The 115,343-nt window shown below is 63.3% G+C and carries 100 protein-coding genes and 3 pseudogenes (1 of these 103 only partly in view); 53 read left to right on the top strand and 50 right to left on the bottom strand.

All coding sequences use genetic code 11. The annotated features are described in order from the left end of the window. Positions 1-168, bottom strand: partial view of an acyl-CoA dehydrogenase family protein gene (locus FAY22_RS18430; protein ID WP_246860560.1) — the 5' portion only. Its footprint begins 975 nt before the window's first position; 168 of the gene's 1,143 nt are visible here — the first part of the coding sequence; its start codon is at positions 166-168; its stop codon lies off the left edge, out of view. A 78-nt stretch (positions 169-246) separates the two neighbouring features. Next, positions 247-1,425, bottom strand: coding sequence for a lipid-transfer protein (locus FAY22_RS18425; RefSeq protein ID WP_146331900.1), 1,179 nt, complete (start codon positions 1,423-1,425; stop codon positions 247-249). A 131-nt stretch (positions 1,426-1,556) separates the two neighbouring features. Between FAY22_RS18425 and FAY22_RS18420 the strand changes: the two genes are divergently transcribed. Together FAY22_RS18420 and FAY22_RS18415 are read left to right on the top strand one after the other, a co-directional pair. Further along, on the top strand, positions 1,557-2,192 hold the full coding sequence (locus FAY22_RS18420) for a TetR/AcrR family transcriptional regulator (RefSeq protein ID WP_146331898.1): 636 nt from the start codon (positions 1,557-1,559) through the stop codon (positions 2,190-2,192). A 98-nt stretch (positions 2,193-2,290) separates the two neighbouring features. Continuing rightward, the gene (locus tag FAY22_RS18415; protein WP_146331896.1) at positions 2,291-3,313 is read left to right on the top strand and encodes a DUF2804 domain-containing protein; all 1,023 of its coding nucleotides are present in this window, start codon (positions 2,291-2,293) and stop codon (positions 3,311-3,313) included. Between the two features lie 9 nt (positions 3,314-3,322). Here the strand turns inward: FAY22_RS18415 and FAY22_RS18410 are convergent. Then, positions 3,323-3,522 (bottom strand): annotated as a pseudogene (locus tag FAY22_RS18410) (DUF2905 domain-containing protein). A 424-nt stretch (positions 3,523-3,946) separates the two neighbouring features. Here FAY22_RS18410 and ftsH point away from each other — a divergent pair. Then, positions 3,947-5,767: an ATP-dependent zinc metalloprotease FtsH gene (gene ftsH / locus FAY22_RS18405; RefSeq protein WP_146331894.1), complete on the top strand. Its 1,821-nt coding sequence runs from the start codon at positions 3,947-3,949 to the stop codon at positions 5,765-5,767. 74 nt (positions 5,768-5,841) lie between these two features. On the opposite strand, the gene FAY22_RS18400 is transcribed toward ftsH, so the two are convergent. Next, positions 5,842-6,525, bottom strand: a complete 684-nt coding sequence (locus FAY22_RS18400; RefSeq protein WP_146331892.1) for a peroxiredoxin — start codon at positions 6,523-6,525, stop codon at positions 5,842-5,844. Between the two features lie 243 nt (positions 6,526-6,768). Continuing rightward, positions 6,769-7,470, bottom strand: a complete 702-nt coding sequence (locus tag FAY22_RS18395; RefSeq protein WP_146331890.1) for a glutathione S-transferase N-terminal domain-containing protein — start codon at positions 7,468-7,470, stop codon at positions 6,769-6,771. A gap of 321 nt (positions 7,471-7,791) precedes the next feature. Between FAY22_RS18395 and FAY22_RS18390 the strand changes: the two genes are divergently transcribed. The 4 genes from FAY22_RS18390 (at position 7,792) to FAY22_RS18375 (ending at position 13,038) form a co-directional block, all read left to right on the top strand. After that, positions 7,792-8,931: an acyl-CoA dehydrogenase family protein gene (locus FAY22_RS18390; protein ID WP_146331888.1), complete on the top strand. Its 1,140-nt coding sequence runs from the start codon at positions 7,792-7,794 to the stop codon at positions 8,929-8,931. 8 nt (positions 8,932-8,939) lie between these two features. Next, entirely contained in the window at positions 8,940-10,085 is a 1,146-nt protein-coding gene (locus FAY22_RS18385; protein WP_146331886.1) for a CaiB/BaiF CoA-transferase family protein, read from the top strand. Positions 10,086-10,131: 46 nt separating this feature from the next. Next, the gene (locus FAY22_RS18380; RefSeq protein ID WP_146331884.1) at positions 10,132-11,781 is read left to right on the top strand and encodes an AMP-binding protein; all 1,650 of its coding nucleotides are present in this window, start codon (positions 10,132-10,134) and stop codon (positions 11,779-11,781) included. Between the two features lie 135 nt (positions 11,782-11,916). Continuing rightward, positions 11,917-13,038, top strand: a complete 1,122-nt coding sequence (locus FAY22_RS18375; protein ID WP_146331882.1) for a beta-ketoacyl-ACP synthase III — start codon at positions 11,917-11,919, stop codon at positions 13,036-13,038. A gap of 58 nt (positions 13,039-13,096) precedes the next feature. Here the strand turns inward: FAY22_RS18375 and FAY22_RS18370 are convergent, their stop codons facing one another. Together FAY22_RS18370 and FAY22_RS18365 are read right to left on the bottom strand one after the other, a co-directional pair. After that, entirely contained in the window at positions 13,097-15,229 is a 2,133-nt protein-coding gene (locus FAY22_RS18370) for a 3-hydroxyacyl-CoA dehydrogenase NAD-binding domain-containing protein (RefSeq protein ID WP_146331880.1), read from the bottom strand. Positions 15,230-15,242: 13 nt separating this feature from the next. Continuing rightward, positions 15,243-16,448: an acetyl-CoA C-acetyltransferase gene (locus FAY22_RS18365; protein ID WP_146331878.1), complete on the bottom strand. Its 1,206-nt coding sequence runs from the start codon at positions 16,446-16,448 to the stop codon at positions 15,243-15,245. A 176-nt stretch (positions 16,449-16,624) separates the two neighbouring features. Here FAY22_RS18365 and FAY22_RS18360 point away from each other — a divergent pair, with 176 nt between their 5' ends. After that, complete coding sequence (locus tag FAY22_RS18360; RefSeq protein ID WP_246860559.1) at positions 16,625-17,242, top strand: TetR/AcrR family transcriptional regulator; 618 nt, start codon at positions 16,625-16,627, stop codon at positions 17,240-17,242. A 285-nt stretch (positions 17,243-17,527) separates the two neighbouring features. On the opposite strand, the gene FAY22_RS18355 is transcribed toward FAY22_RS18360, so the two are convergent. Further along, positions 17,528-18,337 (bottom strand): S9 family peptidase, encoded by an 810-nt coding sequence (locus FAY22_RS18355; RefSeq protein WP_146331876.1) that lies wholly within the window; start codon positions 18,335-18,337, stop codon positions 17,528-17,530. Then, positions 18,324-19,478, bottom strand: a complete 1,155-nt coding sequence (locus FAY22_RS18350; protein WP_146331874.1) for a DUF3182 family protein — start codon at positions 19,476-19,478, stop codon at positions 18,324-18,326. Before FAY22_RS18350 ends, FAY22_RS18355 begins: the two co-directional genes overlap by 14 nt. Positions 19,479-19,691: 213 nt before the next feature. Here FAY22_RS18350 and FAY22_RS18345 point away from each other — a divergent pair, with 213 nt between their 5' ends. Beyond that, positions 19,692-20,651 (top strand): CBASS cGAMP-activated phospholipase, encoded by a 960-nt coding sequence (locus FAY22_RS18345; RefSeq protein WP_146331872.1) that lies wholly within the window; start codon positions 19,692-19,694, stop codon positions 20,649-20,651. A 92-nt stretch (positions 20,652-20,743) separates the two neighbouring features. Further along, complete coding sequence (locus tag FAY22_RS18340; protein ID WP_146331870.1) at positions 20,744-21,433, top strand: MgtC/SapB family protein; 690 nt, start codon at positions 20,744-20,746, stop codon at positions 21,431-21,433. Between the two features lie 21 nt (positions 21,434-21,454). On the opposite strand, the pseudogene FAY22_RS18335 reads toward FAY22_RS18340, so the two are convergent. Next, positions 21,455-21,643: pseudogene (locus tag FAY22_RS18335) on the bottom strand (MFS transporter); the annotation flags it as partial. A gap of 117 nt (positions 21,644-21,760) precedes the next feature. Here FAY22_RS18335 and FAY22_RS18330 point away from each other — a divergent pair. From FAY22_RS18330 to FAY22_RS18315, 4 genes are all read left to right on the top strand, one after another. Beyond that, positions 21,761-23,725, top strand: a complete 1,965-nt coding sequence (locus tag FAY22_RS18330) for a helicase-related protein (RefSeq protein WP_146331869.1) — start codon at positions 21,761-21,763, stop codon at positions 23,723-23,725. Between the two features lie 144 nt (positions 23,726-23,869). Beyond that, complete coding sequence (gene ahpC / locus FAY22_RS18325) at positions 23,870-24,433, top strand: alkyl hydroperoxide reductase subunit C (RefSeq protein WP_146331867.1); 564 nt, start codon at positions 23,870-23,872, stop codon at positions 24,431-24,433. Positions 24,434-24,611: 178 nt separating this feature from the next. Next, positions 24,612-26,189, top strand: coding sequence for an alkyl hydroperoxide reductase subunit F (ahpF, locus tag FAY22_RS18320; RefSeq protein WP_146331865.1), 1,578 nt, complete (start codon positions 24,612-24,614; stop codon positions 26,187-26,189). 214 nt (positions 26,190-26,403) lie between these two features. Continuing rightward, positions 26,404-26,733, top strand: coding sequence for a DUF3135 domain-containing protein (locus tag FAY22_RS18315; RefSeq protein WP_146331863.1), 330 nt, complete (start codon positions 26,404-26,406; stop codon positions 26,731-26,733). Positions 26,734-26,766: 33 nt separating this feature from the next. Here the strand turns inward: FAY22_RS18315 and FAY22_RS18310 are convergent, their stop codons facing one another. Continuing rightward, positions 26,767-28,056: an NRAMP family divalent metal transporter gene (locus tag FAY22_RS18310; protein ID WP_146331861.1), complete on the bottom strand. Its 1,290-nt coding sequence runs from the start codon at positions 28,054-28,056 to the stop codon at positions 26,767-26,769. Positions 28,057-28,152: 96 nt separating this feature from the next. On the opposite strand from FAY22_RS18310, the gene FAY22_RS18305 reads away from it, so the two are divergent. Next, positions 28,153-28,398 carry an SHOCT domain-containing protein gene (locus FAY22_RS18305; RefSeq protein ID WP_210411850.1) on the top strand — a complete coding sequence of 82 codons (246 nt, stop codon included), beginning with the start codon at positions 28,153-28,155 and terminating at the stop codon, positions 28,396-28,398. Between the two features lie 38 nt (positions 28,399-28,436). On the opposite strand, the gene FAY22_RS18300 is transcribed toward FAY22_RS18305, so the two are convergent. From FAY22_RS18300 to FAY22_RS18280, 5 genes are all read right to left on the bottom strand, one after another. Then, entirely contained in the window at positions 28,437-30,050 is a 1,614-nt protein-coding gene (locus tag FAY22_RS18300) for a diguanylate cyclase domain-containing protein (RefSeq protein ID WP_146331859.1), read from the bottom strand. 108 nt (positions 30,051-30,158) lie between these two features. Continuing rightward, positions 30,159-30,395, bottom strand: coding sequence for a hypothetical protein (locus tag FAY22_RS18295; RefSeq protein WP_146331857.1), 237 nt, complete (start codon positions 30,393-30,395; stop codon positions 30,159-30,161). 71 nt (positions 30,396-30,466) lie between these two features. Further along, positions 30,467-31,330 (bottom strand): acyl-CoA thioesterase II, encoded by an 864-nt coding sequence (locus tag FAY22_RS18290; protein ID WP_146331855.1) that lies wholly within the window; start codon positions 31,328-31,330, stop codon positions 30,467-30,469. A gap of 29 nt (positions 31,331-31,359) precedes the next feature. Beyond that, positions 31,360-32,934 (bottom strand): class I adenylate-forming enzyme family protein, encoded by a 1,575-nt coding sequence (locus FAY22_RS18285; RefSeq protein WP_146331853.1) that lies wholly within the window; start codon positions 32,932-32,934, stop codon positions 31,360-31,362. A 146-nt stretch (positions 32,935-33,080) separates the two neighbouring features. Continuing rightward, entirely contained in the window at positions 33,081-33,848 is a 768-nt protein-coding gene (locus FAY22_RS18280) for an ABC transporter substrate-binding protein (protein ID WP_168204881.1), read from the bottom strand. A 64-nt stretch (positions 33,849-33,912) separates the two neighbouring features. Here FAY22_RS18280 and FAY22_RS22060 point away from each other — a divergent pair, with 64 nt between their 5' ends. Genes FAY22_RS22060 through FAY22_RS18270 form a run of 3 tightly spaced genes read left to right on the top strand, consistent with a single transcriptional unit; the run spans position 33,913 to position 37,276 of the window. Next, positions 33,913-34,143, top strand: coding sequence for a hypothetical protein (locus FAY22_RS22060; RefSeq protein ID WP_168204880.1), 231 nt, complete (start codon positions 33,913-33,915; stop codon positions 34,141-34,143). Beyond that, positions 34,140-36,257 carry an EAL domain-containing protein gene (locus tag FAY22_RS18275; protein ID WP_371417310.1) on the top strand — a complete coding sequence of 706 codons (2,118 nt, stop codon included), beginning with the start codon at positions 34,140-34,142 and terminating at the stop codon, positions 36,255-36,257. The genes FAY22_RS22060 and FAY22_RS18275 overlap by 4 nt, the downstream gene beginning before the upstream one ends. Then, positions 36,254-37,276, top strand: a complete 1,023-nt coding sequence (locus FAY22_RS18270) for a diguanylate cyclase (protein ID WP_146331848.1) — start codon at positions 36,254-36,256, stop codon at positions 37,274-37,276. Before FAY22_RS18275 ends, FAY22_RS18270 begins: the two co-directional genes overlap by 4 nt. 284 nt (positions 37,277-37,560) lie before the next feature. Here FAY22_RS18270 and FAY22_RS18265 read toward each other — a convergent pair whose 3' ends face one another. Together FAY22_RS18265 and FAY22_RS18260 are read right to left on the bottom strand one after the other, a co-directional pair. Continuing rightward, on the bottom strand, positions 37,561-38,649 hold the full coding sequence (locus FAY22_RS18265; RefSeq protein WP_146331846.1) for an IS110 family transposase: 1,089 nt from the start codon (positions 38,647-38,649) through the stop codon (positions 37,561-37,563). A gap of 228 nt (positions 38,650-38,877) precedes the next feature. After that, positions 38,878-39,327 carry a carboxymuconolactone decarboxylase family protein gene (locus FAY22_RS18260; protein WP_146331844.1) on the bottom strand — a complete coding sequence of 150 codons (450 nt, stop codon included), beginning with the start codon at positions 39,325-39,327 and terminating at the stop codon, positions 38,878-38,880. Between the two features lie 167 nt (positions 39,328-39,494). Here FAY22_RS18260 and FAY22_RS18255 point away from each other — a divergent pair, with 167 nt between their 5' ends. After that, a complete protein-coding gene (locus tag FAY22_RS18255; RefSeq protein ID WP_146331841.1) occupies positions 39,495-40,370 on the top strand; it encodes an RNA polymerase sigma-70 factor in 876 nt (291 codons plus the stop codon). 167 nt (positions 40,371-40,537) lie between these two features. Next, positions 40,538-41,140, top strand: a pseudogene (locus FAY22_RS18250) (transposase). Positions 41,141-41,183: 43 nt separating this feature from the next. Here FAY22_RS18250 and FAY22_RS18245 read toward each other — a convergent pair. Beyond that, on the bottom strand, positions 41,184-42,350 hold the full coding sequence (locus tag FAY22_RS18245; protein WP_146331839.1) for a mandelate racemase/muconate lactonizing enzyme family protein: 1,167 nt from the start codon (positions 42,348-42,350) through the stop codon (positions 41,184-41,186). A 122-nt stretch (positions 42,351-42,472) separates the two neighbouring features. On the opposite strand from FAY22_RS18245, the gene FAY22_RS18240 reads away from it, so the two are divergent. Next, a complete protein-coding gene (locus tag FAY22_RS18240) occupies positions 42,473-43,366 on the top strand; it encodes a LysR substrate-binding domain-containing protein (protein ID WP_146331837.1) in 894 nt (297 codons plus the stop codon). An 18-nt stretch (positions 43,367-43,384) separates the two neighbouring features. Here the strand turns inward: FAY22_RS18240 and FAY22_RS18235 are convergent, their stop codons facing one another. Continuing rightward, positions 43,385-43,951, bottom strand: coding sequence for an NnrU family protein (locus FAY22_RS18235; protein ID WP_146331835.1), 567 nt, complete (start codon positions 43,949-43,951; stop codon positions 43,385-43,387). A 530-nt stretch (positions 43,952-44,481) separates the two neighbouring features. Between FAY22_RS18235 and FAY22_RS22055 the strand changes: the two genes are divergently transcribed. Then, positions 44,482-44,634 (top strand): hypothetical protein, encoded by a 153-nt coding sequence (locus FAY22_RS22055; protein ID WP_168204879.1) that lies wholly within the window; start codon positions 44,482-44,484, stop codon positions 44,632-44,634. 175 nt (positions 44,635-44,809) lie between these two features. Further along, the gene (locus FAY22_RS18230) at positions 44,810-45,451 is read left to right on the top strand and encodes a 1-acyl-sn-glycerol-3-phosphate acyltransferase (protein WP_146331833.1); all 642 of its coding nucleotides are present in this window, start codon (positions 44,810-44,812) and stop codon (positions 45,449-45,451) included. Between the two features lie 60 nt (positions 45,452-45,511). Here FAY22_RS18230 and FAY22_RS22615 read toward each other — a convergent pair whose 3' ends face one another. The 4 genes from FAY22_RS22615 to FAY22_RS18210 all read right to left on the bottom strand — a co-directional run bounded on the left by FAY22_RS22615 (position 45,512) and on the right by FAY22_RS18210 (position 52,287). After that, complete coding sequence (locus FAY22_RS22615) at positions 45,512-47,200, bottom strand: methyl-accepting chemotaxis protein (protein WP_146331831.1); 1,689 nt, start codon at positions 47,198-47,200, stop codon at positions 45,512-45,514. A gap of 135 nt (positions 47,201-47,335) precedes the next feature. Then, complete coding sequence (locus tag FAY22_RS18220) at positions 47,336-47,791, bottom strand: rhodanese-like domain-containing protein (RefSeq protein ID WP_146331829.1); 456 nt, start codon at positions 47,789-47,791, stop codon at positions 47,336-47,338. A gap of 222 nt (positions 47,792-48,013) precedes the next feature. Further along, complete coding sequence (locus FAY22_RS18215; RefSeq protein ID WP_146331827.1) at positions 48,014-50,137, bottom strand: DUF1631 family protein; 2,124 nt, start codon at positions 50,135-50,137, stop codon at positions 48,014-48,016. A 293-nt stretch (positions 50,138-50,430) separates the two neighbouring features. Continuing rightward, the gene (locus FAY22_RS18210) at positions 50,431-52,287 is read right to left on the bottom strand and encodes a phosphoenolpyruvate carboxykinase (GTP) (protein ID WP_146331824.1); all 1,857 of its coding nucleotides are present in this window, start codon (positions 52,285-52,287) and stop codon (positions 50,431-50,433) included. 374 nt (positions 52,288-52,661) lie between these two features. On the opposite strand from FAY22_RS18210, the gene FAY22_RS18205 reads away from it, so the two are divergent. The 3 genes from FAY22_RS18205 (at position 52,662) to FAY22_RS18195 (ending at position 55,463) form a co-directional block, all read left to right on the top strand. Beyond that, positions 52,662-53,651, top strand: coding sequence for a D-2-hydroxyacid dehydrogenase family protein (locus FAY22_RS18205; RefSeq protein WP_146331822.1), 990 nt, complete (start codon positions 52,662-52,664; stop codon positions 53,649-53,651). A gap of 61 nt (positions 53,652-53,712) precedes the next feature. Beyond that, entirely contained in the window at positions 53,713-54,885 is a 1,173-nt protein-coding gene (locus FAY22_RS18200) for an MFS transporter (protein ID WP_146331820.1), read from the top strand. Next, positions 54,873-55,463, top strand: coding sequence for an MOSC domain-containing protein (locus FAY22_RS18195; protein WP_146331818.1), 591 nt, complete (start codon positions 54,873-54,875; stop codon positions 55,461-55,463). Before FAY22_RS18200 ends, FAY22_RS18195 begins: the two co-directional genes overlap by 13 nt. On the opposite strand, the gene FAY22_RS18190 is transcribed toward FAY22_RS18195, so the two are convergent. From FAY22_RS18190 to FAY22_RS18150, 9 genes are all read right to left on the bottom strand, one after another. Next, positions 55,420-56,178 (bottom strand): L-asparaginase, encoded by a 759-nt coding sequence (locus FAY22_RS18190; RefSeq protein WP_146331817.1) that lies wholly within the window; start codon positions 56,176-56,178, stop codon positions 55,420-55,422. The genes FAY22_RS18195 and FAY22_RS18190 overlap by 44 nt on opposite strands. A 185-nt stretch (positions 56,179-56,363) precedes the next feature. Then, positions 56,364-57,734, bottom strand: a complete 1,371-nt coding sequence (locus FAY22_RS18185) for an ATP-binding protein (RefSeq protein WP_146331816.1) — start codon at positions 57,732-57,734, stop codon at positions 56,364-56,366. Next, on the bottom strand, positions 57,731-58,396 hold the full coding sequence (locus tag FAY22_RS18180; protein WP_146331814.1) for a response regulator: 666 nt from the start codon (positions 58,394-58,396) through the stop codon (positions 57,731-57,733). Before FAY22_RS18180 ends, FAY22_RS18185 begins: the two co-directional genes overlap by 4 nt. A 130-nt stretch (positions 58,397-58,526) precedes the next feature. Then, complete coding sequence (locus FAY22_RS18175; protein WP_146331812.1) at positions 58,527-58,970, bottom strand: Rrf2 family transcriptional regulator; 444 nt, start codon at positions 58,968-58,970, stop codon at positions 58,527-58,529. Between the two features lie 101 nt (positions 58,971-59,071). Continuing rightward, positions 59,072-60,112, bottom strand: a complete 1,041-nt coding sequence (locus FAY22_RS18170) for an AbrB family transcriptional regulator (RefSeq protein ID WP_146331810.1) — start codon at positions 60,110-60,112, stop codon at positions 59,072-59,074. Positions 60,113-60,205: 93 nt separating this feature from the next. Continuing rightward, positions 60,206-61,279 carry an ABC transporter ATP-binding protein gene (locus FAY22_RS18165; protein WP_146331808.1) on the bottom strand — a complete coding sequence of 358 codons (1,074 nt, stop codon included), beginning with the start codon at positions 61,277-61,279 and terminating at the stop codon, positions 60,206-60,208. A 57-nt stretch (positions 61,280-61,336) separates the two neighbouring features. Next, positions 61,337-63,133 (bottom strand): iron ABC transporter permease, encoded by a 1,797-nt coding sequence (locus FAY22_RS18160; protein WP_146331807.1) that lies wholly within the window; start codon positions 63,131-63,133, stop codon positions 61,337-61,339. Between the two features lie 180 nt (positions 63,134-63,313). Beyond that, positions 63,314-64,414: an ABC transporter substrate-binding protein gene (locus FAY22_RS18155; protein ID WP_146331805.1), complete on the bottom strand. Its 1,101-nt coding sequence runs from the start codon at positions 64,412-64,414 to the stop codon at positions 63,314-63,316. Positions 64,415-64,450: 36 nt separating this feature from the next. Then, on the bottom strand, positions 64,451-65,440 hold the full coding sequence (locus tag FAY22_RS18150) for a tripartite tricarboxylate transporter substrate binding protein (RefSeq protein WP_371417403.1): 990 nt from the start codon (positions 65,438-65,440) through the stop codon (positions 64,451-64,453). 246 nt (positions 65,441-65,686) lie between these two features. Between FAY22_RS18150 and FAY22_RS18145 the strand changes: the two genes are divergently transcribed. From FAY22_RS18145 to FAY22_RS18105, 9 genes are all read left to right on the top strand, one after another. Then, positions 65,687-66,364, top strand: coding sequence for a response regulator (locus FAY22_RS18145; RefSeq protein ID WP_146331803.1), 678 nt, complete (start codon positions 65,687-65,689; stop codon positions 66,362-66,364). Continuing rightward, a complete protein-coding gene (locus FAY22_RS18140) occupies positions 66,361-67,782 on the top strand; it encodes a sensor histidine kinase (RefSeq protein WP_246860557.1) in 1,422 nt (473 codons plus the stop codon). Before FAY22_RS18145 ends, FAY22_RS18140 begins: the two co-directional genes overlap by 4 nt. A gap of 159 nt (positions 67,783-67,941) precedes the next feature. After that, the gene (locus tag FAY22_RS18135; RefSeq protein WP_146331801.1) at positions 67,942-68,907 is read left to right on the top strand and encodes a CAP domain-containing protein; all 966 of its coding nucleotides are present in this window, start codon (positions 67,942-67,944) and stop codon (positions 68,905-68,907) included. A gap of 118 nt (positions 68,908-69,025) precedes the next feature. After that, the gene (locus FAY22_RS18130; RefSeq protein ID WP_146331799.1) at positions 69,026-73,237 is read left to right on the top strand and encodes a PAS domain S-box protein; all 4,212 of its coding nucleotides are present in this window, start codon (positions 69,026-69,028) and stop codon (positions 73,235-73,237) included. Positions 73,238-73,252: 15 nt separating this feature from the next. Further along, the gene (locus FAY22_RS18125; protein ID WP_146331797.1) at positions 73,253-74,368 is read left to right on the top strand and encodes an HD-GYP domain-containing protein; all 1,116 of its coding nucleotides are present in this window, start codon (positions 73,253-73,255) and stop codon (positions 74,366-74,368) included. Positions 74,369-74,408: 40 nt separating this feature from the next. Then, positions 74,409-74,864 carry a response regulator gene (locus FAY22_RS18120; protein WP_146331795.1) on the top strand — a complete coding sequence of 152 codons (456 nt, stop codon included), beginning with the start codon at positions 74,409-74,411 and terminating at the stop codon, positions 74,862-74,864. Between the two features lie 186 nt (positions 74,865-75,050). After that, on the top strand, positions 75,051-75,272 hold the full coding sequence (locus tag FAY22_RS18115; RefSeq protein WP_146331793.1) for a hypothetical protein: 222 nt from the start codon (positions 75,051-75,053) through the stop codon (positions 75,270-75,272). A gap of 630 nt (positions 75,273-75,902) precedes the next feature. Further along, a complete protein-coding gene (locus tag FAY22_RS18110; RefSeq protein ID WP_146331791.1) occupies positions 75,903-76,109 on the top strand; it encodes a hypothetical protein in 207 nt (68 codons plus the stop codon). Positions 76,110-76,217: 108 nt separating this feature from the next. Further along, positions 76,218-76,484 carry a hypothetical protein gene (locus tag FAY22_RS18105; protein WP_146331789.1) on the top strand — a complete coding sequence of 89 codons (267 nt, stop codon included), beginning with the start codon at positions 76,218-76,220 and terminating at the stop codon, positions 76,482-76,484. Positions 76,485-76,562: 78 nt separating this feature from the next. Here the strand turns inward: FAY22_RS18105 and FAY22_RS18100 are convergent, their stop codons facing one another. From FAY22_RS18100 to rpmH, 6 genes are all read right to left on the bottom strand, one after another. After that, positions 76,563-76,925 carry a hypothetical protein gene (locus FAY22_RS18100; RefSeq protein ID WP_146331787.1) on the bottom strand — a complete coding sequence of 121 codons (363 nt, stop codon included), beginning with the start codon at positions 76,923-76,925 and terminating at the stop codon, positions 76,563-76,565. Positions 76,926-77,498: 573 nt separating this feature from the next. Further along, positions 77,499-78,881, bottom strand: coding sequence for a tRNA uridine-5-carboxymethylaminomethyl(34) synthesis GTPase MnmE (mnmE, locus tag FAY22_RS18090; protein ID WP_146331783.1), 1,383 nt, complete (start codon positions 78,879-78,881; stop codon positions 77,499-77,501). Between the two features lie 138 nt (positions 78,882-79,019). Then, positions 79,020-80,672, bottom strand: a complete 1,653-nt coding sequence (gene yidC / locus FAY22_RS18085) for a membrane protein insertase YidC (protein WP_146331781.1) — start codon at positions 80,670-80,672, stop codon at positions 79,020-79,022. Between the two features lie 29 nt (positions 80,673-80,701). Next, complete coding sequence (gene yidD, locus FAY22_RS18080; RefSeq protein WP_146331779.1) at positions 80,702-80,956, bottom strand: membrane protein insertion efficiency factor YidD; 255 nt, start codon at positions 80,954-80,956, stop codon at positions 80,702-80,704. Beyond that, a complete protein-coding gene (locus FAY22_RS18075) occupies positions 80,953-81,252 on the bottom strand; it encodes a ribonuclease P protein component (RefSeq protein WP_371417307.1) in 300 nt (99 codons plus the stop codon). Before FAY22_RS18075 ends, yidD begins: the two co-directional genes overlap by 4 nt. A 105-nt stretch (positions 81,253-81,357) precedes the next feature. Then, positions 81,358-81,492: a 50S ribosomal protein L34 gene (gene rpmH / locus FAY22_RS18070; RefSeq protein WP_040041456.1), complete on the bottom strand. Its 135-nt coding sequence runs from the start codon at positions 81,490-81,492 to the stop codon at positions 81,358-81,360. A gap of 460 nt (positions 81,493-81,952) precedes the next feature. Between rpmH and dnaA the strand changes: the two genes are divergently transcribed. From dnaA to gyrB, 3 genes are all read left to right on the top strand, one after another. Then, entirely contained in the window at positions 81,953-83,335 is a 1,383-nt protein-coding gene (gene dnaA / locus FAY22_RS18065; RefSeq protein WP_146331775.1) for a chromosomal replication initiator protein DnaA, read from the top strand. 315 nt (positions 83,336-83,650) lie between these two features. After that, complete coding sequence (dnaN, locus tag FAY22_RS18060) at positions 83,651-84,757, top strand: DNA polymerase III subunit beta (RefSeq protein WP_146331773.1); 1,107 nt, start codon at positions 83,651-83,653, stop codon at positions 84,755-84,757. Positions 84,758-84,932: 175 nt separating this feature from the next. Continuing rightward, entirely contained in the window at positions 84,933-87,428 is a 2,496-nt protein-coding gene (gene gyrB / locus FAY22_RS18055; RefSeq protein ID WP_146331771.1) for a DNA topoisomerase (ATP-hydrolyzing) subunit B, read from the top strand. 458 nt (positions 87,429-87,886) lie between these two features. Here the strand turns inward: gyrB and FAY22_RS18050 are convergent, their stop codons facing one another. After that, positions 87,887-88,135 carry a DUF3297 family protein gene (locus tag FAY22_RS18050; protein ID WP_146331769.1) on the bottom strand — a complete coding sequence of 83 codons (249 nt, stop codon included), beginning with the start codon at positions 88,133-88,135 and terminating at the stop codon, positions 87,887-87,889. 291 nt (positions 88,136-88,426) lie between these two features. Between FAY22_RS18050 and FAY22_RS18045 the strand changes: the two genes are divergently transcribed. Both FAY22_RS18045 and FAY22_RS18040 read left to right on the top strand, forming a co-directional pair. Beyond that, complete coding sequence (locus FAY22_RS18045) at positions 88,427-88,942, top strand: DUF2127 domain-containing protein (RefSeq protein WP_146331767.1); 516 nt, start codon at positions 88,427-88,429, stop codon at positions 88,940-88,942. A 5-nt stretch (positions 88,943-88,947) separates the two neighbouring features. After that, entirely contained in the window at positions 88,948-89,211 is a 264-nt protein-coding gene (locus FAY22_RS18040; RefSeq protein WP_146331765.1) for a hypothetical protein, read from the top strand. A gap of 78 nt (positions 89,212-89,289) precedes the next feature. On the opposite strand, the gene FAY22_RS18035 is transcribed toward FAY22_RS18040, so the two are convergent. Beyond that, a complete protein-coding gene (locus FAY22_RS18035; RefSeq protein ID WP_146331763.1) occupies positions 89,290-90,072 on the bottom strand; it encodes a 3-hydroxybutyrate dehydrogenase in 783 nt (260 codons plus the stop codon). Positions 90,073-90,152: 80 nt separating this feature from the next. After that, positions 90,153-91,538, bottom strand: a complete 1,386-nt coding sequence (locus tag FAY22_RS18030) for a GntP family permease (protein WP_146331761.1) — start codon at positions 91,536-91,538, stop codon at positions 90,153-90,155. Positions 91,539-91,876: 338 nt separating this feature from the next. On the opposite strand from FAY22_RS18030, the gene FAY22_RS18025 reads away from it, so the two are divergent. After that, the gene (locus tag FAY22_RS18025) at positions 91,877-92,761 is read left to right on the top strand and encodes a LysR substrate-binding domain-containing protein (protein ID WP_168204878.1); all 885 of its coding nucleotides are present in this window, start codon (positions 91,877-91,879) and stop codon (positions 92,759-92,761) included. 689 nt (positions 92,762-93,450) lie between these two features. On the opposite strand, the gene FAY22_RS18020 is transcribed toward FAY22_RS18025, so the two are convergent. After that, the gene (locus FAY22_RS18020) at positions 93,451-93,795 is read right to left on the bottom strand and encodes a 50S ribosome-binding protein YggL (RefSeq protein WP_146331757.1); all 345 of its coding nucleotides are present in this window, start codon (positions 93,793-93,795) and stop codon (positions 93,451-93,453) included. 155 nt (positions 93,796-93,950) lie between these two features. Here FAY22_RS18020 and ltaE point away from each other — a divergent pair, with 155 nt between their 5' ends. From ltaE to FAY22_RS17990, 6 genes are all read left to right on the top strand, one after another. Beyond that, positions 93,951-95,015 carry a low-specificity L-threonine aldolase gene (gene ltaE, locus FAY22_RS18015; RefSeq protein WP_146331754.1) on the top strand — a complete coding sequence of 355 codons (1,065 nt, stop codon included), beginning with the start codon at positions 93,951-93,953 and terminating at the stop codon, positions 95,013-95,015. A 399-nt stretch (positions 95,016-95,414) separates the two neighbouring features. Then, the gene (locus FAY22_RS18010; RefSeq protein WP_146331752.1) at positions 95,415-96,413 is read left to right on the top strand and encodes a 2-keto-3-deoxygluconate permease; all 999 of its coding nucleotides are present in this window, start codon (positions 95,415-95,417) and stop codon (positions 96,411-96,413) included. A gap of 12 nt (positions 96,414-96,425) precedes the next feature. Then, positions 96,426-97,697, top strand: coding sequence for a four-carbon acid sugar kinase family protein (locus FAY22_RS18005; RefSeq protein WP_146331750.1), 1,272 nt, complete (start codon positions 96,426-96,428; stop codon positions 97,695-97,697). Further along, positions 97,697-98,692, top strand: coding sequence for a 4-hydroxythreonine-4-phosphate dehydrogenase PdxA (gene pdxA, locus FAY22_RS18000; RefSeq protein ID WP_146331747.1), 996 nt, complete (start codon positions 97,697-97,699; stop codon positions 98,690-98,692). The genes FAY22_RS18005 and pdxA overlap by 1 nt, the downstream gene beginning before the upstream one ends. Before the next feature lie 106 nt (positions 98,693-98,798). Then, complete coding sequence (locus tag FAY22_RS17995) at positions 98,799-99,584, top strand: DeoR/GlpR family DNA-binding transcription regulator (protein ID WP_146331745.1); 786 nt, start codon at positions 98,799-98,801, stop codon at positions 99,582-99,584. 194 nt (positions 99,585-99,778) lie between these two features. Then, positions 99,779-100,069 carry a PsiF family protein gene (locus FAY22_RS17990; protein ID WP_146331743.1) on the top strand — a complete coding sequence of 97 codons (291 nt, stop codon included), beginning with the start codon at positions 99,779-99,781 and terminating at the stop codon, positions 100,067-100,069. Positions 100,070-100,170: 101 nt separating this feature from the next. Here the strand turns inward: FAY22_RS17990 and FAY22_RS17985 are convergent, their stop codons facing one another. The 7 genes from FAY22_RS17985 to nirB form a co-directional block, all read right to left on the bottom strand. Beyond that, the gene (locus FAY22_RS17985) at positions 100,171-100,356 is read right to left on the bottom strand and encodes a hypothetical protein (protein WP_146331741.1); all 186 of its coding nucleotides are present in this window, start codon (positions 100,354-100,356) and stop codon (positions 100,171-100,173) included. A gap of 116 nt (positions 100,357-100,472) precedes the next feature. Next, positions 100,473-101,006 carry a glycine zipper 2TM domain-containing protein gene (locus FAY22_RS22455; protein WP_146331739.1) on the bottom strand — a complete coding sequence of 178 codons (534 nt, stop codon included), beginning with the start codon at positions 101,004-101,006 and terminating at the stop codon, positions 100,473-100,475. A gap of 39 nt (positions 101,007-101,045) precedes the next feature. Continuing rightward, positions 101,046-101,552, bottom strand: coding sequence for a glycine zipper 2TM domain-containing protein (locus FAY22_RS17975; protein WP_146331737.1), 507 nt, complete (start codon positions 101,550-101,552; stop codon positions 101,046-101,048). Positions 101,553-101,682: 130 nt separating this feature from the next. Beyond that, complete coding sequence (locus FAY22_RS17970; protein WP_146331735.1) at positions 101,683-103,416, bottom strand: bifunctional protein-serine/threonine kinase/phosphatase; 1,734 nt, start codon at positions 103,414-103,416, stop codon at positions 101,683-101,685. A 56-nt stretch (positions 103,417-103,472) separates the two neighbouring features. Next, positions 103,473-104,282: a formate/nitrite transporter family protein gene (locus tag FAY22_RS17965; RefSeq protein WP_146331733.1), complete on the bottom strand. Its 810-nt coding sequence runs from the start codon at positions 104,280-104,282 to the stop codon at positions 103,473-103,475. 58 nt (positions 104,283-104,340) lie between these two features. Beyond that, complete coding sequence (gene nirD, locus FAY22_RS17960) at positions 104,341-104,688, bottom strand: nitrite reductase small subunit NirD (protein ID WP_146331731.1); 348 nt, start codon at positions 104,686-104,688, stop codon at positions 104,341-104,343. A 10-nt stretch (positions 104,689-104,698) separates the two neighbouring features. Next, positions 104,699-107,227 (bottom strand): nitrite reductase large subunit NirB, encoded by a 2,529-nt coding sequence (gene nirB, locus FAY22_RS17955; protein WP_146331729.1) that lies wholly within the window; start codon positions 107,225-107,227, stop codon positions 104,699-104,701. Positions 107,228-107,643: 416 nt separating this feature from the next. Between nirB and FAY22_RS17950 the strand changes: the two genes are divergently transcribed. From FAY22_RS17950 to FAY22_RS17925, 6 genes are all read left to right on the top strand, one after another. Next, a complete protein-coding gene (locus FAY22_RS17950) occupies positions 107,644-109,440 on the top strand; it encodes an ABC transporter ATP-binding protein (protein WP_146331727.1) in 1,797 nt (598 codons plus the stop codon). A 52-nt stretch (positions 109,441-109,492) separates the two neighbouring features. After that, positions 109,493-110,482, top strand: a complete 990-nt coding sequence (locus tag FAY22_RS17945) for an alpha-1,2-fucosyltransferase (RefSeq protein ID WP_146331725.1) — start codon at positions 109,493-109,495, stop codon at positions 110,480-110,482. A 279-nt stretch (positions 110,483-110,761) separates the two neighbouring features. Continuing rightward, positions 110,762-111,952, top strand: coding sequence for a GNAT family N-acetyltransferase (locus tag FAY22_RS17940; RefSeq protein WP_146331723.1), 1,191 nt, complete (start codon positions 110,762-110,764; stop codon positions 111,950-111,952). Next, entirely contained in the window at positions 111,949-113,097 is a 1,149-nt protein-coding gene (locus FAY22_RS17935; protein WP_168204877.1) for a GNAT family N-acetyltransferase, read from the top strand. Before FAY22_RS17940 ends, FAY22_RS17935 begins: the two co-directional genes overlap by 4 nt. 87 nt (positions 113,098-113,184) lie before the next feature. Further along, positions 113,185-114,324 carry a hypothetical protein gene (locus tag FAY22_RS17930; RefSeq protein WP_146331719.1) on the top strand — a complete coding sequence of 380 codons (1,140 nt, stop codon included), beginning with the start codon at positions 113,185-113,187 and terminating at the stop codon, positions 114,322-114,324. 201 nt (positions 114,325-114,525) lie between these two features. Continuing rightward, positions 114,526-115,215, top strand: coding sequence for a crotonase/enoyl-CoA hydratase family protein (locus FAY22_RS17925; protein ID WP_146331717.1), 690 nt, complete (start codon positions 114,526-114,528; stop codon positions 115,213-115,215). Positions 115,216-115,343: the final 128 nt, after the last annotated feature.

The following is a 115,343-nucleotide window of genomic DNA, read 5'->3' as shown; positions in this document are numbered from 1 at the left end:
GGCCAGCAGGATGCCGAGCTCGCCGGCCTTGCGCCACAGCGCGCGGTCCACATGCTGCTGCTTGCGCCATGCGTCCTGGTGCGGCGTGATTTCGGCGGCGACGAAGCGGCGCACCGCGTCGCGAAAGCCGTCCAGTTCGGGGTTCATCCAGGGGGAGGTGTAGGTCATGTGTGTCTCCGGGTTTGGTTTTTTTACGTTAGTTCGAAGAAAAGGAGTTCCCTCTCCCGCCGGCGGGAGAATGGAACGTCACTGCGCGCAGTACATCGTCACCACGCACGCACCGCCCAGGCCGAGGTTGTGCTGCAGCGCCACGCGCGCGCCCTCCACCTGGCGCTCGCGCGCGGTGCCGCGCAGCTGGTGCGTCAGTTCATAACATTGCGCCAGGCCGGTGGCGCCCAGCGGGTGGCCCTTCGACAGCAGCCCGCCGGACGGATTGGTCACGACCTTGCCACCATAGGTGTTGTCGCCGTCGCACACGAATTTTTCCGCGCCGCCTTCCGGGCACAGCCCGAGCGCCTCGTAGCTGATCAGTTCGTTCTGCGCGAAGCAGTCGTGCAGCTCCACCACGTCGATGCCCTCCGGGCCGATGCCCGCTTCCCGGTACACCTTGTCGGCCGCTTCTTTTGCCATGTCGAAGCCGACCAGCCGCATCATGTCGCCCGAATCGAAGGTGCCGGGGCGGTCGGTCGTCATCGCCTGCGCGGCGATGCGCACGTCGGCCTTCAAGCCGCGCTGCTTCGCGAAACGCTCGGACACCAGCACGGCCGCGGCTGCCCCGCAGGTCGGCGGGCACGCCATCAGGCGCGTCATCACGCCCGGCCACAGCATCGGCGCGGCCATCACGTCTTCCTCGCTCACTACCTTGCGAAACAGCGCGAGCGGATTGTTGGCCGCGTGGCGGCTGGCCTTGGCGCGGATCTTGGCGAAGGTCTCGAGCCTGGTGCCGTATTTCTTCATGTGGGACAGGCCGGCGCCGCCGAAATAGCGCAGCGCCAGCGGAATTTCCGGCATGCCGACCAGGCGGTCGGTGACCGCGTCGAAATCGTCGAACGGCGCCGGCCGGTCGCGAAACACCGATCCCAGCGCGCCCGGGCTCATCTGCTCGAAGCCCAGCGCCAGCACGCAGTCGGCCGCGCCGGAGGCGATCGCCTGGCGCGCCAGGAATAGCGCGGTCGACCCGGTCGAGCAGTTGTTGTTGACATTGACGATCGGGATGCCGCTCATGCCGACCTGGTAGAGCGCCTTCTGGCCGCAGGTCGAGTCGCCGTACACGTAGCCGGCATAGGCCTGCTCGATGTCGCCGTAGCCGAGGCCGGCATCTTCCAGCGCCAGGCGCGCGGCGGCGGCGCCCATGTCATGGTAGCCGGCGCTCGCCCCCGGCTTGGCGAACGGGATCATGCCCACGCCCGACACAAATACTTTCATTTCCTGCCTCCATCCCCGATTGAACCTGCAATAATAGGTCGGACGACCTAAAGTATTTTATTATAGGTCAACTGTACGGTTTTTCAACGGACATGGGATAATCGCGCCTGCCTCGACCCTGCCGCGCCACCATGACTCCAGCCCTGAAAAGCTCGCTCCAACGGAAAACCTCCAGCACCACAGAAAAGGGCTACGAGCGCGCGCGCGACATCTTGCAGGCGGCGCGCGAGATTTTCGCGGCGGACGGCTACGGCGGCCTGTCGATGCGGCGCGTCGCCGCCCAGGCCGGCATCAGCCTGTCCAACGTCCAGCACTACTACCATAGCAAGGATGCGCTGGTGGAAGCGGTGCTGCTCGACACGCTCAACCAGTTCCAGGAAAAGATCGACGGCATCACTGCGTCGATGGCGGGCGCCTCGCGCGTGGATCAGTTCCTGTCGGCGGTCGACATGTTCCTCGAGGAGTTGGGCGCGCCGCTCATGCGCGGCATGTTTTTCGAATTCTGGGCGCTGGCCACGCGCAACACGTTCGCGTCGACCCTGATGGAGCGCATGCAGGCGCGCGAACGCAAGGGCATTTTCAACCTGATCCGCGGCATGTCGCCGGACATCTCCGACCAGGAATACATGGTGCGCGCCGCGCTGATCGTGGCGCAGATGGAGGGCTTGATGCTGTTCCGTGTGCGTAACCGGCCCAAGCGCCCCGAGCTGGAAGGCCTGGAGCGGGCCGCGCGCGATGCGGTGCTGCGGCTGGCGACCCAGCCGTAGGAGCCGGCACCGGGGCTTGAGATTTCTCGGCGCGCCGGCGATGACAATCTGCGATGCTTTTGCCCGGACGCATCAATTTCTGACGGAGCCCGAACGCCATGCCCTTATCGACGCCGCTTGCGCAAACCGCCGACGCCCCGCTGCCGCCGGCGCCGCCCGCCGTTCCCGACGCCGACGGGCACCCGCGCTTCGGCCGGTTTGCCGGCGCCACGGCCGCCATCGACTGGACGCGCCTGGCCGCGCCCTACGCCCGCGGCGCGCTGTGGCGCCATTTCCACCACAAGCGCTGGCAGTATGTCGCGCTCGCCACCGAAGAACTGTTTTGCGGCATCGCGATTGTCGACCTGGGCTGGACCAGCACCGCGTTTGCCTATGTCTTCGACCGCATCGTGCGCGCGGAAGTCGCGGGCTATTCGCAGAACGGCTTGCCGGGCCTGGGCGCGCGGGTGGCCGCGCAAGCCGGCGGCGAGAGCACGTTCCGCTGGCCCGGCAGCCGCATCGACTTTCGCGCCCGCGATGGCGAATACCGGTTGAGCCTGCGCTGCCGCGGCTTCGAGATCGATGCCGGGTTTTCCGCGACGGACAGTCCCCTGCTGCTGGCGGTCGGCCCGGTCGACGGCGGCTCCGTGCATGCCACGCAAAAGTCGCCGGGCATGCCGCTGACAGGCGAAGTGCGCGTCGCGGGCCGGCGCTACGGGCTGGACGGCGGCGTGGCCAGCTTCGATTATTCCAACGGCTTGCTGGCGCGCGAGACTTCCTGGCAATGGGCATCCGCGCACAGCCTGGCGCTCGGCTTCAATTTGCAGGCCGGCTACTTCGGCAATCACGAAAACGCCCTATGGCTGGACGGTCGCCTGATTCCGCTGGGGCAGGCGCGCTTCGACTACGACCGCGCCCGGCCGCTCGCGCCCTGGCAGGTCCGCACCGACGACGGCTTGCTCGATCTGCAGTTCACGCCGGAAGGCGCGCGCCGCGAAGACAAGAATCTGCTGGTGGCGGCGTCGCGCTACATCCAGCCGATCGGCCATTTTTCCGGCTGGGTGAAAGCCGCGCCCGGCGCCGCGCCGCGCAGGGTCGAGCGGCTCGTCGGCGTCACCGAGGACCATTATTCGCGCTGGTAAGCGGGTAATTCAGCGCCGGAAAATCCACAGCAGCAGCGACACCAGCGCCGACACCACGATGCCGGTCACGATGGGAAGTGGAAGCTGAACCCTTCCCGCACGATATGGATATCGCCCGGCAGGCGGCCGAACGGCAGTTTCGACAGCCACGGCCAGGCCAGCCCGGCGATCAGCAAAATCAGCCCGGTAACGACAAGAAAGCGCTGCATGGCAAGAGAATGGTCAATATCCGGCGCATACTGGATTGGACGTGGCGTCGTTAGAACCTGTTCAGTGCCTTTTTGGCAGGGGCGTTCTGTCGAGAAGGGATGCAGTGCAAGGCGCGGCGCGCCGCTCAAGGTGGGCCCTTGAGCAAGCGCCGCAACGCCGCAATGCGCCCTTCTCGACCGAACCCTGTGGGCAGCCCCGTGAGCCGGCCGCCTACGTGGTTGCAGCTCGTTGCCGTAGCACCACTATGACGCCTCGCCGCGCCTAGTAGGCGGCCGGCTCACGGGGCTGCGCCCCTGCCAAAAAGGCACTGAGCAGGTTCTTAAATCATTCCCGCAGGGATGCAGCCGCATCAAGGATTTGCATCGCGGGCAATGGGATACTGGGGAAGATCTTGAACGCCACACCCGCCGCCCAGGAGCCGTCATGGAAAGTCAGACCAAACTCAACCTCTGGTACCTCGCCTTCGCCCTGCTCGGCGTCTTGATGCTACGCGACGTATGGCTGATGACGCGCGAGGTCGAGCCGCTGCCCTACAGCCAGTTCATCCAGGAATTGAAGGCCGGGAATGTCGACGAAATCGCGATCGATCCCAATGTCATCCGCGGCACCCTGCGCCGGCCCTTGAAGACGGGCGGGCCCACGGAATTCGTCACGACCAGGGTCGAAACCGACCTGGCGCACGACCTGGCGCAGTACAACGTCAAGTTTGCCGGCGTGATCCCCAACACCCTGCTGCGCGACGTGCTCGGCTGGGTGGTGCCGGTGGCGATCTTTTTCGGGCTGTGGATGCTGATCATCCGCAGGATGGCTGAAAAGAATGGGTTTGGCGGCGGCTTGCTATCCATCGGCAAGAGCAAGGCCAAGATTTACGTCGAAACCGATGTGCGCACCAGCTTCGACGACGTCGCCGGCGTCGACGAAGCCAAGGAAGAGCTGCACGAAGTGGTCCATTTCCTGAGGGATCCGCAGCGCTACGGTCGCCTGGGCGCGCGCATTCCCAAGGGCGTGCTGCTGGTGGGGCCGCCCGGCACCGGCAAGACCATGCTGGCGCGCGCGGTGGCGGGCGAGGCGGGCGTGCCGTTCTTTTCGATTTCCGGCTCGGAATTCGTCGAGATGTTCGTCGGCGTGGGCGCGGCGCGCGTGCGCGACCTGTTCGAACAGGCGCGCCAGAAGGCGCCCGCCATCATCTTCATCGACGAGCTCGACGCGCTCGGGCGCGCGCGCAATTCCTACGGCGTGGGGGGCCACGACGAAAAGGAGCAAACCCTGAACCAGCTGCTGGCCGAGCTCGACGGCTTCGACCCGACTTCCGGCCTGGTGCTGCTGGCGGCCACCAACCGCCCGGAAATCCTCGACCCGGCATTGCTGCGCGCCGGCCGCTTCGACCGCCAGATCCTGGTGGACCGTCCGGACAAGCCGGGGCGGCTGGCGATCCTGAACGTGCATATCCGCAAAATCAAGACCGGCCCGGACGTGGACCGGGAAAAGATCGCCGCGCTGACGCCCGGCTTTTCCGGCGCCGACATCGCCAACCTGGTCAACGAAGCGGCGCTTTTGGCCACGCGGCGCGGGCGCGACGCTGTCACCATGGACGACTTCAACGGCGCCATCGAGCGCATCGTCGCCGGCCTGGAAAAGAAGAACCGCCTGCTCAATCCGCAGGAGCGCAACATCGTCGCGCACCACGAGATGGGCCATGCGCTGGTGGCGCTGTCGCTGCCCGGCACCGACCCGGTGCACAAGGTGTCGATCATCCCGCGCGGCGTGGGCGCGCTCGGCTACACGCTGCAGCGCCCGATCGAAGACCGCTTCCTGATGACGCGCCAGGAACTGGAGCGCAAGATGGCCGTGCTGCTGGGCGGGCGCGCCGCCGAGCAGATCGTGTTCGGCCACCTGTCGACCGGCGCGGCCGACGACCTGGTCAAGGTCGCCGACATCGCGCGCAGCATGGTCACGCGCTACGGCATGGATGAACAGCTCGGCAATCTCGCCTACGAGGAAGAACGCCACGCCCTGCTCGGCGTGGAGCAGATCGAGCGGCGCGGACGCAATTACTCGGAGCAGACTGCGCGCGAAATCGACTGCGCGGTACGCGAGATCGTGGCAAAGGCCTACGCGGATGCGCTGGCCATCCTCGATGCGCGGCGCGGCCTGCTGGAGCAGGCCGCGGCCCGGTTGCTGGAAAAGGAAACGCTGGGAGAGGAAGACCTGGCGCGCCTGCGCGCGGCGCTGCCGGAAGCGTAGCGCCTGCGCCGGGCGCCCGCGCGTCCGGCACAGCGCATCCGCTATCCGCTAGCGGCGCCTGTCGGACACGCCCGCTAGCGCGAGCCCGCCTGCCCGCCGCGCTGCGGTTGCTTGACCATGCGCAGATAGGGCTTGAGCGTGGTCCAGCCTTCCGGGAACAGGCCCTTCGCCTCGTCGTCGCTGACCGATGGCGCGATGATGACGTCGTCGCCCTGCTTCCAGTTGGCCGGCGTGGCGACCTTGCTTTCCATGGTCAGCTGCATCGAATCGAGCGCGCGCAGGATTTCGTCGAAATTGCGTCCGGTGCTCATCGGATAGGTCAGCATCATCTTGATCTTCTTGTCCGGCCCGATCACGAACACCGAGCGCACGGTCGCATTGGTGGCCGCGGTGCGTCCCTCGGAAGTGCCCGGCTCATCCGCCGGCAGCATGTTGTACATCTTGGAGATGGACAGGTCGCTGTCGGCGATGATCGGGTACTTGGGCAAGGCGCCCTGCGTTTCCTCGATATCCTTGGCCCAGGCCTGGTGCCTGTCCACCGGGTCCACCGACAGGCCGATCAGCTTGCAGTTGCGCTTGGAAAATTCGGGCTCTATCTTGGCCATGTAGCCGAGCTCGGTGGTGCACACCGGCGTGAAATCCTTCGGATGCGAAAACAGGATGGCCCAGCCGTCGCCGATCCATTCATGGAACTTGAGCGGCCCCTGCGTCGTCGTGGCTTGAAAGTCGGGTGCGATATCGTTGATTCGTAATGACATGATCTCCTCCAACGGGGGTGTTGAGACAGACATGAGACTTGGCGGCAACTACGAACCTGCGGTGGGAAGGCGGGAAACGAACTGCCTGCGCCGGCGCTTGCCGCTACCTGAAAAATCTTCCTTGCGGATAGTGCCCGCCATCGGGATAGGACATACCCGGTTGTTCAGAATAGGGTGAGGCTCAGCGCTTCAGTTTGAGATGCATCAACCGGCTCCAGATTGCCGGAGCCGTCATATTGCGGATTACGCCGCGGGAATGGTCAGCCCCCTGGCCACCGCCGGCCGCGCGACAAACGTATCGAGCGCGCGCAAGACATGCGGGAAATCGGCGATGCGCACCAGCTCGCCGGCTTCGTAAAAACCGATCAGGTTGCGCACCCAGGGAAAGGTTGCGATGTCGGCGATGGTATAGGTGTCGCCCATGAGCCATTGGCGCTTTTCCAGCCGCTGGTCGAGCACGCGCAGCAGGCGCTGCGATTCGGCGACGTAACGATCGCGCGGGCGCTTGTCTTCGTAGTCCTTGCCGGCGAATTTATGGAAGAAGCCGAGCTGGCCGAACATCGGCCCGATGCCGCCCATCTGGAACATCAGCCACTGGATTGTTTCGTAGCGGCCGGCCGCGTCGGCGGGAATGAACCGTCCGGTCTTGTCGGCCAGGTAAAGCAGGATGGCGCCGGATTCGAACAGTGCCAGCGGCTTGCCGTTCGGGCCGTCGGGGTCGAGGATGGCCGGGATCTTGTTGTTCGGATTGAGAGAGAGGAATTCCGGAGACAGCTGGTCATTGGTGCCGAAGTTCACCAGGTGCGCCTCGTACGGCAGGCCGGTTTCTTCCAGCATGATCGACACTTTCACGCCATTGGGCGTGGGCAGAGAATAGAGCTGCAGGCGCTCGGGATGGCGGGCGGGCCATTTGCGGGTAATCGGGAAGGCGGACAGATCGGTCATCGTGGCTCCTGATAAGAGAGGCGGCATCGGGGCCGCTTCATGGTTGGCTCTTGGGCGGGCTTGATCAATATAAGCGTTTCCGGCGCTTTCCGTCGAGGCGCCGTATCCTGGTGCCTTTGCGATCCTAAGTGTAAGTTTAATTACCTTTAACTTAGAGCAGTATCTCTATACGTAACCTTTGCATAATCGAGTTATTTTCGACAATATGCGCGAGAGCTGCCGATAAAACTGAATTCTGCAAGCTTATTGGTAATATAAATTACACATCGTCGCCGGGCAGTGCGGCAGTGCCTGCCGCGTTGCCGGCGCAAGGAGACAACCATGATTCCGCGCCAGTTGTTCAATGCCGACCACGAGAGCTTTCGCCACAGTTTTCGCCGTTTTCTGAATGCCGAGGTCATGCCGCGGCATGAACGGTGGGAAGAGCAGGGCTTTGTCGATCCCGCCATCTGGCGCCGCGCCGGCGAGCTGGGCTTCTTGTGCACCAACATGCCGGAGAATTACGGCGGCGCAGGCTGCGACCGCCTGTTCAGCACAATCCTGCTGGAAGAATTGGCGCGTGCCAATGCGACCGGCATCGGCTGGCCGCTGCATTCCGATATCGTCGCGCCCTACCTGCTGCGCTATGGCAGCGAAGAGCTGAAGCAGGCATGGCTGCCGAAGATGGCCTCCGGCGAGGCGATCACCGCCATCGCGATGACCGAGCCGGGCGGCGGCTCCGACCTGCAATCGATTACAACCGTCGCGCTCGAGGATGGCGACGACTACGTCATCAACGGTTCCAAGATCTTCATTACCAATGGCTACAATTGCGACATGGCCATCGTCGCGGTCAAGACCGGCAGCAGCGCGCGCGGTGCAAAGGACGTATCGCTGATCGTGGTCGAGGCCGGCCGCCCCGGCTTCACCAAGGGCAAACCGCTGAAAAAGGCGGGCATGAAGGCGCAGGATACCTGCGAACTGTTCTTCGACAATGTGCGTGTGCCGCGTGCCAATATCGTCGGCCAGCGGGGCATGGGCTTCATGATGCTGATGCAGGAACTGGCCTGGGAACGCCTGCTGATCGCGATTACCTCGATCGCCAACGCGGAAGCGATGTTGGAAGCGACGATTGCCTATACCAAGGAAAGGCAGGCGTTCGGCCGGCCGGTATCGGCGTTCCAGCATACCCGCTTTGCCCTGGCGGAAATGAAGACCGAGCTGCAGATCGCGCGCGTGTTCGTCGACCGCTGCATCGAGCTGGAAATAAAAAAAGAATTGCAGCCCGACGCGGCCGCCGCCGCCAAGTACTGGTGCTCTGACCTGCAGGGCAAGGTGCTCGACCAGTGCGTGCAGCTGCACGGCGGCTACGGCTTCATGCTCGAGTATCCGGTGGCGCGCGCCTATGTCGATGCGCGCGCGCAGCGCATCTACGGCGGCACCAATGAAATCATGAAAGAAATCATCGCCCGCGGCATTTGAGATCGGCCATGACCAATCCCCTTCTTTCCGGCATCCGCGTGCTCGACCTCACGCGGCTGTTGCCGGGGCCGTTCTGCACGCTGTACCTGGCCCAGCTCGGCGCCGAGGTGATCAAGATCGAGGAGCCGCAAGGCGGCGATTACGCGCGCCACCTGTCGCCGGAATTGTTTTCGCTGGTTAATCGCGGCAAGCAATCGGTGACGCTCGATCTGCGCCGGGCCGAGGCGGTGGGCGCGTTCAAGACGCTGGTCGCCGGCGCGGACGTGGTGATCGAATCGTTCCGCCCGGGCGTGATGGACAAGCTCGGCTGCGGCTACGACGCGCTCCGGGAAATCAACCCGCGCCTGGTGTACGCGGCCCTGACCGGTTATGGGCAAAGCGGCCCGTTCAAGGATCGCGCCGGACATGACATGAATTATTGCGGCTATGCCGGCGTGCTCGACCAGAGCGGCACGGCGGATGGGCCGCCCGCCTTGTCGAACTTCCAGGTGGCTGATCTGGCCGGCGGCGCACTCACTTGCGCGGTGGGTATCCTGGCCGCCGTCATCGGCGCGAGGGCGTCCGGTGCCGGCAGCTTCGTCGATGCCGGCATGCTCGACGGTACACTCGCGCTGCAAGTGATGGCGCTGGCCTCGCTGCGCACCTTCGGCCATGCCCCGCCGCGTGGCGGCGACATGCTCACCGGCGGCTTGCCCAACTATAGCGTGTACGAATGCGCCGATGGCCGGCATGTGGCCATGGCGGCGCTGGAACCGAAGTTCTTCCAGAACTTTTGTGCCGCGGTAAATCGCCCGGACCTGGCACGCCTGCCGTTGATGCCGGGCGAGGCCGGCGCGCCATTGCGCAAAGAATTGGCTGCCCTGTTCAAATCGAGAACACGCGACGAGTGGGAGGCTTTGTTAAGCCACAAGGACTGTTGCGTCTCTGCGGTCTACTCTGCACGGGAAGCGCTGGAACAGGCGCAAGTGCGTGCGCGGGAACTGGTGGAGTCCGATTCCGGTAAGCCAGCTTTCCGCTTCCCCATCCGTTTTTCGGCATCTCCACGCAGTACGGCGGGCAGCCCGACGCTGGGCGAGCATACCGACGCCGTGCTGCGTGCGGCCGGCGTGAGCGAAGCCGAGCTGGCTGCGCTGGCAGCATTGCGCGCGATTTGACAACCGATATGGATTCCGGAGATCACCAGCCGCGAGGAGACAGAGCATGAAGGTCGATCAATACCCGGTGCAGATGCTGCGCCAGTGGGCGTCGCAGCAACCCGACAGGCGCTGGCTGTTCCAGCCGGTCAACGGTCAATGGAAATCCCTGACTTGGGGACAGGCTGCCGACCAGGTTGCGCGCATGGCATCCGCCCTGCAAGCGATGGGTTGGGAACCCGGCAGCCGCATCGCGATTTCCGGACGCAATAGCGCGCACTGGTTCCTGGCCGACATGGCCATCGCCATGGCCGGCTACGTGAGCGTCGGCCTGTATCCGAGGCAGTCGCAGGAAAACACCCGCTACATCCTCGAACATAGCGAAGCGAAGGCCCTGTTCCTCGGGCCCATGATGGACGCCGACCTGTTCATGGGCGCGCTACCGCCGGACGTCAAGACGATTGCCTTTCCGTATCCGGAAGCCCCGGCCGGCGACATGAAGTGGGACGAGCTGGTGGCGCAGCATGCGCCGCTGTCGTCGTACCAGCCGCCGGCGCCGGAAACCCTCATGACGCTGGTCTACACCTCCGGCACCACCGGCAAGCCCAAGGGCGTCATGCTCAATTACGGCAACGTGCTGTTTACCGCCAGCGGCGCGCTGTCGATGATTCCGCCCGAACCCAACGAGCGCTACTTTTCCTACATGCCGCTGGCGCACGCCTTCGAGCGCGTGGCCGTCGAGATGGCCAGCTTCTATACCGGCGCGGAGGTGCATTTCCTGGAGCATGTCGACAAGCTGGCGGAACAGTTGCCGCAAGTCGCGCCGACCCGGTTTTTCGGCGTGCCGCTGGTCTACAGCCGCATCCAGGCCGGCGTATTGAAGAAGCTGCCGCAGCCCAGGCTGGAGCGCCTGATGAAGATTCCCCTGGTGCGCGGCATGGTGCGCCGCAAGATACTGAAGGGCATCGGCCTGCAGAATGCGCGCATGTGCGTGGCGGGCGCGGCGCCCATGCCGGTGCCGCTGATGGACTGGTGCCGCAGCATCGGCATCGAGATTTACCAGGGATACGGCATGACCGAGGCCTCGGTCTATCCGACCGCCTGCCTGCCATGGCAGAACCGCATCGGCTCGGTCGGCAAGCCCCTGCCCGACTCCGGCTTCAGGCTGTCCGAGGAAGGCGAAATCCTGTTTAAGCACGGCGGCCTGATGGCCGGCTATTTCAAGGAGCCGGACCTGACGAGACAGGCGTTCACCGCCGACGGCTACCTGCGCACCGGCGACAAGGGGCGGCTCGACGCGGATGGTTTCCTCTACATCACCGGGCGCGTCAAGGATATCTTCAAGACCGCCAAGGGCAAATACGTCGCGCCCGCGCCGATCGAATGCGCGTTTGCGCGCAATAGCGACATCGACCAGCTGCTGCTGATCGGTTCGGGCCTCACCCAGCCGTTGATGTTCGTGACCCTGACCGAGGATGCGCGCCGCAAGGAGCGGGCCGACGTCGAGCAGAGCCTGATCGCCGACATGGAAGCGGTCAATGCAACCCTGGAACCGCACGAGCGCATCGCCAAGTGCGTCATCCTCAGGGATGCCTGGAGCATCGACAGCGGCCTGATGACGCCGACCATGAAAGTGCGGCGCGCCGAGGTGGAAAAACGCTATCGCGACTTGATCGACAGGGAGAGCCGGGTGCGCGACGCGATCAGCTGGGAGTGACGGCCGCGCTCGGAGCGAATGGGGGCGGAATTTAGGTTTACTGCTCTAATAATTTTGCGGCATAGCAATTTTCTTGGTGCCAGAATTAAGCTTCGCCGGCGTGTGCCGGAATAGCCCCTATTCGAAAGTTCGCCGATGAAACAAGTCGTCATCAGCGGGACCGGCTTGTTTACGCCGCCGCATTCCATCTCCAACGAAGAACTCGTCGTTTCCTTCAACGCCTACGCGGAACAATTCAACGCCGATCACGCCGCCGCCATCGCCGCCGGCGAGGTGGCGGCAATCGAGCCGTCCAGCGTGGGCTTCATCGAAAAGGCTTCCGGCATCAAGGCGCGCTACGTGATGGAAAAGAGCGGCATCCTCGATCCGCAGCGCATGGTGGCGCGCATACCCGAGCGCCCGGACGAGGAACTGTCGCTGCAGGCCGAGATCTGTGTGGCGGCCGCGCGCGAAGCGCTCGAACGCGCCGGGCGCGCGCCGGGCGACATCGACATGGTGCTCGTCGCCTGCAGCAACATGCAGCGTGCCTATCCCGCCATCGCGGTCGAAGTGCAGGATGCGCTCGGCATCGACGGCTACGGCTTCGACATGAACGTGGCGTGTTCCTCGGCCACCTTCGGCATCCAGACCGCGGTCGCCGCCATCCAGAGCGGACAGGCGCGCGCCGTGCTGGTATTGAATCCCGAAATCACCAGCGGCCACCTGAACTTCCGCGACCGCGACAGCCATTTCATCTTCGGCGACGCCTGCACCGCGCTCGTGCTCGAAGGCGCCGACACGGCGACGTCGCGCCACCAGTTCGAGATCCTCGGTTCCAAGCTCAAGACCAAGTTCTCCAACAATATCCGCAACAACTTCGGCTTCATGAACCGCTTCGACGAAGCGGGCATCGGCAAGCCGGACAAGCTGTTCCGCCAGCAGGGACGCAAGGTGTTCAAGGAAGTGTGCCCGATGGCGGCCGACATGATCCGCGACACGGTTGCCGCCACCGGCCTGGAACTGCCGCAGGTATCCCGCTACTGGCTGCACCAGGCCAACCTGAACATGAACCTGCTGATCGCGCGCACCCTGCTCGGGCGCGATGCGTCGCCGCAGGAAGCGCCGGTGATCCTCGACACCTACGCCAATACTTCGTCGGCCGGCTCGATTATCGCCTTCCATAAGTACCAGGACGACCTGCCGACGGGCGCCAACGGCGTGATCTGCTCGTTTGGCGCCGGCTATTCGATCGGTTGCGTGGTGGTGCGCAGGAAGTAATCTGCGCGCAGGGGGAGCTGCGTTTTCCCTCATGGCGCCGAGAGAAAACGCAGGCCTGTCACTCGAAGCGCTTGCCTTCCTGCGCCATCTTCACCAGGATATTCGCCGGCGCGAAATACTCCCCGTACCGCTCCGCCAGCTCCCTGGCGCGGCGCACGAAATTGTCCACGCCATAGGCATTGATGTACTGTAGCGCGCCGCCCTGGAACGGCGCGAAGCCCCAGCCGAAGATGCTGCCGATGTTGGCGTCGGCCACCGTCAGCACCACCTTCTCCTCGAAGCATTTCGCCGCTTCATTGGCTTGCACGAACATCAGGCGCTCGATCAAGTCCTTTTGCGGCAATTGCTGCGGCGCCACCGGGAATACATCCTTCAGGCCGCTCCACAAGTGTTTCGGCTGGTCGGCCGGATAGTCGTAGAAACCCTTGCCGGCCTTCTTGCCCGGGCGGTCCAGTTCCGTCACCATCTTCTTCAGGCAGGCAGTCGCCGGATGCGGGGCATAGGGCTTGCCCTCGGCCTCGAAGTCCTTGCGCGTCTGCTCCATGATGTGCCACGACAGCGAGAGACTGACCTCGTCCTGCAGCGCGAGCGGGCCGACCGGCATGCCGGCCTGCAGTCCCGCGACTTCAATGGAGCGCGGATGCTGACCGTCCATCAGCAGCTTCATGCCTTCCATGACGTAGGTGGCGAACACGCGCGAGGTGTAGAAGCCGCGCGCATCGTTGACCACGATCGGCGTCTTCCTGATCTGTTGCACGTAGTCGAAGCCGCGTGCCAGCGTCTCCCGGCTGGTCTGTTCGCCGACGATGATTTCGACCAGCGGCATCTTGTCGACCGGAGAGAAGAAATGCAGGCCGATGAAGTTGGCCGGGCGCGCGCTGGCCTGTGCCAGCCCCGTGATCGGCAGCGTCGAGGTGTTGGAGGCGAACACGGCGTCGGCGGCCAGCACCGCCTCGGTCTTCTTCGTCATGTCGGCCTTGATGGCGCGGTCCTCGAACACCGCTTCGATGACGAGGTCGCAGCCGGCGAGGTGTTCCACGCTGGCGGTCGTTGCAATCTTCGCCAGCAGCGCCTGCTTTCCTTCGGCGGTCTCGCGCCCGCGCTTGATCGCCTTGTCCAAGAGGCCTGCGGAATACGCCTTGCCCTTTTCCGCGTTCTCGACGCTCACGTCCAGCAGCACCACGTCGATGCCGGCCTTGGCCGACACGTACGCGATGCCCGCGCCCATCATGCCGGCGCCGAGGATGCCGACTTTCTTCACCTTGGATGGCGCAAAGCCTTCCGGGCGCGACTTGCCCTTGTTGATCGCGTTGAGCTGGAACCACATGGTGCCGATCAGGTTCTTCGCCACCGGCGACAGCGCGCAGTGGGCGAAGTAGCGCGACTCGACTTCGCAGGCGGTGTCGAAGTCGACGATGCCGCCTTCGAACACGCAGCTCATGATGTCGGTCGCGGCCGGGTAGTTGCCGAAGGTCTTGGCACTGGCCATCGAGGGCGCGATCGACCACAGCTGCGCGTTGGCCGGGCTCTTCGAATCGCCGCCTGGCCAGCGGAATTTCTTGTCGTCCCACGGTTGCACGGCTTGCGGATTGGCCAGGCACCAGGCCCTGGCCTTGGCCATCATGTCGGCGCCGTCGGCCGCCAGCTCGTGCAGGATGCCTTGCTGCTTGGCCTGCTCGGCGCGCAGTTCCTTGCCCTCCAACAGCAGCGGCAGCGCCGGCTGGATGCCGATCAGGCGCGCCAGGCGCTGTGTGCCGCCGCCGCCGGGCAAAAGTCCCAGTTTCACTTCCGGCAGGCCGAACTTGGCCTTCGGGTTGTTGATCGCGACACGGTAATGGCAAGCCAGCGCCAGCTCCAGCCCGCCGCCCAGCGCCGTGCCGTTCAGTGCTGCGACCACCGGGCGGCCGCAGCGCTCCAGGCGGCGCAGCAGCGCCTTGAAGTGCTGCGCCATGTCGAACGCCTGCTGCGGCTCGGTGATCTGGTACAGCTTGTCGATGTCGGCGCCGGCCAGGAATTCCTTCTTGCCGGACGTGAGGATGATGCCCTTGATGCTCTTGTCGGCTTCGATGTCGGTGATCGCGCGGCCGAACGGTTCGGTCAGTTCGTCGTTGAGCACGTTCATCGAACGGCCCGGCATGTCGATCGTCAGGGTGACGATGTTGTCAGCATCTTTCTGGAAATGTATGCACATGGTGTCGGTTCCGTTAAATACGTTCGATGATGGTGGCGATGCCCATGCCGCCGCCCACGCACAGCGAGACCAGCGCGGTGGAGCGGTTGGTGCGTTCCAGTTCGTCGAGCGCGGTGCCGAGGATGATGGCGCCGGTCGCGCCCAGCGGGTGGCCCATGGCGATCGACCCGCCGTTGACGTTGATGCGTTCTTCGTCGATGCCGAGGTCGCGCGCGGCGCGCATCACCACGGCGGCGAACGCCTCGTTGATTTCGAACAGATCGATGTCTTTCGCCTGCATGCCGGCCTTGGCCAGCGCCTTGCGCGCGGCGGGCGCGATTCCGGTCAGCATGATGGTCGGCTCGGAGCCGGTGACGGCGGTCGCCACGATGCGCGCGCGCGGCTTGATGCCCAGCCGTTCGCCGATGGCGCGGCTGCCGACCAGCGTCAACGCGGCGCCGTCGACGATGCCCGACGAATTGCCGGCGTGGTGCACGTGGTGGATGCGTTCGACGGTGGTGTACTTGCGCAACGCGGTGGCGTCGAAGCCCATTTGCCCCATCTGCTCGAAGGCGGGTTTGAGTCCGGCCAGCGTTTCCATGGTGGTGTCAGAGCGAATGTATTCGTCATGGTCGAGCACCACCATGCCGTTCACATCCTTCACCGGCACCAGCGATTTCGCAAAGCGCCCTTCCGCGCGGGCCCGCGCCGCCTTCTGCTGCGAGTGCAGCGCGAAGCGGTCGACGTCGTCGCGCGTAAATCCTTCGAGCGTGGCGATCAGGTCGGCGCCGATGCCCTGCGGCGCGAAGCCGGTCATCTGGTTGACGCGCGGGTCCATGAACCAGGCCCCGCCGTCGGAGCCCATGGTCCAGCGCGACATGCTTTCGACGCCGCCGGCCACCACCAGCTGTTCCTGGCCGGACATGACTTTCATCGCCGCCAGGTTGATCGATTCCAGGCCCGACGCGCAAAAGCGCGATTGCGTCACGCCCGGCACCGCCTCGTCCCAGCCGGCGTACAGCACCGCCGTGCGCGCGATGTCGGCCCCCTGTTCGCCCACGGGCGTGACGCACCCGAGTACCACGTCGTCGACCAGCGCGGTCTCGAGGTCATTACGCTGCTGCAAGGCTTGCAGCAGGTTGCCGAGCAAGTGCACCGGGGTGACCTGATGCAGGCGGCCGTCTTTCTTGCCCTTGCCGCGCGGCGTGCGCACGGCGTCGTAAATGTAGGCTTCCGTCATGTCCGCTCCAATTTTGGTTTTGTGTGTAAGGAAAATTACGTCACCTTTCGCCAGATTGAAAGGCAAGAAACACTGATTAAGCTAAACGATCGGCATTCAGGTGGTCAATTGACGTTTCATTCTAAACGCTGATGCCTCTATAATCGGTAAGAATGATTACGGTTTGAGGGAAGCAAGTGGCTGAAGAAAAAAAACGGGATGTGCTCGATCTGGCGCGGCTCGACCCCGGCGTTCGCACGCGCATCGAAGAGGCGGTATTGCAGCTGTTTTCCGAGCGCGAATTCCATCGCGTCGGATTCGGCGAAATCGCCAGCGCCGCCAATGTCTCGCTGCAGACCATTTACAAGTATTACGACAGCAAGGAAGCCCTGCTGTACTCCTGCCTCGACACCTGGCTGGGCATCCTGGCCTTGCGCATGGTGGACCATCTGCAGGGCATCGAAACCTACCAGGACAAGCTGCGCAAGGTGTTCTGGGTGGTGCTCGATTTCTTCGATCACCACCCGAAGGTGGCGCAACTGATCATGAGCTCGGTCTATCTGAATACCTGGAGTCGCAACCAGACGTTCCGCCAGCCGCGCCTGATGGGCGGGCTGATGCAGACGCTGGCCGAAGGCCGCGCGCAGGGCATCCTGACCGACGAAGTCGATGAAAAGGTGTTGCTTGACTACTTCCTCGGCGTCATGGAGCGCCTAGTGCACATGCATATCATGCGCGGCGAGAAGGAGCCGCTGGCGGCCAGGGCGAATGTCTTGTTCAAGATGCTGTGGCGCGCCATCGCCAAGCCGGCATGAAAAAAAAGCCCGCGAACCGAAAGAGCTCGCGGGCACAATCCAATCCAGGAGGAGGATGGAGGAGACAAAATTGCATTCTCGCAGGGAGACGTCTTCTCTATAGCAAGTAGCGGGCCAGCCCCGCTCCGCACCGCTGACCGGTAAAAATGTGCGCAAAATGCCGGTTTACGGCGGCGTCGCACACCTTGCGCCCTCCTTGCGCGCCGCGGCATTCCTGAATTCCGGATGTGGATTCCCGGAACCGGGAATGTGGCGGGCGTAGCGCGCCATCCGTGGCGCCAGCCGTTATGCCGGGCCGGGCGGCGCCTCCGGCAGTGCGCTGCCCGGCAGCGTCGCGTTCTGCGTGGGCCTGTTGTCGGTGCGCTCGCCGAACACCATCTCGGTCATCCAGTTCGTCAGCAGCGCGGTGTAGGCGCGCTGGTACGGCTCCTCGGTCAAGCCATGGTCGGCGCCCTTGATGACGCGGTAAGTCAGCGAATGCGCCTGTCCGCACGCATCGAGATAGCTGGAAATGACCGCGTGCGGAATCACATGGTCGAATTCCGATTCGATCACCAGAACATCTCCCCGGAATGCGGCGCACGCGCGCAGCGCACGGTTCTGCTGCGCCTGCACCGGGCTGCGCCGGTAGGCCACGAGATCCTGGTCCTTGTGCAGCTGGCGCTTGGGGGCCTCCCAGTCGCTGTCCATGTACAGCGCCGGCACGCGCAGCGCCAGCCATTTCACCGGCCGCAGCGTGGTCAGGATGGCGGCCAGGTAGCCGCCGTAGCTGCTGCCGACGACCGCGATCGACGCCGGATCGACCACGCGGTGGCCGGCCAGCACGTCGTAGGCCGCCAGCACGTCGCGCAGATTGCTTTCGCGCGACACCGTCTCGTGCTGCGCATTGGTGCTGCCGTGACCGCGCAAATCGAAGGTCAGGCACACGCAGCCGAGCGCGGCGATTTCGTGCGCGCGCGCCAGGTACTGCTCCTGGCTGCCGCCCCAGCCGTGCACGAACAGCACGCCCGGAATGCGGGGCGCAGGCGTCACCAGCGTGCCGGCGATGCGGCCGTCGTCGACGGCGATGTGGATTTTGTCGTCACGGGTTGGCATGCGGCGCGAGCGTCGAATATTTGGTGATCGGGCCGGCGCGTTCGTCCACGTCCTGGAAGTAAAGCACCGCATCGGCGGGAACGTTCGCGTCGCCGCCATAGACCTCGACGGTCGAGGCGCGCACCGACGCCAGCGCCGGATCGTCCCGGAACGCGGCCAGCGCCGCCACTTCCGCGCCGCTGGCGCCGCCGATGCGCCAGGACTGTTCCAGCACGCCCGAGTAGCGCCGTCCCGCCTCGTCGCATCCCTGCGCCACGTCGTAGTTGCAGCGCGAAGCGAACATGGCGGGATAGGATTGCAGCACTGCCGCGTGGTAGGCGCGCGCCTGCGCGATGGCCTGCAGCGCGGGCGGGGCCAGGTCGAGCTGCAACAGCGCGTCGAAATCGCCGCGTGCCACGATCAGGTCGGAGCCGCCGTACACCTCTTCGCCGGCATTGTTCGTGGTCAGGCGCTGCGTCCCGCAATAGCTCGCCAGCAGCTCTCCCACGCGCACCTGGCCCACCGAGAGCGTTTCCACCTGCGCCAGGTTGCGCTCGCAGACCAGTCCGTCGCGCGCCACCTCCTGCGCGTCGAGTGCGTCCAGGCAGGCGTCGAGTTCGCCGGCGTCGGCCACCACCCACTGGCCCAGGCCGCCGATGCCGCTGGCCATCTTCACGCGCACCGCGCCTTGTCGCAGCAGGGCCGCGCCGGCGTCGCGCGCATCGTCGATCGAGAAGACCGAATAGCCCGGCAGCACCACGTCATGCACGCGCTGCGCCAGCTCGGGCGACCAGCCGGGCGGCGCCTTGGCGCCGGGCGCGGGCAGCGCATGCGTGATGGTCTTGGTGGCGATGAACGGATAGGGCACCACGCCGCCGAACAGGTGGTGTTCGTGACGGATGCCGAGCGCGCGTGCCGCTTCGAGCGAGACAAAGGTGTCGCTCGGCACGAAATACACGGGGCCGTCATACGTGCGCGACGCGTCGAACAGCCCGCCATAGTCGTAGCCCTTGATCGTCGCCAGTCGCCGCGCGACCTCGCAGTAGGTTGCGCTCTCGTGGCTGCACGGAGCGCGCTGCGCATTGCCGGGATAAACCACGACCGTTCCGCGTTCTTGCGGTGCCTTGCCTGAGTCGGCTGTCTGCTGGGCCGTGCCCGCCATCGGGCCTCCTTTGCGTTATGCCGGAAATGGATGTCGCCGCGCGCCGCGGCACTCCGGGGAAGAAGCAAAAATCACGCCGCAGACAGCCTTGCCGGCTGATTTTTCCAAGCGACATTTTTTTGCGTGATCAAGCACAAAAGCTTTCACGCTTGGCGCGCTGCGTGACATATCGTTTCCTATAGTGGCTCCTTGTCCATCGACTCTATCGATCTCATGCCGTTCTCTAACAAAACCAAACCATTTTGCGTGCTGTCGCTGTCCGGCGGCGGCTATCTCGGTCTGTACAGCGCGTGTGTCCTGGAAGAGCTGGAAGCGCGTGTCGGCGAGCCGCTCGGGCGGCGCTTCGACTTGATCGCAGGAACATCAATCGGCGGCATCTTGGCGCTCGCGCTTGCGTATGAAGTACCGATGGCTACCCTGAAGAATTTGTTTCTGGAGCATGGGCAGGAAATTTTTCCATTCTCCGGGCATCCCACTGGCGCCATCAGCCGCATGCTCGACATGGCGCGTTCCGCGCTCGGTCCCAAGTACAGTGGCGATCCGTTGCGCGCCGCCTTGCTCAAGCACCTGGGCGAGCAGACGCTGGGGCAGGCAATGCACCATGTCGTCATTCCTGCCGTTAATGTGAGCAATGGGCGCACCAAGGTTTTCAAGACGCCGCACGGTAAGACCTCGCTGGCCGACGGCGCAATCCTGGCTGTGGATGTGGCGATGGCTACCTGCGCCGCGCCCGGCTACTTCCCGTCGGTGCGCATCGGCGATGACGTGTTCGCCGACGGCGGCGTGTACGCGACCGCTCCGGACCTGATCGCGCTGCACGAAGCGGAACACTATCTGGGTGTCGAGCGCGACAACGTGCGCATGCTGTCGATCGGCACCGCCACCGCCGGCTATGTGCCGCGCGAAGAGGTGTCGGAGGATGCCAGCGCGATTGCATGGCTGTCGGAGGGACGCCTGGTGCTCACGCTGATTTCGGTGCAGCAGCAGCACGTGAAGGCGATGATGGAAAACAAGCTGGGCGAACGCTTCCTGCGGCTCGACGCCGCCTGGCAGGAAGGCTCCGGGCTCGGCCTGGACGTGGCGACCGAGGACGCCACCAATATGCTCATGCGGCTGGCGCGCCAGACCATGCGCGTGACCGATACCAAGACGCTGGATGCCTTTCTGTCGTGAAGGGGGAGCGGGCGCCGCTGCGGGAGGATTCGCCAATATAATGAAAATCGGGCGCGGGCCCGTTCGGGAACGTTTGTAAAAAGGGGAGCAACGTGAATGCGATTTCCATCACCATCACCATTCATTTGATCGGCGCGTTGTGCGCCGGCGGCATCATCGGGCTGGAGCGCAGCTATCACGGCCGGCCCGCCGGCTTTCGCACGCATGCGCTGGTGTGCCTGGCGTCGAGCCTCTTGATGCTGGTGACGCTGTTTCAGTCGACCTGGCTGCCCGGCACGGGCGACACCATCCGCACCGATCCGACGCGCATGGCGCAGGGCATCATGACCGGCATCGGTTTTCTCGGCGCGGGCGTGATTTTTAAAGAAGGCTTCAGCGTGCGCGGCCTGACCACCGCCGCGTCGATCTGGATCACCGCCGCCATCGGCATCATGATCGGCATCGGCTTCTACTTTCCGGCCGTGCTGGTCACCGCCCTCACGCTGGGCATCCTGTCGCTGTTTCGCAAGATCGAGTCCTGGATGCCGTCCCAGGCCTACGCGCACCACTACCTGCGCTTCGACCGCGACAACGTGCCGCCCGAGAGCGAAGTCAGGAAGATCATGGCGGAGCACGGCTTCAACGTCGCCAACATGAGCTACCGCATCACCGACGACGGCCAGTGCTTCGAATACCGGATGATCCTGCGCTCGTCCGACCCGCGCCACATCGCGGCGCTGTCCGCCTATCTGCTCGGGCAGAAGCAGGTAAAGACCTTTCAGCTTTCGCCGACGGGGGATTAGCGCCTAGCGCATGACATCCTCTAGCGGCGCGGCAAAGCCGCCGGCGCCGGCGCCCACCGCGTAAAACACCGAGATCGCCACGACCCGCATTTCCAGCGGCAACACTTCGCTGACCGTCAGATAGGCGGAACTGGCCGCCGCCGATGCCAGGAAAAGCACGGCGGACCAGCACCATGCCTGGCTCATCGCATCGAGCCAGCCGTGAATGAATGTTGCTTTGAATTAGAGCCATGTGCTCCGGCTCCCGCGCCATGGGCGCAACTTAAGGTTTTGCGGATGGTCCCTATATGCGACACTGCCGCCTCGTTCAGCACGACTTCCTGCCCTATGACATCTTCGCCACCAGAATCTTTCCCCGCCTTCGATAATGACGAGTTGATCGCGCCGGAGTTGCATGCCCAGGCGCTGGGCGCCGAACTGGTCAAGCTCGAGGGGCGCGTGTTCCTGCGCTTTTCCGGCGTGGCGCAGGCCGGCGCCCTGCGCGTGCCGTACGACCTGGTGCCGAGCAAGGGCGTGCTGGCCAAGCCGAGCAAGTGGCGCAAGCTGGAACCGCACGAACAGCTGCGGCTGATCGCGGAACGCGCCCAGTCCGGCGCGCAGGAAGAGTTGCAGCGCCAGGTGGCCGCCTTCGCCGCCGCCATGCACGAGCGCGCCGACGACGCCGGGCTCGATGCCATGACCTTCCTGCATGCGCTCACCAGCCGGGATACGTCCGATCCGGCCGAATACGTGTTCGAGCGCATCGAGCAGCGCCTGGCGCACGCGGTCGAGCGGCAGAACGAGGAGCGGCACGCGGCGCTGACCAAGGAAAGCATCAACCTGGCCGAATATCCGGCCTCGTTCGAACTGGCGTACCGCCTGCCGCGCCGCTTCATCGCCTTGCTCGGGCCGACCAATTCCGGCAAGACGCATCAGGCGATGGAAGCGCTGGCACGGGCCAAAACCGGCGTCTATCTGGCACCCTTGCGGCTGCTGGCGCTGGAAAACTACGAGCGGCTGCAGGAGGCGCGCCCGCACGGCGAACCGCTCAAGGTCAGTCTCGTGACCGGCGAGGAGCGCCGTATCGTGGAAGGCGCCACGCATGTGGCCAGCACCGTCGAAATGCTCGACACCAAGCGCAAGGTCGATGTCGCCGTGATCGACGAGATCCAGATGCTGGGCGACCGCGACCGCGGCGCGGCGTGGACGGCGGCGGTGTGCGGCGCGCCCGCCGGCGTGGTCTACCTGGTCGGCGCGCTGGAAGCGCGGCGCGCCGTCGAGGCGCTGGCCGAACGGCTGGAATGTCCGCTCGAAGTGCATGTCCTCAAACGCAAGGCGCCGCTGACGGTCGAGCCCGCTCCGGTGCGCAAGCTGCGCAACCTGCGGCGCGGCGACGCCGTCATCGCCTTTTCGCGGCGCGAGGTGCTGATGTGGCGCGACATGATCACCGAGCAGGGCTTTTCGGTGGCCACCGTGTACGGCAACCTGTCGCCCGAGGTGCGGCGCGCGCAGGCGGCCCGCTTTCGCAACCGGGAAGCCGACATCGTGGTCGGCACCGACGCCATCGCCATGGGCCTGAACCTGCCGATCGAGCGCGTGGTGATGACCACCGCCGTCAAGTTCAACGGCGTCGAGGAGGAAGAAGTGCCGGCCGCGCTGGCGAAACAGATCGCCGGCCGTGCCGGGCGCTTCGGGGTGCACGAGGAAGGCTTCGTCGCCGGCTTCGACGACGACACCCATTACGTGCTGCGCGCCTTGTTGAAGGAAAAGATTGCCCCAGTCGCCGCCGCCGGCTTTTCGGTCGCGCCCACGCTGGAACACCTGCACCGCATCGCCGCCGTGACCGGGGAACAGTCGCTGGCCAAGCTGTTCAAACGCTTCGTTTACAACATCGACGTGCCGGACGGCTTCTTTTTCCCCAGCATCACCGAAGAACAGCTGGAGCGGGCGGTCTGGCTGGACACCCTGCCGCTGTCGGTGGCAGAAAAATTCACGCTGTCGCTGGTGCCGATTTCCACCAAGGTGCCTGCCCTGCACCAGGTCTGGCTGGACTGGGCGCATGCACTGGCCAAAAGGAAGGTCTGGGCGCTGCGCCACGAGGCCGGCAGCTTGTCGCGCCAAAACCTGCAGGAAGTGGAAGACACCTGCCGCATGTATTCGGCCTACGCCTGGCTCAGTTACCGCAGCCCGGAATACTTTCCCAGCGGCGAGGTGGCGCAGGAACTGGCGCGCGAAGCGTCCGAGCGGGTCGATGCGATCCTGCGCGCGCACAACGCGGCCATGCGCAAGCGGCGCGGCGGCAGGGTTGCCTGAAATGCTATTAGGCAATTAAGTAATCCTATTGAGCTCATTAAAACTATAGATTTCCCATATAAAGTGGTTTTCGTTATGATGCATTCATCATCTTTTTCACCCTGAGTCATTCATCGATTCACTCTTAATGGAGCGAGTAACGCTATGTCCCTGATCAATACGCAAGTCAAACCGTTCAACGCCACCGCTTACCAGAATGGCAAGTTCTTCCAGGTGTCCGACGCCGACCTGAAAGGCAAATGGTCCGTCGTGGTGTTCTACCCGGCCGACTTCACCTTCGTCTGCCCGACCGAGCTGGGCGACCTGGCCGACAACTACGACACCTTCAAGTCGCTGGGCGTGGAAGTGTATGCCGTGTCGACCGACACCCACTTCACCCACAAGGCTTGGGCTGACACCTCCGACACCATCAAGAAGATCAAGTACCCGATGATCGGCGACCCGACCGGCGCGATCACCCGCAACTTCGACGTGATGATCGAGGAAGAAGGCCTGGCGCTACGCGGCACTTTCGTGATCAATCCGGAAGGCCAGATCAAGCTGTGCGAAATCCACGACAACGGCATCGGCCGCGACGCCAAGGAACTGCTGCGCAAGGTGCAGGCAGCCCAGTACGTCGCATCCCACCCGGGCGAAGTGTGCCCCGCCAAGTGGACCCCGGGCGAGAAGACCCTGGCTCCGTCGCTCGACCTCGTCGGCAAGATCTAACTTTGCCAGCGCGCCCATCCATTGACGATGGGTGCGCTCGTTGCCCGGGCGCCGCGGTGCGCGTCCGGCGCAGGTACCACTCCCCGATCGGCTTCACGATCCGGCAGCATCAGGCTGATCCGGCGGTGGCACTGCTTTGCCCCAAGCTTTTTCAACCAATTTTCAAAGCGAGCCCATCATGTTGGACGATACCCTCAAGACCCAACTGAAAGCCTACCTCGACAAGATCACCCATCCGATCGAGATCATCGCGACGCTGGACGACAGCGACGCCTCGCGCGACATGGCCGCGCTCCTGCGCGACATCGACGCGCTGTCGGACAGCATCACGCTGGCCACCGGCGGCAAGGACGAGCGCGCGCCGTCGTTTTCGCTGAACCGCGTCGGCGCCAATATCAGCATCCGTTTCGCCGGCATCCCGATGGGGCACGAGTTCACCTCGCTGGTGCTGGCGCTGTTGCAGACCGGCGGCCATCCGCCGAAGGTCGACGCCGACGTGCTCGACCATATCCGCAACCTGCCGGGCGAATACCGCTTCGAGACCTATATCTCGCTGTCGTGCCAGAACTGCCCGGAAGTGGTGCAGGCGCTGAACCTGATGGCGGTGGTCAATCCCAACATCAGCCATGTGATGATCGACGGCGCCCTGTTCCAGGATGAAGTCGCCAAGCGCCAGATCATGGCCGTGCCGACCGTGTTCCTGAACGGCGAAACCTTCGGCCAGGGCCGCATGAGCATCGAGGAAATCGTCGCCAAGCTCGATTCCGGCGCGGCGCAGCGCGAAGCCGACAAGCTCGCGCAAAAGGACGTGTTCGACATGCTGGTCGTCGGCGGCGGCCCGGCAGGAGCGGCGGCGGCGATTTATTCCGCCCGCAAGGGCATCCGCACCGGCGTGGTGGCCGAGCGCTTCGGCGGCCAGGTATTGGACACCATGGGCATCGAGAACTTCATTTCGGTGAAGGAAACCGAAGGGCCGAAGCTGGCCGCCGCCCTGGAACAGCACGTCAAGAGCTACGACGTCGACGTGATGAACATGCAGCGTGCAGCCGCCCTGGTGCCGGGCGACCTCATCGAGGTCAAGCTCGCCGGCGGCGCTTCCCTGAAGGCGAAAACCGTGGTGCTGGCCACCGGCGCGCGCTGGCGCGAGCTGAACGTGCCGGGCGAGCAGCAGTACCGCAACCGCGGCGTGGCCTACTGCCCGCACTGCGACGGCCCGTTATTTAAAGGCAAGCGTGTCGCGGTGGTCGGTGGCGGCAATTCCGGCGTGGAAGCGGCGATCGACCTGGCCGGCATCGTGGCGCACGTCACGCTGCTGGAATACGACAGCCAGCTGCGCGCCGACGCCGTGTTGCAGCGCAAACTGCACAGCCTGCCGAATGTCACGGTCATCACCAGCGCCCAGACCACCGAAGTCACCGGCGACGGCAGCAAGGTCAACGGCATGCGCTACACCGACCGCAACAGCGGCGAGTCGAAGCATGTCGAGCTGGAAGGCATCTTCGTGCAGATCGGCCTGCTGCCCAACACCGACTGGCTCAAGGGCACCGTCGCCTTGAGCAATCGCGGTGAAATCGAAGTCGACGCGCATGGCCGCACATCGGTGCCGGGCGTGTTCGCCGCGGGCGACGCGACCACCGTGCCGTACAAGCAGATCGTCATCGCGATGGGAGAAGGCTCCAAGGCGGCGCTTTCGGCCTTCGACCACCTGATCCGCACCTCCGCGCCGGCCGAGGAGAAAGCAGCGATCGCAGCATAACGCGCTGCGTTGCAGCATGAAGAAACGCCGGCCTGACCCGCCGGCGTTTTTGTTTTTGACTACACTGAAAGCGGCATCAGCAACAAGGGAGCCGGCAAAGCACGCCGGACTGTCCTGCCTCAAACCCCTGCCCCCTGCGGCTTGAGCACTCACAAGAAGCATCCGGGCGCGGGGCGATATACATGCTCTACTGACATATGGAGCAATTGTGGACATGGCCCGAGACATCCCGGATTTTGACGACCTGATGGCGTTCTACCAGCGCGATCCGCAGGGATTCGAGCAATTTCGCCGCCAGGCGCTGCGCGACGCGGTCGAGCGCGCGCCGTGCGTGCACCGTCCGGCGCTCGACGGGCTGCTCGACCGGATCGAGGTGGCGCGTGCGTCGGCGACGTCGCCGCTGGATGCGGCGATCATCGCCTCGCGCATGATGCGCGAATCGACGGAGCGTCTGCTGGACGCCTGGGAAGATGTGCAGGAGGAAATCGCCGGCCTGCATGCGGCAGTCGTGATCGAACGCCTGCGCGGGCTGCCCGGGATTTGACGCGCCCTCGCTGCACCCCTGTGGCGGCGCAGCTCAGGCCGTAATCAGCATCGCCAGCACCGCCGCCGCCATGACCGACGTGGCGAGCCAGCCGAGCGCCTTGAGCCTGGGCCGGGCCACGAACCGTCCCATGATGTCGTGCCTGGCCACCATCAGCATCATGACTGCCATGATGGGCACGGAAATGACGCCGTTGAGCACGGCGCTCCAGTACAGCGCCTTGATCGGGTCCAGCGCCGTGAAGCCGAGCGCGACGCCGATCAGCGTGGACAGCACGATGATGCCGTAGAACTGGGGCGCCATCGTCGGCTTGTGCTCCAGGCTGCTTTCCCACTTGAACGCGCCGGCCATGGCATAGGCGGCCGAACCAGCCAGCACGGGAATGGACAGCAGTCCGGTGCCGATGATGCCCATGCTAAAGAGCAGGAAGGCAAACTCGCCCGCGATCGGCCGCAGTGCCTCGGCGGCCTGGGCCGAGGTCGCGATGCCGGTCACGCCCCGGGCATGGAGCGTGGCGGCGCTCGTCAGCATGATGAAAAACGCGACGAGATTGGAAAAGCCCATGCCGACATAGGTGTCGATCTTGATGCGTCGTAAGGCCGCAGGTGCATTGCCCGGGTCGTCCTTGAGCGGCTTGCCGTGCCGCTGCATGCGCAGCTCTTCGACTTCCTGTGATGCCTGCCAGAAGAACAGGTAAGGGCTGATGGTCGTGCCGAACACCGCGACCATGGTCGTGATGTAGGCCGGTTGCCATGACAGCGACGGCAGCGCGGCCGAAAGCAGCCGCGACCAGGGAATCTGCACGACGAAAGCGGTGGCGACATAGGCCAGCAGCGCCAGCGTCAGCCATTTCAGGACCCGCACATAGCGGCGGTAGGGAATGAACACCTGCAAGACGATGGACAGCAGCCCGAAGCCAATCGCATACACATGCTTCGGCCCGCCGCCGGCAAGCTGCGCGGCTTCCCCCATGGCGGCCAGGTCCGCGCCGATGTTGATCGTGTTGGCAGCCAATAGCAGGATGACGATGCCGTGAAGCAGCCAGGGGGGATAAAACCGGCGGATGTTGGTCGCCAAGCCGTGGCCGGTGACGCGGCCGATGCGTGCGCTGACGATTTGCACGCCGGCCATGAGCGGATAGGTGAAGAGCAGCGTCCACAGCATGCCGTAGCCGAATTGCGCGCCGGCCTGGGAATAGGTGGCGATGCCGCTGGGGTCGTCGTCGGCCGCGCCGGTGATCAGGCCGGGGCCGAGCGCCTTAAGCCAGGAGGGGGCCGCCGCGCGGTCGGGGCTTGCATCGGGGGTGGTGCCCGCATCATGCATTGGCTTTCTCCTTCGAGAAATTGAAAGTGATGCAAGTTTCGATTGGGTATCGGGAGAATTTGTTCCTTTGCTTGGTCTAATTCCGAGGAGGCCGACATGATGTGGTGGGGCGACGGATGGGGTTCGATGGCGTGGGGCTGGATGGCGCTCATGCACGTGGTTTGGGGCATCCTTGTCGTCGGCGGCGTGGCGGCCCTGCTTCTCTGGGCACTGGGGCATCTCTTTCGTCCCTGGCGTGCCGCCGGCGAGGATCGGGCCCTGGAAATCCTGCGCGAACGCTATGCGCGAGGCGAGATTTCGAGGGAAGAGTACGAGGAACGCAGGAAGGTCTTGAAAGGCTGACCGGGCTGGAGCAATACATTGGCGGTGCGAAGGTGCACCTATTGCGCGCCGAATGCTTGCTCGACCCGGTTGCGTCCCAGCCGCTTGGCTTGCAGCAAGGCGCCGTCGGCCGCCTCGGTCAAGGCCGTAGCGGTATCGGCCAACGGATAGGAAGCGATGCCCGCGCTGAAGCTTGCATACAGTGCGCCGCCCGGGTGGGCGTGCGGCAGCGCGGCGAAGTCGCGCCGGATGCGCTCGATGACCGAGCCGGCCTGTTCCGGGCTGATCTCGGGCAGCGCGATCATGAATTCTTCGCCGCCGTAGCGTCCGATCAGGTCGATCGAGCGCAGGCGCCCCTTCAACAGCCAGGCCAGGCCGCGGATCACCTGGTCGCCCACCGGGTGGCCGTAGGTGTCGTTGATGGCCTTGAAGTGGTCGATGTCGATCATCGCCACCGTCAGCGCGCCCTCGCTTTCTTCCACCAGGGTCTTCAGGCGCGACTTGGCGGCGGTATGGTTGAGCAGGCCGGTCAGGCCGTCCAGCCGCGTTGAGCGGCGCGATTCGCGAAAGCGCTCGATGCGGGTCTTGACCACGGCCGCCAGCAGCACCGGGTTGAACGGCTTCATCAGGAACTGGTCGCCGCCCAGGCGCAGCGCCTCGACCTGCATGCCCACATCCGATTCGCCCGACAGGTAGACGATCGGCAGCGAGCTGTAGGCAGCCATCTGGCGCAGCACGCGCGTGGCCTCGACGCCGTTAAAGCGCGGCATGTACATGTCCATCAGGATCAGGTCGGGGCGGTAGGATTCCAGCACTTCGAGCAGCCGGCCCGGATCGTTGATGGCCTTGGTGTCGATGCCGTGCTGCGCCAGCGTGCGCTGGATCAGCGCCACCGCCACGCGCGAATCCTCCACTACCAGTACGCGGTACTGTTCCTGCTCGTTGGTCTGCACCAGGTCGAGCACGCAGTTCAATACCATCGCCGGCTGGTCCTCGGCCGGAATGGTGACATCGATGCCTGCGCGCATCAGCTCGACGATCGGCTCGATGGCCGACTGCACGCCGAGATAAAACAGCTGGCTGGCGGGGCAGCCGGCGCGCACCGTCGCGATGTATTCGAATTCTTCCGGCCGGGCCTGTTCCTGCGCCGGGATGAAAAGCACTGCCAGCGGCTTGTCCTCCTGCATCTGCACCCCGCCCCACGGCATGGCGCAGACGTTGAAGCCGAAAAACTGGAGCTGGTTCGACAGCGAATCGGCCATCTCGCGCTTCTCGGGCGCGACGACCATCCACACCGAACGCGGCTTGATCCAGTCGATCTCGGCCGCCGCGCTGGCGGCCGCCTCCGGCCCGCGCCGCTCGGCGCCGGTTGCGCGCGAGGAGGCGACTGAGCCGAACAGAGTGTCGATCTGGCGCTGCAACGACAGGATGTCCTGCTGCGCGATCGGATGGGTATGCTGGTTGCCGAGCTTGGCCAGCGCAGCGTTTTCCAGGCCCTCGCACAGGCGCACCAGCCCCGGCAGGCGCAGGCGGTTGAAATACTCGGCCAGGCTGTTGACCGCCACCGCGAACTCGATGAACTGCTCGAACTGGCCATCGGCGACATAGCGCTGCCAGCGCGTGCGCAGCACGTAGAGGCGGTCTTCTGTGGCGGACGGCGATGGCAGGGTCATGGCGCGGGGGCGGGAATGGGCGTGGTCATTCTATCAATGAGTTCGCCGCATTGTCACGAATCAATGGTTGACGCTCGGACACCTGTTGCGCTACCCGCCGGCGCCAACTCACTTGCGGCGTTTTTTCCAGTTGTAGTCCGGGCTCGGATCGGCCACGCCGGGCGGGCCGACCGAGTGCGGGTTTTCCGACGCCATGGTGACGAAGCACAGCCGCTCGCCGGCGCGCTGCCGCGTGCGCAGTTCTTCCATGAACTTGAGCGCCGTCCCCATGTCGTCCGAATCGAACGAGCGGCCGTGCGCGACGCTCGCGTCATCCTCGATCACGGTCCAGTACACCATGTACATCGTGGCCTCCCTGCGGCAGCGATACCTTCCGGTTGGTATGGCCGCTACGCGAAAAGTTCGCCGCTCTGCGCTTACGCCTTCTTCTCGCGCAACCGGATCAAGCCTTCCTGCGCGGTGGTCGCCACCAGCACGCCGTCCTGGTTGTAGATGTGGGCAAAGCACAGGCCGCGCCCGCCCGACGCATTCGGGCTGTCCATCGAAAACAGCAGCCATTCGTCCATGCGGAACGGCCGGTGGAACCAGATCGTGTGGTCCAGGCTCGCGATCTGCAGGCGCGGGTCGCCCATCTTGATGCCGTGCGGCTGCAGCGAAGTCCACAGCAAGCCGTAGTCGGAGACGTACGCGAACAGCGTCTCGTGCGTAAGCACATCGTCGGGCAGCGGCATCGGCGCGCGCGTCCAGACCTGCTTGGTGGTGCCGCTCTGGTGGCCGCCGTAGATGTCGCCCGCATGGTCGGCGCGAAAATCGACCGGCACCGGCTGGAACGGGCGCTTGAGCAGGGCGGCATTGTCTTTCCAGGTCTTGATGCTCGATGGCAGCGATTCCGGATCGGCGGCGGCCGGCATCGCCTTCTGGTGCGACAGGCCCTGCTCCTCGTTTTGGAACGAGATCGAGGTCACGAAGATGCGGCGCCCTTCCTGGTACGCCACTACGCGCCGCGTGGAAAAGCTGCCGCCGTCGCGCACCCGTTCGACCTCGTACTCGATCGGCAGCCGGTGGTTGCCCGGAAGGATGAACAGCGAATGCAGCGAATGCGGCCGGCGCTGCTCGACCGTGACGCTGGCCGCGTACAGCGACTGGCCCAGCACCTGGCCGCCGAACACGTTCGGGCTGCCCATGAAATGGCTCTGGCCGCGAAAGCGGTCTTCGCCGATCTGTTCCAGTTTCAGGAGGTTGAGGATTTCTTCGGTGTTGTAGAGCGTGGTGTCCAGCATGATCTTAAAAATTGAAAAGGGTCGGACGATCAGGCAACCTGCCTGACGGAAGAAAACTGATCGCGCAATTCGCGCCTGAGCACCTTGCCGATCGCGCTGCGCGGCAGGGCCGCCGCGAGTTCGACGGCGGCCAGGCGCTGGGTCTTGCCCAGGCGTTGATTGGCCCAGTCCAGCAATTGTTCCGCAGCGATGGACGCGCCCGGCTTACGCACCACGAAGGCCACCGGCGTCTCGCCCCAGCGCACCGACGGCACGCCGACGACCGCCGCTTCGGCCACATCGGGATGTTGCTGCAGCACGCTTTCCAGGTCGCTCGGATAGATGTTGAAGCCGCCGGAAATGATCATGTCCTTCTTGCGGTCCATGAGCGTCAGGAAGCCGTCGGCATCGAAGCGGCCGATGTCGCCGGTGCGGATGAAGCGCTTGCCGGAGGGATCGTGCCATTCGGCCTCGGCCGTCTTTTCCGGCTGGTTATGGTAACCCGCCATCATCGCCGGCGAATGCCCCACCACCTCGCCCAGTTCTCCTGGGCCCACTTCCCGGCCGGCGTCGTCGATCAGGCGGATGTCGTGCCCCGGCGCCGGCTGGCCCACGGTATGCAGCTTGTCCGGGTGCTCGTGCGCGGCCAGCACGCAAGTGCCGCCGCCTTCGGTCATGCCGTAATACTCGATCAGCCCGCCCGGCCAGCGCCGCAGGATGTCGGCCTTCAAGGCGGCGGAAAACGGCGCGCTGGTGCAGAACTTCATCCGGAACGACGACAGGTCGTGGCGCTCGAAATCGGGGCGCGCCATGATGCGCTGGTACTGCACCGGCACCAGCATGGTGTGCGTGACGCGGTGCTGCTTGGCCAGCGCGAGGTAGGCGCCGGCGTCGAATTTGGCCATCAGCACGACCGTCCCGCCCAGGCCGAGGGTCGGGAAAAAACTGACCAGCGTGGTGTTGGAATATAGCGGCGTCGAGATCAGCGTGACCGCGTCCGGGCCGTAGCCGTTGATGCGGCCGCGCTGCATATGGGTCCAGCGCATAGAATGCGGCTGCACGATGCCCTTGGGCGCGCCGGTGGTGCCGGAGGAATAGATGATGTTGAACGGCCAGTCGGGGCGGATGTCGACGGCGGTCGGCGCCGCACCCGGCGCGGCCAGCCATTGCGCGAATCCCGGTGCAAAGGCGCCGTCGTCGAGCGCGACGGTCGCCGCCTGCATCGCGCCGCGCAGCGGCTCCAGGGCCTGCGCCGCGGCTTGATCCAGGAACAGCAGGCGCGCGCCGGCGTCGGCGGCCATGTGCGCCAGGCTTTGCGCGGACGATGACGGTGCCAGCGGGGCGACCGCCACGCCGGCACGCAGGCTGCCGAGGAATGCCGCCGCATAGGCGATCGAGTTGGCCGCGCAGATGGCGATGGCCTGGCCCGGGCGCACGCCATCGCGCTGCAACGCCGCCGCCACGCGGTCCATCAGCGCGTCGAGTTCGGCGTACGTGAGCGCCGCACCATCCTGGACCAGCGCGCACCGTCCTGGACAGGCGGCCGCATGCAGGCGGATCAGTTGGGGAATGGTGTTGAAGCTTTCTTCAAGCACCGCGTCGATGCGCGTTTGTTCAGCAACCATGCGAAGTCACCGCTCCTGGAAATTGTCGAAGGTCGGCCCGGCATTGGGCGAATACGCCCTAATACTATTCCAGTTTCATGTTTTTCGTACGATCGTGCGCAAAATTTCCACCGAGAATTTATTCGGGAGGTGCGCCGGCACAGGACTCAGGGGACCACGCTGGTTTCGATGCGCTGGAAGTAATCGTCTTCCATCTTGTGCAACGGCAGGGAATGCAGCGCCGTGTCGAAGGCCTGCTGCATGGCGTGGCCGTCCGGCGTCTTGCGGAAGCAGACGTGCAGCGACAGCTCGGCCAGCGGCCGTTCGTGGAACACGATGCGGTCGCGCTCCTTGGCCAGCGTCGGCTCGGTCGCCAGCAGGTAGCGCAGCACCAGCTTGTCGATCACGACCGTGTCGACCCGGTGCGCCAGCAGCTTGCGCAGGTTCAGCGTGTCGCTGGGCGACGCATCGACCGTCAGCTTGTGCTGCCGCACCCATTCGTCGAACGTCGGCCCGTTGGAAAAGCCGGCCACGACGGCGATGGAGCGCGTTTCAAGGTCTTGCAGCGATTGCCATTGCAGCGGTGCGCTTTTCAGGTAGGCAAAGCCGATCGTGCTGCTGCCGATCGAGGAGGAAAAATAGCACTGCTGCGCGCGCTCTTGCGTGTAATACGCGGGGAAATAGCCGGCGTACTGGGCATCCTTCATGCCGAGCTGCATGGCGCGTGTCCAGGGAAAGTAGTCGATCTTGGCGCGGTAGCCGAAGCGCCGGGCGGCCGTGTCGACCACGTAGGATGACCAGCCGTCGTGCGCCATGCGGGAGCTGACATAAGGTTGCCACTCGAGGCTTGCCAGGCGCATGACCATGTCTGCGCCGGCGGCGCGCGCCTGCCCCAGCAGGCACAGCGACAGAAGCAGGGCGAGCCCGCGCTGCATGGTTTTTCCTTCATCGGCATGGTGCATAGGGCGCAAGTATCCCATATTTATGGGATGCGGATGGATGGAAAATGGCGATTTAGGCAACATCAATGTTGATAAATACACATTCGTGCGCGCGTTGCTTGCCGATGGCACCGGTTTCCCTTTTTCTGCGCCTTTCAATGGTGGCATTATTATTGCAAGATGGAAATTTCATCGGCTGCTTTTCTGCCGTTTCGCCCTGTGCCCGTCGCTCCTGCCAGCTGCGCTTGCGGCACAGTGTCCAGCGCCATTTAAGGAATGTCATCAGTGAAACTGGCCAATGCCGTCGCATCCCCGCCCATGCCTGTCGCCGCCGATGTCGGCATGTTCAGCCATTTGCTGTCGAATTTCGACGGCATGGTCTACCGCTGCCTGATCGACAGCAACTGGACCATGCAATTCATCAGCGGCGGCTGCCTTGCGCTGACCGGCTACGGGTCCGAGGATTTCATCGCCAACGTCGCGGTCAGTTACGAAGACTTGATCCACCCGGACCACCGGCAACAGGTGCGCGACGGGGTGCATGCGGCCTTGCGGCGGCATGAACGGATCGACCTGGAATACCGCATCGTGCGGCGCGACGGCGCCGTGCGCTGGGTGTGGGAGCGCGCTACCGGCGTCAAGGACATGCATGGCGTTTATATCGCGCTGGAAGGCTTCATCCAGGACATCACGCAGCGCAAGCAGGCCGAACAGGCGCTGCACGAAGCCGAGCGGCGCTATCGCAGCATTGTCGAAAACGCTGTCGAGGGCATTTTCCAGTCGACCCCGGACAAGGGCTACCTGGCGGTCAATCCGGCGCTGGCGCGCATGTACGGGTACGATTCACCGCAGCAGATGATCGACCACCTGCGCGACATCGACCACCAGCTGTATGTCGATCCGCAGCGGCGCGCCGAATTCCTGCGCCGCATGGCCGAGCAGGACGGCGTGCTCAATTTCGAATCGCAGGTCTACCAGCGCGGCGGCAACGTGATCTGGATTTCGGAAAGCGCGCGCAACGTGCGCGGCCCCGACAACGCCGTGCAGTTCTTCGAAGGCTCGGTGATCGACATCACCGAGCGCAAGATCTACGAGGCGCAGATCCGCCACCAGGCCACGCACGACGCGCTGACCGGCCTGCCCAACCGCAACCTGCTGCATGACCGCCTGCAGCAGGCGATGGCCAACGCGCGGCGCAACGACCAGATCGCGGCCGTCGTCTTCATCGATCTGGACCAGTTCAAGTTCATCAACGACAGTCTCGGGCACCAGGTCGGCGACGAGCTGCTGAAAGTGATCGGCGCTCGCCTGCGCGCCAGCATGCGCGCCTGCGACACGGTGGCGCGCCAGGGCGGCGACGAGTTCGTGCTGGTGCTCGACAATCACCGCAGCTGCGAAGCCATCACCGACACCGTGCGGCGCGTCATCGCGCTGGTGGCCGAGCCGTGGAGCGCCAAGGGGCTGGAGCTGCAGGTGACCTGCAGCGTCGGCGTGAGCGTGTTCCCGGACGACGGCAGCGACGCCGAAACCCTGCTGCGCCATGCCGACTCGGCGATGTACAAGGCCAAGGAACTTGGACGCAACACCTTCCAGTACTTTTCTGCAGAGATGAACAGGCATGCGACGCAGCGGCTGGAATTGCTCAACAGCCTGCGCCATGCGCTGGCCAACGGCGAATTCGTGCTGCAATACCAGCCCAAGGTGCAGCTGGCGACGGCGCGCGTGATCGGCGCGGAAGCCCTGATCCGCTGGCACAGCGCGGCGCGCGGGATGGTTTCTCCCGGCGACTTCATCCCGCTGGCCGAGGAAAGCGGCCTGATCATCGCGATCGGCGAATGGGTGCTGCGCACCGCTTGCGCGCAGAACGTGGCGTGGCAGCGCGCCGGTCATCCGCCGCTGCCGATCGCGGTCAACCTGTCGCCGCGCCAGCTGGCGCGTGACGACATCGTCGACGTCGTGGCCGACGCCTTGCAAAGCGCGGGGCTGGAGCCGCGCTGGCTGGAGCTGGAGATCACCGAAAACGACGTCATGCGCGACGTCGACAAGTCGCTCGCGACCCTGATCCGGTTGAAGCAACTGGGCGTGAAGATCTCGATCGACGATTTCGGAACCGGCTATTCGAGCCTGAACTACCTCAAGCGCTTCCCGGTCGATACGCTCAAGATCGACCGTTCCTTCGTCAGCGACATCGCCGCCGACGCCGACGACGCGGCCATCGTCAAGGCAGTCATCTCGCTGGCCCACATCCTGAACCTGAACGTGGTGGCCGAAGGCGTCGAAACCGACGGCCAGCGCCGCTTCCTGGTGGAGAACGGCTGCGACGAGGTGCAGGGCTATTATTTCGGCCGTCCGATGCCGGCGCCGGAATTCGCCGGCGCCTGCTTTTATCCCGGCGGCTTATGAGCAGGATCGCGCGGCCCGCCATTTTCGGCATGAGGGAGCGTAACGACGCGCTGGCCGCGTATCGCGGCCGCGTGATCTACATGCTCGCCATCGTGGCCATCGTCGTGATGCTGCCGGTGGCGATCAAGAATTTCATGCAAGGCCAGTACGCGCTCGGCATCGGCGACGCGTTCGGCATTCTGATCCTTGCCGTCGACGCCATCGCCATCCGCCGCAAGCGCCGGCCGCCGGTGCCCTTCGCGCTGATCCTGATCCCTGCCATTGCCGGCGTCTTGCTGACCATGCGCTGGCAGGGCTTCAGCGGCGCGCTGTGGTCGTACCCGGTCGTGCTGCTGTTTCACTTCGCGCTATCGCGCCGCGTGGCGAACGTCTATTGCCTGCTGCAACTGGTCGGCACCAGCCTGATGGTGTATCAGCTGGCCGGGCTGGACGCGACGGTGCGCTATTTCGTCACGCTGCTGCTGACCATCCTTTTGATCAATCTCGCGCTCAACATCGTCGACGACCTGCATCACCGGCTGGTCGCGCAAAGCTGTGTCGATCCGCTCACCGGCGCCTACAATCGCCGCCACATGGAATCCTGCCTCGACCATGCGATCGCGCGCAGTCGCCGCGACGGTACGCCGGCGTCGCTGCTGCTGATCGACATCGATCACTTCAAGCGTATCAACGACAGCCACGGCCACGCTGCGGGCGACCAGGTGCTGCGGGAAATGGTGGCCGTCATCAACGGCCACGCACGCCAGCGCGACCTGCTGTTTCGCACCGGCGGCGAAGAATTCCTGCTGCTGTTGCCGGACACGCATGAAGACGACGCGCTGCGGCTGGCCGAGGCGCTGCGCGTGGCGGTGGCGGGCCAATTCTGCACGCATGCCGCGCCCGTCACGGTCAGTATCGGCGTGAGCGAACGGCGGCGCGACGAGTCGATGGACGCCTGGCTCAAGCAAGCCGACGACGCCTTGTACCAGGCCAAGGAAACGGGCCGCAATCGCGTGGTGCGCCGCGCCGGTTCGGCTTAGAGCGCCTAACAAAACCTATATGGACTCCCCCAAGGTACAAGAAACTGATCGATAGGGATGGCATGAGGGAGAAGCCTGCAGTCGTATATCCGGCATCTATGATGGGCTCTTTAACGGCCCGTGCCGACATGGAATCTGCGTCACCGTTGCGCCAATCGTTACGAGCGGCAGGCATGCTGCCGGAAGAGTTATCGGCGTCAAACAGTGTGGGGATTTCCCTGGTTGCCATGATAGGCGATCAATCTCTGTGCAAAGGCGGGCGGGTTAAAGTCAACTCAGGTTGTTCAGGCCGGCATCGCATACGCGGTGCGTTCCATCTTTTTCTTCATGCGGGTGACGACTCCCGTGTACGGCTCGGCGTCACGCAACGCCGCATAGCAAATGCGGGCCAGCTTGTTGGCCAGCGCGCACGCGGCTTTGTTATGGTTGCTGCGCGCTTGAACGGCCAACGCCCATTGCCGCAACCCATCGAGTCGTCTGCCGGCGGCCTGGGCCACGCTGGCCGCACGCAAGACCGAGCGTGCACCATGGGTGAGCAGCATGCGCAGGTAGCGGTCCCCGCGCTTGGAGATGCGCCCCAGGTAACGCGTGCTGCCGGACGAATATTCCTTAGGGGTGAGGCCGAACCAGCTGGCAAAGTGGCGTGCATCGCGGAAGTGCTGCACGTTGCCGCTGGTGGCGGCGACCATTGCCGTGGCAGTCAGCAAGCCGATGCCGGGAATCGACAGCAATGTTGTGCAGGCGGCACTCTGCTTGGCCAAGGTAGTCAGTTCGCGTTCGAGCTGCGCGATGCGGGCTTCGAGCAGGCGGATTTCCTCGACCAGCAGTTTCATGGTGCCTCTGATCAGGTTAGGCACGGCCGAATGCGGATCGGCCAGCACACGGCTGATTTGTTCCAGGCCGTTGCGGCTGCCAGCCGCAACGGAAATACCGAACTCGCGGCAGAACCCGCGCAAGGCATTGATGCGCGAGGTGCGGGTACCCATCCAGAGCGAGCGGGTGCGGTGCAGTCCCTGCAGGGCTTGCTGCTCAATCGATTTGACTTTGACCGGGGCAATGTCGGCACAGCGCGCCGCTTCCAGCAAGGCGCAGGCGTCGGCTGCGTCGGTCTTGTTGCGCCGAACGTAGGCGCGAATGTAGGCGGCGGGCAGCAGGCGTACGTCGATGCCCAGGCTATTGAGCCAGCGCGCCCAGTGATGGGCCGAACCGCAAGCTTCCATGATGACCAGCGATACGTTGCGATTGAGGAACCAGCGCTCGAACTGGCTGCGCGTCAATCGATGCTGCTCGATAACCCGCCAGGAGGAATCGGCCACGGCAAGCTGAAATACGGACTTGGCCAGATCGACGGCCACGGTAGTAGTAGTATTCATTGTGGACTCCTTTCGTTGAAGGCTGATCCCCGTCCCCACGTCGACCAGCGCATACGCTTTGACGTAAAAAAACGGGGGGAGTCCATCCCATCATTCTAGTTGCTCTGAAGGCAACAGCTGGGTGCACTGAGGCTTGCCGGCCGTTCGCTATCGGCCAGAAGCAGAAGTTGATGCCACTTCGATATCGTCGCCGGGGCGGGGAACAAGGATGCTCCCCGCCGGATCTCTTCAAGCTCTAGCACGTGGTTTCAAACGGAAGCTGATACCCATGCGATTGATCGCATTCATGGCGGCGATCACGATGGTCAGTTCGACCAGAGCCTTTTCGCCAAACGCGGTCGATGCCGCCGAGTATGCCTCATCTGAAGCATGGGTTTCGCTCACTCGTGTTACCTCTTCCGTCCATGCGAGGGCTGCACGTTCCTGGTCCGAAAACAAATACTCGACCTCTTCCCACACCGGCACCAGTACAATCTTGTCGACAGACATTCCGTGTTTGATGAGATCGCGGGTGTGGACGTCGATGCAGTGTGCGCAACCATTTAATTGAGAAACCCTAAGAAAGACAAGGTGAATAAGTTCGGGTTCCAGACCTGTCCCCGTCGTTGCGTAATGGTGCAGCGCTCCCAGCGCCTTGGCGCCTTCCTGCGAGACTTGAAACCAGTTTGCGCGATTCATTGTTCGTAGTTCCTTTCGTGAGGTGATTGGTCGTGTGTCCGGCGAGACCTGCCCGCCGCTTTCTACAAGACGTGTAGCGTTGTCTTGCTGTGACAAACACCGATGGATTCGTCACAACGGTCGGTGCTGGATCGTCTAGAACGTATGATTCCTAGTCCAAGGTAGCCATGAAGTCCGCCGACCTGCTCGTGTTCGAAACGTTACGCCCCCGTCTATTTCTGATTGCCTATCGAATGCTCGGCATGCGCGCCGACGCGGAAGACATCGTCCAGGATGCTTGGCTGCGCTTCAGCGCAAGTAGGCATGATGAAGTGAGGTCGGCTGAAGCCTGGCTGGTGACCATCACGACGCGGCTGTCGATAGATCGCTTGCGAAGCCTAAAAAATGAGCGCGAAGCCTACAGCGGCTGGTGGATTCCAGAACCTGTGGTCGAGATGGTCGAAGACACCCCTGAGGCTGCTGCCGAATTGGCAAGCGAGGTTTCTGTCGCCATGCTCTGGGTGTTGGAACGACTGACGCCGGAAGAGCGTGCCGCCTTCTTGATGCGAAAAGTATTCGACTGTGATTATGATGAGCTTTCAGCCATGCTTGGCAAAAGCGAAGCAGCCTGCAGGCAGCTCGTCCATCGAGCACAGGAGCGGATACGTCAGGAGCGTCCACGTTTTACAGTCTCAAAAAATATGCACCGTGCCGTCCTCGACAATTTTATGAAAGCGGCAGCTAGTGCTGATCGCGATGCAATGAAGTCACTGTTGTCGGCAGATGTCGAGTACAGGGCGGACGGTGGAGGGAAAGTACCGTCCCTGGACAAGCTCCTCGTCGGGACCGGACGTGTAGCAGGACTGTATTGGGCAGTCGAACATGCGTTCCCTGAACGGGTCGTCTATAAGATGGCACGCGTAAATGGCGAACCCGGGTTGATTCGATACATTGACGGAAAGGTTGAGTCAGTACAATCATTCTGCGTTGACGATGGTGAAATCTCCCGTATATATGTGGTACGTAACCCAGACAAATTACAATCTATTCCCTCACTGCAGTAATTTTCGTTTGCCAGTGGTCTAGCATCCCACCGTGCCAAGGTTCTACTGCCAAAACCGAACATATGGTTAGGTGAAGATAGTCTGAATGTCTGCAATGGTCGATAGCGGACGTACGCAGGCTCACTCAGGGCATTAACGGCGTCCGTGTTTGCAAACAGACTGATGCCATGGCCCAAGCTCTTTTTGCAGAGGAGATTTGGTCACTTATCGCAGCTCATCTTCCGGTCCACCGCCGATCGCCCAAAGGCGGACGGCCACGTATCGATGATCGCGCGGCCCTAACTGGAATCCTGTTTGTCCTCAAGACTGGAATACCGTGGGAGTGCCTGCCGCGCGAACTCGGCTGCGGCAGTGGCATGACATGCTGGCGTCGCCATTCACGAATGGATACTAGCCGGCTTCTGGCAGCGTATCCACGAGGCGATTCTGCGACGGTTCCGCGAGCACGACCAGATCATGTGGGATCGAGTTAGCGTTGATGCCGCCAGTGTACCGGCCCCCGCTGGTGGCGAGCATACGGGGCGAAATCCGACCGATCGTGGCAAACTCGGCTGCGGCGTCGAGGGATTACAGCAAGGATCGCACGCTATGGCGTCGAGTCGCGGGAAAGGCTGGGTCGATGGCGTTCGGCCGTCGAGCGTACCTTAGGTGGGCTACACCGCTTTCGCAGACTGCGTATTCGACATGAGCGACGGGCAGACATCCATCAGGCGTTCCTTTCGCTTGCCTGCTCGCTCATCTGTTGGCGGTGTGTCGAACGGTTTTGTTAGGCATTCTTGGCCGAATGCGGGCCCCGCATGGCGCCCACCGCCGTCAGCTGCTCAGCGCCCGCATTTCGGCGTACAGGTTCGCCTTGCCTTCGAAGCCGATGCCGGGCAGGTCCGGCATCGTCACGTAGCCGTTAACCACCTTGACGCCATCCGGGAAGCCGCCGAACGGCTGGAACAGATCCGGGTACGATTCGTTGCCGCCCAGGCCGAGGCCGGCCGCGATGTTGAGCGACATCTGGTGCCCGCCGTGCGGAATGCAGCGCGAGGCCGACCAGCCGTGCTGGTGCAGCATGTCGAGCGTGCGCAGGTACTCGACCAGGCCGTAGGAGAGCGCGCAGTCGAACTGCAGCCAGTCGCGGTCGGGCCGCATGCCGCCGTAGCGGATCAGGTTGCGCGCATCCTGCATCGAGAACAGGTTCTCGCCGGTCGCCATCGGCTTGTCGTAGTAGTTGCGCAGCATCGCCTGCAGCTCGAAGTCGAGCGGGTCGCCCGCCTCCTCGTACCAGAACAGGTCGTACTGCGACAGCGCCTTGGCATACGCGATGGCGGTGTCCATGTCGAAGCGGCCGTTGGCGTCGACCGCCAGCTTCTGCCCGTCGCCCAGCACCGACAGGATGGCGTCGATGCGGCGCAGGTCCTCGTCGAGCGAGGCGCCGCCGATCTTCTTTTTCACCACCGTGTAGCCGCGGTCGATGTAGCTGCGCATCTCGTCCTTCAGCGCGTTCAGGTCCTGGCCCGGATGGTAGTAGCCGCCGGCCGCGTACACGAACACCTTCTTGTTGAACTGGCCATTGTTGTAGCGGTCGGCCAGGAGGCGGAACAAGGGCTTGTTCTCGATCTTCGCCACCGCGTCCCACACCGCCATGTCGATGGTGCCGATCGCCACCGAGCGCTCGCCGTGGCCGCCCGGTTTTTCGTTGGTGTACATGCAGTTCCAGATCTTGTGCGCATCGAGATTGGTGCCGGCGTCGTTGAGCAGCGTGGCCGGATCGGCCTGCAGGATGCGCGGAATGAAGCGCTCGCGCATCAGACTGCCCTGACCGTAGCGGCCGTTGGAATTGAAGCCGTAGCCGACCACCGGCTTGCCGTCGCGGACCACGTCGGTGATGACCGCCACCAGGCTCAAGGTCATCTTGGAAAAGTCGATGTAGGCATTGCGGATCGACGAGCTGATCGGAAGGGTTTTTTCGCGGATTTCAACAATCTTCATGGTGGTGCTCCTGGCAGGGCGCATCGTGATGCGCCGGATGTTCGGGTGATCTGCAAGGCGCCAGCATACGCAAGATCAGAGGTTCTATAATTCACCACCACGCAAACCATTATTCACCTGAAGTGAAATACGACACCTCTTCCGAGCTTGCGTTCTTCGTGCTGCTTGCCAAGAAGGCCAGCCTGTCGGCCACCGCGCGCGAGCTCAACATCACGCCGCCGGCCGTCACCAAGCGCCTGGCGCAACTTGAACAGCGCTTGGGCGTGCGCCTGGTCAACCGCACGACGCGCATGGTCAGCCTGACCAGCGAAGGCGAGTTGTATCTCGCGCATGCGGGCCGCATCCTCGATGAGATTCGCGCGATGGAAGAACAGGTGGCCAGCACGCGCGATGCGCCCAAGGGATTGCTGCGCATAAACGCCACGCTCGGCTTCGGCCGCACTACGGTGGCGCCATTGATTTCCGCTTTCGCGCGGCGCTATCCCGACGTCGAGGTGCAGCTGCAGTTGACGGACCGGCCGCTGAACCTGGTGGAGGAAGCGTTCGATCTGGGTATCCGATTCGGCGAACTGCCCGACTCGCGCCTGTCGGCGCGCAAGGTGATGGCGAACCGGCGCTTTCTGTGCGCCTCGCCCGCCTACTTGAAACAATTCGGCGAGCCGAAGACACCGCACGACCTGGCGCGCCACCGCTGCATCATTCACCGGCAGAACGATGATGCGCACGGCATCTGGCGCCTGACCAAGGGGCGCAAGACGGAAACGGTGAAGGTCGATGGCACCTTGTCGAGCAACGACGGTGACGTGGTGCAGAACTGGGCGCTCGACGGCCACGGCATCCTGATGCGCTCGGAGTGGGATGTGGCGCGCTACCTGGAAAGCGGCCGGCTTCAGGTAGTGCTTAAGGACTACAGGCCGGCGCCGGCCGACCTGTTCGTGTACTACCCGAGCCGGCGCAACCAGCCAGCCAAGGTACGCGCCTTCATCGACTTCCTGGTCGACAGCCTCCACGCATAGGGCTGGTCGAGCCCCGCCCTACATGCTCCAGCTCACCGCCGCCACGCCGAACAGCGCGCGGTGAAAGGCCATCACCAGCAGCGCCAGCGCCGTTCCCGCCACCACTGCGATGACGTCCTGGCGCGCCGCCGGCACAAACGATTTCACCGCATGCCTGCCGATGGCCGATGCCAGATCGACGAGCGCGTACGCGAGGAAGGCGCCGAACAAGACGGTGGCTTTTGTCTCGCCGTTGGCAGCCAGGTGGACCGCGGCCCAGATGCCCACGCCGAGCAGCATCGGATGTCGCAGCACGCGGCGGATGTGGGTTTTCATGTTGGCCGCTGCCAGCAGGATGAAGCTGATGATCATCGCGCCCGGCGCAATCCTGAGCGCGGCCGCGGACGGCGCGAACAGCTGCGGCTCGCTCGGCGCGCGCGCATAGCCGACCACGATCAGCGCCAGGCCAATGGCGGAAACGAGCGAAAACAACCCCTTGTACTTGCGCTCGCCGAGCGCGTCAAACAGCTTGTTGCGCACGGGCGCCAGCACCGGCAGCAGGTGAATACCGAGAAACAGGACAAGTCCGAGAATCAGCATCGTCATCGCAGCTCTCCTTCATGGGACATGAGTGGTCCAACATACCACGAGCGCGCCCGCCAGCTTTAATGCGGCGGCCAGCCCGGGCATCCGTGATCTGCCGGGTACGAACGTTCGTGCAAGTTGGGATGCCCGACCTGCAGGGCGACAGTGCGCAAAGGCTGCGTTGCCCGCAACCGGTATTCGCCGGAGGTGAGCGCGTACTGCGCTCTGCCGCGCTTAGTACGGGATGGCGAACACCGCGACGACAGTGGTCAGGGTCAAGACGACGAAAAAGGTGACGACGGCGATATCAGCGCGTTCCATAAAGGCCCCCTACAGGCTTGGTGGAGGGGACGCACCAACTTGGACGGCAGTCAGCCCATGCCCCCTTCGCTTCTCACGATAGCCATAGCAGACGCACGGATATTGAGCGTTCTAAAGGAGCAAACCGCAGCCTCCCGGTTTATGCAGGGCGGTTGAGAAAGCGCAATCCATTTCGGCGGCCAACGACTTTAATGGAGAAAACACCGGCCGACCGGGAGGAGGAGAGCACAATGACTTCAACGATTATTTTGCTGTTGGCCGTATTGACCGCCGGGTCCATTCTCGGCACTTTCGTCATTGCGATCCTGGAACTGGACGCGATCGACCAGATACCCGAAGCGCTGTCGGAGTCGCAGGAAGCGCTGAATAATTTCCTGCCTTAGACGGGCCGCGGCGTCACTGGCGCACCGCCAGTATTGCGCATCGCGGCCGGAAAACGCTGCCGGCCTTCTCCTTTCCCTGACACGGTGTCGGTGACACCGGATCCGGTTGTAAATTTCCCAATATCAACATTTCGGCCGATTAGAGGCATAATAACCGCCTCTTGCCTGCCGAATCATGCCTGACCACATCCTCACTCCCCGTAACGTTTCGACGCCATTGCAACGCTTCGCGGTGCGCGCGCTGGCCCTGTTCGGCTGGCGCGTGAACTTCGCCCCGCTGCCGGGGCCGCGCGGCGTGCTGATCGTCTATCCGCACACTTCCAACTGGGATGTCGTGGTTGGCTTGCTGGCCAAATGGGCCGTCGGCGTGCCGTTTCGCTGGCTCGGCAAGGAGGCGCTGTTTCGCGGCATTTCCGGCATGACGCTGGGACCGATCCTGCGTGCCTGCGGCTGCGAGCCGGTGGAGCGCGGCACCTCGACCGGTGCGATCGAACGGCTGGCGCAGCGTATCCGGACGGCCGATCACTACTGGCTGGCGCTGGCGCCGGAAGGCACGCGCAAATACCGCGACAGCTGGCGCAGCGGCTTCTACCATATTGCGCTGAGCGCGGGCGTACCGCTCGGCATGGCGACTTTCGACTTTCGGAACAAGGAGATCCGGCTGGTCGACTATGCGACGATGACAGGCGACCGGGAAATCGACCTGGCGCGCATCCGCAACGTTTATCGGTCATGTCACGGACTGAAGCCGGAATGCGCCGGCCGGATCGATTTCAATACCGCGGATCAGCGGGAAAAGCAGCTGGAACAGGCGTAAGCGCGGCGGGTTTTCAGGAGCGCGTCCTTCCTGCGGGACGCGCCCGCCGCCGGCTTCATTTCAGGCAGCTTCGGCGGTTTGGGCAAGTGATGCGGCGGACACCTTGCTGCGAACGGTGACGTTGGCGTGAGGGAGCAGCTGCACCAGGCTTTCCGGCTGCGCAGCGTCCGCCTTTTGCCCTGCGGATGTCTGCCTTCCCTCCAGCCTGAACACGCTCACCGAACGCGCCAGCGCGCCGGCCTGCTCGTGCAGGCTCCTTGCCGCGTCGGCCGCCTGTTCCACCAGCGACGCATTCTGCTGCGTGACGTTCTCGATCTGCGCGATGGCTTGCGACACTTGTGCGATGCCCGCGCTCTGTTCCTGGCTCGCCGCCGTGATCTCGGCCATGATGTCGGCGACTTGCTTGACCGAGCTGACGATTTCGCCCATGGTCTTGCCGGTCGTGTCGGCCAGCTTTGCGCCGGAATCGACCTTGTCCACCGACGCCGTGATCAGCTCCTTGATTTCCTTTGCCGCTGCCGCACTGCGCTGCGCCAGGTTGCGCACCTCGCTGGCTACTACGGCGAAGCCGCGCCCGTGCTCGCCCGAGCGCGCCGCTTCGACCGCCGCATTCAGTGCCAGGATATTGGTCTGGAACGCGATGCCGTCGATCACGCCGACGATATCGGCAATCTTGTGCGAGCTGTCCCTGATCGCGCCCATGGTGCCGACCACCTGATCCACCGCGTCGCCGCCCTTGACTGCAATTTCGGATGCCACTGCCGCCAGCCGGTTGGCTTGCTGTGCGTTGTCGGCATTCTGGCGGACGGTCGAGGCCAATTCCTGCATCGAGCTGGCGGTTTCTTCCAGCGAGCTGGCTTCCGATTCAGTGCGCGCCGACAGGTCGGCGTTGCCGTTTGCGATCTGTTGCGACGCGACTTCGATGGTCTCGGTCGACACGCGCACTTCGGCGACCAGCGCCGACAGTTTGGCAGTCATGCGATGCATCGCCTTGAGCAGTTTGCCGATCTCATCGCTGCGCGAGGCGTCGATGCGTACGGTGAAATCGCCTTCCGCGATTCGGTCTGCCGCTGCAGCTGCCTCGGTCAGCGCGCGCGACACCGCCCGCGTAAACAGCCATCCCAGGCCGATCAGGGTCAGTGTCGCCAGCACAGCGACGGCGGTGGCCGAGCGGATCAGAGTCGTCACCAGGCTGCTGTGCGCCTGGTAGGCTTGCTGGCTTTGCTTTTCCTGCAGCGGCGCCAGCTTGTCCAGCACCTTCATGAATGCGGTGTGGAGCGGCGGCCATTCGTCTTCGAGCATTGCGCTTAACGCGGCCTTGTCATTATTCTTGTAGGCGGCAAGCAGCTTCTGATAGAACGCGTCGACCAGCTTGATGCCGGCCTCGCCCTCCTTCAGCAGCTCTGCTTCGTCCGCATTCTGGCCGGCGTCCTGCACCGCCATGCTCGCGTATTCGTGCCATAGGCGCGGCACTTCCTGCGCCGCGGCCGCAGCATGATTCTTCGAGCCTTCTACCGACATCTGCTCCAGGAGCACGCCGGCCATGCGAAAGCGCGTTTCCTGCATCAGCGTGCTGATGTTGTTCTTCAGCGCGGACAGCGGTTGCAGCGAATGTCGATGTTCGGATTCCAGGGCCTGCGCCCCTTTGCGAGCAGCATAAATGCCGCCAGCGCCAACCGCGACAATGGCAACGGCGGCGACCAGCACGAAGAGAATGATTTGCGTGCGGATGGAAAGTCTGGAGAACACAATGTTTCCTTTTCGTGGAGCCCGAATCTTGCCGGATCAGGCCGTTCGAGCGCTCGCCGCAAACTGTCTGCCGTGCGGCCAGGGTGTACGCGCGCAGCTCGCGCTTATGGCGCGAGCTGCGAAGGCGGGAATGGGTTATTCGACCGGATAGCCCTTGGCTTTCCACTCGGGGAAGCCGCCGCGGAACCAGAACACCTTCTTGTACCCGGCCTTGAGCGCGGCGATGGACGCCTTGTAGCTCTTCCAGCATTCGCCCGCATTGCAGTAGAAGACCAGCGAGGCATTCTTGTCGGCTGGCAGTTTGGTCAAGTCAAAATTGTCCTGGCTGGCATCGAAATTGGTGGCCTTCGCACTCTTTTCCTTATAGGGGACGTTCTTGGCGCCCTTGATATGGCCTTCGACGTATTCATTCGCAACACGCGCGTCGATGACAGGCGTACCTGCATCCAGCATTTTCTTGACTTGATCGGAGCTGACAACGGTGGCGCCGTCGAGTGCTGCCGGGGTTTCCGTTGCATGTGCGCACAGTGTTGCACTGAGTAAGAGTGTGCCGAGCGCGGTCAGGATGGTGCGGGGAAGAGTCAGTTGCATTTGGTTGCCCTCATTGAATTTACACAAAAAGTAAATGCATATGAGCAACTTTTAGGCCACGGCGCCGCAAGGCCCATGAACCCGGCTTTCAACTAGCGACGTCTGTCTCAAATCAAGAAATGCGGGGTAATAAATGGGAATAGGTTCTTGTTCTCGGGAATAAACGGAAGCGGTCAAAGCCAGCCCGGCGCCGGCGTATGCTATTCCCCGTTATTGCCCCAGCTACGCAGCTGCCAGCCCGGGAATCTCGTTGCCCGCCAGCGCCTGCTCCAGCGCGCGCGCGACTAGTCCCGCCTCCAGCGCGATATGCGCGCTTCCATCGCGCAAAGCCCTTGCCAGTTCCTCGTCCGTGACCGACAGCGCTTCCTGGCGCGTGCTGGTGGAGAAAATGAACAGGCTGCGCATCGGGCTGATCCAGGCCAGCTTGAAGGCTTCGGGTGGCGCATCGGCACGGGCGAATTCCACCCAGGTGCCGCGCGATAGTTTTTGTACCTGCAAGTCGAACGCGTCGGGCGCCGGCTCCGGCTGCTGCCGGGCTTGCCTCTGCAGGCGCCGCTCGGCCGCCTTCTTGGCAACCGCGACTGCGATCATCATCTGGCGTTCCGGCGACAGCTCCAGCGGGGCGCGCACGATCGAAGCGTGGCACTTGGCCAGGTCGTCGAAGAACTTGACGCGCGCCGCATCGTTCCACTTGATCAGGTCCAGCCACTTGTTGAGCATCGCAATGATGTTCGGCAGCTTGGCCAGCAGGTTCTTGCGCTCCTCCACCGTGATCTTCGGCTTGACGCTCCAGCACAGGTCGTCCATGGTGCGCAGGGCGCTGTCGAGCGCCTGCGGCTTGTCGTCCTTGACGGTGTAGGCGAGGGTCAGCACCGACACCCATTTGTCTTCCAGGAAGGTCTCGACGAAGGCGACCACTTCCCCGGTGCCCACGCGCAGCGCGACTTCGTTCCTGGCAGCTTTTGCCGCCTGCAAGCGCTTTTCCTTTTCCAGCGCTTGCGTGATCGTGGCCGATAGCGTTTCGGCTGCCCCCGCGTCGATTTCGGCGGCGAACGCTTCGAGTTCCGCCAGCGCTTCGGCAAACGACGGCATACGCTGGTCGGACTGGATGCGTTTGACGTTGCGCAGAAGCGCCTGGTACAGCGGATCGCGCGGCCCGCCCGAGCGGTCCCAGCCGATGCCCAGATGCGCCATCAGTTCGATGACGCGCCGCGCCGGATGGCTGGGCTTGAAGAAGAAATCCTTGTCATGCAAGGTCGCTTTCAGCAGCGGTATCTGCAGCGAACCGATCAGGGTCTTAATTTCCGCGGCAATGTTGCGTGCGCCGAAAACGGCATCGAACACCGTCGTCAGCAGCGTGATGGTATGGGCGTCTTCCGCCGACAGCGAGCCCTGCGGCGCCCAGCGTTGGATATGTGCCAGCAGCGCCGCGCCCTGCGCACCGGGTGCGCCGCCGGCCTGGTGCGGGTCGGGGCCGTTTTTCTGGATTTCGGCCAGATAGGCCAGCAGTTCGTGGCGGGTGGAGGCGTCATGCAGCGTCTCGCTGCCGAACAGCGATGGCAGGTCGTCGTCGGGGGCGCGCTCGGCATGGCGTTTCGCACGCGACGCGGCAGGGAACATGCGCTGCAGCTGCTGCATGACCGGGTCGGCGGCAGCGTCCGGAGCGCTCGGGAGCGCCGGCCGCGGCACTTCCGCCGGCGCGGCCGTGATGCCGCGCCGAACCAGCGTGGCATTGAGCGTATGCAGGATCGGTCCCATGTCGATGCACAAGTCCTCGCTCAGGGTGCGAAATGCCAGATGATGCGCCTTCACGTCGGGATGGAAGTCGCACCATGCGTCATGCAGCGCCGCCAGGAACACTTGCGGCCGGAACGGATTGCGCGCCGTCGTCAGCTCATCCCGGTCGAGCAGGCAAGCCAGACGGGAATTGAGCACCATCAAGCGGTTGGCATGTTCGCTTTCGATGGCGCGGCTGATCTTGAGGAGGGTAAGTTTCTTGTCGATTTCCAGGTCGGGTGCAAGCGGCTTCGCACTCCCGGCATCGTGCTGGGCCTGCTCGTCGAGCGCCTGCACTTCGCGTTGCAGTACGTCGCGCAGATGCTCGGAGGTAACATAGTGAAAAAGATAGCGGTTCTTTTTCAGCAGCCCGGCGGCATCCGTGCGCAGGCGGGCTTCCTCGGCGCTGGCCTCCTCGGACGGCAGCAGCAGCGCATTCGCCAGGCGAGTTGCAAGGCTGTCAAGCTGCTTGCCGGCAGCGTTTGACGCAATGTCAACTAGTTCCTGCCATATGGCGGCCCGCTGTAGCGCGGACGGGTCGCCTGCAGGCTCGGATGAAAGGGAGGCCATGACGTTGCTGCTTTATGTACGGTGGAAAATGAACGCATCCCATTAAAGGGAACATACCGTATTGTTGCATAATATTGCCGTACGGCAAGATTTAAATTGTAAATAGGCGTTTCCCTCTAGATGACAATCCGTCAACTCCACGCTTCGCGATCCTGCAGAACATCACGTCGCGCGTGCGCCGCAGCAGGATAAAAATAAAAAAGCGCGGTCAGGTTACCCTGCCGCGCTTTGTTTTTTATGTGTCTCCTCCATCCTCCATTTGCACGGAAGAAGAGTTACTGCTCACTTCACCTTCATGCTGCCAAACGTTTCTCCAGCTGTTCCTTGGTTGCTTGCAGTTCCGCCGGCAAGTGATACTTCAGCTTGTCGAACAGTTCGGCGTGCAGTTTCAGTTCCGCCTGCCATGCGGCCTTGTCGACCGAGGTGATCCTGTCGAACTGTTGTTGCGTGAAGTCCAGGCCGTCCCACTTCAGGTCTTCGTAGCGCGGCGTGATGCCGAATACATTTTCGACGCCGCCGGCGGTGCCGGCGATGCGGTCGAGCATCCACTTCAGCACGCGCATGTTGTCGCCGAAGCCAGGCCACACGAACTTGCCGTTTTCGTCAGTGCGGAACCAGTTCACGCAGTAGATCTTCGGCAGTTCGGCCGGGGATGCCGCGATCTTCTTGCCCATGTCGAGCCAGTGCTGGAAGTAGTCGCTCATGTTGTAGCCCATGAACGGCAGCATCGCGAACGGATCGCGGCGCACCACGCCCTGCTGGCCGGCGGCGGCCGCCGTGGTCTCGGAGCCCATGGTCGCGGCCATGTACACGCCTTCGACCCAGTTGCGCGCCTCGGTTACCAGAGGAACGGTGGTCGAGCGACGGCCGCCGAAGATGAAGGCCGAGATCGGCACGCCTGCCGGATCGTCCCAGGCCGGGTCGATCACCGGGTTCTGGGTGGCGGCCACGGTGAAGCGCGCGTTCGGATGCGCCGCCTTGCGGCCGGTTTCCTTGCCGATTTCCGGCGTCCAGTCCTTGCCTTGCCAGTCGATCAGGTGAGCGGGAGCTTCCTTGGTCAAGCCTTCCCACCACACGTCGCCGTCGTCGGTCAGCGCGACGTTGGTGAAGATGGTGTTGGCGTTCAGCGACGCCATGCAGTTCGAGTTGGTGATGGTATTGGTGCCCGGTGCCACGCCGAAATAGCCGGCTTCCGGGTTGATCGCGTACAGGCGGCCATCGGCGCCCGGCTTGATCCAGGCGATGTCGTCGCCAATGGTGGTGACTTTCCAGCCGTTGAAGGTCTTCGGCGGGATCAGCATCGCGAAATTGGTCTTGCCGCAGGCGGACGGGAAGGCGGCAGCCACGTAGTGCTTCTTGCCTTCGGGCGATTCCACGCCGAGGATCAGCATGTGTTCTGCCAGCCAGCCCTGGTCGCGGCCCATGGTCGAGGCGATGCGCAGCGCGAAGCATTTCTTGCCCAAGAGCGCATTGCCGCCGTAGCCGGAGCCGAACGACCAGATTTCGCGGGTTTCCGGATAGTGCACGATGTACTTGGTCTGATTGCACGGCCAGGCGACGTCTTTTTCGCCGGCGGCCAAGGGTTTGCCGACCGAGTGCACGCACGGTACGAATTCGCCGTCGGTGCCGAGCACGTCATACACGGCCTTGCCCATGCGGGTCATGATGCGCATGTTGACCGCGACATACGGGGAGTCGGACAGCTCGACGCCGATGTGGGCGATCGGGGAACCCAGCGGGCCCATCGAGAACGGCACCACGTACATGGTGCGGCCCTTCATGCAGCCGTCGAACAGGCCGTTCAGGGTCACGCGCATTTCGGCCGGGGCCATCCAGTTGTTGGTGGGGCCGGCGTCTTCCTGTTTTGCGGAGCAGATGAAGGTGCGGTCTTCGACGCGCGCCACGTCGGACGGGTCGGAGCAGGCCAGGTAGCTGTTCGGACGCTTGGCGTCGTTGAGCTTTTTCATGGTGCCGGAAGCAACCATCTCGGCGCACAGGCGATCGTATTCTTCTTGCGAGCCGTCGCACCAGTAGATGCGGTCCGGCTTGGTGAGGGCGGCGATTTCCGCGACCCAGTTGATCAACTTCTGCTGCTTGACGTACGTTGGTGCGTTCAGGGATGCAACGCCACCCATAACGGGCTGATTCATAGGAACTACCTCCAATGCCAATAAAGAATTCTGTCTTGTCCCGGCACGGCAGGATCGTCGTCAGCTTGTGGCTTGGCTAGCTAAGGTCTAGCGGTACGGCGGTCTTGTCGGAGTAGTCGTCCGGAGCGGCCTGCAAGGTGCTCTGACGGCGACTGCGCAACCCGAAAAATGGAATAATGTCCGGGCTGGTGGGCTTGCATTCTTGTAAGAAAGGATGCAAGAAGTAGGAGCCGATTGTACACCGCTGTTCCCTCTTAACTCAATGATTTACAACACAAATGTAGGAATAATTGTTGAGTTTTGTAGTAGGTCATTATCGCCTGCCTCATATCTGTTGGTTTATTACGGAAATATGACTGGATTGCAAAATTGACATGAAACTCGCTATTCTCGACGACTATCAGGACTGCGTGCGCCACCTCGATTGTTTCCGTCTGCTCGACGGCCACGATGTAAAGATATTTAACAATAGTGCACGCGGCCTCGGTCAGCTTGCGGTACGTCTAGCTGAATTCGAGGCGCTGGTGTTGATCCGCGAGCGTACCGCCCTCCCCGCCGCGCTCCTGAACAAGTTGCCGAATCTGAAGCTGATTTCGCAGACCGGGAAGGTGGCCGGGCACGTCGACGTGGCTGCGGCCACCGCGTGCGGCATCGCCGTCGTCGAAGGCGTCGGCGACCCCACCGCGCCGGCCGAGCTGACCTGGTCGCTGATCATGGCTGCCACGCGCAAGATCGTGCCGTACGCGACCCACCTGCGCGAAGGATTGTGGCAGACCGCCTCGATCATGCCCGAGCTCAATACGCTGGGCAGCGTCTTGAAGGGAAAGACGCTGGCGATCTGGGGCTACGGGCGCATCGGCAAGCTGGTGGCGGGCTATGGCCGGGCGTTTGGCATGCAGGTCGTGGTCTGGGGGCGGGATGCCAGTCGACAAGCTGCCGAACAGGACGGATACCATGCCGCAGCGTCGAAGGAGGAATTCTTTGCGCAAGCCGACGTGCTGTCGTTGCACCTGCGTCTGAACGATGCCACGCGCGGCATCGTCACGGCGGCCGACCTCACGCGCATGAAGCCGGGCGCGCTGTTCGTCAATACCAGCCGCGCCGAGCTGGTGGCGCCCGGCGCGCTCGACATGGCATTGCGCCTCGGCCAGCCGGGCTTTGCCGCGCTCGACGTGTTCGAAACCGAGCCGTTGCCGGCCGACTCGCCGCTGCTGCGCTATGCCAATGTGCTTGCCACGCCCCATCTGGGCTATGTCGAAAAGGATAGCTACGAGCTGTATTTCCGCGCAGCGTTCCAGAACATCGTCGATTTCGCCAGGGGCGAGCCGAAGAACGTGCTGAATCCGGATGCGTTGGGGCGGTAAGGCGCTTTCGGCACGCCCGTTCACTTTTCGCTACACTGGGCGCTCCCCACAAGGAGCGCGCATGCAATCCCGACTCTGGTCACTGACCCTCGGCAATTTCGCCATCGGCACCGGCGTGATGATCGTGCCCGGCATGCTCAACGAACTGAGCGCCGACCTGCACACGTCGCCTGCGGCGATCGGCATGCTGATCTCGGCATTCGCGCTGACGATCTGCGTCGGCGGGCCGTTTCTCGCCAGCTGGACCAGCGCCATCGAACGCAGCAAGCTGCTCACGGGAGCGCTGCTGCTGTACGCTGCGACGCACCTGGTCGCCGCCGGCGCACCCGGCTACAACACCTTGCTGGCGGCGCGCATGGTGACGGCCATCGGCGCGGCGCTGTTTACCGCGCAGGCTGCCGCGACCGCAGGTCTCATGGTGCCGCCCGAGCAGCGCGGCCGGGCGATCGCGCTGGTCTTTCTCGGCTGGTCGATCGCGGCGGTGGTGGGCTCGCCGCTCGGCGCCTATCTCGGCGCGCACATCGGCTGGCGCCCGACCATGGGCTTGGTCGGCTTGCTGGCGGCGCTGTTCGCCGCCGGCGTGTGGCTGCAACTGCCGCGCGGGCTGTTCGTCGCGCCGATGGACCGCGCCGCCTGGCTGGCGCTGTTTGCCAACACGCCCCTGCTGCTGGCCATTTCGGTCACTGCGCTCCAGGCGCTGGGCATGTTCACCGTGTTTTCCTACCTCGCGCTGGCACTGAAGAATTCGATTGGCGCCACGCCCACCGTCATCAGCATGATGTTCCTGTGCTTCGGCATCACCGGCGTGACCGGCAACGTGCTCGGCGCGCGCGTGATGGATCGCGTCGGCCCGGTGCGCGTCGGCATCGCCGCCATGGCCTGCATGCTGAGCGCTATCGCGTTGTGGCCGTTCACCTACGGCTCGCTGCCGCTCACGGTGGCGCTGACGCTGGTGTGGGGGCTGGGCTGCTTCGCGGTCAACGGGGCGCAGCAGGCGCGGCTGGTGGCGCTGGCGCCGCCGCTGGCGTCGGCCTCGGTGGCGCTGAATTCCTCCGCGATCTATCTCGGGCAGGCGCTCGGCGCCTTCATCGGCGGCATCATCGTGTCGTCGCGCGGCACGGCCGACTTGCCGCTTTACGGCGCCGTGCCGATGGCATTGGCGATCCTGGTGTCGCAGCTGGCGGCCAACATGGCGCGCCGCAGGAAATTTGAAGGAGTGACATGCGAGTCGTGAGCGTGAATCTGGCCGCCGTCGGCGAAATGTTCATCCGCCAGTCGGAGCGCGAGCATCGAATCATGACGGGAATTCACAAGCAGCCTGTGACGGGCGCGGTGCGCGTCAAACCGCTCGGCCTGGCCGGCGACGAGCAGGCCGACCTGACCGTGCACGGCGGGCTCGACAAGGCGGTGTACGCGTATCCTTCGGAGCACTACGCGTTCTGGGCGGCGCAGCGACTGGCCGTGTTCAAGCGCGAGGCGCCGCTACCGCCCGGCTCGATGGGCGAGAACCTGACGCTGGAGGGCATCCTGGAGCGCGAAGTCTGGGTCGGCGACCGGCTGCACGTCGGCAGCGCCGTGCTGCAGGTGACCGAGCCGCGCCGGCCATGCTACAAGTTCGCCGCGAAGATGGGCTTTTCCCACGCGGTGAAGATGATGGTCCAGTCCGGCTTTACCGGCTTTTACCTGCGCGTGATCGAGGAAGGGGAAATCGCGGCCGGCGACACGGTGACGCTGGCGCCCGGCGCGCGCAATGTGTCGATCGCGCAGCTCATCGAACAACGTCTGAAGGGGCGCCAGCGGGATTTGTTCTGACGCCGGTCGCTACCAGCGCGCGCCCGCCCGTCCACAGCCTCGTCCATCCCGGCGGCCACGGCAAGGGCGGCCCGGAATAGGCCGGTACGCCGCGCCGCACCGGAATGACGGGCAGGTGCGGCGGCAGCGGGCCGTCGCGCATGTCCCAGCCCAGCGTGTAGGCGTAATTCGGCAGCAGCGCCTCGCACACCGCGTCGAACCAGGCGCTGTGATCCTCGTCGCGCCGCAGCGCCTGCGCAAGACCGTGCGGGTCGAACTGCGCCAGCGCGCGCGCCAGCTCCTGCGCCGTCGCGCCCGGCATATCGCCCCAGCCCAGGACCGGGTTGAAGTTGTAATCCGCGCCCGAGCCATACCAACCCTCGCGCCACGGCCGCTCGATCCAGTTGCGCTGGCCGGCGAACAAATGCCAGCGCCAGTGCAGGCCGGACGGTTTCGGCCAGCTGTACAGGTACAGCTGCTGGTAGCCGGCGCGATGCAGCTCGCGCACCATCGCCATCAGGCGCGCATGGGGCATGCGGTCGGGTGCGTCGCGCCGGAAGCGGATCGGCTCGCCGTCGGCGTGTTGCAGTTCGTCGTGCGACAGGTTCAGGTCGAGCGTGCGCACTTCGTCGCCGAAGCGCACCGCTACCCATCCGGTCAACAGGTTGACCGAGGTAACGACGCCATAGCCGCGATGACGGTGAAAAATAACGGTGCCGGGGGCAACAGGCTTCATGAATATCGATGCAATCCTAAAACGCGCATGCTGTCTTCAGTCAATAAAAATGCCGGCGGTACAGCCGGCATCGCGGGTGAAGCGGCATGCGACAAACTGTAAACCATTCGCGGCGACAAATCATCCTTCAGGCAGGAAATGTCGCCGGCTAAAAAGTTGCTTGCCCGTCAGGCAAGCACCGGTGATCAGGCGGGCAGGCAAATGCGCACGCCCAACCCGCCGCCGTGCAATCCTTCTCCGAAGCCTATCGTGCCGCGATAGCGCTGAACGATGCGAGCCACGATCGACAGGCCCAGCCCGCTGCCTTCCACGCCGCTGCCGCTGGCGCGATAGAAGCGGTCGGTCAGGCGCGCGCGCTCAGCCGGCGCCACGCCCGGGCCATCGTCCTGCACGCTCACCACCACGTCCGCCTGCTGGCGCTCGACGCGCAGCAGCACATGCCCGCCCTGCCGGCCATACTTGATCGCATTGTCCAGCAGGTTGCCGATCAAGACCGACAGCGCGGTCGGATCGGCTGCCAGCAGGCACGCGCCGTGCGTGTCCATCTCGAGTTCGATGCCGCGGCGTTCGGCCTCGCCCGCGTAATTCGCGGCGCATTCCGTTGCCAATGCAGCCAGATCGACCGTCTCGATCATTGCCGCATCGGAATGATCGAGGCGCGCCAGCAACAGCAGTTGCTGCACGAGATGGGTGGTACGGTGAACACCGGCGATGACTTGCTGGATTGCCTCGGTACGTTGGCGTTCCTCTTGCGCGGCCAGCGCAACTTCGGCCTGCACCTTGATGGCAGCCAGCGGCGTTCTCAGTTCATGTGCCGCATCGGCGGTGAATGAGCGCTCCCTGTCGATTGATTGAGACAATCTGGCAAGCAGATTGTTCAATGCATCGGCCAACGGCTGGACTTCGGCCGGGACGCGTTCAAGCGCCAGCGGCTGCAGGTTGCCGGCGCCGCGCGCGCCGATCGCCCGCGACATCGCCGTGAGCGGCTGCAAGCCGCGGCCGATGCCGATCCAGATCAGCAGCGCCAGGATCGGCAGCGCCGGCAACAGCAGCTGCGCCATACGCCGTGCCAGCTTGTGCAGCAAGCCGGTGCGCACGCGCATCGGCTCGAACACGCGCACCTGGTAGCCGGTCTGCGCATCGTGCAGCGCAAAGCTGCGCCATGAGCCGCCGTCGAGATCCAGCGTGCGATAGCCGTCGCGCGCATCGAATGCGGCGGCCGGCGAGCCGGGGCCGCGCATGAGCAGCGCGCCGTCGCGGCTCCACAGCTGGAAATCGACGTGTTGCGCATGGTCGTCGTCGCCGTCGTGATCGTTGAAGTGATGATCGGGCCGATGGCTGGAGTGATGTTCAGCGCCCGCATCGGACAGCAGCTGCAATCGCTGCAAGTCGAGCAGCAGCAGGGTGCGCGCGCTCTGCTCCATGTGCGCGTCGGCCAGTTCGCCGACTTCCTCGCGCATTTCGGCGTAGGCCAATGCCAGCATCGCGATCCACACCAGCGTCAGGCTGCCCAGCAGCAGCGCCAGCAGGCGGTGCCGGATGGAGAAGCGCTTCATGCCGGTTCCTTGCGGATCAGGTAGCCCACACCGCGGATAGTCTTGATCAGCTCGTTGCCGAGCTTCTTGCGCAGGTTGTGCACGTGCACCTCGACCGCGTTGCTTTCGACTTCCTCGTTCCAGCCGTACAGGCTTTCTTCGAGGCGCGCGCGCGACAGGGCGGTGCCGCGATGCTCCAGCAGGTCGACCAAGATGGCGCATTCGCGCGCCGACAGCTGGATGCGCTCGTCGCCGCGCAGCACGCACTGGCTGTCGGGTTCGACCACCAGGTCGCCGTAGCGGATCACCGACACGCTGCGCCCGTGGGCGCGGCGCAGCAGCGCGCGCATGCGCGCGATCAGTTCGGCCAAGTCGAACGGCTTGACCAGGTAATCGTCGGCGCCCGCCTCCAGTCCGGCCACGCGGTCGCGCACGGTGTCGCGCGCAGTCAGCAGCAGCACCGGCATGTCACTGCCGCGCCGGCGCAGCTGTTGCAGCAGCTCCATGCCGGACAGGCGCGGCAGGCCGATGTCGAGCACCGCGAGTTCGTATTCGGTCGTCTCCAGCGCCAGTTGCGCCGCGCGCCCGTCCCTGGCCCAGTCGACGGTAAAGCCGGCCTGTTTCAATCCGGCCTCGATACCGTCGCCGAGCAAGGCGTCGTCTTCTACCAGCAATACACGCATGAATCTTCCTTCGCCGCTGTCCGGCCTGCTTTATCGCTTAGCTATCTTAAGCCGAACTTAAGGCGCGCGGACGGGAAGGAGGTGCGCGGCGCATGCCGCCAGGCGGCGCCGCGCGGGAGGGATGGTCGGGCTAGGCCAGCGCCGGCTTGGCGTGGATGGTCATCGGTTTCCATGCCGTGGTATGCACCGCTTCGGCCAGCGTGCTGCGGTCGAGCACTGCCATGAAGGCGCGATGGGCGTCGATCAGCGGGTTTTTCAAGCCGCACTGCTTGCTCACGATGCAGCAATCGCCGCTGGGATCGAAGCATTCCACCAGGTCGAAATTCGGCTCGGTGATGCGCACGATCTCGCCCAGGAAGATCTGGTCGGCCGGGCGCGCCAGCTGGATGCCGCCGCCCTTGCCGCGCGTGCTGCGGATCAGGCCGTGCCGGGCCAGGTTGTGCACCACCTTCACCAGGTGGTTGCGCGATACGGCGAAATAATTGGTGATTTCGGAAATCGTGGTTTGACTGCCGAGTTGCGCGAGATATGCCATCACGCGCAGGGAATAATCCGTGTATTGGGTAAGCTGCATGTTGATTCCATCGACCTTTTCCCTATTGTATGTACGGGAAATACCCCTTTTCACTTGATATCGATCAAGAAATTCCAAACTCAGCCGAATTTCCGACCGGCTTACTTGGCTTTTAGATGACGTGCCGCGCGGAACAAGGGGCCGATGGTCAGGACCAGCGCCGCCATGCGCGCGACGTGAAAGGCGGTGACGATCGGCACGCCCAGCTGCAGGTTTCTGGCGGTCAGGCTCATTTCCGCGATCCCGCCCGGCGCGGTGGCGAGAATCGCCGTCGCCGGGTGCATGCCGCTGGCGACCGCCAGCGCAACGCCGAACGCGGCGGAGACGGCCAGCGCCAATGTGCCGGACAAGGCCACGCTGGCCAGATAGCGCGGCGCGGTATGCAGGAAGGTCGGGGTGAAGCGGGTGCCGAGCGAAATGCCGATGAACAGCTGGCCCAGATGCGCCATCCATTCCGGCAGCGCAGACAGGCGCACCTCACGCGCGGTGAGGACGATGGCCGCCAGCAGCGGGCCGATCACCCAGGCGTTGGGCCAGCCCAGGCGATTCAATCCCAGCGCGCAGGCGCTGGTGAGCAGCACCAGGACCAGCAGGCCGCCGTAGCTGACCGCGCGCATGCCCGGCATGAACACGTCCACGCCGTGGATCCCGGCATACTTGAAGCAGAACGGAATGATCGCCACCACCAGCATGATGCGCAGGCTATGGGCCGCGGCCACCCTGTCCACCGCCGCGCCGTGGCGCTCGCCCTGGCTCGCCATCTCGGACGCGCCGCCGACGGCCATCGCGAAAAACGCCGTGGTGCGGTCGATGCCGGAAAGCCTGTGAAGCACCCAGCCGCATGCCGCGCCGAGCGCCAGCGCAAACAGGACCGCGGCGGCGATGAATGCGGCATACGACGTCAGCACTTTCAGGACGGCCGGCGTGAAGTACAGGCCGAGCGCCGTGCCGATGGCCCATTGGCCGGCTTGGCGCACCTGGGTCGGCGCGTGCAATTCCATGCCAGCCATGCGCGCGGCGGCGGTGCAAAACAAGGGGCCGATCATCCACGGCAGCGGCGTGTTGAGCCATTCGCAGAGCAGGGCCGATAGCAGGCCGAGGGCGAAGGCGAGGAGGATGGGGCGGACGGGCGAGCTGGGCATTTCCCTGAGAAATCGGCAGTGACCTGAACCACGGCCGACGCGGAGCGACTCCCGTCGCTTTTCGCCGTGTGCGCCGTGGTTCAGCGGTTTTACTCAGAACACCCAGAGCTTTTCTTCGGGCAGCTGCAGCCAGTAGTCGCCCGCTTCCAGCCGGTGCGGGGCATAGGCGCGCAGGCTGAGATCGGTGGCGCCGGGCTTGTGGAACAGGCATTCCCAGCGGTCGCCCAGGTACATGCAGGTCGACAGCGGCAGCTTGATGGCGTTTTCCGCCTGCGTGTTCATGACGCGCACCTGCTCGAGGCGGATCACGCTCGCCACCTCGTCGCCGGAATTGCTGCCGCGCGCGCTGCCGCGCAGCTTCACGCCGTCGACTTCGAGCGTCACGCGCGAGCCGTCGCGCTGCAGCAGCTTGGCCGGCAGGCGGTTATTGCTGCCCATGAATTCCGCGGTAAACAGCGAGTCCGGCCGCGCGTACATGCTTTCCGGATTGCCCTGCTGTTCGATCTTGCCGTTGTTGAGCAACAGGATGCGGTCGGAAATCGCCATCGCCTCGGTCTGGTCGTGCGTGACCATCAGCGCCGACAGGCCGAGCTTGACGATCAGCTCGCGCAGGAAGGCGCGCGCCTCTTCGCGCAGCTTGGCGTCGAGGTTCGACAGCGGCTCGTCGAGCAGGATCACCGGCGGGTTGTACACCAGCGCGCGGGCGATCGCCACGCGCTGCTGCTGGCCGCCCGACAGCTGGTGCGGGAAGCGCTCGGCTAGATGGCCCAGGCCGAGCTGCGGCAGCACTTTCTTGACCCGCTCGGCGATCTCGGCATTGCCCATCTTGCGCAGCTTGAGGCCGTAGGCGACGTTGTCGAACACGGTCTTGTGCGGCCACAGCGCGTACGACTGGAACACCAGGCCGAGATTGCGTTCCTCGGCCGGCAGCTCCAGGCCGCGCTCGCCGTCGAACACGGCGCGTTCGCCGATGCGGATGGTGCCCGCCTTCGGGCTTTCCAGGCCGGCCACCGCGCGCAGCAGCGTGGTCTTGCCGCTGCCGGAAGGACCGAGCAGGGCGACGACTTCGCCGCGCTGCAGCTCCATCGAGACGCCCTTGAGGATGGCATTGGCGGATGCGCCGGTACCGTAGTCGAGGTGCAGGTTATTGACGGTCAGTTCAGACATGATGTTTTCCTTTTGCGCCGCAGGCACGAAAATGCGATCGCGGCTTGCTCAAATTGTTTAATCGTGCAGCTTGATGCCGAAGCGCAGCGCGATGCCCAGGCCGATCGCCACCAGCAGGATGTTGATGAACGATAGCGCCGCCACCAGGTCGGTCGCGCCGGCCGCCCACATCGACACCAGCATCGCGCCGATGACTTCCGTGCCGGGCGACAGCAGGTACACGCCGGTCGAATATTCGCGCTCGAAGATCAGGAACACCATCAGCCACGCGCCCAGCAGGCCGAACTTCACCAGCGGCAGCGTCACGTCGCGCGTGACCTGGCCGCGCGAGGCGCCGACGGCGCGCGCGGCTTCCTCCAGCTCCGGGCCGACCTGCAAGAGCGACGTCGAGATCAGGCGCAGGCCGTAGGCCATCCAGACCACCGAATAGGCGATCCAGACCGAGAAGATGGTCGAGCGCAGCGCGCGCAGCTGCGGGATCAGGTTGTCGATCAGCCATTGCGCGACGCTGTTGTCGAACCATTGCAGCATGCTTTCCAATACCGCCGGAACGAACAGGAACACCCACAGGAAGGACAGGCCGGCCAGCAATCCCGGCACCGCGCGCGGAATCAGCACGCTGTAGTCGAGAAAGCGCGTGATGCCGTCCGGCTTGCGGTGGCCGGCCAGCGCGATCGCGGAGTAGCAGGCCACCGCGATGGCGCCGCCGATCACGCCGATCAGCACCGTGTTCAAAATGCCGCGCATGAGCGAGGGCTGCTCCAGGATGTCCTTGAAGTGCTGCAGCGTGAATGCCTCGGACAGCTTGACGCCCTCGCCCCAGTAGGACACGAACGAGCGCAGCGCGATGCCCGACAGTGGCATGACGATGGTGAAGACCAGCCAGGCGGCGATGAAGGCGAACGCGATCCACTTCCATTTGCCGAGCGGCAGCGCCTTCTGGCGCGCGCCCTTGCCCTTGATCGACACATACTTGTTGGCCGATTTCAGGAGCCAGCGCTGCAGCATCACCAGCGGCATCGTCACCGCCACCAGGCACACGGCGACCGCCGCCATCAGGTGGTAGGACGGCGTGCCGAGCTTGTTGGTCAGCTTGTACAGGTAGGTCGACAGCACCAGGTGCCCTTCCGGGTCGCCCAGCACCAGCACCAGGCCGAACACCTCGAAGCCGAGGAAGAACACCAGCACCGCCGCGTAGGCCAGCGCCGGCATGATCATCGGCAGCGACACGTTCAGCGCCACCTGCAGCGGCGAGGCGCCCGCCACGCGCGCCGCTTCCTCGACGTCCGAGCCGAGGCTCTTCAAGGCGGACGACGAGTACAGGTAGACGTGCGGCACGTGGGTCAGGCCGGCGATGATCACGATGGAGGCGAACGAATAGATGTTCCAGGGCTGCACGCCGGTCAGTTCCTTGACCCACAGCGTGTAGAACCCGACCGGGCCCATCGACACCACGTAGCCGAACCCCATCACCATCGGCGACACGAAGATCGGCACCAGCAAAAGTGGTCCGATCCAGGTGCGGCCCGGCAGGTCGGTGCGTACCATCAGGAAGGCCAGCATCGCGCCCAGCGGCACGGCGATGACGGCCAGGCCCGTGGCGAGGATCATGCCGTTGACGAACGCCTGGCGAAAATCATCGTCCTCGAAAATGAAGCGGAAGGCATCCAGGCCGAAGGTTTTTGACGGCACGAAGAACGGAGCCGACAGCAGGCTCTGGTAAAAGATCAGCGCCAGCGGCAGGAAGATGGCCGTGGCGGCGAGCGCGACGACCACGCCGCGCGGCCAGTTCAGGCGCGCGGCCCACGAGCGGCGCTCGATGGCCGCCGGTTGGGGGAGTGTCAGGGTTTGCATGCGTGTCTCGATGTTGTATTCATGTGCGCCCCGGGTGTGCGCCGTCCGCCTCCCCTGCCGTAGGGCGCAAGGGGAACGGGCATGTGCGGCTGTCGGGGCAGGGCCCGCTTCGGGGAGGAAGTGGGCCTTGGATGGAAGGGCCGCTAGAGCGCGCCGCTTCCTCCGTGGAGCGCGGCGCGCTTACTTCTTCGCCATCGCCTCTTTCCACTGCTTCAGGAAGGCCAGGCGCTTGGCCTGGTCCATGTACTGCAGCATCATCACGTTGACTTGCAGCGGCTTCAGGCCGTTGCCGATTTCCTTGGACAGTTCGACCGAGCTGGTCTCGCCGTGCACGTCGCTGCGGATGGCGTACAGCTTGGAGTCGTTGGAGATGATGGTCTGGCCGCGCTTGGAGAGCAGGTAGTCGATCCACAGCTTGGCCGCGTTCGGGTGCTTGGTGCTCTTGCTGATGAACTGCACGCGCGACAGCACCAGCGTGTAATCCTTCGGAATCACCACGCCCAGGTTCGGGTCCTTCTTCGCACGCACCAGCGCGTAGGAGCCCATCACGTTGTAGCCGAGCAGGTTCTCGCCGGACGAGACGCGCTCGAGCATGGTGCCGGTCGACGACTGCACGCGCACGCTGGCCGTGCCCAGGGCCTTGGCCAGGTCCCAGAACTTGTCGTTGACGCGCAGGTCCTGCGTGATGAACATGAAGCCGACGCCGGATTTCTCGATGTCGTAGGTGATGACCTTGTCCTTGAACTTGTCGGTCTTGGTCGTCAAGAGCCTGGCGAAGTCGGCGTGCGTCTGCGGGATCTCGTCGCCGGTCACCTGGCGCTTGTTGTAGACGAACACGGCAGGCTCGAAGGTCGTGCCGTAGGCGGTGTTGTTCATCGATGCCCAGAACGGCAGCGCGGCCAGCTCCGGCGACTTGTACTGCAGGCCGTAGCCGTCGTTGACCAGCTTGATCTGCAGGTCCATCGCGGACGACCACAGTACGTCGGCGGTGGCGCCGCCGGCGGCGATTTCGGAGATGTAGCGGTTGTAGATCTCGGTCGAGTTCATGTCGTTGTACTCGACCTTGATGTCCGGGTACAGCGCATTGAAATCCTTGATCAGCGGCTCGGCCGCCTTGGTGTCGGTGGCGGCATAGACCACCAGCTTGCCTTCGTGCTTGGCGGCGTCGACGATTTTTGCGTAATCGGCCGGATAGCCGGCCGGAGCCTGGGCCGAGGCCTGGATGGCGACGGCGGCGAATGCCGCCGCGAATGCGCGTGCGATGATGTGCTTCGAGATCATGTTGTCCACTCCTTTTATAAATGGCACGGGCCGTGCCTATCGAATCAAACCCAATTCCTTGACTTGCCTGCCGTAGTTGTCCACGGTTTGTCTTATGTAGTCGGTGAGTTCCGCGCCGGTCATGGCGAACGGATACAGGCCGTAACCCGCGCGCACGTCGTTGAACGCCTGCGTCGCCAGCGCCCGGTCGAATTTCGCTACCCATTTGCGGTAGTCGGCGTCGGGCACCTTCGGTCCCATGTACACGCCGCGGATGAGCGGCCAGCTCACGTCGAAGCCCTGCTCGCGCGCGGTTGGCACGTTGGCCAGCACGCCCGGCAGGCGCGCGTCCGACAGCACTGCCAGCACGCGGATCTTGCCGGTGCCGATGTGCAGCGAAGCCTCCGACGCGTCGCCGGAGACGACCTGCACATGGCCCGCCATGAGCGCGGTAAACGCTTCCCCGCCGCCTTCGAAGGCGACGAAGCGCAGCGATTTCGGGGCGATGCGATCGTGCTTGGCGATCAAGGCCATCTTGATCCAGTCCTGGCTGCCGATGGTGCCGCCGGCGCCGATGGCCACCTTGGACGGGTCGCGCTTCAAGGCATCGACCAGTTCGCGCAGGTTGCGGTAGGGCGCATCGTCGCGCACCGCGATCATGCCGTAGTCGGCGGCGAGCGCCGCCACCCAGCGCACGTCGTTGACCGACGCGTTGCCGAATTTGCCCAGCGCGATGTTGAGCAGCGAGCCGCCCGAAAACGCCACCAGCGTATCGGCTTCCGCGCGCCGCTGCGAGGTATAGGCGCTCCAGGCGACCGCGCCGATACCGCCCGGCAGATAGCCGATATGCATGGCGGCATCCGCGCGTTTGGGCGCGACGATCTGCATGCCCTTCTGCGCCAGCTTGCAGGTCAGGTCGAAGCCGCCGCCCGGCTTGGAAGGCACGATGCATTCCGCGTCCGGCTGGGCGGGCGTGGCGGCGTGGGCGTGCGCGGCCAGCAGCAGCGCCGTCCCCAATTTCATCGCGTATCTGACCAGCATGTGCATCATGGAAGCCTCTATGAGTTGATATGCATGTTAAGCGGGGGCGTCTTTCAATTGGCTTTCAGTAATGCGCCCCGGCGCTTGTTCGCATGGTTATTAAATGATTGCTAATGCGCCACCGTTGCCGCCTTGTCCTTTTGTAAATCGGATAATGCGGATATGACGAAACAGGGCGCGCGGGTCATAATGACGTTCCTGCGAGAACCTGTGCCGTACCCGCATTTTCATTCCATTTCGACGAACCTGCCTATGCGTATCCTGTTGGTTGAAGATCATGCCGAGCTGTCGCACTGGATCGGCAAGGCGCTGCAGGATGCGCGCCTGACGGTCGAATGCGCGATGAACGGCGCCGACGCCGACACGCTCCTGCACACGCAGGAATACGCGCTGGTCATCCTCGACCTGACGCTGCCGAAAATGGACGGGCTCGACGTGTTGAAGCGCATGCGCGCGCGCGGCAGCAAGACGCCGGTGCTGGTGCTGACCGCGCGCGGCGGCCTGAACGACCGCGTGCAGGGCCTGAACCTGGGCGCCGACGACTATCTCGCCAAGCCGTTCGAGCTGGCCGAGCTGGAAGCGCGCGTGAAAGCCTTGCTGCGCCGCGCCCGGGGCAGCGAAGCGGTGGTGCTGCAGTGCGGCGCGCTCAGCTTCGACACCGTGTCGCGCATGTTCACCTACGGCGCCGCGCCGCTGGCCCTCACGCCGCGCGAACACGCGGTGCTGGAGGTGCTCATCACGCGCGCCGGCCGCGCCGTCTCGAAAGAGAAACTGTTCGACGAAGTGTTCTCGCTGGCGGATGACGCCGGGCGCGACGCCATCGAGATCTACGTGCACCGCCTGCGCAAGAAGCTTGAGCGCGCAGACCAGGGCCGGGTCGCCATCACCACGCTGCGCGGGCTGGGCTATCTGCTGGAAGCGACGAAGTGAGGGTGGCTGCCGGGCGCGGCCCCGCGCTGGGCAGCCTGCGCGGCCAGCTGCTGCGCTGGCTGCTGTTGCCCCTGTTCGTGCTGGTCGGCTTCGATGCCGTCTCGGTCTACCGCGACGCGCTCGACGCCGCCGACATGGCGTACGACCGCTCGTTGCTGGCTTCCACCCGGGCGCTGGCCGAACGCGTGAGCGTGGCCGGCGGCAAGGTCGTGGCCGACGTCCCCTACGTCGCCCTGGACAGTTTCGAGACCGACACGCTGGGCCGGCTGTACTACAAGGTCACCGGCGTCAACGGCGAATTCGTGTCCGGCTACGGCGACTTGCCGCCGCTGCCGAAAAACACGGTGCGCTCCGATGCCTACCCGGCGCTCGTGTATTTCTACTATGCCGACTATCGCGGCGAGGAGGTGCGCATCGCCGCGCTGTACCAGCCGGTGTACGACGACAGCATGCGCGGCATCGCCCTGATCCAGGTGGGCGAATCGCGCGAGGCGCGGCGCGACCTGTCGCGCAAGATCCTGCTCGACACCCTGTGGCGGCAGGCGGTGCTGGTGCTGGCGGCGGCCCTGCTGGCATGGTTCGCGGTGCGCTTCGTGCTGCGGCCGCTCATGCGCCTGAAGCACCAGGTCGAGCAGCGCGCGCCCACCGACCTCGACGACTTCGACCCGTCCCTGGTGCACAAGGAAGTGCAGCCGCTGGTGGTGGCCATGAACGGCTACATGTCGCGCCTGCAGGCGCTCATCGCGGGACAGCGCCGCTTCATCGCCGACGCGTCGCACCAGCTGCGCACGCCGCTGACGGTGCTCAAGACGCAGGCCGAGCTGGCCTTGCGCGAAAACGACCCGCAGGCGCTGCGCGACATCGTCGAGGGCATCGCGCGCACCACCGACGCCACCGTGCACCTGGCCAACCGGCTGCTGACGCTGGCGCGCGCCGGGCACGGCGCGGCGGCCGGCGAGCTGAGTTACATGTCGCTGGTTGACGTCGTGCGCCAGGCCGGTCTGGAGCTGGCGCAGCAGGCGGTGCAGAAGGGGATCGACCTGTCGCTGGAGGGCGCCGACGAAGCCAGGGTGCGCGGCAACGCATTGCTGCTGCACGAGATGGTCGCCAACCTGCTCGACAACGCGATCCGCTATACGCCGCCCGGCGGCAGGGTGACGCTGCGCGTGTTGAATGAAGCGCAAGCCGTGCTCGAGGTGGAGGACAGCGGCCCCGGCATCGCCGCCGCCGAGCGCGAGAAAGTGTTCGCGCCGTTTTACCGCGCCGCTCTGGCGCAGTCGATCAATGCGGAAGGCACCGGCCTGGGCCTGGCGATCGTGCGCGACATCGCCGCCATGCACGGCGCATCGGTGCGCTTGCTGGATGGACCGAATGGCAAGGGGCTGAAGGTCGAGGTGCGTTTTCCGGCGCTGGCCTAAAGGTGCGCCGTTGCGGATGCGACCAGATGCGGCCGCTTATCTCGATTGCGCACAATTTTCCGCACGGCTTGCAACTGAACGCGACCGAGTCCATCTAACGTGAAAATTTCATTTCCGCGATCGCATTCGCTACGCCACTTTTTTCTTAAGGAATATTCAATGGGGCGATCCATCCGTCTGCCACTGTCTGTCTTGTTCGCCGCGCTCGTCCTTGCCGCATGCGGCGGCGGCGCCAGCGATTCCAGCACCCTCTCTCCGGCGGCGGCAACGGCTGCCACCAACGAGCCAAGTGCGCCGCAGTCGACAGGCGATACGGCAACGGACGGCTTTAACTGGTTCAACTTCCGCCGCGGACAGCTCGGGCTGGCGGCGCTGACGCGCAATGGCAAGATCGATGCCGCGGCGCTCGGCCACTCCAATTACCAGAAGATCAATAACGTCATCACGCACGAGCAGACACAGGGAAATCCCGGCTTCACCGGCGTGCAGGTCGCCGATCGCCTCGCCGCCGCCGGCTATGTCCTGCCCCACGATAACTACGCCTACGGCGAAGTCATTTCCAGCACCGGCAGCACGTCCGGCTTCAAGGCGGCCGAAGACTTGATCGCGGCGATCTATCACCGCTTCCTGGTGTTCGAGCCGATGTTCAAGGAAGCCGGCGCGGGCGCGGCATCGGTGAACGGCGGCGCGACCTATTTCACCACCAATTTCGCCGCCATCGGGCTCGACCAGGGGCTGGCCGGCGGCAGCGTGGTGACCTATCCGTTCTCCGGGCAGCAGCGCGTGCCGGTCAACTTCTTCAGCGATAACGAATCGCCCGACCCGGTGCCGGACCGGAACGAAGTCGGCTATCCGATCAGCGTGCATGCCAATATCGTGGCCACCGTGCTGGTCGACAGCTTCACCGTGCGCCCGCACGGCGGCGCCGACTTGCCGGCGCAGCTGGTGGTGGGGGCGGCCAACCCGAGAACGCCTTCGGTCGCGGTCGATGCCCATGCCTCGCCGTCGGCCGCCGCCATCATCCCGCTCGCTCCGCTGGCTCACGGCATCACCTACGACGTGCAGTTCGCCGGCACGATCGATGGCATACCGGTCAACCGCTCCTGGTCTTTCACGACACAATAAATCCCGCACCGGGTGCCGCCGCGCGGCGAATCTGATATTGTTTCCCTGTATCAATTTTTCCAATATCAGAGGCGCAAGCGGCTGCCCGCCACCGCCCTGATCAACCGTGGGCGGCCCGATGACCCTCCATCCGACCAGTCCGTCGCGCGACGACGGCGAGCTGATGTCCGTTGCATTCGAGGCAACGGGCGTCGGCATCTGCTTTTTCGATGAAGAAGGCCGCTTCCTGAAGGTGAACCAGGCGTTCTGCCGCCTGACCGGCTACGCCATGGAGGAAGTGGTGGGCGCGCCGTGGACGCTGCTGGCGCCGCCGCAGACGGCGGCCTATGCCGGGCGCTTCATCGCCGCGCTGTTTGCCGAGTCGCCCAGGGTGGCCGACGAATGGCGCATCCGGCGCAAGGATGGCTCGCTGGTGACGGCGATCGTCAGCTTCAAGGCGATCACGCTGTCGTCCGGCGCACGCCGCGTGGTGCTGACGTTTACCGACATCGACGAGCGCCAGGCCGCCCAGGACATGGCGCTGCGCCGCTCGCGGGACTTGTATCGCGACGTGGTCGAAAACGTCAGCGAAGCGATCGTGGTGGTGCAGGCCGGTGCTTTCATTTATGGCAATCCGCGCGCCGCCGAGCTGTCCGGCTACACGCTCGACGAGCTCAAGAGCATGCCAGTGACGGCCGTGATCCATGCCGACGACGCCGACGAGGTGAGCGAACGCTACCGGCGCTGCATGGAAGGCGACGCGCTACCGCAGCGCTACGCCCAGTTCCGCATCGTCTGCCGGCACGGCGGCACGCTGTGGGTCGAGTCGAGCGTGGTGCGCATCGACTGGGAGGGGCAGCCGGCGGTGCTGGCCTTTCTGTACGACCAAAGCGAGCGCCGGCGCCAGCAGGAGGCGCTGGTCAAGTCCGAGGAACATCACCGGCAAGTGGTCAACAACGCCATCGAAGGCATCCTGGTGAGCCAGGACGGCAAGATCGTGTTCGCCAACAGCCGCATGCTGGAGCTGACCGGCGACCAGCCGCAGGACGTGATCGGGCGCCCGTTGCTGGTCGATGTGCATCCCGACGACAAGGCCTTCGTGATCGAACGCCATTTGCGCCGCATGCGCGGTGAGCACGTCGAGCCGCGCGCGGTCTTCCGCGTCAACAACCGGACCAGCGGCAATACCTCGTGGGTCGAGGTGTCGACCGTCACCATCGAGTGGGAAGGCCGCCCGGCGGCGCTGTCGTTCGTCAACGATATCACCGAACGCAAACTGCTCGAGGACAAGCTCAAGCAGACGCTCGACGAGCGCGAAACGATCCTGGAGCACTCCATCGTCGGCATGGTGTTCCTCAATGCCGCCGGTCGCGTGCACTGGGCCAACAGCGCGATGTTCCAGATCTTCGGCGTCGAGCATGGCGATCCGTTCGGCCGCTCGCTGGAGCCGTATTACCCGTCGCGCGAAGCCTACCTGCAGACCGGCGCCGCGGTGGTCGACGCGGTGGCGCGCGGCGCCTCCTTCGAAATCGAAATGCCGCTGCGGCGCGAAGACGGCAGCCTGTTCTGGGCTTATCTTTCCGGGCGCGCGGTCAACCGCACGGACCTGTCGCGCGGCACGGTATGGGTGGTGATGGACATCACCAAGCGCCGCCAGCTCGAAGCGGACCTGAACAAGTCGGAAGAGCATTACCGGCAGGTAGTCGACAACGTCACCGAATGCATCCTGGTGGTGCAGCACGGCCGCATCGTGTTCGCCAATCCGCGCCTGGCGGAATTGACCGGCATGACGCAGCAGGAATTGTTCGAAGCGCCGTTCGCGACCGCGATCCATCCGGACGACCGGCCGCTGGTGATCGACCATCACATGCGCCGCCTGCGCGGCGAGCCGGTCGATCAGCACTACCAGTTCCGCGTCGTCAACGGCAAGACCGGCCATGCCACCTGGGTCGAGCTGTCGGCCGTGATGATCGACTGGGAAGGCGCGCCCGCCACGCTGTCGTTCATGACCGACATCACCGAGCGCAAGATCCTGGAAGACAGCCTGAAGCACAGCGTGGCCGAGCGCATCCGGCTGGAGACCCTGCAGATCCAGAGCGAGCTGAAGGAAGCCGAGCTGGCGCGCCTGCAGGCCGAGGAAACCACGCGCGCCAAGTCGATGTTCCTGGCCAACATGAGCCACGAGATCCGCACGCCGATGAACGCCATCATCGGCATGGCGCATCTGGCGCTGCGCACCGCATTGAATCCGAAGCAGCGCGACTATATCGAAAAGATCCGCGGCGCCGGCATCTCGCTGCTGGGCATCATCAACGACATCCTCGACTTTTCCAAGATCGAGGCCGGCAAGCTGAACATGGAGCACGTCAGCTTCAGCCTCGACGACGTGCTCTCCAACGTGGCCACCGTGACCGGCGCCAGGGCGCATGAAAAGGGGCTGGAATACCTGTTCCGCTTTCCGCTCGATATCCCGCGCGGCCTGATCGGCGATCCGTTGCGCCTCGGGCAGGTGCTGATCAACCTGGTCAACAACGCCATCAAGTTCACCGAGCGCGGCGAGATCGCGCTTGCCTGCCGCCGCGTGGATGCCAGCGCCGACAAAATCCAGCTGCAGTTCGCCGTCAGCGACACCGGCATCGGCATGACGCCCGAGCAGACCGCCAAGCTGTTTCGCGCCTTTTCCCAGGCCGACGAGTCGACCACCCGCAGGTATGGCGGCACGGGACTCGGCCTATCGATCGCCAAGCGCCTGGTCGAGCTCATGGGCGGCACGGTGTGGCTCGACAGCGAGCCGGGCGCAGGCACCACGATTTACTTCACCGCCTGGTTCGGCCTGTCCGAAGCGCCGCAGAGGCCGCACCACCCGCCGCAGGCGATCCACGGCATGCGCGTGCTGCTGGTGGACGACAACCCGCGCGCGCGCGCGGTGCTGGCCGAAAGCCTGGCGGCGCTGCCGCTCGAAATCGATCTCGCCGCCGGCGGCGCCCAGGCGCTGGAAATGATTCACCTGGCCGACGCCGGGCGCCCCTACGGCGTGGTGTTCGCCGACCTGCACATGCCTGGCATCGACGGCATCGACCTGATCGACACCGTCAAGAGCGACGCCACGCTGGCGGCGCCGCCGCGCATGGTGCTGCTCAGCTCGGCCGGCCGCGACGAAGCGCGCTTTCGCATCGAGAACGTGCAGGCCGATGCCTTCCTGGCCAAGCCGGTGAGCGCGTCGCTGCTGGTCGACACCATGGTCGAACTGTTCGTGCCGAGCGCGCAGATGGAAATGGCGCGCAACGGCGAGAGCGCGCCGCGCTTCGACAACCTCACCGTCCTGCTGGTGGAGGACAACGACATCAACCAGCAGATCGCCGGCGAACTGATGCAGCTGGCCGGCATCGCCGTCGAGGTTGCGGGCAACGGCCGCCTCGCGCTGGAACAGCTGATGGCGGCCGGCCCCGAGCGCTACGGCATGGTTCTCATGGACGTGCAGATGCCGGAAATGGACGGCCTGGAAGCGACGCGCCGGCTGCGCACGGACGCGCGCTTCGCCGAGCTGCCGGTGGTGGCGATGACTGCGCATGCGATGGTCGAGGAGCGCGATCGCTGCTTCGCCGCCGGCATGAACGACCACCTGAGCAAGCCGATCAACCCGGCCGAACTGTACCGCGCCATCGGCCGCTGGTGCCCGCAGCACGTGGCGCGGCACGACGAAGGCGGGGCGGGGCGCGCCGACGACGCGCACGAGCCGGAGCTGGCGATCGCCGGGCTCAACGTGCAGGACGGCCTGTCGCGCACGCTGGGCAACCGCGCGTTCTACCTGGAGATGCTGGAGCGCTTCTGCGAGGGCCAGCGCGACACGGTGGCGGGTATCCGCCAGACGCTGGAGCAGGACCGCGTGCTGGCCGAGCGCTTGGCGCACACCCTGAAGGGCGTGGCGGGCCTGCTCGGCGCGCTCGAAGTGCAGCGGCTGTCGGCCCGGGTCGAAGCCGGCATTCGCGGCGGCGACGTGCTGTCGCAGCTGCAGCCCGTGCTGGACGAACTGGATGCAACCCTGCGCGCGCTGTTCGACGCGATCGCCGCCGCGCTGCCGAAGGGCACCGCGCCGGCACAGGCGCACGAGGCCGTGCATGCGGCGGTCGACCGCGACGAGGCCCAGGCGCTCATCAGCGAGTTCGCGCTGCTGCTGGCGCAGTGCGACAGCGAAGCGCTCGACCTGTTGCAGCAAGGCGGCGCCCTGCTGGCGGCGGCGCTGGACGACGACACCTGCGCGCGGATAGAACAGGCCACCCGCCAATACGATTTCGACGCGGCGCTGGCCGCGCTGGCCAGTGGCGCCAAGGCGGCCGGCTACGCCGTGTAAAGGATGATCCAGACCATGAACAGCCCGCGCCAGCCCGAAACAAAGCCGACCATCCTGATCGTCGACGACACGCCCGACAACATCGCGCTGCTGTCGGCGCTGCTCAAGGACCGGTACAAGCTGAAGATCGCCACCGGTGGCCTGAAGGCGCTGCAGATCGCCTCCAGCGCGCCGCATCCGGACCTGATCCTGCTGGACGTGATGATGCCCGAGCTCGACGGCTACGAAACCTGCCGGCGCCTGAAGGCAGACCGCGCGACGGCCGACATACCGGTGATCTTCCTGACCGCAAAGATCCGCCCGGAGGATGAGGAAATGGGATTGAGCCTGGGGGCGGCCGACTACATCGCCAAGCCGATCAGCCCGGCCATCGTGCGCTCGCGTGTGGCGACCCAGATCAACCTGCGCCATGTGCGGCTGTGCCTGCAGGACCAGAGCCGGTTGCTGGAGCACCTGGTGGCCGAGCGCACCCGGGACCTGGTCAGGATGCAGGAAGCGACGATCCTGGCGATGGCCCTGCTGGCCGAGGCGCGCGACAACGAAACCGGCAACCATATTCGCCGCACCCAGCACTACGTCGCCGCGCTGGCGCGGCAGCTTGCCGCGCATCCGCGCTTTTGCGGCGAACTGACGGCGGAAAACATCGACCTGCTGTTCAAGTCGGCGCCGCTGCACGACATCGGCAAGGTCGGCGTGCCGGACCGCATCCTGCTCAAGCCCGGCAAGCTGGATGCCGATGAATTCGAGCTCATGAAGCTGCACACCGTGTACGGGCGCGATGCGATCGTGTCGCTGGAAAAATACCTCGGCGGCAGCAACGAGTTCCTGCGCTTTGCGCGCGAGATCACCTTTTCGCACCAGGAGAAATGGGACGGCAGCGGCTACCCGCAGGGCTTGAAGGGCGACGCCATCCCGCTCGCCGCGCGCCTGATGGCGGTGGCCGACGTGTACGATGCCCTCATCTCGCGGCGCATCTACAAGCCCCCGTTCAGCCACGAGAAGGCGCTCGGCATCATGAAGGAAGGCCGCGGCACGCATTTTGACCCGGACGTGCTCGATGCCTTCCTGGACATCGAGGAAACGTTCCGGGATATCGCCAAGCGCTTCAGTGATGACGAGGAAGACTTTTGAGTAGATAATTGCTCGACAGCAATATTAATAAGAGGGCGCCATGTCCAGCCTGAACGACGTTACCTTCCTCATCATCGACGACAACGACATCAGCCGCTCGATGATGCGGCATCTGCTCAACGCGAACAAATATCATGTCGTCGGCGAGGCGGGCAAAGGGCAGATCGGCCTGGCGCTGATCGAAAAGCTGCAGCCGAAAATCGTTTGCCTCGATATCGTGATGCCCGACCTGAGCGGGCTGGAAGTGTTAAAGCGCATCAAGGCCCAGGTGCCGCAGATTGAAGTGTTGATGGTGACCGGTAACAAGGACCGCGATACCGTGATGGAAGCCATCGAACACGGCGCCTGCGGCTACATCGTCAAACCCTTCAATCCTGAAACCCTGTTGCGCACGATTGAAAAGGCGGTGGCGAAAGTGCGCTCCCAGCCCGCCGCGCACCACCCTGTCCAGCCAATCTCGCAGCCGGATGTCAGCGCGGCGCCAGGCCAGGCGTGAATGCCGCGCTGATTTGCCCACATTTACTGTGGTCAAGATTGTGGATAAGCATGGATAACGATGCTTATCTTCATGATTTAAAAGAATTTTTTCATGCTGATTAAAATCAAGGCACACTCTGGCCCGCACTTGACGAACATCTCGCCGTTTCCATAGTCCTAACCGAGAAATTCAGCAGGAGGTGCTATGGCAGCAGTGAAGTACACCAAGGCGAACTGGGTGGCGCAAGCGGACATCCAGGAACTCGCGCACGGCAAATACCGGGGCGTGGTGATGATCAGCCGCGAAAGCGGGGCCGGCAGCGACGATGCCGAGCATACCGTCGATGCGATATCGGACAGCCCGGAAGAAGCGCTGGAAGAAGCCAAGGCATTGGCGCATCGCCTTCTGGCAGAGGTTGAAGCATAAGCGGCACTGATCCTCCCGGAGCTACCGCTCGACGGCCGACCGGCGCGAAAACGTGGACGAAAAAAAACCGCACTGCTTGCGCAGTGCGGATTAGTCCGATTCACGAAGAACAGGAGGAAACGGGATTCAATATATCGAAGAACCCTGCCCCGGCCCATCCCATAGGCATGGTAGACCCATGACCCGGGAGTCCTCTGTCCCTGCACTTGCCCACATTTGCTGTGGTTAATACTGTGGATAACGCAGGGAAATGCAACCCATCTTGCTGATCTTAAAGGAAATTTTTCCTCTGATCAAAATCAAGGCAGGCTTCCCTGCCTCAGGAAATATCGTTCGCCTGATCCAGCTTGAGGACCGCAAAAATGAAACTGGCGGCAATCGTGCCAGTAATGATTACCCCAAGTAATGAAATCAGTGCTGTCAGCATCTTCTCTCCTCTGAGCGCGCGGCGCGATTGTTGTGTTTTTATTAAAGCATTCCAATCAGCAGACCCGTTGACTTAACTCAGTTCCTGGTTGAAACGAACTCATAGGGGAACGGGATGGGAATATTGGCTTTCCTCAGAGGAACAAATTGCCCGGGATCATGGTCTAGGTTTCTTCTGATTTATTCTTTCCTGGACCAATACCGATGCTTGACGATCAATTTCATGAAGAACTGCGTGCGCTGCGCAATCTGGAGAAGGCAGTGCGTGCCTATGGCGTAACTTCGAAGGTGGTATCGGCGCCGCAGCGCATGGAAATGCTGGCGATTGCCCTCAAGGCCGTGGTCGAAGCGCGCAAGTCGGCCATCCGCAAATCGAAACTGAGCCCCTCCAGAAAATCGACCGAGCGCTAGGTCGAACTTTTTGCAAATGATTCATGGAGCTTTTTTTCTTTGGCAAGGTCTTAACCTATGGATTGCCGCAGCATTGCGGCCAACGTCAGACCGCGAAAAGGAGCTCGCATGAAAGTCCAGCTGATCGCAGTATCGATGATGATTTCGTTTGCCATGGCGCCTGGCGCCGCCAGCGCAAAAGGCTGCCTGAAAGGTGCGGCAGTCGGCGGCGTGGCCGGTCATGTCGCCGGTAAGCACGGCGTTGCAGGTGCGGCGGCCGGATGTGCCATCGGACACCACAAGGCTAAGAAGCAAGCCAATGAGCAAGCCGCCGCGCAGAGCAGCGGCGACGCTGGCAAGAATGTACAGTCCAAGAGTGCCGCCGGAAGCAGGTAAGCGCCCGCCAGCTTGCTACGGAAGTTGGTCTAGCGGTAAAGCGTCCGGGATCGACGCTGCAGTCAGGCTGAAATTGCCCTAGTAATCCCATTCGGCGAACATGCCAGTGACCGCTTCAGTGTTTTTGGCATTGGTAACTTCGATAACGTCGAACGCCGGATGGATGTTCGCGATGCGCAGGACTTTGAACTGTGCATCCTTGGGCAGTTCGATGCAGAACTTGTTGCTGAACATCTCCCGGAAATCCGCCTGCTCGTTTCGGTGGGCATATTCCGACGCCTTTTCAAGGGCCTCTTTCGAGTTGCAGGCATAGCTCCCTGCTTTGAATTGCACTATCTGCAGGGGGTGGACTTTTTCAGTCGGCTCGGCCGCGACAACCGTATGGCTAAGACAGAAAGCTGCAGCCACCAAGACCGCCAATGAAGATGTCGAACGTTTCATTTTTCCCTTGTTAGCAGCCGGTGCGCCGCATCACTAATATCGCCAGTCGGAATCGGCATTGTAACCAGCGAGCGGCGTGAGGCACAGCGCAAATTGATGCTAAGCGAACGATATGCGTGCCGTTATTGGAACAGGGCCGTACAACGGGGCGTTATGTGTTGCTAAAACGTGTAAGGAGACGTAATAGTTTCTGCCAGTTCTTATTCCTTTCCTATACTTGGAGGGAAAGGAAGTCGGATCATGAAAATCGTATGGAAGGCCGCGGCAGCTGCATTCGCCTTGTCTTCATTGCTGGGCGGCTGCGCAGTGTATGAACCGGCGCCAGTGTATAGCCAAGGGCCATATTACCAAGCCGCGCCGGTATATTACGGGTACAGCACACCTGGGCCTGTCTATGTACAACCGGCGCCCGTGTACGTCGAGCCTCCGATCACGTTTGGATTCAATTTCGGTTATTGGAGCGGCGGCAGGCACGGCTGGGGCGGCCATCACCGCCATTGGTAGCTCTTGTAATGAAAGAGGGCCCGCGCGAGGCGGGCCGACGGCAAGCGCCGCGACCGCGCGGCATGCCACCTATTTCCCGATACAGAAGCGGCTGAAGATCACTCCGAGCAAATCATCCGACGTGAACTCGCCGGTGATGCTGTTCAGGCGCTCCTGCGCCAGCCGCAATTCCTCCGCCAGCAAGTCCAGCGACGCGTCATTGATCTGGCTATCCTTGGCCGCATGCAGCGCGGCAATCTCCAGATGATCGCGCGCCGCCTTTAACGCCAGCAGGTGCCGCTCGCGCGCCAAGAAGCGCGACTCGCCGGTCTGCTGCCAACCCGCCACCCGCAGCAGTTCGGCGCGCAGCAGGTCGATGCCGGTGCGCTCGGCTGCCGACAGATAGATGTGCGTCGCATCCGGCATGCGGTCGATGGCCGGCTTGTGTCCCGACAGGTCGATCTTGTTCCACACCCGCAGCACCGGCACGCCGGGCGGCAGGCGTTCGAGAATATCCTCGTCGCCGCGCGTGGGGCCGCGGCTGGCGTCGAGCAGGTGCACGATCACGTCCGCCTTGCGCACTTCGCCCCAGGTGCGCTCGATGCCGATGCGCTCCACTTCGTCGCCGGCGTCGCGGATGCCCGCCGTGTCGATGATGTTGAGCGGCACACCTTCCATCTGGATCGTCTCGGTCACCTTGTCGCGCGTGGTGCCTGCAATCGGCGTGACGATGGCCACGTCGGCGCCGGCCAGCGCGTTCAGCAGCGACGACTTGCCGACATTCGGCTGGCCCGCCAGCACCACGTTCAAGCCGTCGCGCAGCAACGCGCCCTGCGCGGCCTCGGTAAAGATTTTTTCGAGGTCGGCGCGGATACGCTCGAGCTGGCCGCGCGCATCCGATTTTTCCAAGAAATCGATTTCCTCCTCCGGGAAGTCGAGCGTCGCTTCCACCAGCATGCGCAGGTGCACCACCTTGTCGACCAGGTCGTGGATGGTTTTCGAGAACACGCCCGACAGCGATTGCGAGGCCGATTTGGCCGCCGCTTCGGTCGACGCCTCGATCAGGTCGGCCACCGCCTCGGCCTGCGCCAGGTCCAGCTTGTCGTTAATGAAGGCGCGGTGCGTGAATTCGCCCGGCTGCGCCATGCGCAGGCCGATGTCCTTGCCGGCTGCCAAGCAGCGCTGCAGCAGCATCTGCAGCACGATCGGCCCGCCGTGGCCTTGCAATTCCAGCACATCCTCGCCGGTGTACGAATGCGGCGCCTTGAAGTAGAGCGCGATGCCCTGGTCGATGGCGCTGCCGTCTTCGTTCAGGAATGGCAGATAGGTCGCGTAGCGCGGTTTCAGCTGCGCGCTGCCGCACACGGCTTGCATCACGCTGCTCAAGTCTTTGCCGGACACGCGCACCACGCCGATGCCGCCGCGCCCCGGGGCGGTCGCAATGGCCGCGATGGGGGAAGAGTCGTAATTCATGTCAATGATTGTAACTGCCGTCCGGGGCAAATGCTGTTGCTGTACGTCAACAAGCCAAGAGAGCCGGCGTGGCATTTATTGCCATAGCAAAGTAAAAAGCCCGCGCAAGGCGCGGGCTTGTCGTGAATGCGGCCGACGTTACGCCGTCTTGCCGCCTTCGATCTTCTTCGTGATTACCCACTGCTGGGCGATCGACAACACGTTGTTCACTACCCAGTACAGCACCAGGCCGGCCGGGAAGAAGAAGAACATGACCGAGAACACGATCGGCATGAACATCATCACCTTCGCCTGCACCGGGTCCGGCGGCGTCGGGTTGAGCTTGGTCTGGATGAACATCGACACGGCCATTACGACCGGCAGGATGTAGAACGGGTCCGGCGCGGCCAGGTCGTGGATCCAGCCCAGCCACGGCGCGTTGCGCATCTCGACCGAGGCCAGCAGCACCCAGTACAGCGCGATGAACACCGGAATCTGCACCACGATCGGCAGGCAGCCGCCGAGCGGGTTGATCTTCTCGGTCTTGTACAGTTCCATCATCGCCTGGTTCATCTTTTGCGGATCGGACTTGTAGCGCTCGCGGATCGCTTGCATCTTCGGCGTGACGGTCTTCATCTTCGCCATGCTGCGGTAGCTGGCTGCCGACAGCGGGAAGAACGCGAGCTTGATCAGGACGGTGAGCGCGATGATGGTCCAGCCCCAGTTGCCCAGTACCTTGTGGATCTGGTTCATCAGCCAGAAGATCGGCTTGGCCACGATGGTCAGCCAGCCGTAGTCCTTCACCAGTTCCAGGCCCGGTGCGATCTTTTCCAGCACGGCCGCTTCTTCCGGACCGGAATACAGCACCGTGTCCATGGTCTTGGTGGCGCCGGGCGCGATCGTGCCCAGCGGCAGGATGGTGCCGACGGCGTACAGGTTGGTGTCGACCTTCTTGGTGAAGATTTCACGGGGTGCGTTTTGCGGCGGCACGATGGCCGACACGAAGTAATGCTGCACCAGCGCGATCCAGCCGTTGTCGGCCTTTTTCGCGTGTTCCGCCTTGCCTTCCTCGATCTTCTTGAAATCGAGCTTCTGGAATTTCTCCGCGTCCGTATAGACGGCCGGGCCTGTGAAGGTGCTGTAGAAACGCGATTCGCCTTCCGGCTTGTTGCCGTCGCGGACCAGCTGCACGTACAGCGACGGGTTGACCGGCGCGCTCTGCTCGTTGGTCACCGCGTGCTTGACGTCGATGATGTACGAGCCGCGCTTGAACACGTAGGTCTTGGTCAGCTTGACGCCGCCTTCGCTCGATTCCAGCACCAGCTGCAACTCGTCGCTGCCGTCCAGCGCGCGCGGGCCGGGCTTGGCGACGAAGGGCGACTTGTGGGTCGGGAAGGACGCGTTCTGCGCGCCGATCAGGCCGCTTTGCGCGAGGTAGACGTGGTTTTGCGCGGCGTCGAACAGCACGACATTCTTGGTCGGATCGACGGTGTCCTTATGCTTGAGCAGCTCCAGGTACTTCAGCTCGCCGCCCAGCGTATCGATCTGCGCCTTGATCACGTCGGTCGTGATGGTGACGATCTCGCCCTTGGCGGGTGCGGCTGCGCCCGGCACGGCCGCCGGCGTCGCGGCGGGCGTGCTGGCCTGCGGCACGTCGGACTTGGCGCCGCCGGTGGCTGCGGGTTTGGCTTGCTGCGTGGCCGGCGTCGGGAAGAACATCGACTGCTTGCCGTTATAGCGCATCCAGTTGTCCCATATCAGCAGCAGGGACAACGAGAATACAACCCACAGAACGGTACGTTTGATATCCATAAGTGTATGTATGAAAAATAGTCTGGAATTCAGCGGTGGCGGCAGGCTGGCGCGGCCGGCTTGCCGGATGGATTCTGCGGAACCGGATCCAGTCCGCCCGGATGCCACGGATGGCATTTGCACAAGCGCTTCGCGGCCAGCCATCCGCCTCTGGCCGGCCCATGTTCGCGGATCGCTTGCGCGGCGTAGTCCGAGCAGCTCGGATAAAAACGGCAATTCTGGCCGAGGAAGGGGCTGACGCCCAGCTTGTACGCGCGCAATAGTAACAGCAAAAGCGTTTTCATTGACGCTCTTCCCGGATGGCTTGCGAGCGCAGCAATTGTGCCAGCTCGCGGCGCAGTGTGGTCTTGAGCCGGACGGTGGTGGCCGGCTCGGCTTTGGTATTCACTGACTTGGATAGCCGGACGATGCAATCGATCGCCGGCAGGGCCGATTGGCGGAACAATTCGCGCGTGATGCGCTTGATCGTGTTGCGCGTGACCGCGCGCGGCGCGAAGCGCTTGGCGGCGATGACGCCCAGGCGCGCACGGTCCAGCTGGTTGTGGCGCGCATACAGGACGAAATGCGCGCTGCGCTGCACGGGCCGCAAACGAAAAACGGATGAAAACTCATCCGTTTTAACGATACGCCGGTCGCGTGAATACGCTTCGCTCACGCCAGCAGCTATTGCGGGGCAGTGCTTGGCTTAGACAGCCAGGCGCTTGCGGCCCTTGGCGCGACGTGCGTTGAGCACAGCGCGGCCACCGCGGGTAGCCATACGCACGCGGAAACCGTGGGTGCGCTTGCGGCGGACGACGGAAGGTTGGTAAGTACGTTTCATTATTGGTCTCGCTAGTCAGCAAAAATGGGTTGGATCATCACGTCAGCCCATTCTTGTTTTGCACGCGCAAAACGCAACAGGCAGTGAACCCGCAATTAGACACTGATTTCTGCTTGCCTGTCAATCACTTAGAAGGCATTCGGGGCGCCGTCGGACGCTGCCAAGGGGCGGCTTCTTCTCGTATAGGCAATAGGTTGCCAAGAGGCTAAGCTGTCTCCAGGTATTTATTCCCTATGCTCAAATTATCCACATTGGCAAGCACTTTTTTGTGTAGGGAAAATGACGAGTCCTGTGGATAACTTGCTTCGCCAAGGTTAGAATACCGGTCCCGTGTGGACATCTTCAGGATGCCGGCGCGCCCGCTTCGCGCTCCCTGTGCAGCGGACTGTCCGCACAACGGTTTTGTGCCCATCCGGGCCGCGTGTTCCGATTCCACGCACACTATCAATAAAAGAAATTCATGGAAAATTTTTGGCAGAGTTGCTCCGCTGTATTGGAGCAGGAACTGACGCCTCAGCAATTTAGTGCATGGATTAAACCGCTGGTCCCGCTCGATTATGAAGACGGCCGGCTGCGCATCGCCGCACCGAACCGCTTCAAACTGGATTGGGTGAAGACCCAATTCGCCAGCCGCATTACGACCCTGGCGTCGGAACACTGGCAGATGCCGATCGACGTGCAGTTCGTGCTCGACCCGCGCACCGGCGCGAAAAAGCCGGCGCCGATGCCGGCCGCCCCTGTCGGTAACAGCGGCCCTCTGGTCGATATGCCGGAAGTGCATGATCGTGTCGATATTGCAATGGAAGTAACGACGCGCCGCGACCAGAGCAAGATCAATGACGCGCTCACTTTCGAGAGTTTCGTCACCGGTAAAGCGAACCAGTTGGCGCGCGCCGCGGCCATCCAGGTTGCCAACAATCCCGGCGTTTCCTACAACCCGCTGTTCCTGTATGGCGGCGTGGGCCTCGGTAAAACCCACCTGATCCACGCCATCGGCAACCAGTTGCTGGCTGAAAAGCCGAATGTCAAGATCCGTTACATCCACGCAGAGCAGTACGTTCGTGACGTAGTGACCGCTTACCAACGTAAGGGCTTCGACGACTTCAAGCGCTATTACCACTCGCTGGACATGCTGCTGATCGACGATATCCAGTTCTTTGCCGGCAAGAGCCGCACGCAGGAAGAATTCTTCTATGCGTTCGAGGCGTTGATTGCCGCAAAGAAACAAATCATCATCACCAGCGATACCTATCCGAAGGAAATCAGCGGCATGGACGACCGCCTGATTTCGCGTTTCGACTCGGGACTGACGGTCGCGGTCGAACCGCCGGAACTGGAAATGCGGGTCGCGATTCTGCTGAAAAAAGCGGCATCCGAAGGCGTGGTGCTGTCCGACGACGTGGCGTTTTTCGTGGCCAAGCATTTGCGCTCGAACGTGCGCGAACTGGAAGGCGCGCTGCGCAAGATCCTTGCGTACTCGCGTTTCCACGGCAAAGATATTACGATCGATGTTGTCAAAGAGGCATTGAAAGATTTGCTTTCGGTCCAAAATAGACAGATATCGGTCGAGAACATCCAGAAGACGGTCGCCGACTTTTTCAACATCAAAGTTGCCGACATGTACTCCAAGAAGCGCCCGGCGAATATCGCACGGCCGCGCCAGATTGCGATGTACCTTGCCAAGGAATTAACGCAAAAGAGCTTGCCAGAGATTGGCGAATTATTCGGCGGTCGCGACCATACGACCGTGCTGCACGCGGTGCGCAAGATCGCCGCCGACCGCTCCAAGAACCCGGAAGTCAACCACGAATTACACGTACTGGAACAAACACTCAAGGGATGATGCGCTGCCTATTGGCTTGTGGATAACTAAAGGGTGGGGTCTGCCTAATTCTTGAGCAGAGAGCCGCCGGCGGCCCGAAAGCATGGACATGATGGAATTGCTCAGCATGCCGGGGGTATTGTCTTCTGGCAAGAAACGGCATTTGCCCTGCTTGTAGTGAGGGCAAAACCCGCACTTAGTTATCTTGGAAAGGGGCCTTTTCTGTCAAAATAGAGGCTTGGGTAAACCGGTGGATGTCTGCCTTTTTTAGACATGCCTTTTCCCGGCCATCCCGCATCAAGGCATCGTCTCAACTATTACTACAAGGACAAAAGCATGCAATTGGTTAAAACCCAACGAGACACGCTACTCCGGCCTTTGCAGATCGTGAGCGGTATTGTCGAGCGTCGGCACACGCTGCCGATTCTGGCCAATATCCTCATTCGCAAGGACGGTGAAAAGGTGTCGTTCCTGTCCACCGACATCGAAGTGCAGATCACCACGCACGCCGACGTCGGCAGCGGCCCCGAAGTCGCGTCCACCACGGTCGCCGCCCGCAAGCTGCTCGACATCCTGCGCGCCCTGCCAGACTCCGGCGACGTGTCGCTGACGCTGGCGAACAAGCGCATGACGGTCCAGTCCGGCAAGTCGCGCTTCGCGCTGCAGACGCTGGCCGCCGAAGAATTCCCGACCGTGGCGCAAGCCGAACAGTTCAACGCAAAAGTCACGCTGCCGCAAAAGACCCTGAAGCACCTGTTCAACATGGTGCACTTCTCGATGGCGCAGCAGGATATCCGCTACTACCTGAACGGCATGCTGCTGGTGGTCGACGGCAAGAACGTGATCGCCGTCGCCACCGATGGTCACCGCCTGGCGTTCTGCCAGGTCGAGACCGACCAGGATTTCGCGCGCCAGGAAGTGATCATCCCGCGCAAGACGATCCTGGAATTGCAGCGTCTGTTGGAAGACCTGGACAATCCGGTCGACCTCGAGATTGCGGCCAACCAGGTGAAGCTGACGTTTGCCGACATCGAACTGATTTCCAAGCTGGTCGAGGGCAAGTTCCCCGACTACACGCGCGTGATCCCGAAGGGGTACAAGAACAACTTCACGATCGACCGCCAGACCCTGCTGCATTCGCTGCAGCGCGCGGCGATCATGACCAGCGATAAGTTCAAGGGCGTGCGCTGCATCATCAGCCCCGGCAGCCTGAAGATCAGCTCGACCAACGCCGACCAGGAAGAAGCGGTCGAAGAACTCGAAATCGATTACGGCGGCGACAGCATCGACATCGGCTTTAACGTCACCTACCTGCTCGATGTGCTGAACAACCTCAAGTGCGACAATGTGAATGTCGCGCTGGGCGACGCCAATTCATCGGCATTGATTACGATACCGGATAACGCCGACTTCAAGTACGTCGTGATGCCGATGCGTATTTGATTGATTAATTAACGCTATTCGCAAGGGGGCCGCTGTGGGTGAAGCGAGCCCCTTTGCTGCATTTTTGGATTCTTAAATTTTTCGCTGATCGACTTTCTTCTCTTGGCAGAGAGTGAAGACAAGGCATCAAGCGTTTCGTTCTTTCAGTCGTAGTTCGTTTTATCAGAAGGCAGCCATGTCCGCGATCCCTCAAGAAAACTCCCAGCCGCAACAAAGCCAGTACGGTGCGTCCTCGATCCAGATCCTCGAAGGCCTGGAAGCGGTGCGCAAGCGCCCCGGCATGTACATCGGTGACACGTCGGACGGCACGGGCTTGCACCACCTGGTATTCGAAGTGCTCGACAATTCGATCGACGAAGCGCTGGCTGGCTACTGCTCCGAAATCCACGTCACCATCCACGCTGACAATTCGATTTCCATCACCGACAATGGCCGCGGCATCCCGACCGGCATCAAGTGGGACGACAAGCACGAGCCCAAGCGCAGCGCCGCCGAAATCGTGATGACCGAGCTGCACGCCGGCGGCAAGTTCGACCAGAACTCCTATAAAGTTTCCGGCGGCCTGCACGGCGTGGGCGTGTCCTGCGTGAACGCGCTGTCGAAACTGCTGCGCCTGACCATCCGCCGCGACGGCAAGGTCCACACGATGGACTTCGCCAAGGGCGTGCCGCAGAACCGCGAAATCGAGGTACAGGACGGCGTCACCGTCTCCCCGATCAAGGTCATCGGCGAAACCGACAAGCGCGGCACCGAAGTGCACTTCTGGGCTGACGAGGAAATCTTCACCCACGTCGAATTCCACTACGACATCCTGGCCAAGCGCATCCGCGAACTCTCGTTCCTCAACAACGGCGTGCACATCAAGCTCACCGACCAGCGCACCGGCAAGGAAGAAGACTTCGCGTTCGAAGGCGGCACCCGCGGCTTCGTCGAGTACATCAACAAGAACAAGAACGTACTGCACCCGACCGTCTTCCAGGCCACCGGCGAAAAAGTCTCGGACCAGGGCACCACGATCAGCGTGGATGTCTCCATGCAATGGAACGACGCGTTCAACGAACAGGTGCTGTGCTTCACCAACAACATCCCGCAGCGCGACGGCGGCACCCACCTGACCGGCCTGCGCGCCGCGATGACGCGTGTGATCAACAAGTACATCGAAGAAAACGATTTCGCGAAAAAAGCGAAAGTCGAAATCGCCGGCGACGACATGCGCGAGGGCCTGACCTGCGTGCTGTCGGTGAAAGTGCCCGAGCCGAAGTTCAGCTCGCAGACCAAGGACAAGCTGGTATCAAGCGAAGTGCGCGGTCCGGTCGAGGAAATCGTCGCGAAGACCTTGACGGATTTTTTGATGGAAAAGCCGAACGACGCGAAGATCATCTGCGGCAAGATCGTCGAAGCCGCCCGCGCGCGCGAAGCCGCCCGCAAGGCGCGCGAACTGACGCGCCGCAAGGGCGTGATGGATGGCCTGGGCCTGTCCGCGAAACTGGCCGACTGCCAGGAGAAGGACCCGGCGCTGTGCGAACTGTACATCGTCGAGGGTGACTCCGCAGGCGGCTCCGCCAAGCAGGGCCGCGACCGCAAGTTCCAGGCGATCCTGCCGCTGCGCGGCAAGGTCCTGAACGTTGAAAAGGCGCGCTTCGAAAAGATGCTGTCCTCCGAGCAGATTACCACGCTGATCGCCACGCTCGGCACCTCGATCGGCCCGGACGAATTCAACGTCGAGAAGCTGCGCTACCACCGCATCATCATCATGACCGACGCGGACGTTGACGGCGCCCACATCCGCACCCTGCTGTTGACGCTCTTGTATCGCCAGATGCCGCAGCTGGTCGAGCGCGGCCACGTCTACATCGCGCAGCCGCCGCTGTACAAGGTCAAGCACGGCAAGGACGAGCGCTACCTGAAGGACGATGTCGAAGAAGCCAGCTACATGATGCAGATCGCGCTGCACGACGCCGCCCTGATCCCGGCCGAAGGCGCCAATCCGGTCGTCGGCGACGCGCTGTCGGAACTGGTGCGCCAGTACAACACCGCCAATGCGATCATCATGCGCCTGTCGCGCGCCGTCGACGATGCCGCGCTGTCGGCCATCATGAACGGCGTCACGCTCAACCTCGACAGCGCCGAGAACGCGGCAAGCTCCGCGCAGGCGCTGACCAAGGCCATCAACGATCCGAGCGTCGAAGTCGTCGTGAAGTCCGACGAGCTGTCCGACAAGCACCTGCTCTCCATCCAGCGCCGCCATTTCGGCAACCTGAAGATCAGCACGATCGACGCCGACTTCGTGCACGGCGCCGACTACCTCGTGCTGGCCAACGCCGCCGCCACCTTCAAGGGCCTGATCGGTGCCGGCGCGATGGTGCGCCGAGGCCAGGGCGACAAGGCCAAGGAATTCGCGATCCGCGACTTCCACGAAGCGATGAACTGGCTGCGCGACGAAGCCGAGCGCGGCGTGTCCAAGCAGCGCTACAAAGGTCTGGGCGAAATGAATCCGGAACAGCTGTGGGAAACCACGATGGACCCGACCGTGCGCCGCCTGCTGAAGGTGCAGATCGAGGATGCGATTGCTGCGGACCAGATTTTCACCACGCTGATGGGCGATGATGTGGAACCGCGTCGGGCGTTCATTGAGTTGAATGCGCTGCAGGCGGGCAATATTGACGTTTGATGTTGTCGGATGACACAGATAGTGAAAACTGTGCCAAGTAAGTGAAAAAGTAGTGACAGAGAAAATGAAAAAAGCCAGCTGTGTGAAAGCTGGCTTTTTCATTGCGTGTGGAGTTTTATGTTAGCGGCAACTCAATGCTTTAAAGCAGACATCGTTTGAATTTAGTTGATCGGCGGAAATCGATCCAAACCATTCAGTTGGCTTCCTCGAAAGCGGACATAGGCGTGTCGTTTTTCAACGATTAAGCTGTCACGCGCAAAGCGTCGTTGTCGAGCAACGAGTTGTGTCCGGAACGGTTGCTTCCGAAGATGTCCGAGGCTTTGTGTGCGGAGGTTAATTTAAAAATCTCCGTGTGGCCCGTTCGTGAAACGGTCGCCGAAAACGATAGCGGACTGATTGGCCGCTTGCTTCCATGTCGCAGTCGGCATCTTCCATTCTTTCTTATGTTACGCAAGGCGTTATCGGTAAAAAGGTTCGACCTTGCCTTTTACCTTGATCGTCATCGGATTGCCCTTGCGGTCACGCGCCTTGCCGGCCGCAACCTTGATCCAGCCTTCGCTGATGCAATATTCCTCGACATTGATGCGTTCCTTGTCATCGAGCTTGATGCCAACATCGTGCTCGAGAACAGCCGCATTGTAGTAAGGGCTGCGCGGATCGACCGATAGACGGTCAGGAAATGGGGGGAGTTGTGTCATGTCATTCATGGGCAGGAATTATCCACCATTCTCTTGCCCAAAACAATTTTCCAGAACTCGCCTGCTTTACGCCAAGACCACTCTGTGCGCATAAAGCCAAGCACGCCTTCTGGGCGCGATCGTTGCAAGTGCAATTGTCGCGGTGCGGCGTCTGCGGGATGGCAAGCATCATCCGGGTAGCTCCAATGTCTGCAAATAGCCAGTTCTTGCTGGATGTCACCCTTCTTTGTGGCCGTAGTACGGTACGCTGAGCGCCAGACCGATCCCAACGGTTCTCAGCATGGACCGATTTCTTCCAACATGATTGATTCCAAGCCCATCCACTCAGTTGTACCGTCACATCCAGTCGCTGTACGGCGCACTCTGCATGCAATCGCTGCCTTTGAGGCAATCAAGGGTCTTGCGGCGTTTGCCGCAGTCGTTGGTGTTCTTGACCTTATGCATCACGATGTGCGGCACTTTGCGCTGGAGCTAATCGGACGCTTTCACTTGAATCCGGATGCCCATTATCCGTCGGTGCTCTTGCATTACGCCAACCTTCTACCTAGCGCCGACCTGAACTCGCTTTTTCTTCTGGCGTCGGGTTACATCGCGGTGAGACTGTTGGAAAGCTACGGACTCTGGAACGATTACGCTTGGGGTGAATGGCTTGGGGCTCTTTCGGGAGGGATTTACATTCCGTTTGAATTCAACCACCTGTTGCACCGTCCGTCACTGATTACTGGCCTCGTTCTGGCAGGTAATATGTTCTTAGTCGCATTTCTAACCATCCAACTTTGGCGACGGCATCACCCTGCAAACAATCAAATTGCATAACAACCTTGACGGTTCGGCTGTGGCCGCAGGACGCATGTCCTTGTGTATTTTCGTTCGGCTGTTCAGGGTCACATCGCCGCCTTCCGATTTCCGTCGTCGAACCAGCACTGCCGACCCAAACCCGCCAGTTGGCTTTCTCGAAAGCGGACATGGCCGTGTCGAATTTCAACGCTGAAATGACCGGCGCGTTTGTACGCTACAACAGTGCGGCAAAACTGCCGCAGTATGCGGGTATCGCCGCGGTGATCGACAAAAATAGGAAAACTTGAAAAAAGCGTGGCGGTCTCCCAATGACATCGTTTGGTGCATTGTTGATGCCAGCGTTGTCAAAGCGGACGGCCCGGGAATTATTGGGCCGTCCATCCCCCATCGATGGCGAACGCAGCACCGCGGATCTGAGCGGCGGAATCGGAGCACAAGAACACCGCCAATTCCGCAATCTGCTCCGGCGTCGCAAAGTCGCCCGAGGGCTGCTTTTCGCCCAGAAGCCGTGCCTGCGCCTGCTCGTTGGTGATGTTCTCACGTGCGGCAAGATCGTCGATCTGGCGCTGGACTAATGGCGTCAATACCCATCCTGGACAAATGGCGTTGCATGAAATCCCGGTCTGAGCCGTCTCAAGCGCGACGACTTTCGTCAGTCCAACGACGCCATGCTTGGCTGCCACATAGGCCGATTTGTTCATGGAACCAACCAAGCCGTGCACCGATGCGACGTTGATGATACGTCCCCAGCTCCGCGCTTTCATGTGCGGCAAAGCCGCCTTAATCGTATGAAAGTTGGACGACAAGTTCACTGCAATCACTGCATCCCATCGCTCTTCAGGGAACTGGTCGACGGTAGCGGTATGCTGGATACCAGCGTTATTGACAAGAATGTCGAGCCGCCCGAATTCGTTCACCGCATAGGTGATCATATTTCGTATCTGCTCCGCGGAAGACATGTCGGCGCCGTGATGCAAGACCCGCACATGAAACTCCTCGCTGATCTGCGTACAGAGCGATCGAGTCAGCTCTGCGTCACCGAAACCGTTAAGCAGGATGTCCGCTCCTTGCCGTGCAAGACCGCGGGCGATGCCCAGTCCTATTCCGCTTGTTGATCCGGTGACAACCGCTAGCCTGCCTTTAAGCATGACGCGTTCCTTCCTGTCGTGAGTGAGAAAAATGATTAAATACTTCGGCGACCCGAGGCGATTTGAAAATCAAGCGGCAACTACACGATACCGAACAGGTAATAGGCTCCGATCGCGACAAACACGGCAGTGGTCTTAATCACTGTCACAGCAAATATGTCCTTATATGACGTCCTGTGCGTAAGTCCAGTCACGGCAAGCAGGGTGATCACCGCTCCGTTATGCGGCAATGTATCCATGCCGCCGCTCGCCATGGCAGCAATACGATGCAAGACTTCCAGAGGAATATGCGCGGCATTGGCGGCCTGGATGAACGTGTCGGACATGGCGGCAAGTGCGATACTCATGCCGCCGGAGGCGGAACCGGTGATCCCGGCGAGCGAGGTGACTGTCACGGCCTCGTTTACGAGCGGATTGGGAATGACCTTCATTGCACCGGCGATCACTGCAAATCCAGGCAATGCTGCAATGATGCCGCCAAAACCATACTCGGTTGCCGTATTCATCGCGGCCAGGAGCGCGCCGGCAACAGCCGACTTTGATCCTTCTGCAAATTTTGTCGATACTTCTTTGAAGGCGAACGCAGTGACGAGGCAGATGCCGATCAACAACGCGCCCTCGACCGCCCAAATCCCGACGTTTGGTGCGACGTCGACAGTCAGAGGATGTCCTGGAAGCGCGACGGTGAACTTGGCGCCGAAATATTGTGGAATGGCGAGAGTAAAAATCTTGTTCATCACGCCCACGGCCACCAGCGGCAGAAGTGCGACGAAGGCATTTGCGAGCTTGCCTTCCTGCGCGTATTCCGGCTCATTTACATGACCACCTCCGTACCCCTCGCCCGCTGTGCGCGCGGCGTTGCGACGCCAAGTCAGATATGCCATTCCCACGAGCAGGATGAAGATAGCGCCGATCGTCCCGAGCCATGGGGCAGCCCAGGTATTCGTCTTGAAGAAGGTCGTCGGGATGATGTTCTGGATTTGTGGCGTCCCGGGCAACGAATCCATCGTGAAGGTGAAGGCGCCAAGAGCGATGGTGCCGGGAATGAGCCGCTTGGGAATATCGCTTTGCCGGAACATCTCAGCCGCAAACGGATAGACCGCAAACACCACGACGAACAGGGAAACGCCGCCATACGTCAGCAATGCGCACACGATAACAATCGAGAGCATGGCACGCTCACGTCCGACCAAGCGGATCACGGCCGCAACGATGGATCGTGAAAACCCGGACAGCTCGATCACCTTCCCGAAAATCGCCCCAAGCAAAAAGACGGGGAAATACAGCTTCACGAAGCCAACCATTTTCTCCATGAAGATCCCGCTAAACATCGGCAGGACATAGGCAGGGTCGGTAAACAAGACCGCCAGCAAAGCGCAAACCGGGGCAAACAGGATGACGCTGTAGCCGCGATACGCGATATACATGAGCAGCAGCAGCGCTGCGACGACAATTGCAAAGTTCATTCTTGGGTCTCCAAAAACTTGACGCTACCGGTCTGCTACTCGCCAACACCCGTGCGTCGTGGTTTTCATCGTCAAATGTCGCTGCATCGGTGAGGGCAATCGCAGGATTGGGCGCAAACACGGCACCTTTGCTAGAGCAGTAAGCAGAGCACATCCTTCATGCACGCTGTCCTGATCATCAAATTGCCGCGCCGCCTGATCTGCGAGGCCCGCAGTAAATGCAGTTTTGAACGATGAACTGTGACAAAGCGACGGTAGCATACCCATGAGATAGATATAAAAATAGTGAATAATTACTATACAATCCATGTATATCTGGAATGGAAATAGATACGCTCATGGATTTGCGATCTCTGCAGTATTTTGTCGCGGTGGTAAAAGCCGGCAGTTTCAGTAAAGCTGCGGAAGAACTTCACGTCTCGCAACCCACGTTAAGCAAGGCAATCGGCCAGCTTGAGGACGAGCTAGACGTGAGCTTGCTAGAACGGGGCAGACGGGGTGTCAGCGTTCGTCTTACTCCGGCTGGCGAGCTGACATATGGTCATGCGCAGGCAATGCTTGACCGCCGCCGGCAGCTTCTGTCGGAGCTTGCAGCGATGCGGGAGCTGCGCATGGGTGAATTATCTCTCGGGCTAGCGCCACTGGGAGGTGCTGAAATCTTTGCCCCGATGCTTGCAAAGTTCAAGCGAACCTATCCAGGAATCGCGGTAAATATGGTGCAAAGCGGATCCCAGCGCCTGGAACAACACATTCTCGACGGGTCGCTCGAAATGGCCACAATGTTGCTCCCATTAGGGAGCGAATTTGATTGGTTTCCGTTACGCGACGATGGAATGGCCGTTCTCCTGTCAGCGAATAACGACATGGCAGGCAGACCGCATCTGTTTCTGCGCGAACTCGCCGATTTTCCGATGGTGATGTTTGATAATACGTTCGTCATTTCTCGCATGCTGCGCGACGCATTCCGGGAAGAGCATGTACCTTTGAATGAAGTCGCGCATACCACCCATCTGGATTTTGCATTGGCCCTGGTGGCTGCTGAAGCGGGAGGACTCATTCTTCCATTAGGGATCGCGCATCAGGTTGCAAAAGAAACGATGGCCGTCGTGCCGCTTAAGCACAGCCATCTCCGATGGAAACTCGTCCTCGCCTGGCGTCACGGCGTACCACTGTCTGCCGCTGCACAGGCTTGGCTGCATATTGTTAAAACGATGGAGAATTAAAAACCGCGGTTGCTCGGAGATTTTTGGTCTCCCCGGGGTGATTGATGGAATGCATCGGACGAATGGCGATGACGTAGCGATCCTTCCAGTAGCCGACCTGGGCATACAGCAAATCGATTCCGCATCGTTCTCCAATAGATAGCCATGCCTCAAGCGTCTCTGCCTGAGAGCCGGTTACTGCTTCAGCGCGGCAGCTCGTGTTTAAGCTCCTGCAGTAGAATCGTTTTCCCAGTTCTTCTCTGCCAAGACCACGATCGTGCGCGACCGCCCCTCGGGCCTGAACTTGTTCTTCGATTCGGCCGCCTATGATCGCTATTGGGAAGGCCGCAAGCTGTGGGGACAGCTCGTGTGAGAAAGCCGCAATCTCGCGCGCCAATGCCAGCGTTTCATCGCTGCGGCCATGCCGTTACGCTTTGAGGCCGGATTGGCGGACGTGGGCATGATCATGCGTGCCATCGCTTATGCGCATGCCCTGCGCCAGCGGTTGCGGGATAGGGCGACGCTGCGCGATTGACGCAGCGGCTGCACATATACACATACACATATGGGGTCAGACTCGACATATGGTGCTTGCTAGAGTCGGACCCCATATGCTTTTGCCGTCGGACACGCCCGGCAAGCGATGCGAAGGCGTGATGCATGCTGCCTGCATTGAGCGCAGGGCGCTTGACCACTCCATGAAACAAAACTCAGGTGCTGTACCACGCATCCTTGAGCGGACCAACTACAACATCTTTCAGTTCCTGTCGCGCTTCGGCCCATTTCTTGAACGACTCTCTCTGTGCCTCAGTGACAGAACCGCGAAGCGCATCGACGACCAGGAACCCTTCGAAGCCGCCGTTAAATCCGCCGCCGAAGAGAAGGCCTTGTTCATCAACTGCAGTAATTAACGCATCAATAAAGGCTGTGCGCTCGTCCTGTGTGAGTTCCTTTGCGAGCTTGGCGGTTACATCGAATCCAAATTCTTGAAATTCACCTAAGCGAAGCTTCTTGCGCTGACGGAGATTATGCTTACCTTTGATTTTTGCCGGCATTTCTGACCTTATGTGGAGAATGAAAACTGTAAGGATGGTGGGACAATCGTAGAGGGCGCTTAGTGTACCGTGTCACAGATATTCTCGTCTAAGAATCCCTCCACGCCCGCATAAAAGTCCGATAATGTCCCCGGATTTTTCAACCGAGGACAACCATGAGCGACTTCCGCAGCGACACCGTCACCCAACCGACACCGGCGATGAAACAGGCGATGCTGGCCGCGCCGCTGGGCGACGATGTGTTTGGCGACGATCCGAGCGTGAACCGCTTGCAGGAACTGGGCGCGCAGATGCTGGGCTTCGAGGCGGCGCTGTTCGCGCCGAGCGGCACGCAGACCAACCTGATTGCGCTGATGACGCATTGCCAGCGCGGCGACGAGGCGATTGTCGGCCAGATGTGGCATACCTATCGCTGGGAAGCGGGCGGCATGGCGGTGCTCGGCTCGATTCAGCCGCAGCCGCTGGAGCACCAGCCGGACGGCACCATCGCGCTGGCCGATATCGAAGGCGCGATCAAGGTCGATGATCCGCATTTCGCCAAAACGCGCCTGGTGGTGATGGAAAACACCACCGGCGGCAAGGTGCTGCCGCTGGCCTATATGCGCGATGTGGTCGCCTTGGCGCAGCGCCACGGCTTGCGCACGCATATCGACGGCGCGCGCCTGTTCAACGCGGCGGTGGCGCTGGCCGACGGCGGCGATCCGGTGCACAAGGCGCGCGAGCTGGCGCAGTCGTACGACTCGGTGTCGCTGTGCCTGTCGAAGGGGCTGGGCGCGCCGGTGGGATCGCTGCTCTTGGGCTCGCGCGATTTCATCAAAGAGGCACGGCGCATCCGCAAGATGCTGGGCGGCGGCATGCGCCAGGCCGGCATGCTTGCGGCGGCGGGCATCCATGCGCTGCAACATCACGTGCATCGCCTCGCCGAAGACCATGCCAACGCGCGCCTGCTGGCCGAGGGACTCGCCGAGGCCGCGTCTTCCCACGCGAAACTGAAAGGTCGCGCCACGGCGCATGCGGCGCAGACCAATATCGTGTTTTTCGATATCGACGCCGACATCGCGGATGCGTTCTTGCAGCATCTCGCCGACAACGACGTGCGCGTCACCGCCGGCTACTTCCGCGCCAGGGAGCGTGCGATGAAACGCATCCGCTGGGTGACGCATCTCGACGTGAGCCGCGCGGACGTGGAGCGGGCGTTGCGGGTTGTCGCCGGTTTCTGAAGCCAGATACGACTAGCCTCGCCACGACCCTCGCGGATGGGGCCGTCGGCGTTCCGGACAAGGCTGCCGTGGAGTACCAGCCTTCGTCGCCACGCCGCCCCTGGCCCTGCGTTCGCGGCTGCCGATGGCGGCGCGCGCCGCATCCTGCCTTTTGACCATACCGTCTACCAGTCAGCCGTTCGCGGGGGCGCGGGCAGGCCGCTGCATTCAACTGGTCAATGGCACGCCGAACTATTGCCTAGCGCTATCCTAAAATGCGCAAAACAGTCATTGAAAAAATAAATTGCGTAAAATGCGCAAAAATATAGGGATTCCGTTATCCTTGTCTCACGAAATGCGTGTATCGAGCATTTTCAAATTACGCGATTGCAAATTTTTTAATTCGTAAAGGCGGAGACAATGAGACAGGTTCCTATCAAGCGTACGCTTGACCGTATTCCCGGCGGCATGATGATCGTGCCCCTCTTGCTGGGCGCGGTCATCACCACATTCTTCCCCAGCACCCCCAAATTTTTCGGTTCCTTTACCGGGGCGCTGTTTACCGGCGCCTTGCCGATTCTTGCCGTTTTTTATGTCTGCATGGGCGCGAGTATCGATGTCAAGGCGACGCCTTACATCCTGAAAAAAGGCGGCTCGCTGTTCGCCGTCAAGGTCGGCATGGGCATCGTGCTGGGATTGATTCTGGGCCACTACCTGGGCGAAGCGCCGGTGTCCGGCGGCTTGTTCGCCGGGCTGTCCGCCTTGGCGATCGTGGCGGCGATGAACGATACCAACGGCGGCCTGTACATGGCGTTGATGGGGCAGTACGGCAAGCCGGAAGACGTCGGCGCCTACTCGGTGATGTCGGTCGAATCCGGCCCGTTCCTGACCATGGTGACGCTCGGCGTGGCCGGCTTGTCGGCGTTCCCCTGGCCTACCCTGGTGGGCAGCATTTTGCCGCTGGCGATCGGCATGCTGCTCGGTCATCTTGACCGCGACATGCGCGCGTTCCTGAGCAAGGCGGTGCCGGTCATGCTGCCCTTCTTCGCGTTTGCGCTGGGCGCCGGCCTCGACCTGGGCAAGGTCTGGCAGGCCGGCCTGCTGGGCCTGGGCATGGGTGTCGCGGTGGTGATCGTCACCGGCATCCCGCTGTACCTCGTCGACCGCGCCATCGGCGGCAACGGCGTGGCAGGCGTGGCCGCGGCCAGCACGGCCGGCAATGCCGCCACGGTGCCGGCCATTATCGCCGCCGCCAACCCGGTCTACGCCGATGCGGCGAAGTCCGCAACCATCATCGTGGCGGCTTCCGTCGTCGTCACCGCGATCCTGGTGCCGATCGTGACCGCGTGGGTGGCCAGGCAGAAGACGGCGCAGGCCGGCGTTGAAGCGGCGCCGGCGGCGAACCCCAAGTCGGCCTGAGGCAGGGTTCCCATGACGCAGACAGTGATCATCGCCGACGATCTGTCCGGCGCAGCCGATTGCGCCAGCGCCTTCGTCAAGGCGGGGCTGGAGGCGCTGGTCATTATCGACCGGCAGGCAGCGCAAGGCGCCGAGCTTGAGGCGGCGCAGGTGGTCTCGATCGACGCGGACACGCGGCGCCTGCCGGCGGCCGAGGCGGCGGAAATCCACCGCGAGCTGTGCGCGCGCTACCGCACCCCGGGCCAGCTGCTCTACAAGAAAATCGACTCCACCCTGCGCGGCAATTTTGCGCAGGAACTCGCCGCCATCATCGACCAGGCGGGGCTGGCCATCGTCGCCCCGGCATTTCCTCAGGCTGGCCGCTTCACCCGCAACGGCCATCAATACCTCAACGATGCGCCGCTCGAAGAAACGGAAATCTGGCGCGGCGAAGGCATCGCCGGCACCGCCCATATCCCGGGCATGCTGGCGCGCCACGGCATCAAGGCCGCGTCGCTCGGCCTGGACGAGATCAGGCAGGGCGCGCAGCACGTGCGCGCCCGGCTCGAAACATGCGCACGCGACGGCGTGCAGGCGGTCGTCTGCGACGTGGCGGCCGACGCCGACCTGCGCACCATCGCGCAGGCCTCGCTGCCGATGACGGTGCCGCGCTTCTGGGTCGGCTCGGCCGGGCTGGCCAATCATTTGCCGGCCGCCGCGCACGCCTCCGGCAAGCCGGCGCAGGCGGTTCCCGTCATCGCCGATGGATCGATCCTCACGGTCGTCGGCAGCCTGTCGAGCGTGTCGCGCGCGCAGGCGGAGTGCCTCTTTGCCGGCGGCGGGATCGAGCGCGTCGAGGTGGCTACGGGCATCCTGCGGCAGGGCCAGTCGCATCCGCAATGGCAGCAGATCCAGCGCACGCTGGAGGCGCTGTTGCGGAAAAAATGCGACGTGCTGATCCTGATCGGCCGGGAAGAGCCGGTCAACATGGGAGAAGGCCTGCAGCTGTGCCAGGCGCTGGCGCAGCTGGTCGCGCCGCTTGCCGCGCACATCGGCGCGGTGATTTCCACCGGCGGCGAAACCGCGCGGGCGATTCTGTCCGCGATGGGATCGACCGGGCTGCGCCTGGCCGGCGAAGTCGAGCCGGGGGTGCCGCTGTCGGTTGCCGCCGGCATCAGGCCGATCCCCGTCATTACCAAGGCCGGCGCCTTCGGTTCCCGCGATACGCTGCTGCGCTGCCACGAAACGCTGCGCCAGGCGCGGGCCGGCGCCGGCTCCACCTCATCCCACAGGAAAGCTTCTTAATGTACCGCCCCATCATTGCCATCACCATGGGCGACGCCGCCGGCGTCGGCCCGGAAATCATCATGAAAAGCCTGGCGGCCAGGGACCTGTACCAGCAGTGCAGGCCGGTGGTCATCGGCGACATCACGCGCCTGCGCGAAGCGGCGCAGATCGTCGGCAGCAAGCTGCAGCTGCATGCCATCGACAGCGTCGCGGCGGCGAGCTATGAATATGGCGTGGTCGAGTGCATCGACCTGGGGCTGATCCCGCCCAACTACCCGTTCGGCCAATTGTCCGCGCTGTGCGGTCATGCCGCCTACTGCTATATCGAGCGCGCCGTGCAACTGGCGATGCGGCAGGAGATCGACGCGATCTGCACCGCGCCATTGAACAAGGAAGCGCTGCATGCCGGCGGCCATCTCTTCCCGGGGCATACCGAAATGCTGGCGAAGCTCACGAATACGCCGGAAGTGTCGATGATGCTGGTGGCGCCGAACCTGCGCGTGATCCACGTGACGACGCACATCGGCTTGCTCGACGCGATCAAAAAAATCGAGACGGGCCTGGTGGAGCGGACGATTGCGCGCGGCTACGACACGCTGGTGCGTTCGGGTATCGCCAATCCCCGCATCGGCGTGTGCGGCATCAACCCGCACGCGGGCGAGAACGGCTTGTTCGGCTGCGGCGAGGAAGAGGAAAAAATCATTCCGGCCGTGCAAGCCCAGCGCGCGCTGGGGCGCAGCGTCGAGGGTCCGCTGCCGGCGGACACCCTGTTCTTCCGCGCCGCGCGCGGCGACTTCGACCTGGTGGTCGCGATGTACCACGACCAGGGCCACGGGCCGGTGAAAGTCATGGGACTGGAAGCGGGCGTCAATATCACGGTGGGCCTGCCGGTGATCCGCACCTCGGTCGACCACGGCACCGCGTTCGACATCGCGGGCAAAGGCATCGCCGACGAGGGCAGCATGCTGGAAGCACTGCGCCAGGCGGTCGGCCTGGCCACGCGCCGCGCTTAGCGGCCAGCCGCGCCCATATGGGAAAATGCCACGCCGGGTGCGTGGCATTTTGTTTTGCGCGCCCATCGGGTAAATTACGCCACATCGAAAGCGGGCTTCTCCTCATATGGCAAACAATAAAACGGAAAAACGGCGGAACGCGATTCTCGGCATCGTCTCCAGCGAAGAGGCCAACGTTGAGGCGCTGAGCCGCCATTTCGGCGTGTCCGAGTCCACCATCCGCCGCGATCTCGCCGAGCTGGCCAACAGCGGTCGCGTCGTGCGCACCTACGGCGGGGCCGCGTTGTCGCCGACGGACCGCCGCGAATCGCCGCTGAGCGAACGCATCCATGTCCATCGCGCGCGCAAGGAGGCGATCGCGCGCCTGGCCGCCGCGCAGATCCATGCGGGCGAAACGCTCATCCTCGATGTCGGCACCACCGTCGCCGCCCTGGCACGCCAGTTGCGCGGGCGCCACGATCTTCATGTCATCACGAACAACATCACCGCCTTGACCGCGCTGGCCAACGACCCCGACATTTCCTTGACCGTGCTGGGCGGCAGCCTGCGCAAAATGAGCATGGGAACCGTCGGTCCGCTCGCGGAACTGACCCTGGGCAGGATGACGGCCGACAAGGTATTTCTCGGCGCCGACGGCCTGGTCGCGGGGCGCGGCTTGTGCGAGGCGAACCAGGAGCAGGCGGCGCTCAAGGGGAAGATGATCGACCAGGCGAGCGAGGTGTTCGTGCTGGCCGATGCCTCCAAGCTGGGCTTTGCCGGGCAACAGGCGTGGACGCCGCTGGAGCGCCCGTGGACCCTGGTCACGGATGCCGACGCCACGCCGGCGCAACTGGCGCCATTCAAGGCGCTTCCTAATGTCTCGATCCTGGTGGCCGGCACTCATGCCGCCTGAGGCGGGAGTCGCAACCGCCGCTTGGACGGCATCGACATTTGCCGCTTGAATCGCGCACGGAGAAGGGGGCGCCGCCCGCTCCGTGCACCAATTTTCAGAAAAAACGGCTTGCCTTCTTGATTTCACACATTTGCAATTTCCTCGTATAGTGGGAGCCTGCAGTATGTTGTCAACCCTCTACCAAGGAGAGCCGTATGAAGAAGTTCTTTGCAGCAGCCTTGCTTCTTGCCCCCTTCGTATTTCAGCCCACGTTTGCCGCAACGGCGCAACAGCAGAAGATGGCGGCCTGTAACAAGGATGCCGCCGACAAGAAAGGCGACGAGCGCAAGGCGTTCATGAAAGAGTGCCTGAGCAGCAAGCCGAAAGTCAGCGACGCGCAAAAGGCGCAACAGGAGAAAATGAAATCCTGTAACGCCGAAGCCAAGGACATGAAAGGCGCGGATCGCAAGAAGTTCATGAGCGAGTGCCTGAAGAAGAGCGGATAAGCGCAGATAAGACAAAGGCCCGCGACTGCGGGCCTTTTTTCATGTGTGCGTGCGGTGCCGGGGCGCCGGATGGTGCGTTCGCCACGGCTGCCGGAGCGTCGTTACCAGAGGTTGTCGTCCGCTGCCGCCTTCAGTTCCTTGGCTGTTTCCAGCTGCCGTCTGCGTTCTATCCGTTTCTGGAGTACCGCCGTATGCTGCTGTGCCGTCATCGGCATGGCTGTCATCAGCGCCTTGAGTGGGGCGACGTTCGCATAGTCGTCCCGGTATTTCCAGCTAGAGCCGCGCAAGGTTGCACCTCCGTGGTTACGCAAAAAATATAGATGCTAGCCTAGCAGACCACCTTCGCCGAAGACAAGAACTTCTTATGTGCGCCAGCACAATGGCCGATGAAGCCGGCGCGCTGTCAGTCATCGTCGTCGTGGTGATGATGGCGGTGATGCTCGTGCCCCCTGCCCCAGCCGCCGTAGCGGTATTCCTCGCGCCCCACGAAATAGGCCGGCTGCTCGACCACCACCACCGGGCGCGGCTGGACGTACACCGGCTGCGGCTGCACGTAGACCGGCTGCGGTTCGACATAGACCGGGACTTGCTCGCGCACGACGGGGACCTGCACGTGCTCGACCACGGTGCGGCAGCGCCGCACGGTCTGTGTCTGATACGACGGGCCGCGCGCGGACATGCGGTCGCCGACGACCGCGCCGGTCATGGCGCCGACCGCGGTCGCAATCGTCTTGCCGTTGCCGCCGCCGACCTGATTGCCGAGGATGCCGCCGGCCAGTCCGCCGATGATGGCGCCGCCGTAATCGGCGCTCGCTGTCTGGACCGGCACCTGCTCATTCCAGCATTCCTGCCGCGGCCGCTCGACTGTGCGGTATTCGGTGGCGCCGGCCGCCAGCGGCAGGGCGAGGATGGAGGCTATGATTAGTCTGTTTGACATGATCGTGTTCTCGCAAGGGGCCGATGACCGGCTTGGACGTTACTGGCTCTTCTTGGCGATTTCATTGCCGAGGTAGCCGCCGCCGACCGCGCCGGCGATCGTCGCCAGCGTCTTGCCGTTGCCGCCGCCGACCTGGCTGCCGATCAATCCGCCGACGACCGCGCCCACGCCGATGCCGACCGGGCTGTTCTGCGCGGCGGGTGCAGGCTGCTGGTATGCCGGGGCCGGCGCGTACTGCGGCGCGGGCGCTGCCTGGGCGACTTGGACCGGCCTGGCGCGATGCTGCACATACTGGTGATGCACGACGGTCTTGTGCTCCACCACTTCCTTGACGACGGGCGCGGCGGCGGCTTGCTGGACGGGCGCCGGAGCGGGGGCGGCCATGACGGCCTGAGGCGCGGCGTGTTCGGTGTCGACAGCCGTGCTGTGCGAATTGGGGATGATGCCGACGATGGCGGCGGCAGCGACCAGGCTGACCAGGATGACGGACGCGGCGGCGCCGGCCATGAGGGGATGGATGTGGCCGGACTGTTTGCTTGCTTGCATGGTTACTCTCCAAAAGATTCAACGAGGTGATTCTTACAGGGAGAAACGCCTGACGCACGCATAAAGTCTTTATTGCACTGTTTCAATCGTAAGCAGCTGTAACGGCGTTCCGCGCATCGTTTTGTGCCGCTTACCTGAACGCCGCGCGCAGCAGCGCGCCGATCACGATCGTCATTAACACGAAGGAAACGCCTTTCCAGAAAGCTACGGGATGGCGTTCGATCAGCGGCAGGCGCGCGCGGCGGAGAAAGGCCGGGTTCGGATGATGCAAATCGAATACGAACTCGGACAATGCCTCGTAACGCTTGCGCGGATCGGGATGGACCGCCTTCCTGATCGCGTCGTCGACCCAGGCCGGGATCTTGCGGTTCAGGCCGAGCGCACAGTCGTACTGCAGCCGCCGCTGGGCGGCAGGGGTGCGCGCCTTGGCGACTTGCGCGCCGTACGGCAGGCGCCCCGCCAGCATCTGGTAGGCGATCACGCCCAGCGAAAACAGATCCGAGCGCGGCGAACCGTGCTCGCCCAGAAAATATTCGGGGGCCGTGTATTGCGCGGTGCCGAGCAGGGATTGGCGCTCGGCCGGCGGCGCGCTTTCCAGGATGCCGGCGACGCTGGTCGCGCCGAAATCGATGATTTTGACGGTGCCGGTTCGGTCGATCATGATGTTATCGGGCCGCAGGTCCTGGTGCACCATTTCCAGCCGGTGAAAGGCGCGCAATCCCCGGGCGATCTGCTCGACCATGCCGCGCACCGTTTCCAGGTCCGGCTGCGGGTGATCGATCATCCACTGCGACAGCGTCTGGCCGTCGACGAATTCGGTGGCGACGTACAGGAAGTTGCGCTTGAGGGTTTGCCGGCAGGGCTTGAGCACATGCGCGCTGTCGATGCGGCGCGCGATCCACTCCTCCAGCACGAACCGCTCCAGGTAGGACGGATCGTCGCGCAGGTCGATGGACGGTGTCTTGATGGCGACGTGCTCGCCGGTCTCGCCGTCCACCGCCAGGTAGACATGGCTGCGGCTGCTGGCATGCACTTCGCGGATGATCCTGTACCCGTCAAACGCCATGCGCGGCTCCAGCAGCGGCGGCAGCGGCAGCATGCCGCGGCGCCGGACCATCTCGCTTGCCTGCGGATCGGGCAAGGCGTCGATCCGCACCAGCTGGACGGTGAGATTGTCCGGGCTGCCCTGCCGCCAGGCTTCGTCGACGATGATCCTGGCCGCCTGGTCGAGATCGTTCGCGTGAAGCTCGACGGCGGCGGCGATGCAGTCGGCGCCGGCGTATTCGTGGACGCCGTCCGTGGCCAGCAGGAAGATGTCGCCCTGCTCCACCTGCAGTGCGCGGTAGTCGATCTCCAGCTGGGGATTGATGCCTAGCGCGCGGCCGAGATAGCTTTGGTCGCGCGACATCCATACCCGGTGGTCGTTGGTAAGCTGTTCGAGCCGCCTGCCGTGCAGCTGGTAGATGCGCGCGTCGCCGACGTGGAACAGGTGCGCGGTGGTCGACTTGATGACCATGGCGCTCAAGGTGCAGACGTAGCCGCGGTCCTGGTCGAGGTGGTACTGGCCTTGCCGGGTCTGCGCGTGCAGCCAGGAGTTGGCGGCGGCCAGCACGCGCTCGACCGAGGTCTTCACCGACCAGGCGTCCGAGGTGCAGTAGTAATCCTGCAGGATGCCGGCCACCGCCGCCTGGCTGGCGATATGGCTGACGTCGCTGCTGCTGATGCCGTCGGCGATGGCTACGGCGATGCCCTTGGAGCCGAGCTGCGGCTCCTGCGGCACGCAGATGCCGTGGAAATCCTGGTTGGTGTGCTTGCGTCCCTTGTCGGAGTGCTGGCCGAAGGAGATGTGCAGTTGACCGCTCATGGTGGATGCCGAAAGAAGAGAGCCCCGGCGCCGGGGCTCTCTTGCCGGGATGCGGATCAGAAGGCGCGCTTGGGCGCGGTCTTCACGTGGGTGGTGTACAGCGTCAGCCCGGTGAAGGTCAGCCCGCCGACCAGGTTGCCCAGGACCGTCGGCAGCTCGTTCCAGACCAGGTAATCCATGAGCGAGAAATGTCCGCCTAACAGCAGGCCCGACGGGAACAGGAACATGTTCACCACCGAGTGCTCGAAGGTCATGTAAAAGAAGACCATGATCGGCATCCACATCGCGATCACCTTGCCGGGAACGGTGGTGGAAATCATCGCGCCGACCACGCCGGTCGATACCATCCAGTTGCACAGCATGCCGCGCACGAACAGGGTGAGCATGCCGGCCGCGCCGTATTTCGCGTAACCCAGCGTGCGGTTTTCGCCGATCACGCCGATCGCCTTGCCCACGGCATTGGGCTCGACCGAGAAGCCGTAGGTGAAGGTGATCGCCATCAGGACGGCGACGGTGAATGCGCCGGCGAAGTTGCCGACGAATACCAGCCCCCAGTTCTTCAGCACGCCGCCCAGCGTCACGCCGGGGCGCTTGTCCAGCAAGGCCAGCGGCGACAGCACGAACACGCCGGTCAGCAGGTCGTAGCCGAGCAAGTACAGGATGCAGAAACCGACCGGGAACAGCACCGCGCCCAGCAGCGGCTGGCCGGTCTGGACATTGATCGTCACCGCGAACGCCGCCGCCAGGCAGAGGATGGCGCCGGCCATGTAGGCTCGGATCAGGGTATCCCTGGTCGACATGAAGATTTTCGATTCGCCGGCGTCCACCATCTTGGTGACGAATTCCGAGGGCGCGAGATAAGCCATGATGTTTCCTTCCTGTTCCTGGTGCTGCGGTTAATTGGGATTCTGTTCGTTGCGGCGCTCAGACGGCGACCCAGACCGTGCGGTTTTCGACGCGCACCGGATAGGCATTGACGGAATTTTCGGGCGCTTCCAGGCACTGGCCGTTTCGCAGATCGAAGTGGTGCTTGTAGATGGGCGAGGCGACCACGATGCGCTCGCCCGCGTTGCCGACCAGCCCGCGCGAGAGCACGCTGGCCTGCGCGTTGGGATCGTAGTTGTCGATGGCGAACAGGCGCGGCGCCTTGTCGCTGACGCGGAACACCGCGACGTGCCGGTCCTTGACCCGGGCGCACACGCCGGTGTTGGGAACGATGTCGTCGATGCTGCAGACCGGGCTCCAGGTGGTCGTCTTGAATTCGTGTGTCATGGCTTTTTCCTCACGCTACCTTGGCATTGATGGGAATGATCTTGCGTTCCTGCGGCGTCGCCGGGCGGATCTGGCCGCGCTCCTCGACGAACACCACGTGCTCGTCCGGCTGGTCGCTGTTGACGAACTGGCGGAAGCGCTTGCGCGTCTCTGGATCGGTGACGGCGTTCTTCCATTCGCAGGCGTAGGTGTCGATCACGCGCTGCATGTCGGCTTCCAGTTCCGCGGCCAGGCCCAGCCTGTCGTCGATGACGACTTCCTTGAGGTAATCGAGGCCGCCTTCGAGGTTGTCGCGCCATACGCTGGTGCGCTGCAGGCGATCGGCGGTGCGGATATAGAACATCAGGAAGCGGTCGATATATTTGATGAGGTCTTCCTTCGACAGGTCCGACGCCAGCAGTTCGGCATGGCGCGGCTTCATGCCGCCGTTGCCGCACACGTACAGGTTCCAGCCCTTTTCGGTGGCGATCACGCCCACGTCCTTGCCCTGCGCCTCGGCGCATTCGCGGGTGCAGCCGGATACGCCGAACTTGATCTTGTGCGGCGCGCGCAAGCCCTTGTAGCGGTTTTCCAGCTCGATCGCCAGCCCCGCGCTGTCGTCCACGCCATAGCGGCACCAGGTCGAGCCGACGCAGGATTTGACGGTGCGCAGCGACTTGCCGTAGGCGTGTCCCGACTCGAAGCCGGCCGCGATCAGCTCTTCCCAGATCTCCGGCAGCTGATCGACGCGCGCGCCGAACAGGTCCACGCGCTGACCGCCGGTGATCTTGGTGTACAGGCCGTATTTCTTCGCCACCTGGCCGACCGCGATCAGCCCCTCGGGCGTGACCTCGCCGCCCGGCATGCGCGGCACGACAGAATAGGTGCCATCCTTCTGGATATTGCCGAGAAAGTAGTCGTTCGAATCCTGCAGGCCGGCGTGCTCCCTGTTGAGCACGAAGTCGTTCCAGCACGACGCGAAGATGCTGGCGGCGACCGGCTTGCAGATGTCGCAGCCCAGACCCTTGCCGTGCTTGTCAAGCAATGCGTCGAAGGTCTTGATGTCGCCCACGCGGATCAGGTGGAACAACTCCTGGCGCGAGTACGCGAAGTGCTCGCACAGGTGGTTGTTGACGGCCAGGCCCCGCTTCTTCATTTCGGCCTTCATCACCTGGGTCACCAGCGGCACGCAGCCGCCGCAGGCGGTGCCGGCGCCGGTGCAAGACTTCATTTCGACCACGTTGGTCGCACCGTTCGCGACCGCGTCGCACAGCTGGCCCTTGGAGACGTTGTTGCAGGAACAGATCTGCGCGGACGCCGGCAGTGCGTCCACGCCGATGCCGGGCTTGGCCTTGCCGTCGCTTTGCGGCAGGATCAGGAATTCCGGCGCTTCCGGCAACTCGATCTTGTTCAGCATCATTTGCAGCAGCGTGCCGTATTCGGCCGCGTCGCCCACCAGCACCGCGCCCAGCAAGTGCTTGCCGCATTCGGAAACGACGATCTTCTTGTACACCTGCCTGCGCTCGTCGCTGAACTGGTAGGCGCGGGCCGCGGCAGTAACGCCGAGCGCGTCGCCGATGCTGGCGACATCGACGCCCATCAGCTTCAGCTTGGTGCTCATGTCCGCGCCGCCGAACTCGGCCGCTTGCCCCGCCAGGTGTTTCGCGGCGACGCGCGCCATGTGATAGCCCGGCGCGACCAGGCCGAAGATCTGGCCGTCCCACAGCGCGCACTCGCCGATCGCATAGATGTCGGGATCGGAGGTGCGGCAATCGTTGCCAATGACGATGCCGCCGCGCGGGCCGGTCTCCAGGCCGCCGGCGCGCGCCAGTTCGTCGCGCGGCCGGATGCCGGCAGAGAACACGATCATGTCCGTTTCGAGGTGGGTGCCGTCGGCGAACACCATGCGATGGCGCGCCTGTTCGCCGTCGACGATCTCGACGGTGTTCTTTTGCGTGTGCACGGCCACGCCCAGCTCTTCAATCTTCTTGCGCAGCATGCGCCCGCCGCCCTCGTCGACCTGCGCCGCCATCAGGCGCGGTGCGAATTCGACTACGTGCGTCTGCAGCAGCATGTCGCGCAGTGCCTTGGCGCACTCCAGACCCAGGAGGCCGCCGCCGATCACGACGCCGCTCGCCGAGCGGCTGCCGCATTCCAGCATCGCTTCCAGGTCCTCGATGGTGCGATAGACGAAGCAATCCTTGCGGTCCTTGCCCGGCACCGGCGGCACGAATGGATAGGAGCCGGTGGCGATGACCAGCTTGTCGTAGGGCAGGACTTCGCCGCTGCTGACGCTGACGGTCTTGCTGGCGCGGTCGATGGCGGTGGCGCGTGCATTTAATTTGAGCAGCAGGTTGTCGCGCTCGAAAAAGCCGGGCGGCACCAGGGACAGATCGTCCGCGGATTTTCCAGAGAAAAAATCGGATAGATGCACGCGGTCGTAAGCGGCGCGTGCTTCCTCGCACAGCACGGTGACGTGCGCATCGCGCAGTCCCGCATCATCGAGGCTTTCCAGAAATTTGTGGCCGACCATGCCGTGGCCGATGACGACGATTTTCATAATGAGACCCCATTGTCTGGGGAGCCCGGCGTTGGACTCCCTGTCGTGTGCAGCGCGATTGCTTTATTCCAACATTAGCAATCGGTGTGCCAAGCGGATTCGGGTGCAATTCCATGGCGGCAGTCCCGAATGCGCATCAAAGTGGGATGCGATGCCTTACCTGCAGGCACCGTTGCGATGCGCGTGCACTGCAAGAGTGCGGCTTGCGGGCCTGCCAGGCGTGGGGCAAATGGTACAAGTGGAAACACGACATCCGTGATGCGTCAAACCCCGGCACTGCCGGCGCTTGCAAGCGCGAGAAATTTTGATCCGTCGCAATCGGAGCACGGTGCGCTGTCGGCAGCATCTTCAATCAGAACACCTGTTCAGCAATTCGCGGGTTGCGGCCGTGCGCGCAACCCCGTAGCGGAGATCCTATGAAACAGTATCGCGGGACGGTGCAACGTCTGAACCGTTTCCTCGCCTGCCTGCCCGCCCGGCGCCGCCGGCAGTTGCCGCCCCTGTTGTTCCTGATGCTGGTGTGCGCCGTGGCCGAGATGCTCAGCCTGGCCACGCTGGTGCCGTTTCTGGCCATTCTGGCCGACCCGGTGGCGGCCATGCAAAGGCCGTTCGTGGCGCGCATCGTGGAAACCCTGAATGCCGCCAGCCCGGCCGAGCTGCGCCTGCGCCTGACCGTGATCTTCGCGCTGGCGGTGGTGATCTCGGGGGCGATCCGCTTTGCCGTCATCTATGCGGCCACCAGGCTCAACTACATCCTCGGCTATGAACTCGGCACCGAGGTCTACCGGCGCACGCTTTACCAGTCGTACGAATTCCATGTCGCGCGCAACAGCAGCGAAACCGTCGGCGCCATCGACAAGATGGACAACGTGGTGTTCGTCATCGCCAGCGTGCTCATCATCTGCAGCAGTTCCCTGATGGCGCTGTTCATCACCGTGACGTTGCTGCTGATCGACCCGGTCATCGCGGGCATCGCCCTGCTCGGCTTCGGCACCATCTACGCGCTGATGTCGATCTTCACGCGGCGCCGGCTGGCGCGCAACAGCCAGGTGGTCAACCGCGCCTACGGCAAGCGGGTGCAATCGGTCCAGGAAGGATTGGGGGGAATCCGCGACGTGCTGCTGGACCACACCCAGGAGTTCTACACCCGGCGCTTCCACGACACCGAAAAGACGATGCGCATGGCGCAGGCCAGCACGGCCATCATCGGCGGCCCGAGCTCGCGCATCATGGTCGAGGCGCTGGGCATCATCCTCATCGCGCTGCTCGGCTATTACATCACGGAATCCCAGGGCAGCATTGCCGCCACCATCCCCACGCTGGGCGCCCTGGCGCTGGGCGCGCAGCGCCTGATGCCGCTATTGCAGCAAACCTACCAGGGCTGGGTATACATATCGGGCAACCTCGACGTCGTGTCCGACGTGACGGATTTTCTGGAGCGCCCGCTACCGCGTTCCACCCGGTCCGAAGCGCCGGCCGGGAAGGGCGCGCTGCCGGCCCTGCCCTTTCGCGACGCGATCCGCTTCGACAATGTGTCGTTCCGCTACCAGCCGGCTTCGCCGCTGGTGTTGCGCGACTTCAACCTCGTCATTCCGCACGGCGCGCGCATCGGTTTCGTGGGTGTCACCGGCAGCGGCAAGACGACCGCGATGGACTTGCTGCTGGGGCTGCTGAGCCCGACGGCAGGCCGCATCCTGGTCGACGATGTCGTGCTGGACGAAAATGCGCGCCAGGCCTGGCAGCGCAACATCGCCTACGTGCCGCAGATGATCTTCCTGACCGACGCGTCTTTCGCGGAAAACATCGCGTTCGGCCTGCCGCCCGAGGAAATCGATGCGGCGCGGGTGCGCGAGGCGGCGCGCCAGGCGCAGATCGCCGAGTTCATCGAGTCGACCGCCGAAGGCTACGCGACCACGGTCGGCGAGCGCGGCGTGCGCCTGTCGGGCGGCCAGCGGCAGCGCATCGCGATCGCGCGCGCGCTCTACAAGAAGGCCACCGTGCTGGTGTTCGACGAAGCCACCAGCGCGCTCGACGCCGATACCGAAGAGGCGGTCATGCAGGCCATCGAAAGCCTGGGGCGCGAGCTCACCATCGTCATGATCGCGCATCGCATCGGCACCCTGCGCGGATGCGACGCGATCTATCGCCTCAACAAGGGCCGCATCGTGTCCGAGAACCGGTACGAGGACTTGGTTGCCAGCGCCGCGGGCTGAGCTCAGCTGAGCTGGTGGCGCGCCGCAACAATCGTCGCAAGGGGAAACCACCATGATCGTCGTGCAGATCCATAGCGGGCTGGGCAACCAGCTCTTCATGTACGCGGCCGCGCGCGCGCTCGCGCACAAGCACAACACCAGCCTGTATCTCGACGTCGACACCGATTGCCGCAACGGCGTCGACCACGGCCAGTATGTCGGCCATTCGTTTCAGCTGGATAAATTCAATATCGCAGCGCACTACCCCGGCTTGCCGGGACAGGGCGAGAAGATGGGCGCGTCGGGGCTGGGGCTGTACAGCGCGCTGAAGGTCCGCCTGCGCGAGAACGACTTGCTGCGCAGCGCGGCAAGGCGTCTGCGCGACAACGGCATCGATCCGGCGCGCCTGCTGCTCAAGCTGTCCGGCAACGAGAAGCGCTTTTTCAGGGAAGAGCGCGGCGACTGGGGGTACAAGCCGCACTTCATGGACCTGCCCGACGACACGATCCTGCGCGGCTGCTTCTTTTCCTATAAATACTTCGACCCGATCCGCGCGCTGATCCTGCAGGAGCTGAGCCTGAAGGTGCCGCTTTCAGCGCAGAGCAAGGCGGTCGAAGAGCGCATCCTCGCCACCGAGTCGGTGAGCCTGCATGTGCGGCGCGGCGACGTCGTCACCAATCCCGAGTACCGCAGCTGGTACGAGGGCGTGGTCACGGAAAACTATTATCGAAATGCGACGTACTGGATGCGGGAGCGGCTGGCCGATCCCTGCTTCTTCGTCTTTTCCGACGACATGGCATGGGTGAAGGATAACCTCAGGCTTCCCGGCAAGGTCGTCTACGTGGACCATAACGGGCCCGATGCCGGCTACGAAGACCTGCACCTGATGAGCCGGTGCCGCCACAACATCACCACCGGCTTCAGCTCCTTCAGCTGGTGGGGCGCCTATCTCAACCGGAATCCGGACAAGATCGTGCTGCGCACGCGGCGCATGAATGCTCTCGATCACCTGAATCACCCGGAACACTTCTTCCCGTCGGACTGGGTCATCGTCGATTCCTGAGCGCGGCGGAGTCATGTCCCGCAAGTTCGCGCATGTTGCTTTCAACGTCGCCTATTTGCTCTGCGAGTCGCGCCATCTGCCCGTTTGATGGTCCGCAAAAAAGCAGCGGCTTGGGATAGAGCTAAGCGCCTGCATGAACAAAGATGAAAACAGCGATGTACGCCGGCGGCGAGCTTTCCGGCGCAGTCGTTTGTCTATCGAGTTCCCTGGAAGTTTATCGCTTGTTGCTTGATTCGCGCCTGCTGCGGCAGGCGCGGACACGATTGGAGGATCACGCCCATGCAAGGCATCGAGGTCACGATGTATAGCGATGCGGTGCCGCAGTTCGCGCACGAACCGCTGGACCGCCTGTACCGCCATCTGCATTCGTCGCTAGCTTATCACTCGGTGTATGGCAATCTGCGCGGCGGTACGCACACCTGCGTGCTGCGGCAAGGCGCGGAGATCGTCGCGGTGGTGCTGTTTCGCTTCGACGGCAAACGGGTGCGCGTCATCAACGAGCAATGCGTGTTCCCGCCCGCGGTGATCGACGCGTTCGCGCGCCACATCTTCGAGCGCTTCCCCGCCACCAGCGTGATCTCGTTCCCGGTCATCGACGCCATGCCGGCGGGGCTGCGCTATCCCTTCATGGGGGCCAAGTGCACGCAGGACATCGTCCTGGCGCTGCCGGCCAGCGAGGATCAGTATCAGGCCATGCTGGGCAAGTCGACGCGCGCCTACATCAAGCGCTACTTCAACAAGCTCAAGCGCTGCTTTCCATCGGTGTCATGGACGACCCGCGACGGCGGCGACGCCAGCGAGGACGACGTGCGCGCCATCATCGAACTCAACCGCGCCAGGATGGCCGGCAAGTACAAGGATTCGTATATCGACCATGCCGAGGCCGACCGCATCCTGCAGATGGTGCGCCGCTGCGGACTGGTGACCGTCATGACGATCGACGGCAAGGTATGCGCCGGCACGATCAACTATCGCGTCGCCGACAACTACTTCCTGCAGGTCATCGCGCACGCCCCCGCCTACGACGACTACGGGCTCGGCACGCTGTGCTGCTACCTCACCATTTGCGAATGCATCGCGCGCAAGGGCGCCGAATACCACTTCCTGTGGGGGCGCTACGAATACAAGTACCGCCTGCTCGGCGTGCAGCGCGACATGAGCCACATGCTGGTCTACCGCTCGCGCCTGCACCTGCTGCGCAATGGTGCGCAGGCGGCGCGGCACGCCTGGCGCGGGCGGATGTACGAGGTGAAGAACTGGATGGAGCACCGGGCGAGAAGGCTGGATGATTCCAGCGTGCTCAACCGCGCCGCCTACCACGGCCTCAACAGCCTCAGAAACGTCAAGCGTTCGCTCGACCGCATCCGCAGGCAGCGCCGCCCGGCAGCAGGCGACGCGTCGGCGGCGGTCGGGAAGGAGCCTCCTGCATGGGGCGAAACAGGCAACGCACGCACTTCGGGAGAACTATGAAAACAGCCGGATCGACGCTTCCACTGTCCCCCCATGCGCAGCGCGGCGAATGCGCGCCGTGCGCGGAGCAGGTGCAGATCGACTGCCATGAAAACGAGGTGCCTGCCTTCGCCGCCGCCGACATCGACCGCCTGTACGGCCATCTCTACTGTTCCCCGCGCTATTTCGAGATGGCCGGCGCGCTAGCCGGGGCAAGCTGCTATGTCGCCCGGTGCGACGGCAAGGTTGTCGCCGTTCTGCCTTACCGGCGCACGCGCGACGAGGTGAGCGTGGTCAGCGAATACCTGACGCTGGACGCCGCGGAAATCGAGCGCTTCTGCCGCCACATGTTCAGCCGCTACCCCTCCGTGCGGCGCGTCACCTTCCCGAAAGTGCATGCGAACCTCGATGCGCTCGAGCTGCCGCGGCATGCCATGGTGTGCAGCGAAGACATGGTGGTGCCGCTGCCGGAAACGGTGAAGGACTACGAGAACGCCGTCGGCAAGAACATGCGCCGCAACATCAAGCGCTATTCGAGCGCCCTGCTCAAGGCGTTTCCCACCTACCGCTACGAGCTCCACCTGGAGCGCGACATCAGCGAGCAGGACGTGCGCGACATCATCGCGCTGAGCTGCATGCGCATGAGGAGCAAGAACATCGTTCCCCGCTTCGACGACACCGAGATCGACTGGATCGCCGCCTTCGCCAGGACCAGCGGCATCGTCGGGCTGGCACGCATCGACGGCAAGGTGTGCGCAGGCGCGATCGGCTTCCGGATCGGCGACAGCTACTTCATGCATGTCATCGCGCACCACCCGCAATACAACGACTACAGCCTCGGCATCCTCTGCTACTACCACACGATTTGCGAAGGCATCGCGCGCGGTGGCAAGCGCTTCCATCTGCTGCAGGGGCGCTACGGCTACAAGTACCGCCTGCTGGCGCAGCGGCGCGACATCCATCATCTCGACATCTACCGCAGCCGCCTTGCCGTGCTGGCCAGCCTGGCCCATATCGCGCGCAAGGAAGCCAGGGGACGCCTCTGGCTGACCAAGCAATGGCTGCTGCACGACCTCGAACACAAGGAAGGGCGCGGCTATCGCCTGCTGGCCCGGGCGGTGAACTTCCTGCGCAGGGCAAAGCGATCGAAAGGAGCGATGGAGTAAGCGCGCCGGCGGCAACCGGCTATCAGAAGCACAACGGTTTTCAAGGAGCTGTTGGAATTTTTAACCTAGCAAGCAAGGATGGCCAACATGGTTGAGAAAAAAAGGATCCTGTTTCTACTTGCAGCGTCGGCGCTGCTGGTGTCCTGCGGCGGAGGCGGCTCGGACACGCCAAACACCACGGCCGCGGCGACCACGGGCGGTGGAACCTCGACCAATAATAGCGGCGCCACGCAGCCTGCCGGCACCACGCCCGCCACGAATACCGGCACGCCGGCCGCGCAATCACCGACAACCGTAACGCCGCCCGCGACCAATGCGGGCAGCACCACGCCGGCGCCGGTGGCGGTCGACCAGAAGCTCAACGGCACTCTGGAGGTGGTGGCCAACCAGATCCTCTACATCCGCAGGAACCGGATCATCTATCTTCCCGTCGTCATGAGCGAATTCGAGAGCGACAGGGGCATCGTCGACGTAGCAGCCGGCAGCCCGGTGGCGCACATCGACGGTCTCGAGGAGCTAGCCGCCGCAGCGGGTTGTAATCACACCAACGATGGAACCTGCGCCGTGCAGCCGCCGGCGGCGGCGCCGGCCGCGCCGATTGCCGCATTCGGCATCCGGATCAGCAAGTATGTGCTGCCTTCGACTGCGGGGCAGGCGGTGGGGAACCAGACCGTCGTGGGGCGGATTGCGATCGACCTCACCGAGCGCAGCGATTCCCCCGGCGTGGGCGCCAACGAAGTGCCGGAGATCATGCGGTTCGTGATCGACAAGGTCGAGCTGTCGACCAACCAGAATAGCGAACTCTCCTCCGTGAAGGTCCTGGACGGTGCGCAAATCCATGTCTACGGCCGCAGTGCCGCCGGCACGGAAGTGCGGGCAGACATTCCGGCGCCTGCCGGTACCGTCCGGATACTGCCGATGGTGGACGTGCCCGACAATCACGGCGACACCACCAGCTTTTTCTTGCTGCTCGATTTGGAAACCGGGTTCTCGCAGGCCGGCAGCAAGCTCGCCGCGCTGGAAAACATCGCCGGCCACTTCGCCATGCACCTCACGTTCTCGTCGATGCAGGAACTCGTGCGCCCGGCGGCAAGCGCGACGGCGGAATCGCCCGCGCTGGAGCGCAAGGACCTGGTCGGCCAGTCGATCACGGTCAACAACCAGCCGGCGGTCAGCGGCGCCGGGATCAACGGCAATGCGTGGATACGCATGTACCCGTCGCAGTAATTGCAGCGCAATCGAAGGCAAGGCGCCCGGGCCAGGAACCCGGGCGCTTTTTATTTGGCCGCCGCCAATCATTTTCGAAGCTTCCCTCCATGGACAAAGACCTGTTCTCCGTCGGAAGATGTCTGCCCACGCACGCGACCGGCACATCCTGACGTCGGCGTGTCGGAAATAACCAGCCCATCCCTTTCAAGGAACATGATCATGAGCGAACTCGTCTCCTACCAACTCGCCGATGGCATCGCCACGCTGACCCTGAACAACGGCAAGGTGAACGCGATTTCACCGGACGTCATCGCGGCGCTCAATGCGGCGCTCGATCGCGCCGTGGAAGAGCGCGCGGTGGTGATCATCACCGGCCAACCGGGCATCCTGTCGGGCGGCTACGACCTCAAGGTCATGATGTCCGGCCCGCAAAACGCCATCGACCTGGTGAGTGCCGGCTCGACTCTGGCGCGCCGCATGCTGGCCCATCCGTTCCCGATCATCGTCGCCTGCTCCGGCCATGCGGTGGCCAAGGGCGCCTTCCTGCTGCTGTCGGCCGATTACCGCGTCGGCGTCGATGGCCCGTTCACGATCGGGCTGAACGAAGTGCAGATCGGCATGACCATGCATCATGTCGGCATCGAGCTGGCGCGCGACCGCCTGAGCAAGGCGGCGTTCCAGCGGTCGGTGATCAATGCCGAAATGTTTACCCCGCAAGGCGCGGTGGAAGCCGGCTTCCTCGACAAGGTGGTCGCGCCCGAGCAGCTGATGGAAACGGCCGTCGCGATGGCGCAGCAGCTGCAGAAGATCAACATGGGTGCGCATGCAAAGACCAAGCTCAAGGCCCGCGAGGCCTTCCTGAAAACGCTCGACAAGGCGATCGAGCTGGACAGAGCTGGTTTGCTCTGACGCGCTTGCCCCTTACACCGTCTCCGCAGTGCTCTGACGGGCGCCCTATGCCGCTTGTCTGGCGGCTTTCCTTTCTCTCCTCATTTGAGGCCGTCTCAAATCGGAATTGATTTGGGATAGGGGATTTG

Source organism: Noviherbaspirillum sp. UKPF54 (genome assembly GCF_007874125.1).
In the GTDB taxonomy this organism is placed as follows: Bacteria; Pseudomonadota; Gammaproteobacteria; order Burkholderiales; family Burkholderiaceae_D; genus Noviherbaspirillum.
This window is presented reverse-complemented; position numbering and strand designations above follow the sequence as displayed.

Bases quoted from the DNA above. Each gene is read 5' to 3' on its own strand.
- FAY22_RS18010 (WP_146331752.1), top strand. From the start codon at position 95,415: ATGAGACAGGTTCCTATCAAGCGTACGCTTGACCGTATTCCCGGCGGC.
- FAY22_RS17950 (WP_146331727.1), top strand. From the start codon at position 107,644: ATGAAACAGTATCGCGGGACGGTGCAACGTCTGAACCGTTTCCTCGCC.
- FAY22_RS18295 (WP_146331857.1), bottom strand. From the start codon at position 30,395: ATGTACATGGTGTACTGGACCGTGATCGAGGATGACGCGAGCGTCGCG.
- FAY22_RS17970 (WP_146331735.1), bottom strand. From the start codon at position 103,416: ATGAGCGGTCAACTGCACATCTCCTTCGGCCAGCACTCCGACAAGGGA.
- FAY22_RS18110 (WP_146331791.1), top strand. From the start codon at position 75,903: ATGCTTGACGATCAATTTCATGAAGAACTGCGTGCGCTGCGCAATCTG.
- FAY22_RS18245 (WP_146331839.1), bottom strand. From the start codon at position 42,350: ATGAAGATTGTTGAAATCCGCGAAAAAACCCTTCCGATCAGCTCGTCG.
- FAY22_RS18215 (WP_146331827.1), bottom strand. From the start codon at position 50,137: ATGGCCTCCCTTTCATCCGAGCCTGCAGGCGACCCGTCCGCGCTACAG.
- FAY22_RS18290 (WP_146331855.1), bottom strand. From the start codon at position 31,330: ATGCTGGACACCACGCTCTACAACACCGAAGAAATCCTCAACCTCCTG.
- FAY22_RS18310 (WP_146331861.1), bottom strand. From the start codon at position 28,056: ATGCATGATGCGGGCACCACCCCCGATGCAAGCCCCGACCGCGCGGCG.
- nirB (WP_146331729.1), bottom strand. From the start codon at position 107,227: ATGAAAATCGTCGTCATCGGCCACGGCATGGTCGGCCACAAATTTCTG.
- FAY22_RS18030 (WP_146331761.1), bottom strand. From the start codon at position 91,538: ATGAACTTTGCAATTGTCGTCGCAGCGCTGCTGCTGCTCATGTATATC.
- FAY22_RS18395 (WP_146331890.1), bottom strand. From the start codon at position 7,470: ATGACCGATCTGTCCGCCTTCCCGATTACCCGCAAATGGCCCGCCCGC.
- FAY22_RS18230 (WP_146331833.1), top strand. From the start codon at position 44,810: ATGCCTGACCACATCCTCACTCCCCGTAACGTTTCGACGCCATTGCAA.
- FAY22_RS18390 (WP_146331888.1), top strand. From the start codon at position 7,792: ATGATTCCGCGCCAGTTGTTCAATGCCGACCACGAGAGCTTTCGCCAC.
- FAY22_RS18235 (WP_146331835.1), bottom strand. From the start codon at position 43,951: ATGACGATGCTGATTCTCGGACTTGTCCTGTTTCTCGGTATTCACCTG.
- FAY22_RS18415 (WP_146331896.1), top strand. From the start codon at position 2,291: ATGCCCTTATCGACGCCGCTTGCGCAAACCGCCGACGCCCCGCTGCCG.
- ftsH (WP_146331894.1), top strand. From the start codon at position 3,947: ATGGAAAGTCAGACCAAACTCAACCTCTGGTACCTCGCCTTCGCCCTG.
- FAY22_RS18120 (WP_146331795.1), top strand. From the start codon at position 74,409: ATGTCCAGCCTGAACGACGTTACCTTCCTCATCATCGACGACAACGAC.
- FAY22_RS18400 (WP_146331892.1), bottom strand. From the start codon at position 6,525: ATGTCATTACGAATCAACGATATCGCACCCGACTTTCAAGCCACGACG.
- FAY22_RS18170 (WP_146331810.1), bottom strand. From the start codon at position 60,112: ATGCCCAGCTCGCCCGTCCGCCCCATCCTCCTCGCCTTCGCCCTCGGC.
- FAY22_RS18005 (WP_146331750.1), top strand. From the start codon at position 96,426: ATGACGCAGACAGTGATCATCGCCGACGATCTGTCCGGCGCAGCCGAT.
- FAY22_RS18115 (WP_146331793.1), top strand. From the start codon at position 75,051: ATGGCAGCAGTGAAGTACACCAAGGCGAACTGGGTGGCGCAAGCGGAC.
- FAY22_RS18195 (WP_146331818.1), top strand. From the start codon at position 54,873: ATGCGAGTCGTGAGCGTGAATCTGGCCGCCGTCGGCGAAATGTTCATC.
- FAY22_RS18175 (WP_146331812.1), bottom strand. From the start codon at position 58,970: ATGCAGCTTACCCAATACACGGATTATTCCCTGCGCGTGATGGCATAT.
- FAY22_RS17930 (WP_146331719.1), top strand. From the start codon at position 113,185: ATGGTTGAGAAAAAAAGGATCCTGTTTCTACTTGCAGCGTCGGCGCTG.
- FAY22_RS18285 (WP_146331853.1), bottom strand. From the start codon at position 32,934: ATGGTTGCTGAACAAACGCGCATCGACGCGGTGCTTGAAGAAAGCTTC.
- FAY22_RS18045 (WP_146331767.1), top strand. From the start codon at position 88,427: ATGATTGATTCCAAGCCCATCCACTCAGTTGTACCGTCACATCCAGTC.
- FAY22_RS18270 (WP_146331848.1), top strand. From the start codon at position 36,254: ATGAGCAGGATCGCGCGGCCCGCCATTTTCGGCATGAGGGAGCGTAAC.
- FAY22_RS17945 (WP_146331725.1), top strand. From the start codon at position 109,493: ATGATCGTCGTGCAGATCCATAGCGGGCTGGGCAACCAGCTCTTCATG.
- FAY22_RS17975 (WP_146331737.1), bottom strand. From the start codon at position 101,552: ATGCAAGCAAGCAAACAGTCCGGCCACATCCATCCCCTCATGGCCGGC.
- FAY22_RS18280 (WP_168204881.1), bottom strand. From the start codon at position 33,848: ATGCAGCGCGGGCTCGCCCTGCTTCTGTCGCTGTGCCTGCTGGGGCAG.
- FAY22_RS18125 (WP_146331797.1), top strand. From the start codon at position 73,253: ATGAACAGCCCGCGCCAGCCCGAAACAAAGCCGACCATCCTGATCGTC.
- FAY22_RS22060 (WP_168204880.1), top strand. From the start codon at position 33,913: ATGGAAAATGGCGATTTAGGCAACATCAATGTTGATAAATACACATTC.
- FAY22_RS18135 (WP_146331801.1), top strand. From the start codon at position 67,942: ATGGGGCGATCCATCCGTCTGCCACTGTCTGTCTTGTTCGCCGCGCTC.
- FAY22_RS18145 (WP_146331803.1), top strand. From the start codon at position 65,687: ATGCGTATCCTGTTGGTTGAAGATCATGCCGAGCTGTCGCACTGGATC.
- ltaE (WP_146331754.1), top strand. From the start codon at position 93,951: ATGAGCGACTTCCGCAGCGACACCGTCACCCAACCGACACCGGCGATG.
- FAY22_RS18305 (WP_210411850.1), top strand. From the start codon at position 28,153: ATGATGTGGTGGGGCGACGGATGGGGTTCGATGGCGTGGGGCTGGATG.
- dnaA (WP_146331775.1), top strand. From the start codon at position 81,953: ATGGAAAATTTTTGGCAGAGTTGCTCCGCTGTATTGGAGCAGGAACTG.
- FAY22_RS18050 (WP_146331769.1), bottom strand. From the start codon at position 88,135: ATGAATGACATGACACAACTCCCCCCATTTCCTGACCGTCTATCGGTC.
- FAY22_RS18425 (WP_146331900.1), bottom strand. From the start codon at position 1,425: ATGAAAGTATTTGTGTCGGGCGTGGGCATGATCCCGTTCGCCAAGCCG.
- FAY22_RS18220 (WP_146331829.1), bottom strand. From the start codon at position 47,791: ATGCAACTGACTCTTCCCCGCACCATCCTGACCGCGCTCGGCACACTC.
- FAY22_RS18375 (WP_146331882.1), top strand. From the start codon at position 11,917: ATGAAACAAGTCGTCATCAGCGGGACCGGCTTGTTTACGCCGCCGCAT.
- FAY22_RS17995 (WP_146331745.1), top strand. From the start codon at position 98,799: ATGGCAAACAATAAAACGGAAAAACGGCGGAACGCGATTCTCGGCATC.
- ahpF (WP_146331865.1), top strand. From the start codon at position 24,612: ATGTTGGACGATACCCTCAAGACCCAACTGAAAGCCTACCTCGACAAG.
- FAY22_RS18020 (WP_146331757.1), bottom strand. From the start codon at position 93,795: ATGCCGGCAAAAATCAAAGGTAAGCATAATCTCCGTCAGCGCAAGAAG.
- FAY22_RS18255 (WP_146331841.1), top strand. From the start codon at position 39,495: ATGAAGTCCGCCGACCTGCTCGTGTTCGAAACGTTACGCCCCCGTCTA.
- FAY22_RS18420 (WP_146331898.1), top strand. From the start codon at position 1,557: ATGACTCCAGCCCTGAAAAGCTCGCTCCAACGGAAAACCTCCAGCACC.
- yidD (WP_146331779.1), bottom strand. From the start codon at position 80,956: ATGAAAACGCTTTTGCTGTTACTATTGCGCGCGTACAAGCTGGGCGTC.
- dnaN (WP_146331773.1), top strand. From the start codon at position 83,651: ATGCAATTGGTTAAAACCCAACGAGACACGCTACTCCGGCCTTTGCAG.
- FAY22_RS18180 (WP_146331814.1), bottom strand. From the start codon at position 58,396: ATGCGTGTATTGCTGGTAGAAGACGACGCCTTGCTCGGCGACGGTATC.
- FAY22_RS18165 (WP_146331808.1), bottom strand. From the start codon at position 61,279: ATGTCTGAACTGACCGTCAATAACCTGCACCTCGACTACGGTACCGGC.
- gyrB (WP_146331771.1), top strand. From the start codon at position 84,933: ATGTCCGCGATCCCTCAAGAAAACTCCCAGCCGCAACAAAGCCAGTAC.
- FAY22_RS18025 (WP_168204878.1), top strand. From the start codon at position 91,877: ATGGATTTGCGATCTCTGCAGTATTTTGTCGCGGTGGTAAAAGCCGGC.
- FAY22_RS18210 (WP_146331824.1), bottom strand. From the start codon at position 52,287: ATGAATCAGCCCGTTATGGGTGGCGTTGCATCCCTGAACGCACCAACG.
- FAY22_RS17925 (WP_146331717.1), top strand. From the start codon at position 114,526: ATGAGCGAACTCGTCTCCTACCAACTCGCCGATGGCATCGCCACGCTG.
- FAY22_RS18035 (WP_146331763.1), bottom strand. From the start codon at position 90,072: ATGCTTAAAGGCAGGCTAGCGGTTGTCACCGGATCAACAAGCGGAATA.
- mnmE (WP_146331783.1), bottom strand. From the start codon at position 78,881: ATGAATTACGACTCTTCCCCCATCGCGGCCATTGCGACCGCCCCGGGG.
- FAY22_RS22455 (WP_146331739.1), bottom strand. From the start codon at position 101,006: ATGTCAAACAGACTAATCATAGCCTCCATCCTCGCCCTGCCGCTGGCG.
- FAY22_RS18100 (WP_146331787.1), bottom strand. From the start codon at position 76,925: ATGAAACGTTCGACATCTTCATTGGCGGTCTTGGTGGCTGCAGCTTTC.
- FAY22_RS18370 (WP_146331880.1), bottom strand. From the start codon at position 15,229: ATGTGCATACATTTCCAGAAAGATGCTGACAACATCGTCACCCTGACG.
- FAY22_RS18155 (WP_146331805.1), bottom strand. From the start codon at position 64,414: ATGATCTCGAAGCACATCATCGCACGCGCATTCGCGGCGGCATTCGCC.
- nirD (WP_146331731.1), bottom strand. From the start codon at position 104,688: ATGACACACGAATTCAAGACGACCACCTGGAGCCCGGTCTGCAGCATC.
- FAY22_RS17940 (WP_146331723.1), top strand. From the start codon at position 110,762: ATGCAAGGCATCGAGGTCACGATGTATAGCGATGCGGTGCCGCAGTTC.
- FAY22_RS18260 (WP_146331844.1), bottom strand. From the start codon at position 39,327: ATGAATCGCGCAAACTGGTTTCAAGTCTCGCAGGAAGGCGCCAAGGCG.
- FAY22_RS18150 (WP_371417403.1), bottom strand. From the start codon at position 65,440: ATGCACATGCTGGTCAGATACGCGATGAAATTGGGGACGGCGCTGCTG.
- FAY22_RS18385 (WP_146331886.1), top strand. From the start codon at position 8,940: ATGACCAATCCCCTTCTTTCCGGCATCCGCGTGCTCGACCTCACGCGG.
- rpmH (WP_040041456.1), bottom strand. From the start codon at position 81,492: ATGAAACGTACTTACCAACCTTCCGTCGTCCGCCGCAAGCGCACCCAC.
- pdxA (WP_146331747.1), top strand. From the start codon at position 97,697: ATGTACCGCCCCATCATTGCCATCACCATGGGCGACGCCGCCGGCGTC.
- FAY22_RS18105 (WP_146331789.1), top strand. From the start codon at position 76,218: ATGAAAGTCCAGCTGATCGCAGTATCGATGATGATTTCGTTTGCCATG.
- FAY22_RS22055 (WP_168204879.1), top strand. From the start codon at position 44,482: ATGACTTCAACGATTATTTTGCTGTTGGCCGTATTGACCGCCGGGTCC.
- FAY22_RS18315 (WP_146331863.1), top strand. From the start codon at position 26,404: ATGGCCCGAGACATCCCGGATTTTGACGACCTGATGGCGTTCTACCAG.
- FAY22_RS18265 (WP_146331846.1), bottom strand. From the start codon at position 38,649: ATGAATACTACTACTACCGTGGCCGTCGATCTGGCCAAGTCCGTATTT.
- yidC (WP_146331781.1), bottom strand. From the start codon at position 80,672: ATGGATATCAAACGTACCGTTCTGTGGGTTGTATTCTCGTTGTCCCTG.
- FAY22_RS18380 (WP_146331884.1), top strand. From the start codon at position 10,132: ATGAAGGTCGATCAATACCCGGTGCAGATGCTGCGCCAGTGGGCGTCG.
- FAY22_RS17990 (WP_146331743.1), top strand. From the start codon at position 99,779: ATGAAGAAGTTCTTTGCAGCAGCCTTGCTTCTTGCCCCCTTCGTATTT.
- FAY22_RS18190 (WP_146331817.1), bottom strand. From the start codon at position 56,178: ATGAAGCCTGTTGCCCCCGGCACCGTTATTTTTCACCGTCATCGCGGC.
- FAY22_RS18130 (WP_146331799.1), top strand. From the start codon at position 69,026: ATGACCCTCCATCCGACCAGTCCGTCGCGCGACGACGGCGAGCTGATG.
- FAY22_RS17965 (WP_146331733.1), bottom strand. From the start codon at position 104,282: ATGGCTTATCTCGCGCCCTCGGAATTCGTCACCAAGATGGTGGACGCC.
- FAY22_RS18300 (WP_146331859.1), bottom strand. From the start codon at position 30,050: ATGACCCTGCCATCGCCGTCCGCCACAGAAGACCGCCTCTACGTGCTG.
- FAY22_RS18345 (WP_146331872.1), top strand. From the start codon at position 19,692: ATGCCGTTCTCTAACAAAACCAAACCATTTTGCGTGCTGTCGCTGTCC.
- FAY22_RS18330 (WP_146331869.1), top strand. From the start codon at position 21,761: ATGACATCTTCGCCACCAGAATCTTTCCCCGCCTTCGATAATGACGAG.
- FAY22_RS18355 (WP_146331876.1), bottom strand. From the start codon at position 18,337: ATGCCAACCCGTGACGACAAAATCCACATCGCCGTCGACGACGGCCGC.
- FAY22_RS18350 (WP_146331874.1), bottom strand. From the start codon at position 19,478: ATGGCGGGCACGGCCCAGCAGACAGCCGACTCAGGCAAGGCACCGCAA.
- ahpC (WP_146331867.1), top strand. From the start codon at position 23,870: ATGTCCCTGATCAATACGCAAGTCAAACCGTTCAACGCCACCGCTTAC.
- FAY22_RS18205 (WP_146331822.1), top strand. From the start codon at position 52,662: ATGAAACTCGCTATTCTCGACGACTATCAGGACTGCGTGCGCCACCTC.
- FAY22_RS18200 (WP_146331820.1), top strand. From the start codon at position 53,713: ATGCAATCCCGACTCTGGTCACTGACCCTCGGCAATTTCGCCATCGGC.
- FAY22_RS17935 (WP_168204877.1), top strand. From the start codon at position 111,949: ATGAAAACAGCCGGATCGACGCTTCCACTGTCCCCCCATGCGCAGCGC.
- FAY22_RS18365 (WP_146331878.1), bottom strand. From the start codon at position 16,448: ATGACGGAAGCCTACATTTACGACGCCGTGCGCACGCCGCGCGGCAAG.
- FAY22_RS18185 (WP_146331816.1), bottom strand. From the start codon at position 57,734: ATGAAGCGCTTCTCCATCCGGCACCGCCTGCTGGCGCTGCTGCTGGGC.
- FAY22_RS18160 (WP_146331807.1), bottom strand. From the start codon at position 63,133: ATGCAAACCCTGACACTCCCCCAACCGGCGGCCATCGAGCGCCGCTCG.